Below are 86,847 nucleotides of genomic sequence, written 5' to 3'. Positions count from 1 at the left end.
TTGTAGGCGGTGGATTTCGGGTCGAGGGTGTGCAGGAACCACAGGCGTTGCTGCGCGAACGACAACACCCGACCCGGTGCCGGAGGCCCGCCGTCGCGCGGGACCGGATCCGGCCCCGCTGCGGTGAGGACGTCCTCCTCCGGGGCCGGCGCCGAGGCCAGCTCGGCCCGCAGGCGCTCGGCCATCGCGGCCACGGTCTGCGCCTCGAACACGATCGCCGCCGAGACCGGCAGGCCGAACCGCTCGCGTAGCCGGACGGCGACCATCGTGGCCCGCAGCGAGTGCCCGCCCAGGGCGAAGAAGTTGTCGTCCCGGTTCGGCGACTGGCCGAGCACGTCGGTCCACACCTGCGCCACCCGCCGCTCCAGCTCGTCGCGCGGCGCCTCGCCGACCCGCTCCGCCGGTGCGGGCAGCGCGGCCCGGTCCAGCTTGCCGTGCGGCGTGAGCGGCAGGGCGGCGAGCCGGACCCACGCGGCGGGAACCATCGTGGCCGGCAGGTACCGGGCCGCGTGCTCGGCCAGCGCCGCGTCGTCCGGGCCGGCCTCGGGCACGACGTACCCGACGAGCCGGGGGCCCGCCGTGCCCTGGTGCAGGCCGACGGCGGCGGCCCGCACGTCCGGATGGCGCAGCAGCACGCTCTCGATCTCGCCCAGCTCGATGCGGTGACCGTGCAGCTTCACCTGGTCGTCGACCCGGCCGGCGAAGTGGTAGGTGCCGTCCGGGAGCTGACGCGCCAGGTCACCGGTGCGGTAGAGGCGACTGCCGGGCGGCCCGTACGGGTCGGGCGGGAAGCGTTCGGCGGTCAGGGCGGGACGGTCGTGGTACCCGCGCGCCACGCCCGGCCCGCCGATGAACACCTCACCGAGGCTGCCGGCCGGCACCGGGCGCAGGTCGTCGGCGAGCAGCCGGATGACGGCGCCCGCGGCCGGCAGCCCGAGCGACGGCGGGCCGTCGCCCTCGACCGCCACCTCCCCGGCCATCGCCAGCACGGTGGCCTCGGTCGGCCCGTACAGGTTGACCGTGGTGAACGTGTGCTCGGGCCGGGGACGCGCCAGCAGCTGCTGGCCCCCCGCGCCGAGGATGCGCAGCGCCCATTCGGGCGGCGCCGGCCGGGTCAGCACCTCCTCGGCGAGCGGGGTGGGCAGGGTCGCCGAGGTGATCGCGTGCGCGGTGAGCCAGTCCACCAGCCGGTCGGGATCGACCCGGGTCTCCTCGTCGGGCAGCCAGAGGCTGGCGCCGGCCACCAGTGGCGCCCAGATGTCCCACACCGAGGCGTCGAAGCCGGGCGAGAAGAGGTGCAGGCAGCGGTCGTCGGGACCGAGCCGCTCCGCGTCGGCCCGCCAGCCGGCCAGCCCGCGCAGCGAGCCGTGCTCCACCATGACCCCCTTCGGCAGGCCGGTGGAGCCGGAGGTGTAGATCACGTAGGCGAGGTCGCCCGGGCCGACCGGAACGGCGGGCGGGCCGTCGGGGTACGCGGCGAGCGTGGCCCGGTCGTCGTCGAGCAGGACGACCGGGGTTCCGGGGACCACCAGGTCGGCCCGGACCAGCGACCGTACGGTGACGAGCACCCGCGCCCGGGAGTCGGTGAGCATGTGCCGGACCCGCTGCGGGGGATAGCCGGCGTCGATGGGCAGGTACGCGGCGCCGGCGGTGAGCGCCGCCAGTACGCTGACGATCCCGTCGACCCCGCGCGGCAGCAGGACGGCGACCAGGTCGCCGCGGCGTACCCCCGTGGCCCGCAGGTGGTGGGCCAGCCGGTTGCTGCGGGCGCGCAGCTCCCCGTAGGTGACCAGGGCGTCGTCCGTGCCCAGCGCCGGCGCGTCGTCGGGATGCCGGGCGATCACCTCATGGACGAGGTCCGCGTGGCGTGGCGTGACCTCGGCGGGCGACCGGGCGGGGACGGGGTTCGCTGACCAACCGCTTTCCTTGATCATGATGCGCGGGATGCTGCCAGCGCGGCACGCGCGTCGTCAATGGAATCGGGCCGGGCTAGGGGCTCTCCGGGCCATTGTTGGGGCCGGTCAGGCCTCTCGCGGGAGCTGGTTCGGGCGGGACCCGGCCGGACCCGCCCCGCGGCGGGCCTGGCCGCCGGCAGCCGCCTCGACGGCGGGGCGGCTCACCTAGACAGGCGGTCGACGACCTCGGCGGCGGTGACCACCTCGCCGAGCTGACCCAGCGTCTCCAGGCTCGCCCGGTGCGTCTCGTCGGTCGCGGCGGTGCAGGCGTCGGCGACGACCACCGGCCGGTAGCCGTGGTTGACGGCCTCGAACACGGTGCCGGTGACGGAGAGGTTGGTGGCGACGCCGGTGAACAGGAGGGTGTCCACGCCCCGGCGGCGCAGCACCGTGTCGAGTTCGGTGCCGAAGAAGCCGGTGAGGCGGACGTGGGTGATGACGACGTCGCCGGCCTCCGGCATGAGTTCGTCGACGATCCGGGCCTTCGGCGCGCCTTCGAGGAACGCCTGCCGCTCCCGGACCATCGCGAAGCTGGGCGTGTTGGGGATCAGGTCCGGGTAGCCGGGCCGGTGGGCGACCCGCGTGTAGGTGACGAGCCCGCCGCTGGCCCGTACGGCCGTGGCGACCTGTGCCGCGTACGAGGCGACGCGGTGCCGGGTGACCTGCTCGGCGAAGAACGGGCCGAACACGCCGTCGGGGCTGACGACCTCGTGCTGCCAGTGGACGCCGACGACGGCCGTCCGCATCGGGTCGAGTTCTCGCATCGTCCCTCCCGTCACGGGGCGGAGAGCTGCTGCGGCGTCGGCTGGTAGCCCCGTCCGCCCGCGCCGGCCGGCCCTCTGCCGTACGCGTCGAGGCGCCCCCACCGCCCGGGAATGTCGAGCAGCGCCACGAAGTCGAGACTAGCGGGCAGAGCGGGCCTGATCACAAGGTCTTCGCCGACCGGGTTGAGTCCGAGCATCGTGCGCAGCAGCAGCAGGGTGGCACCGGCGGACCACGCCTGCGGGCTGCACGCGGTCGGGTAGTTGACCGGGTACTTGGTCTCGTCGCGGCGGTAGCCGGCGAAGGCCTCGGGCAGGCGGCCGTCGTAGAAGACCGCCGCGTCGAGGATCCCGGCGGCGATCCGGGCCGCCTCGTCGGCGTACCCGTAGCGGCGCAGCCCCCAGGCGATGAACGAGTTGTCGAACGGCCAGATCGTCCCGACGTGGTAGCCGATCGGGTTGTAGCGGCCCGAGCCCTCGGCCAGCGTACGCACCCCCCAGCCGCTGAACAGCGCGGGCGACATCAGGTGGCGCACCAGGGCGGCGGCCTTCGGCTCGTCGACGATGCCGCTCCACAGCAGGTGGCCGATGTTGGACGACAGGGCGTCGACCTGGCGGCCGTCGCCGTCGAGCGCGAGGGCCATGTACTCGCCGTCGGCGACCCAGAAGTCGTGGTTGAACCGCCGCTTGAGGTCGGCGGCCTCCCGCTCCAGCCGGTCCGCGTACGCCGGGTCGTGCCAGACGGCCCGGGCGAGCCGGGCGGTGCGCATCTTCGCGTCGTACGCGTACCCCTGCAACTCGCAGGTCGCCCTGGGGAAGCCGGGCAGTCGCCCGTCGCGGTACGAGATGCCGTCCCAGGAGTCCTTCCAGCACTGGTTCTCCAGGCCGTTGCGGGTGTTGCGCCGCTGGTAGGAGATGTAGCCGCTGCCCGTCAGGTCGGCGTAGTGGTCGATCCAGTCGACCGCCGCCCGCGCCTGCTGTTCGACTGAGCGGACGAGCTCGACGTCGCCGCTCCAGCGCTCGTACTCGTCGAGCAGCACCAGGAACAGGGGAGTGGCGTCGGCGCTGCCGAAGTACGGGGTGTGCGGCGTCTCCTCGAACACGCTCATCTCCCCGTACCGCATCTCGTGCAGGATCCGGCCGGGCTCCTCCTCCCGGAAGTCGTCGACCCGGCTGCCCTGCCGGAACGCGAGCACCTGAAGCGTGGTGGCGGCGAGGTCGGGCGCGAACGGCAGCGTCTGGAGGCTGGTGAGGATGCTGTCCCGGCCGAACAGGCTCATGAACCAGGGCAGGCCGGCCGCCGGCACGCTGCGGTCCTCGGCGAGGAAGGGGCTGAACCGCAGCGCGGCCAGGTCGATGAGGCTGCGCCGGTACGCGCCGCGCAGCGGCTCCCAGCCGGATTCCAGCCGGGGCGCCTCGGCCAGCCAGTCCTTGAGCCGGCGCTCCTTGTCCTGGCTGCGCGTCGCCCGCGCGGGGATCGTGAGTCGTTCCAGTCCTCGCGGCATCGGCAGGTCCGGCTTGGCGGTCAGCCGCGTCCGCCACTGGCTGTGCGGTTCGAGGTGGACCCTGAGCGTCAGCCCGTCGTCGTCCAGTTCCGCCGGCGTCGCCGCGGAGACGATCGTCTCCCGCCGGAAGCGGTCGCGCTGGTAGCCGAGCACGAGGCAGCCGTCGTCGACGCGCCGGTAGTGCCGGCCCTTCTTCCGCGCCGTCGCGTCCTTGACCTCGAAGACGTCGGCGAAGTCGGCGTCCACCTCGACCCGGAGGGTCACGTCGACCGGCCGGTCCTCGTGGTTGATGACGCACAGCTCCTCGTGCAGGCCGGAGTCGAGCGTGTGTATCCGACGCACCGACAGTGTGCTGTTGACGTAGACGTCCTGGCGGCCCGGGACCAGGTAGAACCGGTTCTCGAAGTAGTGGATGTCGTCGATCGCCAGGGTGCTCAACCGCTCCCCGTCGATGGTCAGCACCCACTTCGACAGCAGGCGCGTGTCGTGGGCGAACAGCCCGAGGGGGGTGTCCGGTGACGGGACGATGTCGCCGGCGCGGTCGCAGACCATGAAGGTCGTGCCGTCCAGGATGCCGACCTGCTCGTCATCCATGGCCACCTCCCCGGCGTCGTGGGTCGGCCGAGGCGGGCGGCGGCGGGAACAGCTTCCGGACGGTCGCGAAGAGCCGAGGGCTGCCCGCCACGGCCGCCTCGCCGCGCAGCACGGTGGTCAGGAAGTAGGCCTCCCCGCTGGCGATCCGGTCGAAGACCTCGCGGTCCGCCTCGACGACCGCGTCCCCGCCGGTGGCCGTGGCCTCCTCGGAGACCCTGATGTCGCCCTTCTCGATGGAGACCAGCCAGTGGTCGGTCCGGCCGTCGCGGCTGATGTCGAAGCGCACGCTGCCCTCGTCGATCGCCCTCAGCCGGCGGTCGTGCCCACGGCGCGCAAGGCCGTGGAAGAAATCCCGGGTGACATCCGCCATCGCGACCCCTCCTCACCGGCCACGATTCCCCGGAAACGCCGCTACCGCCTCACCCACAGAGGGTGAACTTCGCCGAAGCGGACCCACCGGGCCGCGCTCGCTGCCGGCCGGCCCCGCACCGCCCGCCGTGGCGCGTGGGTCGGCCCGGCCGACACCCGCCCCGCCGCCCGGCATCGCCACTAGCCTGGGACCCGATGGATCCCATCCAGGCGACGCTGCTCGTCGCCGCCGGTGTCGCCACGGGTGCCTTCAACGCGGTCGCGGGCGGCGGTTCCCTGATCGCCTTCTCGGCGCTGATCGCCGCCGGCATACCGCCGCTCACCGCCAAGCTGACCAGCACCGTCGCCGTCTTTCCCGGCAACGTGGCGAGCGTCGCCGGAGGGTACCGGGACCTGCCGCCCCGCGGAGACGTCCGGCGCGTCCTGCCCGCGGCGGTCCTCGGCGGCGTCGCGGGCTCGGTGCTGCTGCTGGTGACACCCAACCGCGTCTTCGACGCGATCGTGCCGTTCCTGGTGCTCGCCGCGTCGGCCGTCCTCGGGCTCCAGGACCGGCTGGACGGGCTGGTCCGGCGCTCCGTCCTGCGGCATGGGCGGGAACACCCGGCGGCCCTGCAGGTGTCCGTCGCCCTGGGCGGCGTCTACGGCGGCTACATCGGCGCCGGCTTCGGCATCGTCCTGGTCGCCGGGCTGGCGCTCCTCCAGCACGAACCGCTCACCAGGACGATCGCCCTGAAGAACCTGCTGTCGGCCGTCATCTCGTTCACGGCGGTGGTGCTCTACGTTCTGTTCGGCAACGTCAACTGGGCGGGGGTGGCGATCCTCGCCCCGGCCACGGTCGTCGGCGGCTACGTCGGTGCCCGACTGCTCCGCAGACTCCCCGGCGGCCCGCTCAGGGCGGTGGTCGTCGCGTTCGGGGTGCTCTTCGGGCTGTTCCTGCTGGGGCGCAACGTCCTGTAGACCGCGCTGCCGCGCTCGACCGACGCTGGCGAGATCCGGCCCCGACGACGGGACGGGCCCCTGCCACCCGCTCGGATGACAGGGGCCCGTGCCGCGCCGGTCAGCTCAGCGGGACCTGGCGGGCGAGCGCGGCACCGCCGGCCTCGAAGGCGGCCAGGACGGAGGTGGGCGTGCCACCGGTCGTCGGCACCACGACGGTCACCGGGCGGCCGGAGCGCACCTGCACCGAGCGCTCACCGAGCGACCGGTCGCCGTCCCAGGTGTGCAGGTACACCGTGCCGGCGCGGTCGGCCCGGACGGTCACCTGCACGCCACCGGCCACCTGCCGCTGGTCGGTCAGCCGCAGCGCCCGCTCGGGCAGCCGGGTGACGGCGGCCGGAGCGACGCCGTCCACCGCCGACTGCGCGATGGTCTGCGGGCTGTGCACGCTGCGGGCGGCGGTGTCCGGGAAGACCGGGGCGCTGGGCTGCCGCTGGGCCGGGGTGAGGCCGGGCAGGGTGACCAGGCCGTAGCGGTACGGGTCGGCCCGTACGCCGGTGAAGGTGGACCAGCCCAGCCGGGACTGGGAGCTGAGGTCCTGGGTGTCCGAGTCGTACACCAGCACGTTGAAGCCCATCCGCGCCGGATCGATCGCGTCGGGCAGCACCGCGAACGGGATGCGCGCCTCGATCGTGTAGCCGGTGTACGGCGCGGTGACCTTGCTGACCACGGTCATCCCCGGGGCGGTCGTGGCGCCCGGTCCCTGCCGGTTGTCGGCGTCGCGCTGCCAGCACGGCGGGTCGCCGTTGGCGGGGTCGTCGGTGACCGGGAAGATGCCCGCCTTGAACACGGTGGAGGTGTCCGTCGAGTTCCCCTTCGGGTCGACGATGATCTCCACGCTGTCGGTGCGCCGCTGCCGCTTGCAGTCCTGCGGCACCACCTTCTTGCCGAGCACGTCGTCGGTGACCTGTACGAACACGACGAGCGCGTCCTCGGTATAGGCGATGCGGCCGGTGGCCGAGGCGTCCTGTGGCGTGGTGGCCTGCCCCTCCCAGATGCGGGACAGGTCCAGTTCCTCACCGGGGTACTCGCCGGGGGAGGCCACCCCGTCGACGGCGTGGTCGTGCCCGGCGTGCGGCACCTCGCTGGTCGGCACGATCTCCAGGGCGCCGGTCTCCACGGTGCTGCCCGCGCCGCTGGTGGTGGTGATGGTGATCCCGTAGTCGCCGCCGTCGCCGCCCTCGTTGGCGGTCGGCAGGCTGGCGTCGCTGTTGGTGACGGTGAAGGTGACCGCCCCGGTCGCGCCCGGCGCGAGGGCGGCGTAGCTCTTCGTCGCCGCGTCGGCGGTGAAGCCGGCCGGCAGGCCGAGGGCGACCGTGCCGCTCTGGGCGGTCTCGCCGTGGTTGCGCAGGTCGACCCGGACGGTCCGGCTCTTGCCGGAGCCGATGGTCAGCACCGGCTTGATCAGGGTGTCCAGCTGCGGGTAGCCGCTGTCACCGGCCCAGCTGCGGAACAGCCCCACCTCGGGCAGCGGCTCCAGGGTGCCGCGTACGTCGGCGACCACCCGGACCGCGCGGTCCGTGCGGCCGGTGCCCTGCCCGGTGGTCAGGGACGCGCCGACGAGGTGCTGGGCGTTGGTGTCGGCGCCCGCGGGGACGGTCACGGTGAAGGTGACGGTCCGCTCCTTGCCGGCCGGTACGGCGCCGCGCACCGCGCCGGAGCCGGTGGCCGTCCAGCCCTGCGGCAGCCGCAGGGAGACCCGGGGCGAGGTGAGCGCCCGGTTGCCCGGCGCCCGCACGTGGGCCGTGACCTCGACGCTCTGCCCGGGGGCGAGGTCGAACCGGTCGGCGGTCAGGTAGAGCTCGGTGCCCCGGGGCAGCCCGCCAGCGGCCGGGGGCAGCACCGAGCCGCGCAGGATCGCCTCGGGGGAGGTGTCCGCCGGGTCGTACGGGACGCGGCTGTCGACCAGGGTGTAGAAGTCGCAGCGGATCTTCGCGGGGTCGGTGGGGGCGGAGGCGGTGTTGGCCCAGCCCTGGGTGACGTAGTCCCGGCGGGCGTCGACCTCGACCTCGGCCCAGGTCTTGCCGCCGGCGCTGCGCGCACCCTCCCAGACGCCGAAGACCTGGTCGGTCGGGACGGCCGGCACGAAGCCGGCGGCGCACTGCGGCCCGGTCGACGAGCTGCCGGTGCCGCCGGTACGCAGGAACTTCGCCGCCCGGAAGGGCGTGAGCCCCTCCCTGGTGATCTGCTCGGGGAAGGCCTTCGGGTCGGCGGCGGCGTGGAACGCCTCGGCGGCGAACCGGGCGGCCTGCTGGTGGTTGCCGTGGTTGCCGGGCGTCGGCGACGGGTTCATCGTCATGACGATCTCGGGCCGGGTCTGCCGGATCACCCGGACGATCTGGCCCAGCGTGTCGTCGTGCCCCCAGATCTGCTCGGACAGGGGCGCGGAGGCGGTGTACCAGAAGTCGACGCGGTCGAGGTTGTAGAGGTTCTCCACCCCGGCGCGGCCGATCGCGGTGCGCTCCTCGCGCTCGCGGATGATGCCCAGCGGCGGGCCCTCCTCGAGGCCGACGGCGTTGCCGCCGCCCTCGCCCCGGGTGATGGTGACGACGCCGGCCTTGGCGCCGTGCTTCTCCTTCCACTGGCCGAGGGTGGCGAGGCTGCCGGCCTCGTCGTCGGGGTGCGCGCTGACGAAGAGGACGTCCAGGTCGACGGCGTCGGTCGGCCGGGCGTCGGAGGGGGCGGCGAGGGCCACGGCCGGTGTCCCGGACAGGGCCAGGGCGAGCGCCGTGGGTAGCAGGAACGCCTTGAGACGCATGCAGATCCTTTCGCGTGGAGCGAGGTCCGCGCAGCGGCCGGCGACATCGGACGCACGGGCGTCGACGTGGGGGTCGCGGTCGGACGGTGAGAGGGCGGGCAGGGGCGCCGGGCCCGAGGAGCGCCGGCGTCACCTCAGGTACGCAGCGGCACGGGGGTCCGTACACACTGGAAGGCCTTCGCCCGGTGACGCTAGGGACCGGCGCGGCGGCCCGTCAATGCTTTGCAAGGTCTTTCTTAATTTGCGAAAGAAACTAACTCCCCGCCAGGCGAGAGAATGCCGGCGGTGAGGTCGCCCGACCGTCGACCCCGAGAGGGCGCGAAGTAAGGGCGTTTCTGCTGCTCACGGAGGAGGCCGCAAGGTAACGAGACGGTTTCGTTACTTGACTCGATAGTTCGTTCGCCGTAGGAAGGAAGTGTGACAGACGTGGTGACGCCACCAACGAGCCCGGTGAGCCGGGAGCGGTCGAAGGAGATCAAGCGGTTGTCCGTGATCTCCACCGCCCGCCAGGTGCGGCTGCTCTCGCGCGCCGAGCTGACGGAGCTCACCGGGCTGAGCCCCGCCACGCTCACCCCGCTCGTGCGGGAGCTGATCGCCGAGGGCTACCTCATCGAGCGCGGCCCCGGGACGTCCCGCACGGGGCGGCCCCGGGCGATGCTGGAGTTCAACCCCCGGGCCGAACTGGTCGCCGCCGTCTCCCTGGAACCGTCCCGGATCAGCTGCGAGATCGCCGACAGCGACGGCACGGTGATCGCCCACCGCGCCGTCCGGCTCGCCGGCGACATCGTCGACACCATCTGCCGCTCGGTGCCCGAACTCGCCGGCGACGGCCTGCCGGCGCTGCGCGGGGTGGCCATCGCCGCGCCCGGCGTCTCCACCGGCGGTGCGGTGCGCCTGGCCCCCTCGGTCGGCCTCGTCGAAGGGCGGCCGGTGGGGGAGTCGGTGCAGCGGCACCTCGGGGTGCCGGTGGTGGTGGACAACGACGTGAACCTGATGGCGGCCGGCGAGCACGCCGTCGGCGCCGGCAGCGACGTCGCCGACCTGCTGCTGCTGCACGTGGCCGACGGCATCGGCGCCGGTCTGGTGCTCGACGGGCAGGTCCGCCGGGGCGCCGGCGGGGCCGCCGGCGAGGTCGGCTTCCTGCCGCTGGACCCGACCGACCGCGGCCACGACGGGATCGGCCCGTTCGAGGCCCGCTGGTCGGAGAACGCCATCGCCGAGCGGATGGTGGCGCTGGCCCCCGGGCGGCGGCCGGACTCGCCCGTGGCCGACCTGGTGGCGCTGGCCGCCACCGACGAGCGGGCCGCCGCCTACCTCGACGACGTGCTCGCGGCCTGGTCGCGGCTGATCGTCTCCTGCGTCTGCGTCGTCGATCCCGGGCGGGTGCTGCTCAGCGGCGCCGCCGCCCACCTCGACGACGCCGCCGTGGACCGGCTCCAGGCGCTGGTCACGGCCGCCGCGCCCAGCGCCACCGAGGTACGCCGGGCGGTGCTCGGCGACCGGGCGGTGCTGCACGGGGCGGTCAGCTACGCCCTCTCCGCGGCCGCCGCCGGGATGCCGACCCTGCTGCCGGCCCCTTGACCACACACCACGCACACCGCAGTTCCCCCCACACCCCTCGGAGGTACACCCCATGAGACGTCGACTTCTCCTCGCCGGTGCGCTCGCCACCGTGCTCGCCGCCGGCACCGCCTGCGGTGGCGGCGGTGGTGACGACGCGGCCGGCGGCGCGAGCGCCGAGAAGCTGACCATCTACACGGCCCGCGACAAGAAGGTCTCCACCTACGTCGTCGACCAGTTCACCGCCAAGTACCCGGAGTACAAGGGCAAGGTCGAGATCCTCAACCTGGGCGCGCAGGAGATCCTGGAGCGGGTCCGCGCCGAGAAGGCCAACCCGCAGGCCGACGTCTGGTGGGGCGGCACCCAGCAGGGGCTCTCCGCCGGCGCCGGCGAGGACCTGCTGACGTCCTGGCAGCCGGCGTTCGCCGAGAAGATGGACCCGAAGTACAAGGACGCCGAGGGCCGCTGGTTCGGGGAGATCCTGCTGCCCGAGGTCATCATGTACAACAACAAGGCGCTCACCCCGGAGCAGGCCCCGAAGGACTGGGACGACCTGCTGAAGCCGGAGTGGAAGGACAAGATCATCATCCGCGACGTGGCCGCGTCCGGCACGATGCGGTCGATCTACGCGTCGATGATCATGCGACAGTCCCCGGACGGCAGCAACCCGCAGCCCGGCTACGACTGGCTCAAGAAGCTCGACGCCAACACCGGCGCGTACGCGGCCAACCCGACCGACCTCTACCTGAAGCTCTCCCGCCAGCAGGGCGTGCTCAGCGCCTGGAACCTCCAGGACGTCCTGCTCCAGGCCAACCAGTCGAACATGCCGTTCGGCTACGTGATGCCCGCCTCCGGCGCCCCGGTGCTGGTCGACGGCATCGCCGCGGTCAAGGGCGGCAACACCACCGGCGCCCAGAAGTTCATGGAGTTCCTCTTCGACGACAAGCTGCGCGGCGACCTGGCCAAGGACTACTACCAGATCCCGGCCGTGGACATCGCCGAGAAGCCGGAGTGGCTGGCCCAGCTCGACCTCAAGCCGCTGGACGTCAACTGGGACGTGATCGGCAAGAACGAGACCGAGTGGATCAACCACTGGAACAGCCAGATCAAGAACAAGGGCTGACCGCCCGGGCGTTTCGGGGGCGGGCCCGTCCCGCCCCCGCGCCCCCACCTGACGACCGACCAGGTCCGGTACCGCACGAAGGAGAGGACCTCATGATCGATGTCACGCTGGAGTCGGTGAGCAAGCGCTTCGCGCGCGGCGGCGACACCGCGGCCGTGGACGACGTCGACATCACCATCGCCGCCGGGGAGTTCTTCACGCTGCTCGGTCCGAGCGGCTGCGGCAAGACCACCACCCTGCGGATGGTGGCGGGGTTCTACTTCCCCACCTCCGGGCGGATCCGGTTCGGCACCGAGGACGTCACGCGCCGGCCGCCGAACAAGCGCGACACCGGCATGGTGTTCCAGAACTACGCGCTCTTTCCGCACATGAGCGTCGCGCAGAACGTCGCGTACGGCCTGAAGATCCGCAAGGTCGGGCGGGTCGAGGCGCGGCGGCGGGTCGAGGAGGCGCTCGGCCAGGTGCACCTCGCCGGCTACGGCGACCGGCGCATCGACGAGCTCTCCGGCGGCCAGCAGCAGCGCGTCGCCCTGGCCCGGGCCCTGGTGATCCGGCCGCGCACCCTGCTGCTCGACGAGCCGCTGTCGAACCTCGACGCCAAGCTGCGCGAGGAGACCCGGGTCGAGATCCGTCGCATCCAGCGCGAGGCCGGCACCACCTCCATCTACGTCACCCACGACCAGGCCGAGGCGATGGCCATGTCGGACCGGATCGCGGTCATGCAGTCCGGCCGGGTGCAGCAGATCGGCGCCCCGCAGGAGATCTACCACCGCCCGGCGACCAGCTTCGTGGCCCGCTTCATCGGCCGCAGCAACGTGCTCACCCTGCCGGTGGTCGCCGCCGACGCGCAGAGCGTCACCGTGGGGCTGCCCGCCGGCGGCGAGATCGTCGCGCCCGCTCCCACCGACCACGGCCTGCGCCAGGGCGAGACCGCGCTGGTGTCCGTCCGGCCCGAGCACATCGGGCTGACCTCGGCCACCGAGGCGGGCGCGCTGCCCGGCCGGGTCACCGAGGTGGAGTTCACCGGTATGGCGACCAACCTCGTGGTCGACGTGGCCGGCGAGCCCGTGCAGGTCGCCGCGATCGACGTGCCCGCCGGGATCGCCGCCGGCGACCAGGTCGGGCTGCGGCTCAACCGGGAGCGGATGTGGGTGGTGCGCCCGTGAGCACCATTCCCGCCACGCCCAGCCCGGCCACCGTCGCCCCGATCACCGGCGAGCCGACGCCGCCGCGCGGCCCACGCCGCCGGCTCGCCGACCGCTTCGCCGGCGGCACCGGCTCGCGCTGGTTCCCGTACGTCCTGGTCTTCCCGCTCGCCCTTATCCTCTTCGGGTACGTGGTGCAGCCGATGTTCGCCACCTTCGCCGAGAGCGTCGGCGTGGACGGGGTGGAGAACTACGGCAGCTTCGTCACCGGCGGCGGGGTCGCCCGGTCCTCCCTGGTCACCTCGCTGATCATCTCCGCGGCCAGCGTGCTGCTCTGCGGCATCGTCGGCGTGGCGATGGCCTTCCTGCTCAAGCGCTTCTCGTTCCCCGGCCGCAAGCTGATCGAGGCGATCATCCTGGTGCCGGCGGCGCTGCCGCCGCTGATCGGGGCGATCTCGTTCCAGCTGCTCTACAGCGAGACCGGCATCCTGCCGCGCGGCCTCCAGCAGCTCTTCGGCGCCGAGAACCCGGTGCTGCCGTTCAGCGGCATCGCCGGGGTGCTGGTCGTGCACACGTTCACGATGTACCCGTACTTCTACCTCTCCGCCTCGGCCGCCCTGTCGGGCATGGACCCGTCGGTGGAGGAGGCGGCGTACAACCTCGGCGCCGGTCGGGTGCGGGTGTGGCGCACGGTGCTGCTGCCGATGCTCACCCCGGCGCTGGTCTCCGCCTCGCTGCTGGTGTTCATGACCTCGCTGGCGTCGTACACCGCCCCGCTGCTGTTCGGCGTGGACCAGACGATGACCATGCAGATCTACATCAACCGCACCAACGGCGACCTGCCGATGGCCTCCACGTACGCCTCGGTGCTCGGCGTGGTCTCGGTGCTGTTCCTGCTCGGCATGCGCTGGTACGAGGGGCGGCGCAGCTACCGCTCCCAGTCCAAGGGCGTCGCCGCGCACCGCCGTGAGATCACCAACCCGCTGGGCAAGTGGCTCGCCCTGGCCGCCTCGATCCTGGCCACCGCGGTCCTGCTCGCTCCGGTGGCGACCATCGCCCTGGTCGCGTTCTCCGAGGACGGCTCCTGGACCACCGAGGTCATCCCGGCGGCGTACACCACTCAGAACTTCGTCACGATCTTCTCCGATCCGGCGGCGTTCCAGCCGATCCTCAACTCGTTGCAGATGAGCCTCATCGCCACCGTCGCCTGCGTCGTCGTCGGCGTGCTCATCGCGTACGCGGTGCGCCGGCTGGACTTCCGCGGCCGGGGCCTGCTGGACGTGGCGGTCATGCTGGCCTGGGCGCTGCCCGGCACGGTGGTGGCGATCAACCTGATCTCGGCGTTCAGCACGGGCAACGCGTTCAGCTTCGGGCAGGTGCTGATCGGCACCTTCTGGATCATGCCGCTGGCGTACTTCGTGCGGTTCCTGCCGCTGGTCTTCCGCTCCAGCTCGGCCACCCTGGCGCAGATCGACCCGTCGCTGGAGGAGGCCGCCCGCAACCTGGGCGCGTCCTGGTGGCGGGCGTTCGGCACCGTCACGCTGCGGCTGATGCTGCCCGGCGTGGTGGCCGGCGCGCTGCTCGCCTTCGTGCACGGCGTCGGCGAGTTCGTCGCCTCCGTGCTCATCTACACCTCCGAGACGGCGCCGATCTCCGTGGAGATCAACAACCGGATGTACTCGTTCGAGGTCGGCACCGCCGCCGCGTACGGCATGCTCCAGGTTGTCCTGATCTTCGTGGTGATGGTGGTCTCCGGCCGGCTGGAAGGCGGCCGGCGCTCCAGTCGGGAGGCGGCCCGGTGGACGGCGTGAACGCGGCCTGGCCGACGGGCGGCGGGCTGGTCCCCGCCGCCCGGATCCCCGGCGGGGAACTGGCGGCGGTCGCCGAGGCGGCGGACTTCGCGGTGCTGCCCGTCGGCGCGGTGGAGTGGCACGGCCCGCACCTGCCGCTCGGCACCGACCTGATCCTCGCCGAGGGCTTCGCCGCCGAGAGCGCGATCCCCGGCGACGGCGCGGTGCCGTCCGGCGGCGGCACCCCGGACGGCACCGCGACCACCCCGGCCGGCGGGCGCGCGACGGCGGCGGGCCCGCGCGGGGTCCTCTTTCCCGCCGTGCCGTACGCCGCCTGCCCCGGCCAGACCCGGCCGTGGCCCGGCACCGTGGCGATCCGACCCGAGATCGCGGTCGGCTACCTCGCCGACGTCATCGAGGGGATCGTGGCCGCCGGGTTCCCCCGGCTGCTGATCGTCAACGGACACGACGCGAACATGTCGACGGTCCGGGCCGCCATGGAGTGGGTCTCCGGGCGGCGCACGGCGAGCCTGCTGCTGGTCAACTGGTTCCAGCTGGTCACGCCGGCCGAGACAACCGAGCTGTACGGGCCGCTGCCCGCGCGCGGGCACGGCGGGGCGTACGAGACCTCCGGGGTGCTCGGCTTCGACCCCGACGCGGTGCGCCTCGACGCGGTCGCCGACCTGCCGCCGAAGCCGAAGCTGCCGGTGACCCACCCGTACGTGCTGGTGGAGTCCCGGCCCGATCCGTGGCAGGGCTGGTCCGGGCACATCTCGCTGGCCGGCGAGGAGGTCGGCCGCCGCGTCCGGCACCTGGCCGCCGTCCGCCTGCGCGAGGTCGTCGCCGCCTGGGTGGCCGCCCCGCCGCCCGCCCCGCCCACCGACGCCCCGCTGCCCACCGACGTGACCGCCGGTGGACCCGAGCCCGAGGAGGCGCCGTGACCGTCGAGCGCGGACTGCACGTCGTCGACTTCCACCTGCACTTCCGCATCGGCGCCGACGAGACGATCCGGGCCTGCGAGCACGCCGCCGACATGCACCCCGGCGGCGAGCACGAGCGGGCCGTACGCGCCGCAGGCTCCGCCCCGTACGCGCGACAGTGGCGGCAGGCGTGGGGCTTCCCCGACCCGGAGCCGCCCGCCGAGCGCTGGCAGGACGAGGCGGACCGCTGGGCCGAGGAGCTGCGCGCGGTGAACGTGCGCCGGGCGGTCTTCGTCACCGGCGGCGGCAACGACACCGTCGCCGACGTGGTCGAGCGCCACCCCGACCTGCTGCTCGGCTTCGCCCACCACGATCCGTACGGCGCGGACGCCGCCGCCGAGCTGGAGCGCGCGGTCGTCGAGCGCGGCCTGCGCGGGCTGAAGCTGTTCGCCCCGCTGCTGCGTGGCCCGCTCGACGACGAGGCCCTCGACCCGCTCTGGGGCACCGCCCAGCGCCTCGGCGTGCCGGTGTTGATCCACATCGGTCACTACGGCAGCGCCGGCGGCCTGTCCCACGGCCGCTACGGCGGCCCGGACGAGCTGGCCCGGATGGCCCGCCGCTTCCCGGAGCTGGCTGTGGTGGTGCCGCACTTCGGCGTCCAGCACGTGCAGGACCTGCTCTTCGCCGCCTGGGGCTGCCCGAACATCCACGTCGACACCTCGGGGTCGAACCAGTGGGTGCGCTGGATGCCGTACAAGCTGACGCTGGAGGAGCTGTTCCGGCGCTGCTACGAGACCATCGGCCCGCACCGGATCGTGTTCGGCAGCGACTCGTCGTGGTTCCCGCGCGGTTACGTCACCCGCTACCTCGACGACCAGCTGCGGATCTGCCGCGAGCTGGGGCTGCCCGACGACCACCTACGCGCGATCTTCGCCGGGAACGCCGAGCGCCTGCTCGGCCTGGACGACTGACCGGCTGACGCCCGGACGCGGCGCGTGCCGCCGCGCCCGGCACGGAAGGAAGTAGAGACCGTCATGAGCACACCCGCGCTGACCACCTACCAGCGGCACCACCTGCGGCCGACCTACGACCACCACGTCGGGTACCTCTTCCCGGCGATGGTGCGGGCCAGCCAGGCCCACGTGGTGATGCTGGTCGAGCAGGGGCTGGTGCCCGCCGAGCGGGGCGCCCGGCTGCTGCGCGGGCTGGCCGAACTGCGCGCCGACACCGCCGGTGCGCCCGAGTTCGACGGCACCTTCGAGGACACCTACTACCTGATGGAGAAGCGGCTGGCGCAGGCGTGCGGCATCCCCACCTCGGAGCTCGACGTGCAGATGGCCCGCAGCCGCAACGACCTCGACGCCGGGGTGTTCCGGATGCTGCTGCGCGACCAGCTCCTCGGGGTCCTCGACCGGGTGCTCGCCGCCGGCGCGACGGCCCTGGACTCCGCGCACCGCTACGCCGACGTGGTCATCACCGGCTACACCCACCGCCGGCCGGCGCAGCCCACGACCATCGGGCACGCCCTCGCCGGCTACGCCGAGGCCCTCGCCGGTGAGGCCGTCGCCTACGCCGAGCTGATCGACCAGCTCAACACCTCGCCGCTGGGTTCCTGCGCCTTCGCGGGCACGGACCTGGACATCGCCCCCGCCCGGGTGGCGGAGCTGCTCGGCTTCGACGGCCTGGTCACCAACTCGTACGAGGCGGTGGCCGGCGCCGACCACCTCGTGCGGGTCGGCACCCTGAACGCTCAGGCCCTCGCGACCGGCGCCCGGCTGGCCCGCACCCTGATGGACTGGCTGAGCTGGCGCTGGGTGAGCACGCCCGGCGACTTCACCCAGGGCAGCAGCATCATGCCGCAGAAGCGCAACCCGGTGGTGCTGGAGCACCTCGTCTCGATGGCCGGCGCGACCGCCGCCGACGCCGCCAGCGTGCTCAACAACGTGGGCGCTGCCTGGTGGGAGGACTCCAACAACGCCACCACCGACGTGCAGGTGCGGCTGTGGGAGAGCAACGACCGCACCGACCGGTTCTTCGCCCTGCTCGGCGGCTTCCTCGCCGAGATCGAGCCGCTGGAGCCGCCGTCGGCCGAGGAGATCGTCGCCTCCGGCGCCACCACCACGGCCGCGGCCGACGCGCTGACCCGGCACGGGGTGCCGTTCCGGGCCGCCCACTCGGTGGTCGGCCGGCTGGTCCGGGACGGGGCACCGGGCACCTGGACCGCGCAGGGCGTCCGGGCGGCGGCCGACGGGATCGCCGACGGGCTGACCGACGCGGCGGTCGCCGACCTGATCGCCGCCGCCGTACGTCCCGAGCTGGTGCTCGACCGCGCCCAGGTCGACGGCCCCGGCGCGGACGCGGTGCGCGCCCAGGTGGCGGTGCTGCGCGGCACCTTCGACACCGTCGCCGCCCGGCTTGCCGGCGTGCGCGCCCGGCTGGCCGCCGCCGACGAGGCGCTGGACGCCGTCGCCGCGCAGGGGGCGGCCCGATGAGGGCCCGCGACGCGGCGGCCGGAACGGCGGGGGCGGCCCGGTGAGCGTGCGACTGGCCGGCCGGGCCGCCCAGCCCGCGCCGCCGGCCGGCGACGCGGGCGTGCTGCTCGGCATCGACTTCGGCGGCACCAAGATGGCGGTCGGGGTGGCCGACGCGCAGGGCCGGCTGCTGGTTCGCGAGCGGGTCCCGACGTACGCCGAGCGGGGTGCCCCGCAGGCCCTGGACCGCGCCCTGGAGCTGGCCGCGAAGCTGGTGGGGGAGGTCGGCGCCCCGGTCACGGCGGCCGGGATCGCCTCGCCCGGTGTGGTCCGTTCCGACGGCATCGACCTGGCCCCGAACGTGCCCGGGTGGGACGGGCTGCGCCTCGCCGACGCGGTGCACGACCGGCTGGCGGTGCCGGTGGTGGCGGTCGACAACGACCTCAACGCCGCCGCGCTGGCCGAGCTGCGGCTCGGCGCGCTCCGCGACGCCGATCCCGGCCTGGTGGTGGGCCTGGGCACCGGGGTGGCGGCGGCGGTCACGGTGCGCGGGTCGGTGCTGGCCGGTCACCACGGGGCGGCCGGCGAGATCGGGTACGCGGTGGCCGGCGGCCCGTGGCCGGGCACGATGCTGGAACTGGGCTTCTCCGGGCGGGCGCTGGACCGGCTCGCCGAGTCGCTCGGCGTGGCCGGCGGCGCGCGGGGCCTGGCCGCCGCCGCCGAGCGCCCCGGCGCGGCCCGGGACGCGCTGACGGCCCGGGCGGAGGAGCTGGCCCGGCACCTGGTCACCTGCTGCCTGCTGCTGGACCCGCAGCGGGTGGTGCTGGTCGGCGGGGTGGCCGGCAACACGCTGATCCGAAGCCTGCTGGGGGAGCGGATGGCGGCGGTCCTGCCGTACCCGCCGGAGGTGGTGCTGTCGCGCTTCGCCGACGACGCCGCGTTGCTCGGCGCGGTCATCCTCGCCCGCGAGGCGGTGCCGACGCCCCGCTGAGGGTGCCGGCCGGGGACCCTCCCGGCGCTGCAAGCACTTGCAAGCCGTGAAGTCGGCGATCCACCATGGATCGCCGGCTTCACGGCTTTTGACTTCTATGACCAACGCCGCTGGCGGGTGTCAGCAATGTTGCCATGAAATTTCGAGAAGTTTGCTGCAAGGTATTGCAGGTCTTGCCGGCGATCGAGCATTGTCTTTGCTACGCGGACGGCCGTCCCCTCTTGTCAGTGCCTCTTCATCCCCGGAAGAAGGTCTCTCTGTCATGGCACGATCGAAACCGCCCCTGCGCGTGCGCATCCCCCGCCTGCTCCTCGCCGCCGCCGTCGTCGCGTCCGGCGTCACCCCGCTCGTGGCGAGCACCGCCGCGCCCGCGAGCGCCGCCGTCGCCCTCAACGACAGCGAGGTGACGGCGAACCTGTGGGAATGGAACTGGAACTCCGTCGCGGCGGCCTGCACCGACCACCTCGGCCCCGCGGGCTACGGCGCGGTCCAGGTCGCGCCGCCCCAGGAGTCGGTGAGCCTGCCCAACACCGCCGACGGGGTCCACCCCTGGTACGAGGTGTACCAGCCGGTGTCCTACAAGCTGGAGAGCCGGTTCGGCAACCGGCAGCAGTTCGCCGCCATGGTCACCGCGTGCCACGCCGCTGGCGTACGCGTCTACGTCGACGCGGTCGTCAACCACATGGCCGGCGTCAACAACCCCGCCGGCACCGTCGGCTACGCCGGCACGACCTTCACCGGCTACGACTACCCGACGGTCCCGTACGGCTACGGCGACTTCCACCATCCCGGCGACAACTGCCCGACCTCCGGCGGCATCACCGACTGGAACAACGAGTCCCAGGTGACCAGCTGCGAACTGCTCTCCCTGTCGGACCTCTACACCGAGAAGGAACAGGTCCGCAACAAGATCGCCGCCTACCTCAACGACCTGATCGGGCTGGGCGTGGACGGGTTCCGCGTCGACGCCGTCAAGCACGTCAAGAAGGCCGACTTCGCGGCCATCCTCGGCAAGCTCAACAACACGGTCGCGGAGAACAAGCGCCCGTACGTCGCCCAGGAGATCTTCGACGGCGCCTCGAACGACGCGCTCAGGGCCCGGGCGTTCATCGGCAACGGCGACGTGCTCGACTTCGCGTACGCCAAGGGTCTGCGCTCCAGCTTCCAGGGCTCGATCGCGAACCTCGCGAACATTCCGAACTGGAACCTCGACGCGCCCAGCGCGAACGTCTTCGCCATGGTCACCAACCACGACCTGGAACGCGACGGGGTGGTGCTGTCCTACAAGAACGGCAGCGACTACACCCTGGCCAACTACTTCGCGCTGGCCTACCCGCACGGCAAGCCCTCGGTCTACGACAGCTTCACCTGGTCGAACCGCAACCAGTCGCCGCCGGCCACCGGCAGCGGCCACGTGACCGACACCGTCTGCGGCGGCACCTGGACCTGCCTGACCCGGTCCACCGGGATCAAGGGCATGGTCGGCTGGGCCAACACCGCCCGCAACGTCAAGACCATCTCGGACTTCACCGTCGTCAACAGCAACGTCGTCGGCTTCCACCGGGGCGACCGCGGGTGGATCGGCATCAACGACTCCGCCGCCGCCAGCACCGCCCAGTTCGTCACCGGCCTCGCCGACGGCGCGTACTGCGACGTCATCTCCGGCGCCGCCACCGCCGCCGGCTGCACCGGCGCCACGGTCACCGTGACCGGCGGCCGGGCCACCGTCACCATCCCCGCCAACGGCGCGGTCGCCATCCACGCCAACGCCCGCGGTGGCCCCGCCGCCAAGGTCGCCACCACCTTCACCGCCACCGCCTCGCTGCCCGCCGACCGCACGCTGCATCTGGTGGGTGACGCCCCCGCGCTCGGCAACGGCGACGCGGGCACCTCCGTGCCGCTCACCCGCACCGCCACCGGCACCTGGACGGCGACGGTCGACCTGCCGGCGACCACCGCCGTCTCCTACCGGTACCTGGTCAAGAGCGGAACCACGGTGGTCGAGCAGGAGGCCACCAGCCGCACCTTCACCACCCCCGCCGGCGGGACGACGACCCGGACCGACACCTACGTGCCGGGACCCGTGGGGGACGCCGTCGCCACGACGTTCACCGTCACGGCCTCGGTGGCCGCCGGCCAGGAGGTCTACGTCGTCGGCAGCGTCCCGGCGCTGGGCACCTGGGCGCCGGCGAACGCCGTGCGGCTGCCCGCCGCCGGTGGGGTCTTCCGGGGCGTGGTCGACCTGCCCCGGTCCACCACGGTGGAGTACAAGTTCATCAAGAAGACCGCGGCCGGGGTCGTCACCTGGGAGTCCGGCGCGAACCGGAGCCTGACCACCCCGTCGGGCGGCGGCCTCACCGTCACCGAGACCTTCCGCGGCGACACCGCCGGACCGGTCGCCACGGCCTTCCACGCGACCGCCACCACCACCTTCGGCCAGAACGTGTACGTCGTCGGCAACCTGCCCGCCCTCGGCGGCTGGAACCCCGCGAACGCCGTCGCGCTCTCCCCGGCCGACTACCCCGTCTGGCGGGCCACCGTCAGCCTGCCGCCGAACACCGCCGTCGAGTACAAGTACCTGAAGAAGAACCCCGACGGCTCCGTCACCTGGGAGTCCGGCGGCAACCGGAGCTTCACCACCCCGGCGGGCGGCACCAGCACCCGCACCGACACCTGGCGCTGAGCCACCGGGTGGCCGGCCCGCCCGGGGCCGGCCACCCTGCCGTCCGGCCGACGTGGCGGTGCGCGCAGGACATCGGGAACCTTCCATGCGTTGGTACGCTCGTCCGGCGCGGAGGGGTGCAGACGGATGAGCGAACCGGGCCGGGAGGCGCAGGAGGCGTTGGCCTGGTTCGTCGGTGAACTCCGGCGCCTGCGGCAGCTCTGCGGCGCCCCCTCGCTGAACACGCTGGTCGCCATCTCGGCATCGCTGCGGCAGCCACTGGCGCGCTCGACGTTGAGCGACAAGCTCAACGCCAAGTCACTGCCCGAGTGGTCGTTCGTCGTCGCCTTCGTCACCGCCTGCCGGGCGCACGCCGACCGGGTCGGTGTCCGGCTGCCGGCCGAGCTGGCGGAGCTGGGCCACTGGGACGCGGCGCACTGGCGGCTGCTCAGGATCGCCGACGCCGCCCGTACGGAGGATCGGCTGCGCTCCGCCGCCCACGCCCAGCTCAGCCGCCGCGGCGGCGGGGGCGCCGCACCGGCCGGCCAACCCGAGCCGCCCGCACCGGCAGGCCGGCCGGCCGAGGTCCTCGGACAGGTGACACCTCGGCAACTGCCGGCGGCCGTACCCCATTTCGTGGGTCGCACGGCGGCGCTCGCCGCACTGGCTGCCCTGCTGCCGCACCAGGGCGGCGTACCGGGCGTGACGACGATCTGCCTGATCAGCGGCACGGCCGGCGTCGGCAAGACGACCCTGGCGGTCGGCTGGGGGCACCAGGTCGCCGACCGTTTTCCCGACGGGCAGTTCTACGTCAACCTCCGCGGCTTCGACGCGACCGGGCCGGCGGACCCGGCGGAGGTGCTGCGCGAGTTCGTCGAAGCCCTCGGCGTGCCGGCGCAGCGCGTCCCGGCGGGACCGGCCGCCCGCGCCGGGCTGTTCCGTAGCCTGCTCACGGGCCGGCGCGTGCTCGTGCTGCTCGACAACGCCGGCGACGCCGACCAGGTCCGCCCGCTGCTGCCCGGTTCGCCGGGGTGCCTGGTGGTGGTGACCAGCCGGGGGCACCTGCCGGGGCTGCTCACCATCGAGGGGGCCCGTCCGCTCCTGCTCGACCCGCTGTCGCGCAGCGAGGCGTACGAGCTGCTGTCGCGGCGGCTCGGCGCGGACCGGGTGGGAGACGAGCCGGACGCGGTGGACCGGATCGTCCGGACGGCTGCGGGACTGCCGCTCGCGCTCGCCATCGTGGCGGGACGGGCCGCCGCCCAGCCGAACCTCGGCCTCGGCCGGCTCGCCGACGAGCTGATCGGCCCGGGCGGTCTCGACCGGTTCAGCCACGGTGACGCGGCCGCCGACATCCGCACGGTCTTCTCATGGTCGTACCGCAACCTGGACGCCACCTCGGCCCGGGCGTTCCGGCTGCTCGGGCTGCACCCCGGGCCGGAGGTCTGCGTGCCGGCGCTGGCGAGTCTCGCCGGCGTGGCGGTGGCGCGGGCGGGGCGGAGCATGGCGGCGCTCGTCCGCGCGAACCTGGTCTCCGAGCCGCTCCCGGGACGGTACGTCCTGCACGACCTCCTGCGCGCCTACGCGGCTGAGCTGGTCGCCGGGCACGAGCCCGAGGAGGCCCGCCGGGAGGCGGTCGGGCGGCTGCTCGACTACTACCTGCACACCGCGTACGCCGCGGACGTGCTCCTCTACGACCAGCGGGACCCGATCAGCCCCGCCCCGGCGCGCACGGGCACGGCGGTCACCGCGCTCACCGACCGGACGGCGGCGTGGCGCTGGCTGACCAGCGAGCACCGGGTGCTCCTGGCCGTCGTCGGCCTCGCCATGGACGCCCGGTTCGACACGCACGCCTGGCAGCTCGCCTGGACCGTCAACACGTACCTCGATCGTCTCGGGGCCTGGCAGGAACAGCTGGCGGTCCAGGAGCGGGCGCTGCTCGCCGCCTCACGGGCGGCCGACCGGGACGGCGAGGCCCGGGCCCACCGCAACCGGGCCGTGGCCTGCCTGCGGCTGGAGGACCACGACCAGGCCCAGGCCCACCTGCACCGGTCCCTCGGGCTCTACACCGACCTCGGCGACGCGATCGGCAGCGCCCGGGCCCACCTCAACCTCGGCATCGTGGCCGAACGTCAGGGCCGCTACGAGCGGGCGCTGCACCACGCGCAGCAGGCCCTCGGCCTGTTCACGGCGGCGGGAAACACCAACGGGAAGGCCAACGCGCTGAACAACATCGGCTGGTACCACAGCCAGCTCGGCGACTACGAGCAGGCGCTCGGCCACTGCACGCAGGCGCTGGTCCTGCAACAGCAGGTCGGCAACCGGTACTGGCAGGCGCACACCTGGGACAGCCTCGGCTACGTGTACTACCGGCTGGAGCGGCAGGCGGAGGCGATCCGCTGCTACGGCAACGCGCTCGCGCTGTGGCGGGAGGCGGCGGAGCGCTACTACGAGGCGACGACGCTCACCCATCTCGGCGACAGCCACCGCGCCGCCGGAGCACCGGAGCCCGCCTGCCGCGCCTGGCGCGGTGCGCTGGAGATCCTGGAGCAACTCGGCCACACCGACGCCGAGCGGATCCGGGACAGGCTGCGCTCCGCGCCCGCGCGGTCCTCCTGACGGCGGCGTCGACACCAGAGCCGCCACGGCGCGCTCCCGGGGCGATGGCCTGCCGCCACGCGCCCCGGGAGTCTGCTGCCGGACGGGTCAACGCCACTGCAGGTAGTTGTTGACGACCGGGGCCGTGATCCGGGTGACGATGTTGTTGGTGGCTCCGGGCCCGGCGCCGTACGGGCCACTCGCGAGGATCCCCAGCACCGTCGAGACCGGACACACGCAGGGCGGTGGCGGCGGGCACGGGCACGGGATCACCAGCGGCGGCCGCGTCGGGCACCAGTCGTCCGGGTTGGGCGTGTAGAAGACGGGGCTGCCGTTCTGCCCGCCGACGAAGGGATGCCGGACGTAGAAGAAGCTCGTGCTCTCGGCACGGATGACGTCCTTGCTGGCCCACTGGCCGGGCCGGTCGAGCGGGTATCCCTGGGTCGTCGTGCAGGACCCGGTCACCGGCTGGCTCGGGTAACCGAGGCCGAGCCAGCCGGTCCTGGCGCCGATCGTGCAGTTGAGCTGCACCGCCCCGTAGTTGTAGGCCGGGTCGGCGGGGGTGGGGGCGTAGATCGAGCCGGTCCAGCCCGAGGGGGCGAAGAGCCGGACCGCCGCGCACGAGCCGAAGGGTGCCGTCGTGCCGTCGTGCCCCGGGTACGCGACGACGTTGGTGCGCCAACTGCCGTTGGAGCCGCCGGAGTGCACGCAGTGGCCGGCGGTCGCGACCGTACGCTCGCTGATCATGAAGCCGGTGCACTGGCCGCCGGTGAACGTCAGCCGGACGGTGGCGCTGGCGGGATACGCGGTGGTCGGCGTGACCGGCACCCGCGTGTCGGGACCGAAGATCGCGTTGATGCCGGCGGTGGGAGCCGCGCCGGCTGCGGCGCCGGCGCCGGTCGCCGGGACCGTGGTGCTCGTGACCCGGTGCCCGGACGACGTGGCGTCGCTGACGGCGGGCCGGTCCCCGGCCGTCGCGGCAGCCGCCGGGGCGGCCGGAGGTGCGGCGGTGCCGACGGCTACGGCGGCGAGGGCTACGATCGCCCATCTCTTTCTCAGCATGGCTCTCCTCTGGCCGGGCGGGGCTCTCCCCGCGCTCACGCCTACGCAGACCAGGCTGCGGACACGCCGCGCCGTCCGGCCGGTTCCCGGACACCGGATCCTCCCGGCCGGACACCGACCGGCGTCCTCGCCGGCTCGCTACGCCGCAGGGCGCGCGGTCACCCGTCCGGACACGGTCCGTGATCTATCGTGAGTGTCGAGTGCCGGATCGACACCAACTCACCGGGGGTAGGGCATGGGCCTGATCCACATCGAGCTGTTCGCAACCCTCGACCTCGTCGGGCAGGCGCCCGGCGGTCCCGAGGAGGACCCGGCGGGGTTCCCGTTCGGCGGCTGGCAGGCGCCCCTGCTGGACGCGGTCTCCGGGGCGCAGGTCGCTGCCGCCTACGAGGGCACCGACGCCCTCCTGCTCGGCCGGCGGACGTACGACATCTTCGCCGCCCACTGGCCGCACCAGGAGGGCGGCGAGGACAACGAGATCGCCACGCTCTTCAACCGCGTCCCGAAGTACGTGGCCTCCCGGGGCAGGCCCGACCTCTCGTGGGCCAACTCCACCCAGCTCGGCCCGGATCTGGTCGGCGCGGTGCGCGAGGTCCGTGACCGGCACGAGCACGTGAAGGTCGTCGGGAGCCTGAACCTGGTGCAGACCCTCCTGCGCGAGAAGCTCTTCGACCGACTCGACCTCTGGGTGCACCCGATCGTGCTCGGCGTCGGGAAGAAGGTCTTCGACGGTGGCGCGGTGCCCACGAACGTGACCCTTCTCGAACCGCCGGTGGCCAACCCGCGCGGCACCGTCTACCTGCGCTACGGGCTCGCCGACGGCACGCCCGCAACGGGGGACATGAGCGCACCCGATCGCGGTGCCGGACGCGACGACTGAAAGTCTCAGGCAGGCGCGGGCCAGGCAGGTCCGCGCCTGCCGCCTTCCGCACCCCGAGCCCGACCACGCACCCAGGCGGAGAGATGGCCAAGCTGATCAACACCGACATCGTGTCCCTCGACGGGTTCATCAACGACGAGAACGGCAAGTTCGGCTGGAGCGAGCCGGTCGAAGAGGTGCACCGCTTCCTCAACGACCTGGACCGGGGCATCGGCACCCACCTCTACGGCCGCCGGCTCTACGATGTGATGTCCTACTGGGAGACCGCCCACGAGGAGCCCGGGCACCCCGACTACATCCTCGACTACAGCGAGATCTGGCGCTCCGCCGACAAGATCGTGTATTCGTCCACGCTGGAGGCGCCGCGCAGCGCCCGCACCCGTATCGAGCGCACGTTCGACCCGGCGGCGGTCCGCGCGCTCAAGGAGTCGGCCACGCGCGACCTGGCGATCGGCGGCGCCAACCTGGCCGCCCAGGCCCACCGGGCCGGCCTGGTCGACGAGATCTGCCTCGTCATCTGCCCGGTGCTCGTCGGTGGCGGCACGCGCGCCCTGCCCGACGGCGTCCGGCGTAACCTGACCCTGCTCGACCAGCACACCTTCTCGCAGGGCACGATCTTCGCGCGTTACCGCGTGGACCGCTGACCCGGCGTCACCGCCAGGAGCGCCCTGGTCGGCCGCCGTACCTCAGGGTGGCGAGGACCGGCGAGTAGCCGGACCCGACCGACCTGGGCCGAGCGACGCCGGTGACCAGGGGCTCGCGGCCCCGGCACGACCACTTCTACGACACGGCCTATGCCGCCGACGCGGCCCGCGGGTCGTTCGGCCGGGTGCGCTGCGCCAATCCGGGCGCCGAACGGTCGGAGCGGCCCTGGCCGCCGGTCGGCCGTGCCGCGTGCGGCGACGGCTGCCCGGAGTCGGTCCGGGCCATGCGCAGTGCGCGCTGGGCGTTGTTCCAGGCCGGGCAGGGCCAGGCCTGGCCCGCGCAGAGCAGGTTGCGGCAACCGCCGTCCCCGTCCGGCTCGTGGGCGTCGGCCACGTCCAGGGCGAGCTTCCACAGCAGCGGGTCGGTCACCTCGGCGGGACGGTCTGCCTGACGGTCGGACCGGGCGGTGGTGTCGGACACGAGTTGATCCCCCTTGAGCGCAGGTGCGATCTGCAACCTTCTCCAGTTTCCACCCCGGCGAAACCTCGGCACCCCTTCCAGGCTGCGCAACAGGGCGCCGGGCGGCTCGCAGGCGGGGGCGGGGTGGCCGAGATCACCGGACAGCCGGCCCGCACGAGGCCGCCACGGCGACACCTGCGGCGGAACGGGCCCGTCGCTCTCAGTGGTGCGGGGCGTGCGGCGGCCGGTTGCGGCGCATCCGCAGCGCCGCGACCGCGGCGACGATCAGCAGGACCGCCAGGGTGGGCCCACCCGCGATGACCATGAGCCCCGCTCCGATGTTGGCGCCGATCCCACCAGCGGTCAGCACCCGCCAGGCGAGGCCGAGGAGGACGCCGGCCGCGACGAGCGGCGCCAGCACCCACCACCACCGGCGGTCGAGACTGCGGCGTGCGGTGGCCCGGAGCAGCCAGGCGAGCGCGAGGACGACGCCGACGCACGCCAACACGCCGACGACGCGTTCTCCCGTCGCGCCGAGGCTCACCGGCCGGATCGCGTAGTCCAACTCGACGCCCTCGGCGGCGAGTCGCCGGGCCTCGTCGCCGGTCAGGTCGCCGATGAGCCACCAGGCCGCCACCGGGGTGCAGAGAAGCAGGACGAGTGCGGTGATCGGAAACGTCGGTCGGTGCTGCTTCGTCATGCCCGTTGCCTTCTCCCGGCGATCTTGTCCACGTTGCTCGGGTAAGTATGTGGGTGCTCCCCGGGCGGGGCGTGAGCACTCCTACTCAACGCCGGTCGTACGTCGGCCGTCGGCGCGCACGACACATCGACGGGCATTGACATGAGAGTTCGCGTGCACTGAGGATGGCCTCAGCTCGTGGTGCGCGACCGACGGGCGGAGCCGCACCCGGGCGGCCCCCACGGCCATCCCGTTCCGGCCGCCCTGCCGACACCAGAAGGGCGGACCCATGCGTGATCCCCTAGCCCCCCGGTGGCGCCGCCGCCTACCCGTCCCGGCCGCGCTGGCCGCCGCCACGGCGGTGGTGCTGCTGGTCGGCCCGGCGTCGGCCGTCGTGCCCGACGCCGCAGCTCCCGTCGAACTGGTCCGGGGTGCCGACGAGGAGGCGAACGTCGTCGAGGTGCTGCTCGCCGGCACGGCCCAACTGGACGCCCTCGTCGCCACCGGTGTCGACCTCGACCACCACGTCACCCGTACCGAGGACGGCGTCGTCGCGCACGCGGTCGTCACCGCCACCGAGGCGGCGGCGCTGACCAGGGCCGGGTTCACGCTCGGTGAGGTGCTGCACCGCCCCGCCGACGCCCGGGCCCGGGTGGCGCAACGCGAGGCGACCATCGCCGGGCACGTCGCGCAGAACCGTCGATTCGCCGCCGCGACGCTCGGTCTGGCCGCGTCCGCCGTGTCCGATGTCAAGATCATCCGGGCGGACTACTACACCTCCGGCACCGAGCAGGTCCTCTCCGTCGAGGCGAAGTGGGCGCAGGGCCAGAGCGCCGCCGACGCCCTCACCGTCGAGCGGGACAGCGGGCCGGGCACCGAGATCGGCTCCGGCGGGACGCAGACGATCTCCCGCTTCGTCGACGCCGGGGTCTACCTCTACCACCGGGGCGCCGCCCCGGTGACCAGCCGCCCCGACCGGATCCGGATCACCAGCCCCACCGGCGACGTGGCCGTCGCGCAGGTGCGGGAGTGGCTGCCCACCCCCGGCGACGGCCCCGAGGGACCCGGCTACCAGAAGGACTTCGTCACCAGCTACCTGACACCGACCGAGCTGTACGCGCGGATCCACCAACTGGCCGCCGAGTTCCCCCGCATGGCCGAGATCGTCGAACTGCCGCACCGGACCAACGGCTACCGGCGGCACGCCCAGGCGGTGCTGGGCGCCGCCACCGACAGCCGCGTCGCGGTGGACTCCCGCGCCTGGGGGCACGAGGGCGGCAACGACGTCTCCGTGGAACTCGTCGACCCGGGTGCCGCGAACGTGCCGCTGTCGGTGACCGTCGCCGGCCCGGCCGTCCGGGTCACGCTGGGCACCGACGGCGACGGCGCCGTGAGCAGCACCGCCGCCCAGGTCGTCGCGGCGCTCAACGCCGAGGCCGGGACGCTCGTGCGGGCGTACACCTATCGGGGCAGCACGGGCGCCGGAGTGGTCGCGCCGGCCGCGCGGACCTCGCTCAGCGACGGCCTGAGCGCGCCGGCGACCGTCTCGCGCGACCCGCATCCGGTGTACGCCATCCGCATCGGCAAGCACCGGGACGGCTCGAAGCTCGGCGTGCTCGCGTACGCCCAGGAACACGCCCGCGAGTGGGTGCCGCCGCTGGTGACCGTCGAGACCGCCGAGCGGCTGCTGCGCAACTACGCCCACGACGGGCGGACCCGGCAGCTGCTGGACAACCTCGACATCTGGATCGCTCCCTCGATCAACCCCGACGGCGGCCACTACTCCTTCTACGACTTCAACTCCCAGCGCAAGAACATGACCAACCACTGCCCGACGACCGGGGCGGCCGACTTCCTGGCCCGCAACTCCTGGGGCGTGGACAACAACCGCAACTACACCGAGTACAGCCTCTTCGACGGCTACTCGGGGGCGTCGGCGAGCTGCACCAGCGGCACGTACGCCGGCCCGAGCGAACTCTCCGAGCCGGAGAACCGCAACCTCGACTGGCTGGCCTCCCGCCCCAACATCCGGTTCTCGATGAACCTGCACTCCTCAGGCAACTACTTCATGTGGTCGCCGGGGGCGTACGCGCTGCCCGGTCGCGTCTCCGCGCCCCGCCCGACGCTCGCCCAGGAGTCGGCCTTCTGGGGTGCCTCGGCGCGGATCCTGGCCGCCATCAAGCGGCACCGCAACATGGCGGTCACCCCGGCGCGCACCGGCCCGATCTCCGACGTGCTCTACTCGGCGGCCGGCAACTCCGGGGACATGCTCTGGTACAAGTACGGCATCTACGCCTGGAACTTCGAGGTCGGCACCTCGTTCCAGCCCGAGTGGGACGAGGCGCACGCCGAGACGCTGGAGTTCGCCAACGGCCTGGTCGAGCTGATGCGGGTGGCCCGGGACCACGCCAAGGACCGGACCCGGCCGCGCAGCACGCTCGCGGTCGCGCCGAGCGCGACGCCGGGCATGGTGGACGTGACCTTCTCCACCAGCGAGCCGGCCGCCGTCTTCTACACCCTCGACCGGGCCGCCCCCACGTACGCGTCGACGCTCTACGGCTCGGCGGGCGTCCGCGAGGGCGGGGAGACGCTCACCGTCCCGGCGGGCACCCGCATCCACTGGTTCTCGGTGGACTCGGCGGGCAACGTCGAGAACGGCTACCGCCCCGACGGCAACGGCCGCAACTACCGCAAGGGCACCGCCGTCCTGCGGGCGCGCTGACCGGGCGCGCGCGGTGGGGTGTGCGGGATGTCGACCTGCACACCCCCTGCTCGCCGGGCTGGTGCCGGGGAAACGACGCGATCAGCGACCGGGCAGCGTGCCCAGCAGGACCGCCCGGGAGCTTCGGTGTGCCAGATCCTCCGCCACGTTGCCCAGCAGCTTCTCGTCGAGCCCGTGCCCTCGTCTCCCGATCACCAACAGGTCCACGTCCCGCGCGTCGGCGACCGCCAGGAGAGCGTCGGCCGGGTGACCGACGACGACCTCCGTACTGGGGGCGGGCAGTTCGTCGGGCAGGACGCGCGCGGCCTCGTCCAGCATCCGCCGGGCCCGCCGGTGCTCCTCGTCCGCCTCGATATCGACCACGTCCGGGTCGGTCACGGTGACCAGCACCAGCTCGCTGGTGGTTCCGCCCAGCGCGTGGGCGACGGCGCGCAGCGCCCGGTCGGAGTCGGGCGAACCGTCCAGACCGACCAGCACGCGCAGGCCGGGCCCGGTCGACGCCGGTGCCCGGGACCGGACGTCGATGCGGTGTGGCTCGGCCCGACCGCGCTCCGCGGCGATCGGAATGAACAGCGGACCGAGCAGCCCTCCGACGAGATACCAGAGCAGGTTGCGGTGCCCGCCGCGGGTGACGAAGACGGCCGCGGTGACCAGTCCGGCCACCAGCCAGGCCACGATCGCCAACAGGGCCAGTCCCAGTTCAGCCACGGCGTCCTCCCGGCGTGGTCGGTACGGGCGGGCAGCATGACTACCCCCGGTGGCCGCGGGTAGGCCACCGCGTCCGAACAGGGACGGGTCGCCGACCTCGCCGTCCGCACCCGTCGGTCGGATCGCCGGTCCGGTGCTCGCGTACGGTGATGAGGCGCGCGGGACGGGTTCGGCGAGCCACAGCCGGGTACCAGTGCACCCGGCGTCGTCGTCGGACGGGACGGCGGAGACCGCTGGTTCCGGTGCGCACGGGGGTGCGGTCGGCGATGGACGAACCGTCCCCTGCCGACGAGGAGACCCCGTGACCGACGCCGGCCGGCGCCGCGGCAGCCTGTTCGCCCGACGTTCGTGGGCGGAGACCGGCCGAATCTCCGCCCTCCTGCGCCGGGAGACGGTGGGTGGGGTGCTTCTGCTCGTCGGGGCGCTGTTGGCACTGTCGTGGTCGAACTCGCCCTGGACCGAGCACTACCAGACACTGCGGGACGTCCGTGTCGGTCCGGCCCTCCTGCACCTCAACCTCAGCCTGGCCACGTGGGCGGCCGACGGCCTGCTGGCCGTCTTCTTCTTCGTCGCCGGGCTCGAACTCAAACGTGAGTTCGTCGCGGGCGACCTGCGGGATCCGCGGCGCGCTTCGGTGCCGGTGGCGGCGGCCTGCGGCGGAGTGCTGGTGCCGGCCCTGCTCTACCACCTGATCGCCGGTGGCGACGCGCCGAAGGGCTGGGCGATCCCGACGGCGACCGACATCGCCTTCGCCCTGGCGGTGCTCGCCGTGGTCGGTCGGTCCCTGCCTCCGGCGCTGCGGACCTTCCTGCTCACCCTCGCGGTCGTCGACGACCTGATCGCGATCGTGATCATCGCCGTCTTCTACACCACCGGCCTGTCGGTCGTGCCGCTGCTGGGTGCCCTGGCCCCCCTGGCGATCTTCGGCCTGCTGGTGCAGCGCCGGATCCGGTCCTGGTGGCTGCTGCTCCCACTCGCGACCCTGACCTGGGTGCTGGTGCACGAGTCCGGAGTGCACGCGACCGTGGCGGGGGTTCTGCTGGCCTTCACCGTTCCGGCCGTCGGCAGCTACGCGGCCGGGGGACCGGGCGCCGGGCCGGGCCTGGCCGAGCACTTCGAGCGTCGGTTCCGGCCGATCTCCGCCGGCGTCGCGGTGCCGATCTTCGCGTTCTTCTCCGCGGGGGTCGCGGTGGGTGGCCTGACCGGCCTGGCCGGCGCGCTCACCGATCGGGTGGCGATCGGCATCGTCGTCGGCCTGGTCCTCGGCAAACCCGTCGGCATCATGGGCGCCACCTGGCTGGTGTCCCGGTTCACCCGCGCCACCCCCGACGAGGGCCTCAACTGGCTCGACGTGCTTGGTCTGGCGCTGCTCGGCGGCATCGGCTTCACCGTCTCCCTGCTCGTCGGCGAGTTGGCCTTCGGTCTGGGCAGCGAGCGCGACGACCACGTCAAGGTCGCCGTGCTCACCGGCTCCCTGCTCTCGGCCCTGTTGGCCGCCGTGATCCTGCGCGCCCGTAGCCGGCTGTACCGGCAGGTGCGCGAGGCGGAGGCCGTCGACCGCGACCGGGACGGCGTGCCGGACGTGTACGACGCGCACCCCGACCGGCCTGACATGCACTGAACACCCGCGCCGGACCGAGCACCGTGGCGGACGCCGCGACGAAGCCGACGCCGGTGGACGCCCCGCCCGCTCAGTCCGGCAGCAGCGGCATCTCCAGGCCGGGGTTACGGCCGAGCAGCACCGCCCGGGTGAGCGCCCCCGACCCGAACCGGTCGCGCACCGCGTCCACGGCCGCGTCCAGGTCCGCACCCGGGTCGCGCTCGAACGGCAGCGGCGGCTGGACGGGGGAGTCGTCCAGGTTCGCGACAGACACGCCGAGCAGGGTCACGCCCCGCCGCTCGATCTCGGGCAGCGCGGCCCGCAGCAGCGTGCGCGCCGCGCCGAGCAGCGGGACCGTGTCGGCGGTCGCCTTGGCCACCGTGCGGGAGCGCGTCGCGCGGGTGTAGTCGCCGAAGCGCAGGCGCAACGTCACCGTCCGGCCGGCCCGCGACGCCGCCCGCATCCGCCGGGTCACCCGGTCGACCAGGCCGGCGAGGATCGCCTCCAGCTCGGCGGGGGAGTGCGGGACCGCGCCGAGGGCGTGCTGCGCGCCCATCGAGGAGCGCCGGCGGCCGACCTGCACCGGCCGTGGGTCGCGGTTGTGCGCGAGGGCGTGCAGATGCCGGCCGACGCCCGCGCCGAGCAGCGAGACCAGCGTCGCCTCGCCGAGGCGGGCGACCTGTCCGACCGTACGGATGCGTCGCTCGCGCAGCTTCGTGGCGGTCACCGGCCCGACGCCCCACAGCCGCTCCACCGGCAGCGGGTGCAGGAACGCCACCTCCCCGTCGGGCGGGACGACCAGCAGGCCGTCGGGCTTGGCGACCCCGCTGGCGACCTTGGCGAGGAACTTCGTGCGGGCCACCCCCACGGTGATCGGCAGGCCGACCCCCTCACGTACGTCCCGGCGCAGGCGGGCCGCGATGTCGGCGGGCGGGCCGACCAGCCGGCGCAGGCCGCCCACGTCGAGGAACGCCTCGTCGATGGAGAGCCCCTCGACGATCGGGGTGGTGTGCCGGAAGATCTCGAACACCGCGCGGCTCGCCGCCGTGTAGGCGGCCATCCTCGGCGGCACGACGATCGCCTCGGGGCAGAGCCGCCGGGCCTGCCGGCCGCCCATGGCGCTGCGGACGCCGCGGGCCTTCGCCTCGTAGCTGCACGCGAGGACGACGCCGCCGCCGACGATGACCGGCCGCCCGCGCAGGCGCGGATCGTCCCGCTGCTCGACCGACGCGTAGAACGCGTCCAGGTCGGCGTGCAGGATGCTGGCCTCGCGCGACACGAACACATGTTCGCATGGAACCCGACGGCAGCGGTACTGACCTGCCCGAACGCGTCGCCGCCTACAGCTCGTCGAAGGGGCGGGCGTAGGCGAACCCGCCCTGGATCGACGGCCGCCAGGCGCTCAGCGGGCGGGCCATGAAGTAGCGCGGCCCCCACTGCTGCGGCGGGGTGACGCCGAGGTCGACCGCCGGGCGGAACCCGAAGCGCGGGTAGTAGTCGGGATGCCCGAGCAGCACCACCAGGGCCTCCCCGAGCGCGTCGGCCGCGCCGAGCACCGCGTGCATCAGCGCGGAGCCGACGCCGCGCCGCTGCCAGGCCGGCAGCACGCCGAGCGGGCCCAATCCCAGCGCGACCGGCTCGCCGGCGACCATGCCCCGGGTGCACACGACGTGCCCGACCACCTGCCCGGCGTCGTCGGCCGCGACGAGGGAGAGGGCCGGCAGCCACCCGTCGTCGGCCCGCAGGGCGTCCACCAACCCCGCCTCGACGGGTACGGCGTCCGGCTTCCCAGCATCGGCGAAGGCGGCCAGGTGCACCGCCCGGATCGCGTCGACGTCGGCGGGGGTCTCACGTCTGATCAACACCGCGTCACCATAGGCGGGGCGCGGCCTGCGGTGCACGCCAATATGGTGCGCACCGGAGCATGTGGGAGGCCGCCGGGCCGCCCCACGGCCCGGCGCCGGACGGCAGGTCAGGACATCGCGGTCGCCGAGGGCGGGGCGGTGCCACCCTGCGGGGCCTCCGCCGTCATCAACCGCACGATCTCCGCCCGGTCGGCGGCGGACGGCAGGCCCCACTCGGGGCGGTAGCCGTACACCTCGTGCAGGGGGTGCGAGGCGGTCCGGCCGTCGAGGACCTCGATGGCGTCGGTGTCGATGAGGCCCGGGTGCTCGACGCCGCACGCCTCGGCGACCTTGACCAGGTCCCGGCGCAGCGTGCGGATGTAGTTGGCGGCGCGCACCGACTTGGAGCCCGGGTCCACACCTCGGACGAGCCACGGGTTCTGGGTGGCGACGCCGGTGGGGCAGGTGTCGGTGTGGCACTTCTGGGCCTGGATGCAGCCGATCGCCAGCATCGCCTCCCGGCCGACGTTGACCATGTCGCAGCCGAGCGCGAACGCGACCACCGCGTTGTCGGGCAGACCGAGCTTGCCGGCGCCGACGAAGACCACCTGCTCGTGCAGGTCGCGCTCGGCGAAGACCTTGTAGACCCGGGCGAAGCCCTGCTGGAACGGCAGTGACACGGAGTCCGTGAAGATCAGCGGCGCGGCGCCGGTGCCGCCCTCGCCGCCGTCGACGGTGACGAAGTCGACGCCACGGCCGGTGTCACGCATCAGGGTGGTCAGCTCCTCCCAGAAGCCGAGGTCACCCACCGCGGACTTGATGCCGACCGGCAGGCCGGTCTCGGCGGCGAGCAGCTCCACCCAGTCGAGCAGGCTGTCGCAGTCGGAGAACTCGGCGTGCCGGGACGGGCTGACGCAGTCGCGCCCCTGCGGGATGCCCCGGGTCGCGGCGATCTCGGCGGAGACCTTGGCCGCCGGCAGCAGCCCGCCGAGGCTGGGCTTCGCGCCCTGGCTGAGCTTGATCTCCAGCGCCCGTACCGGCGCGCCGGCGACCAGGTCCCTGAGCCGGTCGAGGCTGAACCGGCCGCGTTCGTCGCGGCAGCCGAAGTACGCGGTGCCGATCTGGAAGACCAGGTCACCACCCTTGCGGTGGTACGGCGACAGCCCGCCCTCACCGGTGTTCTGGAGACAGCCGGCCAGGGCCGCGCCCCGGTTGAGCGCCTCCACGGCGTTGCCGGACAACGACCCGAAGCTCATTCCGGAGATGTTCACCACCGACTCGGGCCGGAACGCGTGGGCGCGGCCCCGGGCGGCGCCCAGCACCTTGGCGCACGGCAGCCGCACGTCGTGCCCGGCGCCGGGCGTCGACGGCGGGACGGCCCGACCGAAGGTGCGGTGCTTGATGATCGGGTATCCGGGGGTGAACTCGATGTCGTTGTCGGTGCCGAAGCCGAAGTAGTTGTTCTGCTGCTTCGCCGACGCGTACACCCAGCGGCGCTGGTCGCGGGTGAACGGCCGCTCCTCGTTGTTGCCCGCGACGATGTACTGGCGTAGCTCCGGCCCGATGGACTCCAGCAGGTACCGGGCCCGGCCGAGGACCGGGAAGGTACGCAGCAACGCGTGGTCGCGCTGGATCAGGTCACGCGCGGCGAGGGCCGCGACGGCGGCGACGGCGGCGGGTACGGCTCGGCTTGCCCACTTCATGCCCGCCACTCTTTCCGCGATCGCCCCCCGCCAAACGGACCGGCGGAGGCGCGGTCGACGTCGACGACCCGGACGGCGCGCGGATCAGGGCGACGTCATCAGGCGGTGGACGACCAGCATGGCGATGTCGTCGGTCGGCTGCTCGGCGGCCAGCGCGCCCATCACCGTGGCGCAGACCTGCTCGGCCGGCGCCGGCCGGACCACCTCGGCGAGCCGCCCGAGGCCGACGTCGATGACCTCGTGGCGGCGTTCGACGAGGCCGTCGGTGAAGCAGACGAACACCGCTCCCGGCGGGAACCGCACCTCCGTGCGCTGCCGGGCCGGCGGCCGGCGACCCGTGCCGAGCGGGGGGTCGGCGTGGACCGCGACGGGCTCGCCCGACCGCCCCGGCGCGGCGAGGACGGGACGCAGGTGCCCGGCGGCGGAAAGCCGGATGCGGGTGCGGTCGGGGGAGATCATGGCGTACAGCGCCGTGGTCAGGTTGCCCGCCTCGAAGTGGCCGACCTTGCGGTCGAGGAGCGTCAACGCCTCCGCCGGGTCGTCGCAGACCAGCGCGTAGGCGCGCAGCGCGCTGCGGATGCGCCCCATCACCACGGCCGACTGAAGGCCGTGGCCCGACACGTCGCCGATGACCAGGCCCAGCCAGCCCGACGGCAGGACGAACACGTCGTACCAGTCGCCGCCGATCCCGGCGACGTGCCCGGGCACGTAGCGGGCGGCCAGGTCGAGGCCCGGCACGCCGGGCAGCTGGGTGGGCAGCAGGCTGCGTTGCAGGGCGAGGGCGGCGCTGTGGTCGAGGTTGTGCGACCGGGCGAGGCTGGCCAGGCTGGCCCGGTCGGCGACCAGCTCCAGCAGGCGTACGTCGTCGTCGGTGAAGTGGCGTCGGTGCAGCGTGCCGACGTGCAGGACCCCGATCAGCTCGCCCCGGGCGAACATCGGCACGCCGAGCAGCGACCGCAGCCCCATCGCCACCAGGACCGGGTTGACCACGCTGCCGGGGACGACGTCCTCGACGATCACCGGCCGTCGGGTCAGGGCGATGCGGCCGGCGAACCCGCGGCCCACGGAGACGCGGAAGCCCTGCCGGACCTCCTCCTCCAGCCCCTTGGCCGCGGTGGCCACGAGCTGCTGGGCGTGCGTGTCCAGCAGGAGGATGGCCGCCGTGTCGACGTCGAGCAGGTCCCGGACCCGGTCGAGCAGCTCGTCGAAGAGGTCGGCAGCGTCGAGGCGGGACAGCGTCGCGTCGGTCACGGCCTCGATGCGGCGCAACCGTTCGTCGTCCCCGATGAGCCTCTGATCGGCCACCACAGGATCCTAGCCCTGTCGGTCGGGCCGACCGTCCCGCGAGCGTGCGGTGCCGGTGCGGCTCGTCCGTCACCGGCGGGACCGCCCGGTCAGGCCCGGCGGCGGGTCGTCCACGCCTGGAGGGTGGGCCGGCGGACCACCGCGATGCGGTCGCCACGGGCGCGCAGCGACGTACGCCCGCCGCGTCCGCGTCGTACGGTCAGGTCCACGGTGCGACCGCCGACCCGCACGCCCTCCAGCACGAGGTCCGGCAGCCACTCCGGCAGGTGCGGATCAACGAAGATCGTGCGCAGCGGCGCGGCCGGGCGCAGCGCCAGCAGGGCCTGGATCAGCGCCACCACCGCGCTGGCAGACCAGGCCTGCGGGGAGCAGGAGTCCGGATAGACGCCGGGGTGCGGGTGGGCGTCGTCGCGGGGCAGGCCGCTGAGCACCTCCGGCAGGCGGCGGCCCGGCGTACCAGCCCGGCGCCGTACGTGGGGTGCCCGGTCGCGGCGAAGGCCACCCCGGCGTGCCGCAGCGCGGCGTACCAGTACGCCTGCAACTCGCTGGTGGCGAGCGGGTTCGGCACCACCTCGCCGTGCTCGTCGACGATGGCGGTGTCCGAGTCCTTGAAGTTGCTGCTGCCCAGCCGCGCGAGCTCGCGGGCCAGGGTGCCCGGGCGCGCGCGGCGGCGTCGCCCGGCTCGGCGGCGGCGCGGCGAGGCGCTGCCCGTCGAAGACCGGCTCGACGAGCAGGTCCACCCGCCGGGACTCCCGGGGCGCCACCGCGACGTCGACGGTGAGGGCGCCCTCGGCGTACCGGACGGGCAGGTCGGTCCGTACGCCGATCGACCACCGCCCGCGTTCCGCCGGCCCGTGCGGGTTCGCCCCCACGGGCCGGCGGCGGTGGTCAGTGGCGGAACGACCGGCGTACGACGCCGCCGACGAGCGCGCACCAGGTGTCGAGGTCCAGCTTGCCGTGGGCCGGCAGGCCGTGGACGCGCTGGAGGTCCTTGACGGCCATCTTGGTCGGGTGGTCGTACTCGCCGGTGGTGGTGACCTCGGTGTGGCCCCGGAAGTTCAGCAGGAACTGCACGGCGGTGACCGGCAGGCCGGTGGCGTCCCTGCCCAGCTCCGGCACCAGGGTCTCCCAGGTGGGCGCGGTGAGGGTGGCGTCGACGTCGACTCCGATGCCGTTGCGGTACTGCCAGTCCTGCACGGCGGCGACGGTGGCGGCGTCGAAGACGCTGTTGACCGGTACGGCGTAGCCCCGGTGGGCGAGCAGGTACTGCACCACCCGTACGGAGGGGGAGCCGACGAAGCGCCACAGGTCCGGCCAGCGGCGGGCCGGCACGTCGCCGAGGTCGGTGCCGAGTTCCTCGAAGACCCGGCGGCGCAGGGTGGGGAACTGCCGGTAGAACGCGGCCCCGGGGCAGAGCGTGGTACGGAAGTCCCAGTGGCCGAAGATGTCGTGGGCGTGCAGCCCGTACCGCCGGCAGATGGTCGCGCAGAGCGCGACCAGCGAGTCCAGCAGCGCCTCCGGCGGCGTCTCGGTGACGTACGTGCCCTCGTTCTCGATGCCGATGGCGCGGCCGTTCTCGCCCGGGCAGTGCGCCGAGATCATCTGCCGGTCGCCGGCCCGCAGCCGCTCCAGGCTGCCCCGGCGCCCCTCCATGACGTAGCCGCCGCGGCTGATGGTGAAGTGCTGGCCGGTGTCGGACCAGCCGTTGCCGTCCATGTGCAGGTTCTGGCAGTCGCGGGCCAGCTTGACCGCCTGCGCCTCGGAGTAGTCGGTGACGTTGGGGAACGCCATGTGGTGCACGATGATCTTGTTGGTGGGGATGGCGCTGACCGACAGCGGGTCCGCCGGCGGGCGCGCGCCCCACTCGTCGCAGCTGTAGATCCAGTCCAGGTCGGAGCCGGGGTCCGCGTGGGCGGTGCCCGGGAGGGCGAGCTGGCTGCCGACGACCGCGACCGTGGCGGCGCCGAGGCCGGCGCGCAGCAGGGTCCGGCGGTCCAGTGCGGAATCCTCGACGTGCATGGCGTCTCTCCTCTGCGGCCGGAGGTGGGGGCGGGGGCGGCCCCTGAAAAGGAACTCCAGGCTTCGCGTGTGCAGTGGAGGATATTGCCAAGGCGTGGCAGTGCGCCAGAGGCCGACCGAGGTCGGACCAGCTTCCCCGGACGGGGCGCCAGTTCGCGCCGACTCTCGATCTCCACGTGCAGTTACTCCGCCCGGCCCGCCGCGGGCGGCTGGTGGGTCGCGGGCGGGTCACGCAGCGCGGCAGGGTAGCCGACCGTCAGAGCACCTGGGAGAGGAAGCGGCGCAGCCGGGGGTGCTCGGCCCGCTCGAAGATCGCGGCCGGCTCGCCGGCCTCCAGCACCACGCCGCGATCCATGAACGCCACCGTGTCGGCGACCTCGCGGGCGAAGCCCATCTCGTGGGTCACCACCACCATCGTCATGCCACCGGCGGACAACTCGGCCATCAGCCCCAGCACGCCCTTGACCAGCTCCGGGTCCAGGGCGGAGGTCGCCTCGTCGAAGAGCATCACCTGCGGGCGCAACGCCAGCGCGCGGGCGATCGCGACCCGCTGCTGCTGCCCGCCGGACAGGTGCGCCGGGCGGGCGTCGGCCTTGGCCGCCAGCCCCACCAGCTCCAGGTGGTCGCGGGCGAGCGCCGCCGCCTCGTCCGCGTCGAGCTTGCGGATGCGGCGCAGCGCGAGGGTGACGTTGCGCAGCACGCTCATGTGCGGGAAGAGGTTGAACTGCTGGAAGACCATGCCCACCCGCTGCCGCAGGGCGTCGGGGTCGTCGCCGCGCACGCTGCGCCCGTCGAGCAGCACGTCGCCGCGGTCGGGCTCGATGAGCCGGTTGATCGTACGCAGCAGGGTGGACTTGCCCGACCCGGACGGGCCGATCACGCAGGCCGTCGCTCCGCGCGCCACGTCCAGGTCCACCCCGCGCAGCACCCGGTTCGCCCCGAAGGCAAGGTGCACGTCGCGGACGCTCAGGCTCACCGAGGTCGTCGTGTCGATGCTCATCGCTGGTTCCCTCCCGCCGCGCCCGGCAGCGCCAGGTCGAGGTCGTCGTCGGCGTCACCGGGAGTGGCCTGCCGGCCGTGCCGCAGCCGCCGGTCGATCCAGTTGACGGCGTGCGTCAGCGGGACCGTCAGCGTCAGGTAGAACAGCCCGGCCAGCAGCAGCGCCGACTGGTTGCCGGTGTTGGCCGCGTAGTCCTGCCCGATGCGGAACAGCTCACGCTGGCTGGCCAGCAGGCCGAGGAAGTAGACCAGGCTGGAGTCCTTGATCAGCGCGATGAGCTGGTTCACCCAGGCCGGCAGCACCCGCCGGATCCCCTGCGGGACGATCACCAGGCGCATCGCCTCGCCCCAGGACAGGCCCAGCGCCCTGGCGCCCTCCAACTGCGCGGCCTCCACCGACTGGATGCCGGAGCGGAAGATCTCGCCGATGTAGGCCGCCGCGATCAGCGACAGGGCCAGGATGCCCAGGGGATACGGGTTGGGCCCCCACACCTGCATCCCCAGCGGCGCCAGGCCGACCCCGATGAGCAGGATCGTCGCCGCCGCCGGCAGGCCGCGGAACACGTCGGTGTAGACCCGCGCCGGCCACCGCAACCATCGCGTACGCGAGATGCCCGCGACGGCCAGCGCCATGCCGAGCACCGAGCCGAGCAGGGCGGCGGAGATCGCCAGGATCAGCGTGTTGGGCAGCCCCACCGTCAGCATCTCGGGCAGCGCCTCGCGCATGGAGTCTGCGTCGAAGAAGGTCTCCCACAGGGTGCTCAACGGATCCATCGTCTCTCCCACCGCCCCGCTTGCTCGTCGTCGCTACGTCTCAGGAGGTGGCCGACGCCGACGGCACCGGAACCGTGCCGCTGCCCGGCGTGAAGTCGGCCGGGATGGGGCGGCCCGGGTAGTACTGGGCCTGCAGGCGGCTCCACGTGCCGTCGGCGATCACCTCGTCGAGCCCCTTGTTCAGCGCCTCGCGCAGCTTGTCGTTGCCCTTGGCGACCGCGTACGCCGTCGGGGCCGGGCTGAGCAGCTTGGCCGCAACCGTGATCTTGCCGGCGCTGTCGGCGGCCGACTTGTCGCCGATCTCGGCCGGGGCGATCCAGGCGTCGGCCGTTCCGGCCTTGAGCTGGTTGATCGCGCCGTTGTAGTCGGGCACCCGGACCGGGTCGAGTCCCTCGCCGGTGGCGTAGTCGTCCTGGACGGTGCCCTGCACGACCACGACCCGCTTGCCGGCGAGTTGGTCGAAGCCGGTGATCGACGAGCCGGCCGGCACGTCGAGTCCGAAGTGGCCGAAGTCGTAGCCGTTGCCGAAGTCGACGGTCTTCTTGCGCGCCTCGGTGATCGTGATCGAGGAGCTGCCGACGTCGAACTTGCGGTTGTTGACCTGCGACAGCAGGGCGGAGAAGTCGGTGCCGACGAACTCCACCTTCAGGCCGACCTTTTCCGCGACCGCGACGAGCAGGTCGTTGTCGAAGCCGGTGAACTTTCCGTCCTTGAGGTAGACGTTCGGCGGGGCGTCGGTGAGCGTGCCGGCGCGCAGCACGCCCGGCTGGAGCAGGCCGTACGGGTTGTCGGCCGCGTCGGCCGCTTCGTCGCCGCAGCCGGTCAGGGCGGTGGCGACGAGGACGGCGGCCACGCCGAGGGCGGCGGCCCGGGTGAGGGACGAGAGGATGCGCACAGGTGTCTCCGATGAGGTGTCTCCGGCGACGGGCACGGGCGTGCGTCGCCGACGGTGCGCCCGATGGGCGTACCGCTGGGATGGTTCAGGGAAGAGGGGGTGGCGCGCCTAGCGCGCGTCGCCGGGGCGACAGGAGGTGGCGCAGACCCGCATCATGTCGATGTGGCGGCGCCGCGTCAGCGCCGGCGACGCCGGTGCCACGGCGGGAACCGCCGGTGGGGGGAAGGTGCGCAGGGACATGGCTCTCCTCGGTCGGTGTCGACCTGGGAACCAGGCCGCGCTTGCACCGGAGCCGCTCCGATGCCTGGTCTTCACCCGGGGCACCCCTGCGCGGACGAGGGTTGCCGGCCAGCGAGCCGGGGCTTGACGCTGGCGCTCATGACCTGCCGACGAGGCTAGCAGCCCGCCACGCTGGGCCGTCCAGCCGCTATGACCACCCTCACGCGCCCGCCGACGGCGCGTCCGTCCCGTCCGCCCCGGTCACTCCTCGATCGCCCCGCCGACGCGGCGCAGGTGCTGCCGGAAGGTGAGCCCGGGCTCGGCGGCGCGGCAAACCAGGTAGTCGGCGAAGGCGGTCTGCTCCCGCAGCGTCTCCCCGGCGCGGATGCGCCGCGCCTGGAGCCGTTCGACGGTGCCGATGCGCTCCGCCGCCGCGAACAGCTCCGCAGCCCGCGCGGCGGGCAGGAACAGCACCCCGTCGTCGTCGGCGACCACGAGGTCGTCGGCGGTCACCAGGTGCGGCCCGACCCGGGCACTGGTGAGCGTCTCCGGCTCCCTCGGATCGAGCCGGGCCGGCCCCGCCGGCAGGCTGCCGTAGCTGAAGACCGGCAGGCCGATCTCCACCAGCTCCGGGGTGTCGCGGTGCAGGCCCCAGACGACGAGCCCGGCGACGCCGGCCGCGGCGCCCTCCAGCACCGCCAGGTCCCCGACGCACGCCTCGTCGGTCCGCCCGCCGTTGTCGATGACGAGCACGTCACCGGCGGCGGCGCCGCCGTACGCCTCTAGGAACACGTCCACGCTGCCGTGGTGGCGCACCGGCAGCACCCGGCCCACGAGACGGTGACCGGGCACGACCGCCCGGATCCCGGCCGGCGCCGCGCGCGGGGGCACGCCGAGGCGTACGCAGGCGTCGGCGATCAGCGGCGTGGACAGCTCGGCGAAGCGCTCCCGCATGACGTCCTCCTGGCACGTGGTGGTGCGTGGGTCGTCATCGTAGGGAGCACGGGTGCCGCCGCGGCGAGGTCCAATCCGGTGCCGCTGGCTCGGACCTAGACTGTCCACGTGATTCCGATCGAGGCCGTCGCCGTCGCCTACGGCCGCTGGATCACCCCCGACCTGCCGCTGTACGGCAACGACCACGACCGCTCCGACTTCGCTCCCTGACCGGCCCGGTGCCACGCCGCCCGCCGTTCACCTCCGCCACACCTCCGGGAGCGTTCCGCCATGCCCACACCCGACCACACCGGCGTCGTACCGCCCGCCGACCGGCCACCCGCCGCCGACCCCACCGACACCTCCGCCGTCGCGGTGCTCCGGGCGCCACGGGCCGCCCGGGTCCTGGCGGCCAGCCTGCTCGGCCGGATCCCGCTCGGCGCGGCCCCGCTGGCCCTGCTGGTGTTCGCCCGCGAGACGATGACGCTGACCGTCGCGGGCCTGCTCGTCGGCGCGTTCACCGCCGGCACCGCCGTGGGCCAGCCGATGCTCGCCCGGATGGCGCAGCGCTGGCGGCAGCCGCCGGTGCTCTGGCTGTCCGTGACGGCGTCGACGATCGGCTTCGCCCTCACCGCCGCGCACGTGAACCTGCCGGTGACGGTGTGCGCCGCCGCCCTGGCCGGGGCGGGCGCGCCGCCGTTCGAGTCGTGCCTGCGGGTGCTCTGGCGCGACCTGCTCCCCGCGCACCGCGTGCAGACCGCGTACACCCTGGACATCGCCGTCCAGGAGCTGATCTTCATCCTCGGCCCGGTGGTCACGCTCGCCGCCGTGGGCCTGGCCGGCCCGCCCGGCGGTCTGGCCGCCGCCGCGCTCCTGCAGGCCGTCGGTACCGCGTGGTTCGCCACGACCGACGCGGTGCGTCGCTGGCGGGGCGAGCCGGCCGTACGCCACTGGGCCGGGCCGCTGCGTGCCGGCCGGCTCCGCCTGGTCCTCGGCGCGCTGCTGCTGGTCGGCGCGGCGGTGGGCAGCGTGACCGTCGCCGCGACCGGATACGCCGAGGCGGCCGGAGCCCGGTCCTGGGCGGGCTGGTTGCTCGCCGCGCAGGCCACCGGGGCGCTGGTCGGCGGCCTGCTCTACGTACGCTTCGGCGGGCTGCGCCGGCATGCCACGCTGCCCCGCGCGGTCGGCGTCTTCGCCGTCGGCTACCTGCCGTTGCTGCTCACCCCGGCCCCGGCCGCGATGCTGGGCCTGATGGCGGTCAGCGGGCTCGCGCTGCCGGCGCTGCTGACCATCGCCTTCGTCGCGATCGACGACGTGGCTCCCACCGGCACGGTGGCCGAGGCGTTCGCGTGGGCGGCGACGGCGTTCTCGGTGGGCAGCGCGGGCGGCGCGGCGGTGGCCGGCGCGGTACTGGACGCGGCGGGGGAGGTGACCGTCGGCTTCCTGATCGCCCCGCTGAGCGCCGTCGCGGCGTGCGGGATCGCGCTGGCCGCCACCCGCGCCGCCGGCGGCGGTCGGTCGGCGAGCTGATCGCGGGGCCGGTGCCCGGCGCGCCGGGGCGGGCTCAGACCCCGGCCGCCGACTCCTCGGCCGGCTGGCCCGGCTGCCCGGGTACGACCGCCGCCGGCACCCGCGGCAGCGTGAACACGAAGCGGGTCCCGTCGCGGTACGCCTCGTCCAGGCTCAACGTCCCGCCGTGGTACTCGACGACCTTCTTGCAGACCGCCAGCCCGATGCCGGTGCCCGGGTACGCGCCCCGGGGGTGCAGCCGCTGGAAGATGACGAAGATCTTCTCCGCGTACCGGGGGTCGATGCCGATGCCGTTGTCCTCGACGGCGAAGGACCAGCCCTGCGCGGTGTCCGTCACGGTCACCCGGATGCGCGGCGCCCGGTCCGGGCTGCGGAACTTGACCGCGTTGCCCAGCAGGTTCTGCCACAGCATGGTCAGCAGGGTCGGCTCGCCCCGTACGGTGGGCAGCGGATCGCGGTCGATCGTCGCGCCCGACTCCTCCACGGCCCGCGACAGGTTCGCCTCGGCCTGCGCGAACACCTCGGCCAGGTCCACCTCCCGCTCGTCGCCGTAGACCCGGCCGATCCGGGAGAAGGTGAGCAGATCGTTGATCAGCTCCTGCATGCGGCTCGCCCCGTCGACGGCGAAGCCGATGTACTGCCGGGCCCGGTCGTCGAGCTGGTCGGCGTAGCGGCGCTCCAGCATCTGGCAGAACGACGCCACCTTGCGCAGCGGCTCCTGAAGGTCGTGCGAGGCGACGTACGCGAACTGCTCCAGGTCCTCGTTGGAGCGGCGCAGCTCGTCCGCCTGCTGTTCCAGGGCGTTGCGGTCGTGCTGGCTGCGTTCCCACGCCTCCACGACCGCGCGGCGCATCGTCTCCACGTCGCTGGTCAGCCGGGCGATGTCGGCCGGACCGTCGGGCCGCAGCCGGTGCCGGAAGTCGCCGCCGGCCACCTGACGCACCGAGGCGCCCAGCCGGTCCAGGGGCCGCAGCACCCGCGTACGCACCAGCACGGAGCCGACGATCCCGCACACCAGCAGGGCCGCGAGGATCGCCACGAAGGTCAGGTCCCGCAGCGCCCGGGCGGCGTCGAGGTCGCCCCGGCCGGCGTCGCGGATCCCGTCCAGGCGACCGACCAGCCCGGTCAGCTCGGCGCGCACCGCCGCGAAGGTCTGCGCGTCCCCGGTCACCAGCGGCGCCAGCTCCTGCGGCGTCGCGCCGGCCTGCCGGGAGGCGATCAGGCGTTCGGCGAACTCCGTGCGCCAGCGGTCGGCCAGCCGCCGCGCCCGCTCCAGGTCACCCAGCGCCTCCGGCTCGTCGGCGAGCAGGACGCGCAGCCGCGACATGGTGGCGCGTTCGTCCTCGACGCCCTGCCGGTACGAGTCGACGAAACGCGGGTCGGCGGTGACGACGTGGCCGCGTACGGCCGCCGCCTGGACGAGCAGGCCGCTGTCGAGCTGGCCGACGGCCGTACGGGCCGGGGCGACCCGGTCGGCGAGATGGTTGGAGACCCCGGCGGTGTGCCGCAGCGCGGCGGCGCCGGCCCCGCCGCCGAGCAGGACGATGGCGGTCATCGTCAGCAACAGGACAGTGAGCCACCGGCGGGTCGTCATCGGACGACGGGTCGTTGCCTCGGGAGTCGCCTCGCTGCCCACGACCTGCACCTTAGTGCAGTCGACGGGGCGCGGGCGCGGGGTGCTTGCCGTCGGGTGCTACCAGTGGCGTGTGTCCGTAACCGACCATGTCGCCGCCCGCCGGGACGCCCCGGACGTCCGGGGGCCGGAAGCAGCCGTTGCGCCGATGGCCGCGCCGGCTCCCGCGACCACAATGGCGACCGGGGGCGGCCCCACCGCCCCCGGCGCGGGGGAGGTGTACGCGTGAGCGGCTGGCAGGTCTCCGGCTACCGTCCGGTGCGGCAGCTCGGCGCCGGCGCGTCCGGCCGGGTGGACCTCGCCGTGCACGACGCGACCGGCACACCGGTCGCGATCAAGTACCTCACCGGCGGGATCGGCGACGATCCGACGTTCCGTGCCGGGTTCCGCGAGGAAGCGCGGCTGCTGGCCGAGATCGACGACCCGCACGTCTCCCGCCTCTACGAGTACGTCGAGTCGCCCAGCGGTGCGGCGATCGTCATGGAGCTGGTCAACGGGGTGTCGCTGCGGCAGATGCTGCGCACGCACGGACCGACGACGCCGGAGTCGGCGCTCTGCGTCCTCAAGGGCTCGCTGGCCGGGCTCGGGGCGGCGCACGCCAGGGGCGTCGTGCACCGCGACTACAAGCCGGAGAACGTGCTGGTCACCGCCGAGGGCACCAGCAAGCTGGCCGACTTCGGCATCGCCATGCCGGTGGGCGGGAGTTCGGGGATCAGCGTCACCGGCACTCCCCGCTACATGGCGCCCGAGCAGTGGACGGGCGCGCCGGCCAGCCCGGCCTGCGACATCTACGCGGCCACCGCCACCTTCTATGAGTGCCTCACCGGCCGGCCCCCCTTCGACGGGCGGGACGTGCCGACCCTGCGCCAGCAGCACGCCCGCGCGCCGATCCCCACCGACCCGGCTCCCGTTCCGGTGCACGACCTGCTGCGGCACGGCATGGCGAAGCAACCGGCCGAGCGACCGCAACCCGCCCAGGTCTTCCTGGCCGTGTTGGAGCAGGTGGCGGCCGAGGCGTACGGGCGGCGGTGGGAGGAGCGCGGCCTGCGCGAACTGGCCCGGAGGGCGGCCCTGCTCGCCGCCCTCCTGCCGTTCCCGGACGGCACGGGCGGGGCCACCAGCCTGGCCAGCACCGCGTTCGGCGAGGAGTCGGGCCGGTGGACGTGGCTACGATCCGGCCGGGCCCGCGCGGCGCTGGTCGGCGGCGGGCTGGCGGCGGCGCTCCTGCTGGGTGGCGCCGGGCTCAGCTACGCCGGCCGCGAGGAGCCGTTGCCCGCCGCCGCGACCCCACCACCCGACGTGCCGGCGGCCCCCACCGGCGCGCCGTCCGTCCCGGCCACCGCGCCGGCCACCCCGACGGTCGGGGCGACGCCGACGCCGGACCCGACGGCCACTGCCCCTCCCCCGACCGCGACGACGGCGGCGCCGGACGACACCGGCGCCCCGGCGACCTCCGCCCCCGGCCCCGCCGCACCGACCACGTCGACCAGCGCCAGCGCCGCGCCGGTGGACACCGTCGCGCCCTCCGTCGGGCGGGTGGCGGCCAGCCCGAGCGAACTCGACCCCCGGGGCTGCCCGTACGGACCCACGTCCAGCACGGTGTCCGCTGTCGTCTCCGACGACCGTACGGCCGCGGGGGAGCTGAGGGTCAGCCTCCGGTACACGTTGGATGGTCGTACGACCGAGGTGCCCATGGCGTCGGGTGCGCGCGGGGTGTTCCGGGGCGTCCTGGGCGACCTGCCCCGGCCGGCGGAGACCACCCGGATCCCGGTCCGGGTCGTCGCCGTGGACGAGGCCGGCAACACCTCGGCCGAGGGTTCGCCGGTCCACGTGACGCTGCATCCGTACTGCACGCCGGGCTGAGCCCGGACACCTCGATGCCGACCACGACGACGGAGGACGGGCCGCCGTGACCCAGCCGAACGACCCCACCGAGGCGCTGCCCACCCATCGACGGCCGGCGGACGCCGCGGAAACCACCCGCCTCGTGGTCCACCGGCCGCAGCCACCGACCGAGCCGACCGTGCGCCTGCCATCGGGTGACGCGACCGTGCACCTGTCGGCCGGGGAGGCCACGGCGCGCCTGCCATCCGGTGACGCGACCGTGCACCTGTCGGCCGGCGAGCCGACCGGGTCGTCGGCCCACGGTGAGGTGACGGTGCCGCAGCGCGCCGTCGGCGGGGGGACCGGGACGTGGCCGGCGGCGCGACCCGCGTCGGGGGAGTGGACCGCCCGGGCGACGACCGTGGGAGGCGGGCCCGTGACCGGCACCGGGCCCGGTCAGGGGACTCTCTTCGGCGGGCCCACCGGCGCCGCCGCCCCGCCCGGCGGGGAGGTGCGGTTCGGGCCGGGCGTGCCGACGACCCCGCCGCCGGCGCCCGCGTGGCCGTCGCCGCCGCCGCGGCGGCGGTCGGCGTGGCGGACGGTGACCTCGGTGCTGTCCACCCTGCTGACCGTCGCGCTGCTCGTCGCCGTCGGCCTCTACCTCTGGCAGCGGATCAGCCCCCTGGAGGTGACCGGGGTGACGCTGGCGGTCGCCCAGCCGGCGGGCGACCGGTGTGACGTCACGATCGACGTGGTCGCCACCGTGTCGACCAACGGCCGGGCCGGGGAGATCCGCTACCAGTGGCTGCGCACCGGCAGCGCGCCCGGCAGCCTGCTGACCGAGCGGGTCGGGCGCGGCCAGCGCACCGTCGAGCTGACGCTGCGCTGGGCCTTCAGCGGCGTGGGCACCACGACCGAGACGGCCACGGTCAACATCACCTCACCTGCTCCCGTGCAGGCCCAGACCCCGGTGTCCTACGACTGCCGGCACCGCTGAGCGGGGGTTTCCCGGGTCGTCGCCGCGGGTAGGTCGGGCCGGACGAACCCGGATGCCGTGTGGAGGACTACCGATGAGAGACAACTTCGGCGACGCGGTGGGGGACGCCCTCCGGTCGGTGATGCTGTTCCTGCCCAAGGCCGTCGCCTTCCTGGCGATCCTGGTGGCCGGCTGGCTGATCGCCAAGGCCGTACTGAAGATCGTGGACAAGGTGCTGGAGCGGGTGGGCTTCGACCGTGCCGTGGAACGCGGCGGGATCCGGCGCGCCCTGGCCCGCTCCCGGTACGACGCCAGCGACATCGTCGCCAAGCTCGCCTACTACGGGGTGCTGCTGGTGACCCTCCAGCTGGCCTTCGGCATCTGGGGTCCTAACCCCATCTCCGACCTGATCGCGGGCGTGATCGCCTGGCTGCCCCGCGCCTTCGTGGCGATCGTCATCGTCGTGGTGGCCGCCGCCATCGCCAACGCGGTGAAGGACATCATCAGCGGTGCCCTGGGCGGGCTGTCGTACGGCCGGCTCCTCGCCACCATCGGCTCCGTGTTCATCCTCGGGCTGGGCGTCATCGCCGCGCTCAACCAGATCGGCGTCGCCACCGCCGTCACCACTCCCGTGCTGATCGCGGTGCTGGCCACCGTCGGCGGCATCCTCGTCGTCGGGGTGGGCGGCGGGCTGGTCCGTCCCATGCAGAGCCGCTGGGAGTCGTGGCTGAGCCGGGCCGAGCAGGAGTCGCGGCAGATCGCCACGCACGCCCGCGCCTACCAGGCCGGGCGCCGCGACAGCGAGGCGCACCTCGCCGCCACGGCCACGAGCGGCGACCCGGATGCCACGCAGGTGGTGTCCGGCCCCCGTGTCGCCGCGGACCCGGAGGCCACCCAGGTGGTCTCCGGCCCCCGCGTCGACGCCGACCCGACCGTGCCGGTGCCACGGCAGGGCGAGGCGGACACCACCCAGGTCACCTCGCCCGCCGCAGCCCGTCCGGCCGCCGAGGACAGCGAGGCCACCATGGTCATCCCGCCGCTGGACGGCGAGCAACGCCGCCGCTGAGCACGACGCCGGGGCGGGATCCGACCGGGTCCCGCCCCGGCGTGTGTCCGGCGAAGGGTATGCCCGTGCGGGCCGGCGCGACTACGATCGCCGGCATGACGTGGCGATGTTGATGCACTGCTAGGGGCCACTGCCGTGGGCCGCCGCGGTCGCCGTACGTCCGGCGTCCGCTTCGTCCCCACAGGAAGGTCCCATGACTGTCCACCCTCCGCGCGTGTCCGACGCGCGCGTCCGCCGGCTGGCGGCCACCCTCTACGGGTACGCGTTCCTCAGCGAACTCGTCCTGCTCTATCCGCTGTACGCGCTGCTGTTCAGTGACACCGGCCTGTCTGTCTGGCAGATCTCGTCGCTGTTCGTGATCTGGTCGGCCGCCAGCATCCTGCTGGAGGTGCCCTCCGGCGCGTTCGCCGACGCGGTGTCGCGGCGGCTGCTGCTCGCCCTCGCGCCGGTGGTCACCGCCGCCGGCTTCGCCCTCTGGGTGCTCGTGCCCTCGTACCCGGCCTTCGCCGTCGGGTTCGTGCTCTGGGGCGCCGGCGGGGCCCTCGCCTCGGGCGCGCTGGAGGCGCTGGTCTTCACGGAACTGGACCGCCTCGGTGCCGCCGGCCGCTACGCCCGCGTCATCGGCCGGGCGAAGACCGCCGAGACGCTCGGCGTGCTCGCCTCGATCCTGCTGGCGGGCCCCGCGTTCGCCCTCGGCGGCTACCCGGCCGTCGGCGCGGCCAGCGTGCTGGCCTGCCTGCTCGCCGCCGCCGTCGCCACCCGCCTGCCGGAGCACCGCCGGCCCGCGACGACCGTGCCCGCCGACGTTGGCCCGTCCACCGGTGCCAACGCCGTGCCCACCGAAGCCGTGCCCGTCAACATCGGCCCGTCCACCGGTGCCGGCGCTGTCGCTGCCGACGCGGTGCCCGCCGACGTCGTGGCCGGCTCGGGAGCCGACCCGACCGGGTCCGACGGCGGGGCGGACGACGACGAGGACCTCGGCTGGTGGGCGAGCCTGCGCGCCGGGCTGGCCGAGGTGCACGCCGACCGGGCCGTGCGCGCGGCGGTGCTGCTGGTCGCGGTCGTCGCGGCGGTCTGGGGCGCCCTGGACGAGTACACCCCGCTGCTGGCCCGCGACACCGGCGTCGGCGAGGCGACCGTGCCGCTGCTGCTCCTGCTCACCTGGGTGGGGGTGGCCGTCGGCGGCCTGCTCGCCCCGGCGGGGGAGCGGCTGACCGGCCGGGGGTACGCCGGCCTGCTGGCGCTGTCGGCCGTGGCCCTGGCCGCCGGGGCGCTGCTCGCCCGGCCGCTCGGCTTCGTGCTGGTGGCCGCCGCGTTCTGCGGCTTCCAACTCGCCACCGTGCTCGCCGACGCCCGGTTGCAGGCCCGGATCACCGGGGCCAGCCGGGCCACCGTCACCTCGTTGGCCGGAATGGCCACCGACGTCACGATCATCGCGGTCTACGGCGGCTACGGACTGCTCGCCACCGGGGCCGGCAACGGGGTCGCGTTCGCGGTGGCCGCGGTGCCGTACCTCATCGTGGCGCTGCTCCTGGTGATCCGCTCCGGCCGGCAGCAGCGCCGCCGGCCGGAGCGGGCGAGCGCCGGGCGCGCCGGCTGACCGGGGCCCGGCGGCGGTCCGGAGCGACCGCCGCCGGGCTCGTCGCCGTCAGCCGGGAAGGTGCAGAAACGACCATTGATGACCGTCGAGGTCGCGGAACCGTCCGGGGACGGCTCGTCGGCGGCGAAGCCCAGCGCACGGAAGAACTCCGTAGCCACGGCGAGGCTGCGCACCGGCAGGTTCACGAACGTCGTGCTCATCGCTCCTCCTCCAGGAACACCTTGAGCGCGGCGAGCCGTTCCCGCCAGTACGCCTTCAGCTCCGCCGCCTGCTGCGCCCCGGTCAGCTTCTCGTGCTGCACGGACACCCGGGACTTCGTCGCGCCGACGACCGCGAAGCCCACCACGAGCCGGGTCGGCCCGTCGCCCCAGTCGGCCCGGAACGTCCGCGCCGGCGTGGCCGTGCGGACGCGGACCGTCGTGTCGGGCAGCCACCGTCGGCGCAGCGCGTCGTCGGCGAAGGCGTCGAAGAGCCGCTGCACCGGTACGCCGACCGTCCGGCTGCCGGCGGCGGAGAAGTCGCCCCCGCGCCGCTGCCCGGGCGCGCGCAGGCCGCGCGTCTGCTCGTACCCGACGGTGACGCTCTGCGCCCACCAGCCCGCCACCTCGTGTGTGGTGACCAGCCAGCGGGCGATCTCGGTGTGCGTACGCCCGGTGGCGCCCCAGGCGTCGAGCAGGGCGAACCACTCGTCCCAGCCGCGGCCGGTGCGCTCGCGCAGCAGCGCGTCGGAGATCCGCCCGGTCTGCCCCGTCGCGCCCGCGGGCGGCGACAGAGGCTGCGGCGTCGCGGCCCCCGGCTCGGGCCCGGCTCCGGAGGCCCGGGCGGTCAACTGTCGGCGAGCGGCGGTGTAGCTCTCGCCGGTCTTGTCCATCCGGGCGCGGACCCGGTTCTTGAACGACTTGTGACGCGTCATCACATGCTCCCTGTCGACGGCACGGGTCGCAGGGACCCACGCTCCTGTCGACCGCGCCGGAGAAGGGCATGTGGCACGGCGTCCCGGGAGCACGGGGCTCCCTTTGCCTCCGCGAGGCCGGTGGCGTGGGCACCGGGAAGGAGGTGGGGCGCGGGACGGCGCCGCCACCAGCTTACGCCGCTACGGCGGCAGCGTGGGGTCGGCCGGGAGTCGGCGGGTGGCGGGTCAGGCGCCGGCGGTCTCGCCGGTCTGCTCCCAGATCGAGCTCATCTCGTCGAAGGCCTGCTCCATGAGCTGCACCATGGCCCGTCGGGCGCGGTCGCCGTCGCGCCGCTGGATCGCCTGGGCCACCTCGGCGTGCAACTGGAGGGCCTGCTCGTGCGGGTGGTGCGGCATGAGGTGGTGCTGGTGCCGGCCGGTGAGCACCTCGGCGATCAGGTCCTGCAACCGGACGAACATCTCGTTGCCCGAGGCCACCAGGATCCGGCGGTGGAATTCTATGTCGAGCTGGAGGAAGCGCTCCTCGTCGCCGGCCTTGCCGGCCGCCCACATCTTCGCCGCCAGCCCGACCAGGTCGCTCGCCTCGTCGTGGCCGACCCGGCTGGCGGCCAGCCAGGCGGCGTGCGGCTCGACGGCGGTACGCAACTCGGTGATCGAGCGCAGCTGCACGATGCGCCCGGCCGAGGCGAGCCGCCAACGGATCACCTGCGGATCGAAGACGTTCCAGTCTTCCGATGGGCGGATCATGACCCCCACGCGGCGGCGGGTCTCGATGAAACCGATCGAGGCGAGCACGCGCAGCACCTCGCGGACGACCGAGCGGGACACCGCGTAGCGGTCCACCAGGTCGTCGATGTTGAGGACCGACCCGGGTGCCAGTTCCCCGTCGCAGATGGCCGTGCCGAGGCGGTCGAGGACGCGTGCGTGCAGGCCAGCCTCGACAGGGGCGAGCTGGGCGGCCACAGCCCCCGGAGAGGACGATTCCACGCGACGGAGCATATCAGTTAGGTCTACCTCTTGTATAAGTCTGCTTTTTCGGCCTAGCATCCCGAAGTTAAGCGGATGTAAACCGCGAGGTGGCGGCCCACCCGTCGGGGCGGCGGCCACGGCCACGGCATAAGGAGAGATGGACGTGAGACGTCGATCAGTTATCGGGACTTCCCTGGCGATGGTCGTCGCCCTCGGCCTGTCCGCCTGCGGTGGCGGCGGGGACGACGCCGGCGGCTCGAACACCGTCCGGGTGACGCTGGTGAACCACGTCTGGACGGAGAACATCAAGAAGGCGCTGCCGGAGTTCGAGAAGCAGTCGGGCCTGAAGGTGGAGGTCACCCAGCTCGGTGAGGACCAGCTCTCCGACCAGTACAACGTCAAGCTCAACGCCGGGTCCACCGACCTGGACGTGATGATGTACCGGCCGCTTCAGGAGGGGAAGCTGTTCGCCAAGAACAAGTACCTCGCCGACCTGACCGAGAAGAGCAAGTCGGACAGCGCGTTCGAGGTCGGTGACTTCCAGTCCGGGCCGGTGCAGGCGACCACGTACGAGGACAAGGTGGTCGGCGTGCCGATCATCACCGAGCAGGAGGTCCTCTACTACCGCAAGGACCTGCTGGAGAAGTCCGGCTTCACCGCCCCGCCGAAGACCCTCGACGAGCTCAAGGCGCAGGCGGCGAAGGTCGAGGCGGACAACCCGGGCGTGGCGGGCTTCGTGTCGCGTACCGGCAAGGCCGCCGCCGTCACCCAGTTCTCCAGCTTCCTCTACAGCTTTGGCGGCGACTTCGTCGACGCCAACGGCAAGGCCTCGATCAACACCGAGCAGGCCAAGCAGGCGTACGCCTACTACGGCGGGCTGCTGCGTGAGCACGGCCCGGAGAACATCAGCACCGACATGAGCTGGTCCGAGGCGATGGCGATCTTCACCCAGGGCAAGGCGGCCTTCTACACCGAGGCCAACTCGCTCTACAAGAACGCCACCGACCCGGCCAAGTCGAAGGTCTCCGACACCGTCGGGTTCGCGGCCTTCCCGGCCGGCCCGGCCGGCTCGAAGCCGTACAACATCCCCTCCTGGGCGCTCGGCGTCAACGAGGCCTCGAAGAACCAGGACAACGCCTGGAAGTTCATCCAGTGGGCGGCCGGCAAGGAGCAGGCGCTGGCGCAGCAGAAGGCCGGCGTGCCCAGCGCCCGGACCTCCGTCTGGGAGAACCCGGAGGGCTCGGCGACCTACCCGAAGGACCTGGCCGAGGCCACCACGGTCAGCACCGCCAACGGCGTGGGCCACGACCGTCCGCTGGTCGAGAAGGTCGCCCAGGCGCGGGAGATCGTCGGTCAGCCGATCGTCGACGCGATCACCGGCAAGGACGCGGCCGCCTCGGCGGACGCGGCCAACGAGGCGTTCCAGAAGTTCCTCGACGACGAGGCGAAGTAGCCCGAACCGCAGGTGGCGGAGCCGACCGGCTCCGCCACCGCGCGTCGGGACGCTGGCCCTGACCCCCCACCCGGAGACCTCATGTCAGCCGTCACCACACCCGTCACACGATCGCCCGAGGCGCGCCCGCCGTCCCCCGAGACCCCGGCCTGGTCGCGCTGGGCCAACGAGCACCGCAAGTGGCTGTTCGCGGCACCCGCCATGATTTTCGTCGCGGTGCTGATCATCTTTCCGGTGGCGTGGACCGGATACCTCAGCCTGACCGACGCCGAGGGCTCGGTCCGCGCCGAGAGCGAGTTCATCGGCTTCCAGAACTACCTCGACGTGCTCGGCGACACCGACCGGTTCTGGCCGGCAGTGTGGCGCACCGCGCTCTTCACCGGCGTCGTGCTCTTCTTCGAGGTCGTCCTCGGCATGGCGATCGCCCTGCTGCTGTGGCGGCCCTTCCGCGGTGAGAAGTGGGTCCGCGTCGCGATCCTCCTGCCGCTGGTGGCCACCCCGGTCGCGGTCGGCATGATGTGGCGGCTGATCTTCGACCCCAACATCGGGATGGCGAACCAGGTGCTCGGCTGGGTCGGCATCGGCCCGCAGCCCTGGCTCTCCGGGCAGAACTCGGCGCTGCCGACGACGATGTTCATCGACATCTGGCAGTGGACGCCGATGGTCGTGCTGATCCTGCTCGCCGGCCTGACGTCGCTGTCCGACGAGCCGCAGGAGGCGGCACTGATCGACGGCGCCAGCACGTGGCAGCGGTTCCGGCACGTCACCCTGCCCCTGCTGATGCCCACCGTGATCGTGGCGATCCTGCTGCGCGGCATCGACGCGCTGAAGACCTTCGACATCCTCTACGCCACCAAGGGGCGCGGCGGCGGGTCGTTCCACGAGGTGGAGACCCTCAACGTCTACGCCTACGGCCTCAGCTTCGACTACAACGACTACGGCGTCTCATCGACCGTCCTCATCATCTTCTTCCTGATCATCATCGGGGTGATGTGGGCCCTGACCTACCGCAAGAAGGGGCTGAACCGATGAAGCTGCGCAGGCCGTACAAGGTCTTCCGGACGGTTGCCCTCGTCCTCGTGGTGTTGTCGCTGATCGCGCCGCTGGTCTGGATGGTCGCCGCGTCGTTGAAGACGAACGTCGACATCTACGACACCGAGAAGGCGTTCGTCTTCTCCCCGACGCTGGACAACTACTCCAACGTCCTCCAGCAGGCCAACTACATCCAGTTCATCGGCAACAGCCTCTGGGTGGCGCTCGCCGCCACCGTGCTGTCGCTGCTGCTCGGGATGCCCGCCGCGTACTCGATGAGCCGCTTCAACATGAAGAAGTCGGCGCTGGTCGTGCTCATGGCGCGGGTCATCCCCGGCGTCTCACTGCTGGTGCCCTGGTACTACGTCTTCTCGAACCTGCAGATGGTCGGCGGGTTCACCGTGCTGATCCTCAGCCACATGTTCGTGTCGTTGCCGCTGATCGTCTACATCATGATGGGCTACTTCGACGGCCTGCCGACCGAGCTCGAGGAGGCGGCGCTCGTCGACGGGCTGACCCACATCGGCGCGTTCCGGCGGATCACCCTGCCGCTGTCGGTGCCGGGCATCGCCACCGCCGGCATCCTGTCGTTCATCTTCTCCTGGAACAACTTCATGTTCGCCCTCGTGCTGTCCGGGGCCGACACCAAGACGCTCCCGGTGGCGATCTTCGACTTCGTCGGCTACGCCAGCATCGACTGGGGCGGCCTGATGGCGGCGGCGACCGTGGTCACCCTGCCGATCATGCTGATCGCCCTGTTCGTGCAGAAGTACGTCGTCTCCGGCCTCACCGCCGGCGCCACGAAGGGTTGAGGACACCATGACCACGATCGCACGGGTGGAGACCTTCCTCGTCGCCCCGCGCTGGCTGTTCGTCCGGGTCGAGACCTCCAGCGGGATCGTCGGCTGGGGCGAGGCGACCTGCGAGGGCCGCTCCGAGACCGTCCGCACCGCCGTCGAGCAGCTCAGCGAGCTGCTGATCGGCAAGGACGCGCTGCGCATCGAGGACCACTGGCAGGTCATGACCAAGGGTTCGTTCTACCGGGGCGGGCCGATTCTGGCCAGCGCGGTGGCCGGGCTCGACCAGGCGCTGTGGGACATCGCCGGCAAGCACTTCGGCGCGCCGGTGCACCAGCTGCTCGGCGGCCCGGTCCGGGACCGGATCCGGGTCTACGGCTGGGTCGGCGGCGACGAGCCGAGCGAGGTACGCGACCAGATCGCCGCCGCCGTCGCCACCGGCCTGACCGCGGTGAAGATGAACGCCTCCGGCCGGATGAGCACCGTGGCGTCCGTCGCCGAGATCGACGGCGTGGTGCAGCGGGTGGCCGCCGCCCGCGAGGTGCTCGGCGACGAGCGGGACGTGGCGGTCGACTTCCACGGCCGGTTCACCCTCGCCACGGCCCGCCGGGTCGCCCCGCTGCTCGAGCCGTACCGGCCGTTCTTCCTGGAGGAGCCGGTGGTGCCGGAGAACTCGCACCTCATCGGCGAGTTCGTCCGTTCCACCACCACGCCGGTGTCGACGGGGGAGCGGCTCTACAACCGGCAGGAGTTCCTGCCGGTGCTCCAGGCCGGCATCGCGGTCGCCCAGCCGGACCTGTCGCACGCCGGCGGCATCACCGAGGTGCGCAAGATCGCCGCGCTGGCCGAGGTGTACGACGTGCAGCTCGCCCCGCACTGCCCGCTCGGGCCGATCGCGCTCGCCGCCTGCCTCCAGGTCGGCTTCGCCACGCCGAACTACCTGATCCAGGAACAGAGCATCGGCATCCACTACAACCTCGGCGCCGAGGTGCTCGACTACTGCCTCGACAAGACCCCGCTGACGTTCGTCGACGGGTACGTCGAGCGGCTCACGGCACCCGGCCTCGGCATCGAGATCGACGAGCACGCCGTACGGGCGGCGGACAAGCGCGGACACGCGTGGCGCAGCCCCACGTGGCGGCACCGCGACGGCTCCTACGCGGAATGGTGATCTCATGACCGTCAACCTCACCGCCGACCTCACCGACGCCCGCATCCTCGCGATCATCCGCGGCACCGACACCACCGCCGCGATCGCCGCCGGCACCGCCCTGCTCCAGGAGGGCGTACGCCTCGTCGAGGTGGCCCTGACCACCCCGGACGCCCTGCGCGCGATCGAGGCGCTGCGCGCCGCTGCCCCCGCCGGAGCGCTGGTCGGCGCCGGTACCGTGCTGACCACCGCCGACGTCGCGGACGTGGCCGCCGCGGGCGCGCAGTTCGTGGTCACGCCCGCCGTGGTCGAGTCGATCGCCGAGGCGGCCCGGCGCGGCCTGCCGGTCGCCGCCGGGGCGCTCACCCCGACGGAGGCGTACACGGCGGTGCGGATGGGTGCGTCGGCGGTCAAGCTCTTCCCGGCGTCGGTCGGCGGCCCCGCGTACCTCAGGGCGGTGCGCGACCCCTTCCCGGACATCCCGTTCGTCGCCGTCGGCGGCGTCGGCCTGGACGACGTGCCCGGCTACCTGCGGGCCGGCGCGATCGCGGTCGGCCTCGGCGGTCCCCTGGTCGGCGACGCCGCCTCCGGCGGCGACCTGGACGCCCTGCGGGCGCGGGCGCGCACCTACCTCGCCGCCGTGCGGCAGTCGACCGCGTCATGACCGCACCGGACCTGCTCACCGTCGGCGAGGCCCTGGTGTCGCTGCGCTCGGCCGGCCCGCTCGCCGCCGGGGGGTCGCTCACCATGCACCTGGCCGGCGCCGAGTCCAACGTGGCCGTGGCGGTGGCCCGGCTGGGCCACCGCGCCGCCTGGGTCGGCCGCCTCGGCGCCGACGAGTTCGGCGAGTACGTGCTGCGGCAGCTGCGCGCCGAGGGCGTCGCCGTCGACGGCGTGACCCGCGACCCGGACCGGCCGACCGGCCTGATGTTCCTGGAGCGGCGCACCGCCGACCTGACCCGGGTGCAGTACCACCGGGCCGGATCGGCCGGGTCCGCCCTCGACGTCGACGACCTGCGGGCGCCGCTGGCCGTCGGCGCGCGGATGCTGCACCTGAGCGGGATCACCCCGGCACTGTCCGGCACCGCCCGCTCGGCCACCCGGTGGGCAGCCGAGGCCGCCGTCGCCGCGGGCGTACCGGTCTGCCTCGACGTCAACCACCGCGAGCGCCTCTGGTCCCGCGACACCGCCCGCGAGGTGCTCACCCCGCTGGCCGGGTACGCCTCGATCGTCGTGGCCTCCGCCGACGAGCTGGACCTCGTCGGCGACCCCGGGGCCGACGAGTCCACCGTCGTGGCGGACCTGCTGCACCGCGGCGTGGACACGGTCCTGGTCAAGCTGGGTGGCGACGGCGCCCGTGCGCACACCCGCGAGGGCGTCGAGCGCGTCGGGGCGCTGAGCGTCACCGCCGTCGACGCCGTCGGCGCCGGGGACGCGTTCACCGCCGGCTACCTCTCCGGCTGGTTCGACGGGCTCGACCTGGCCGGCCGGCTGCGCCGCGCCGCCACCCTCGGCGCCTTCGCGGTCTCCAGCCCCGGCGACTGGGAAGGGCTGCCGCGCCGTGCCGAACTGTCCCTCCTCGACGGTCACGAGGCCGGAGACGTCCTCCGTTAGCCGCCGAGCACCCCGAAGAAGAAAGGCACCCCGTGAAGATCGTCGCCGCTGACGTCATCGTCTCCAGCCCCGACCGCAACTTCGTCACTTTGAAGATCACCACGGAGGACGGCGTCACCGGCCTGGGCGACGGCACCCTCAACGGACGGGAACTCTCGGTCGCCTCGTACCTGCGCGACCACGTCGTGCCGCTGCTGATCGGCCGCGACGCGCACCGCATCGAGGACGCCTGGCAGTTCCTCTACCGCTCGGCGTACTGGCGTCGCGGTCCGGTCACCATGGCCGCCATCGCGGCCGTCGACGTGGCCCTGTGGGACATCAAGGCCAAGGTCGCCGGCATGCCGCTTTACCAGTTGCTGGGCGGTGCGTCGCGCACCGGCATCATGGCGTACGGCCACGCCTCCGGCCGGGACCTGCCGGAGCTGTTCGACTCGATCCGCCGGCACCTCGAGCAGGGCTACCGCTCCATCCGGGTGCAGACCTCGGTGCCGGGCATCAACGCGGTGTACGGCGTCGCCGCCCAGCCCAGCGCCGACGGCAAGCGCTACGACTACGAGCCCGCGCAGCGCACCCCGCTGCCGGCCGAGGAGGACTGGGACACCCGCTCCTACCTGCGCCACCTGCCCGGGGTGTTCGAGGCCGTCCGCAACGAGTTCGGCCCGGAGCTGCCGCTGCTGCACGACGGCCACCACCGGATGACCCCCATCCAGGCCGCGAAGCTCGGCAAGGCGCTGGAGCCGTACGACCTGTTCTGGCTGGAGGACTGCACCCCGGCGGAGAACCAGGAGGCGCTGCGGCTGGTCCGCCAGCACACCACCACGCCGCTGGCGATCGGCGAGGTCTTCAACACCGTCTGGGACTACCAGACGCTCATCCGTGAGCAGCTCATCGACTACGTCCGCTCCGCCGTCACCCACACCGGCGGCATCACGGCCATGCGCAAGCTGCTCGACTTCGCCGCCCAGTACCAGATCAAGTCCGGCATCCACGGCCCGACCGACATCTCGCCGGTCGGCATGGCCGCCGCCCTGCACCTGGACCTGGCCATCCACAACTTCGGCATCCAGGAGTACATGCAGCACGGGGCGCTCACCAACGAGGTGTTCCGGCAGGCGTTCACCTTCGCCGACGGCTACCTGCACCCGGGGGAGCAGCCCGGGCTCGGCGTCGAGCTGGACGAGGAGGCCGCCGCGAAGTTCCCGTACGTGCCGGCGTACCTGCCGTTCAACCGGCTCCAGGACGGCACGGTCCATGACTGGTGAGGGCGCGCCCCCGACGCGGCACGTGGTCGTCATGGGGGTGTCCGGGGCCGGGAAGACGACCGTGGCCCGGGGTATCGCCGCCCGTACCGGACTGATCTTCGCCGAGGCCGACGAGTTCCACCCGCCGGCCAACGTGGCGAGCATGCGGGCCGGCGTGCCGCTGGACGACGTCGCGCGCCTGCCCTGGCTGCGCGATCTCGCCGGCTGGATGGCCGCGCGCGCCGCCGAGGGCGTGTCGACGGTGCTGGCCTGCTCGGCGCTGCGGCGGTCCTACCGCGACGTGCTGCGCCAGGGGCCGCCGAGCGTCGAGTTCGTCCACCTGGACGGCGCGGCCGAGGTGATCCGGGAGCGGATGGCCCGCCGCGCCGGGCACTACATGCCGCCGAGCCTGCTGGCGTCGCAGCTGGCCACCCTGGAACAGCCCCACCCGGACGAGTCGGTGCTGGTGCTGGACGTGGCGCTCACGCCGGACGAGCTCGTCTCGGCGGCGGTCGACCGGCTCGGCCTGGCGAGCGGCGTCGCCGCCACCGGCTGAGCGTGTCCCGGTCGCGGTGCCCCCGGCGCCGCGACCGGGCAGCCGGTCTCGGCGCGGGTGCGCCGACCGCTGGCAGTCGCGAGCGGGCGGCAGACCGGTCCCGGGCGGGTGGGCCGGTCGCCGTCAGTCGGGCGACCCGTCGAGGTAGACCCAGCGGCCCTCCTCGCGGACGAACCGGCTGCGCTCGGTCTGCGTGCCCGGCCGGCCGCCGGCGCGGTGGTGGGCCCGGAACTCGACGGTGCCGGTGGCGTCGAACAGCCCGCCCCGGTCGGTGCCGACGATCTCCAGGCCCGTCCAGCGCTGGCCGGGATCGAGGTCGAGCCGGCGCGGTCGGGTCGAGGAGTGCCAGCTGCGCAGCAGGTACGCGGTGTCGCCGACGGTGAAGGCGCTGTAGCGCGACCGCATCAGCGCCTCGGCCGTCGCCGCTTCCGCCTCGCCCCGGTGCAGCCGCCCGCAACATCCCGCGTACGGCTGGCCGGAGCCGCAGGGGCAGGGCCGGTCCGGGTCGTCGGCCGTCCGCCGGCGGGGTCGCTTCGCCACCGGCCCATTCTGGCCGACGGCCCGCGCGGCCGGCGTCCGGACCCCGGCCGCGCGCGGGCCGGTGCGGTGCGGCGGGCGGCCGACCGGGACGGCACGGGGCGTGGCCCCGGCCGACCGTCGCCCGGGCGTCGTGGTCCCGGCTCAGCCGGCGCTCGTCCGGGGCGCCCGTCGGGTGCCGAACGACTCCATGGTCGTCGCCTTGCGGGCGGGGGCCTTCGAGGCCGCGCCGGCGCGGGTCGCCGCGGCCTTCGCCGCCTTCTTCGCGGGTGCCTTCTTCGCCGGCGCGGCCGTGGCGGGCGCCTTGCGGGCGCGGGCCGGGGCCGCCGTGGCCGAGGTGTCCTTCTTCCGGGCCACGCGGGCGGTCGTCGGGGTCGGCTTCTCCCCCGGGGACCTGGCCGCGGTCGCCCCGGTGGCCCGCTTCGTGGCCGTCGCCACCTTCTTCGCCGCCGCCGCCCGCTTCATCGGGGCCTTGCGCGCCCCGGTGGCCTTCCTGGCCCGTCCTGCGTCCGCCATCGTCGCTCCTCGGGAATCGGCCCTGGGCGCACGGTCTTCCCCCGGCCCCGGTGGTCAAACGCCGGGGCCGACGTGGCGCGGGAGCCGGCCCGGCCCCCGCGCCGCGCGTCACGTCCCGGTCGCCGGCTTGTACGCGCAGACCAGTTCCCAGCCGCCGGGCAGCACCGTCACCCGCTCGAAGCCGACCTCCTTGAGCAGGCCCGTGTAGAACTCGACCTCCCGCAGCCGGCTCACGCAGGTGTCGACCCCGATGAGGAAGTAGCTCCAGAAGAACTGCATCGCCAGCCGGTCCGGGGTGCGGAACTCCTCGCAGATCAGCAGCATCCCGCCCGGCTCCAGGGCCGCGTACGCCTTCTCCACCAGCCGGCGGGCGACCTCGTTCGGCCAGTCGTGCAGCACCCGGACGAACGCCATGGCGTCGTAGCCCGGCGGCAGCGGCTCGGCGAGGAAGTCACCGCCGACGAACCCCAGCCGGTCCACGTGCCCCGTGCGGACCCGGGTGGCCGCCACCAGCGGCGCCACGGCCGGCAAATTGTACACGTCGACCCGCAGCCCCGGGGCGTCGTCGAGGACGTGCGCGGCGAGCGTGCCGTCGCCCCCGCCGACGTCCAGCAGGCGACGCCGGTCCGACCACAGCTGGTCGGCGTTGCGGTGCACCGCCTCGATCACCGGGCCGAGACCGACGGCCATGCTGCGCTCGAAGTCGGCGGTCTGCTCGTCGGTCTTCGGCGGCCAGGCGAAATCGTCGTCGCCCATGCTGACCTCGCCGCGCAGGCTCTCGCCCAGCCGGCCGTGCAGCCGCCGCCAGGGGTAGCGGTCCCGGTCCCGTTCGATGGCGTCCGGGCCGACCACCGCCGCCACGGCGTCGCGCAGCCCGGGCGCCGCCCGGTACGTGGCCGAGGCGATGTCGTCGCCTGGTTCGCTGCGCGCGACGAAGCCGAGGCTCTCCAGGCAGTCGAGGAACTTGTAGAGCCGCAGGGGCCGCACGTCGAAGCGCTCGGCGAGGTCGCCGAGGCGGGCCGGCCCCGGCTCCAGGGCGTCGAGCAGGCCCATGCCGAGTGCGGTCTCCAGGACGTCCATGGCCTTGGGCCCGTTGGCGAGCAGGCTCATCAGCGCCCGCGGTGACAGGGTGACGTTCACCGGTCCAGCTCCTCTTCCAGCGCGTCCATGAACGCGTCGATCTCCTCGAGGGTGTTGTAGACGTGCGGGCCGATGCGCAGGTAGCCCCGCCAACTGCAGACCATGTCCCGCGCGAGCAGTCGCCGCTTGACCGCCTCGCCGTCGGCGACGTCGAGGCAGACCACGCCGCCGCGCCGGTGCGGCTCGACCGGGCTGACCACGCGGATGCCGGCCGCCGCCGCCCGCTGGAGGACCCGGGACGTGCAGGCGAGCGAGTGCCGCCGGATCGCGGGGACGCCCACCCCCGCCAGCAGGTCCAGTCCGACCTGGGAGACCAGCGAGGTGAGGGGGTACGGCGTCCCGCCGGCGAAGCGCCGGGCGCCGGGCGCCCAGCCCGCCGACGGCTGGAAGGTCAGCGCCCGGTCGCCGGCCTGCCAGCCGGTCGCCGCCGGTTCCAGCCGGGCCGTCAGGTCCGGGCGGACGTACAGGAAGGCGGTGCCGACCCCGCACAGCCACTTGTGCGCGCCGCCGAGCACGACGTCGACGCCGAGCGCCGTCACGTCCAGCGGCACGACGCCCACGGTCTGGAAGGCGTCGACGACCACCAGGGCGCCGACGTCGTGTGCGCGGCGCACCAGTCGGGGCAGGTCGATGGTGGCGCCGGAGGAGAAGCTGGCGTGCGGGACGCACACGAGCAGCGTCCGCTCGTCGATCCGCGCCTCGAGGGCGTCCTCGTCGAAGCTCGGGCCGCCCGACCCCACGACGTCGAGGCGCGCGCCGTAGCGGCGGAACGCGGTGAAGATGAACGGCACGGTCGGGTACTCCAGGTCGGTGGTGACGACCCGGTCGCGTGGGGCGCGGTAGTCGAAGCAGGACGCGACCCGGGCGAGCAGGGTGCTCAGGTTCGCGTCGGTGACCACGCTGCCCGGTGGCGCGCCGATGAGGGCGGCGATCGAGTCGGCGTACCGGTCGAGGCCGACGTGCCAGTCCTGCCACACCTCGTCGCGCCAGCCGCGCAGCGTCTCCCAGTAGCCGGTGAGCACGTGCTCAGCGCCCCTCGGCGCCGCCCCGGTGGAGTTGTTGTTCAGGTAGACGCAGGTCGACAGCAGCGGGAACTCGGCGCGCAGGGCGGCCTGGGCGCCGGCGTCGAGGCACCCGGACGTGTCGGGTGCCGGTTCGGGCGACATCATTCGGGGCTGCCTCCGCTCGGTGCGGTCCCTGAGGAGGGATCCGGGTCGGGGGTGACGGAGCTGAAGACCGGGATGGACCGCACGGCGGCCAGGTAGGGCGTGCCCTCGGTGTAGCCGGTGCCGGGGCGCGGCCCGAGCATCCGGGTGGCCAGCCGGTGGTGGGTGCGCCGCCACTGGAGCACGGCCGCCGCGAACGCGCCCATGGCCCGGGCCACCAGGTCGACGTCCGCCCCGGTGAGCAGGCCCGCGCGCACCGCGGCCCGGAACGCCTCGTCGACCGACGGCTGCCCGGCGTGCACCCGCTCGCGTACCTCCGGCACCTGCTGGTAGGCGGGCGAGTCCAGCCGCGCCGCCTCCGGGGTGCGGCACAGCGACTCCATCAGCTTGTAGGAGCGGGACTGGATGGCGCTGGCCCCCTCGGTGTACTGACGGAACGTCCGGAACGCCGCCGGCTGCATGGTGGCCAGCAGCGAGAACAGCGGCCCGGCGGCGGTGAGCTGCTGGCAGGCGTACGCCAGCCGGTCGGCTGCCGCCCGCGCCCGACGGGCGGCCAGGGCGGCGATCGTGGCCCGCAGTTCGTCGACCAGCCCCGCGAAGAGGCACTCGTACGCCTGGAGCACCCGGATGAACAGGTACTCGTCGTGCGAGACGTAGACCGGCAGCATGCTCAGCCACAGTGCCGGCTCCCCGGCGGGGGCGCGGTCGGCGGCGAGGGCGCGCAGCACGGCCGCCGGCTCCGGGTGGTGGGCCGCCCCGGCCAGGCCCAGGCGGGCGAGGGCGGGGGCCGCGGCCCGTACGCCGAGCCGGTGACGCTTGGCCACCACCTCCCGGCCCGGCCGGTCCTCGGGCAGCAGGTCGGTCGCGTCCGACGCGGCGGCCGCCTCGAACGCCAGCGCGTCGGCGACCAGGCGGACGAGCAGCCGGTCGCGGTCGCGGCGGGTGCGGTCGGGGTGTGCGGCCGGCCCGCCGGCGTGCACCGCCTGCGTGCTGCCCGGCCGGTCGTCCGCGCCGTAGGGATCGTCGTCCGCGCCGCCCGGCCGGTCGTCCGGTCCGTCGTCCGCCCCGCAGGGCAGCCGGAGCAGGCGCAGCCCCAGGTAGCTGCGGTAGTCGTAGCGGCCGTCCCACTTGTCGAGCGCGACGTCGAGGAAGTCGCGCAACTGCCGGACCGCGGGCGTCGGCGGGCCGGGGACCGGGGCGCTCACCTGGGCCCGGACGTGGTCCAGCAGCGCCAGGAGTTCCTTTTCTACGAAGTGTTTGCCGACCCGGTGGAACTCGGCCAGCACGGGAGAATAGGGAAAATCGTCCGCCTCGGCGGCGCCCGACAACCAACTCGTCAGTTCACGCACGAACCGCACCTCGACATTCGGCTCGTGTCAACCGTGGACGGGGAGACAATTGACAAATTGAGGGGTGGGTGGGGATTGCGGCGACCGCTCGGCACGGGAACGGTCGCTTTCACCCGTGCAGGGTCTTCACGCGGGCCTGCCACAGTTCCGGGAAGAACCGGTGCCCGATGAGCTTGGCGAGCACGGTCGCCTCGGCGCCGTCGGGGGCGTGCCCGCCGACGCGCAGGGCGGCCTGGTAGTGCCGCACCCGCCACAGCGACACCCGCTCGTCCCACTCCATCATCGCCTCGGCGAGCAGGTGGACGGGGTCGGTCGGGTCCGCCCGGCGCAGCTCGGCCAGGGCGGTGCCATGCGCGGCGAGGTGGTCGGTGAACGCCAGGCCGAGCTGCCGGCTGGCCGCCTGGACCCGCCGCCAGCCCGGCGACTCGGCGCCGGAACCCTTGCCCAGCGCGGGCTGCATGGCCTCGAAGGCGGCCGGGGAGAGGTGTCGGAACATCTCCAGCTGGTCGGTGATCAGCCGTACCCCGAGGGTCGCCCGGGTCAGCAGCGGCTCGGCCGCCGCGGGCTCGCCGGCGCGGATCCGGGCGACCGCCTCGGTCAGCTCCGCCGCCGCGAGCTTGAGCCACAGCTCGGTGGACTGGTGCACCACCTGGAAGAGCAGCTCGTCGCGGTGGATCATCTCCGCCGGGCTCCGTTGCAGGTCGAGCAGCGCGTCCGTGCGCATGTAGCGCGCGTAGTCCGTGGCGCCGTCGCCAGGAAGAACAGGTGAGTGGTCCCGCTTCACGGAATTGTCCCCTTCGGTCAGCGTCGCTGCGTCGGGAACCGTTGGCCCGACAGCGCGTGCGGCGGCCATTATGCAACGACGAAAGGCAATGTGTCACGCCTTCGTCGCGGGCCGTGTCCGACTCCGGAAAGGGGAGGTTTCCGCCATTTTCTGCGATGTATAAAGGCGGCGGAATAGCACATAGATCAACACGGGTCAATAGCGGTGAGCGGCTGACATGTCACACGGCCGTCGGCGGCGCGCGCCCCGTCGGCGCGCCGCCGACGGCCGTGTCTCACCAGCGCGACGGTGGTGGCGGCGACACGACCGGCGGACGGTCTTCGCAGGTGATGGTGTTCGGCAGCTGCCACGGGGCCAGCCAGCCGCCGTCGTTGCCGCCGAGATCGGTGAGGGCGAACTCCGAGCCGGTCGCCGGGAAGTTAAACGACCCGCAGTTGTTGACGCCGACGGCGCCGACGTTGCGGGCGTCGACGTTGCGCAACGAGGCCGAGCCCGCCGCGCGGGCGCTCAGCACGGAGGTGCCCGTGCCGTCGACCCGGACGTCCTGGAACCGGACACCGGTGATCGAGTGCAGGTCCTTCACCGGCCAGTCGCTGACCAGCATGATGGCGTTGTACGTGTTGTCGAGGTAGCTGTCCCCGATCACGTCGACGGTCGCGTCGATGTCCCGGTCGAGCGCGTAGAACCAGATGGCCCCCAGCCCGATCTTCCAGTTCAGCTCGTACGTGCCGGCGCGGGCGGTGGTGTTGCCGGTGATCAGCAGCCGCCCGGTGAAGGGCTGCGCGCCGAAGCGGGACCCGACCTGGATCGCGCTGCCCTCGCGTACCGGATCGGCGACCAGGTTGTGCGACACGGTGAGGTCGGTGCCGCCGTAGAGGGCGATGCCGTTGGCCAGCACCGGCGACTGCACGGTGTTGTGGTCGAACCGGTTGCGGGCGTTGCCGACCTTCTCCGACCACATGGCGAGCCCGTCGTCGCCGGTGTTGCGGACGAAGGTGTGCGCGACCAGCGAGTCGGTGACGCCGGTGTGGAAGTTGAGCCCGTCCGCGATCTGGTCGACGATGATCGTGTCGGTGACCCGTACGTTGGTCATCGGTCCGTCGAACCAGATGCCCACCTTCGTGTGGCGCAGGTGCAGGCCGTCGATGGTGGAGTCGCTCATCGCGCCGCCGATCGCGTTGACCTGGTCGGTGTCGATGCGCTCGCGCACGTCGCCCTCGATGGCGAAGCCTGAGAGGTGCACGTTGCGGCTGCCGCCCTCGGCGGCGCTCCTGCCGTAGAAGCCGACGCCGGTGTGCACCGAGCCGTCCGGCGCGGGCGTGGGCAGCGCGACCTCGCGCCCCTTGACGATCGTGTACCAGTTGCCGGCGCCCTCGATGGTCACGTCGTCGACGACGATGTGCCGGTTGACCTGGTACGTGCCAGGGGGCAGGTAGACCGGCACGTCTACCCGCCGGGCGAAGGCGATGGCCCGGTCCAGGGCGGCGGCGGAGTCGCGGCGGCCGGTCGGATCGGCGCCGAAGGCCAGGACGTTCGCGGCGCGCAGCCGCACGCGCGGGGGACCGACGAGTTCGGAGTCGAGCAGGTCGATCACCGTCCACGCGGCGTTGCTGCCCGCCGGGGCGGTGAGCCGGATCCGATCGCCCGCCCGGTACGTCCGGCCGAGCAGCAGCCGCTGCTCGTCGTAGAAGTGGCTGGGGCGGAACGGGGTGGGGATGCTCGGGTACGGCGTGGTGGCCGCCGGCACGCACGAGCACTCGGTGATCCACCAGTCCGGGTGCAGCAGCCCGGCGGTCGGGTCGTTGGAGAACGGATACTGGTTGTAGAGCCAGGCGTACTGCGAGGTGAGGGTCATCGTCCGGACCCGCCGGTCGTTGACCGCCACGTCCAGCGGGGCGGTGATGCCGCCGCCCCGAGGGGCGTCGGGGATGCTGTAGCGCACGGTGATCGCGTTGGCCGCGCGGGGCAGGACGAACTCGACGTACCGGCCGGGGGTCAGCCGGACCGCGCTGCGCCCGGAGGCCTCGGCCGGCAGCGTGTAGGCGGTGCGGTCGGGGCCGATGACCTCGCCGTCCGTGGTCGCGTTCTCCGCCTCCTGCTCGACGAAGTCGACGTCGGCGCCGCGCCCCGCGACCAGGTGCGGGTCGAGGCCGGCCCTGGTGACGACCGGCCCGGTGCCGGCGGGTGGGGTGGCGGTGGCCGGGCCGGGCGCGCCGGCCAGGACGCCGAGGGCGGTGGCGAGCGCGACGGTGGCGGCGACCGCCGCCCGGGGCCGTCGCCGCGACGACGGTCCGGGCGGCGAATATCTGCTCAGGGGCATGACCTGACTCTTCTCGTGGTGGGACGGGTCCGGCCGCGCGGCCGGCAGTGACCGCCGCTATGCGGCGTACACCTCAAGCTGGGACAGCTGCGCCGCCGGCCAGCCGGTGTTGCCGGTGACGCGGATCCGCACGTACCGGCCGCGCGTCGCCGGGACGGCGAGCGTCACCCGGTTGCCGGTGGCCGGATCGAAGACCCGGCCGGCCGGCGCGACGGGCGTGCTCCAGGCGGTGCCGTCCGGGCTCACCTCGACCGCGACCGTCTGGGTGCGTCGCCGCCAGGCGGCGGCGGGCGGGAGCCGGAGCACGACCTGTCCGACTTCGACGACCGTGCCGAGGTCGACCCGCACCCACTGCGGGAAGGCGTTGCCGGCGCTCTCCCAGTAGGTGTCGGCGTCACCGTCGACGGTGTTGGCGCAGCCGTAGGTCTGGACGTGGCTGCTCTCCGTCACCGGCCGGCCCCGGGCGAGGTCGGCCCCGGGCGCCGGGTCGGTGGTCACCGACACCGCGGTGGACGGCGCCGACAGGGTGCCGCCCCCGTCCACGGCGACGACCGTGAAGGTGTACGCGGTGCGGGGCGTCAGCCCGCCCACGGTGGCGGAGGTGCCCGGGACGGACGCCACGGTCTGCCCGTCGCGGCGCACCTGGTAGCCGGTCACGCCGTCGGCGTCGGTCGACGCCGTCCAGGCCAGCGACACGCTGGTCGAGGTGCGGCCGGTCACCGTGAGGCCGCCCGGCGGCGTGGGCGGGGTGGGCGTCCCGGTCGCCGCGTACACCCCGACGCGGGCGAGTTGGGCCGCCGGCCAGGCGGTGTTGGCGGTGACGGTCACCCGCACGTGCCGGGCGGTGGCCGCCGGCACGGTGAGGGCCGCGGTGTTGCCGGTGGCGGGGTCGAACCGGACCCCGGCCGGTCCGGCGAGCGTGCGGAAGGTCGCGCCGTCGGTGCTGCCCTGCACCGTCAGCGTCTGGGTGCGCGCCTCCCAGCCGGCCGGCACGGCCAGCACGATCCGGGTCACCGTGTGGGCCGCGCCGAGGTCGACCTGCCACCACTGGGGGAAGGCGCCGTTGGTGGACTCCCAGTAGCTGTTCGGATCGGCGTCGACGGCGTTGCCGGCGGCGAACGGGCCGTTCTGGGTGCCCGCCGACGCCGGCCGGCCGGCGGCGAGGTCGCCCCCGGGCGCCGGGCCGCCGCCGACGACGGGCGGCGTCGGCCGTACGGGGGTCAGGGCGAGCTGGCCCTTGAACATCCGGCCGCCGTCGGCGGTGATCCGCAGGTAGTAGTCGGCGGAGCAGGCGACGCCGTCCTCGTCCAGCGCGCGGATGCCCGCCCCCGCCGGGGTGCCCGCCTGCGTCTCGCTGGTCTTGGCGATCTGGTTGCCCTCGTTGAACTCGTCGAACATCGACACGTAGAGGCCCTGTGCGCCGAGCCGGGTCATGTTGTAGAGGTGCCGCCAGTAGAAGTCGCCGTGGCGGCGGTGCCCGGCCGACAGGTCGCCCGGCATCACGCAGGGCTGGTAGTCGATGCCGTGCGCGGCGCAGTCGGCCAGGTCGGGGACGTTGACGTTGGTGTGGAACCAGTCGAGCCCGTCGAGGGTGCCGGTGCGGCCGACCATCCACGGCGAGAGCATGTGGAACGCGTGGTAGACCTCGGAGAAGCCCGGCCGGGAGTCGTTGACGCCCTGCCGCCAGTACGTCGGCACGCCGCCGATGACGTAGCAGCCCTGGGCCTTGAACCAGTTGACGACGTCGAGGCAGGCGGCGGGGGCGAAGGGACGGCCGTCGTCGTTGAAGCCGAAGCCCCAGACGCAGACCACGGGCCGGCCGTTCTGCCGCGCGTACGCCGGGGAGGCGGTGTGCGCGGACATCCGGTTCAGCCAGTCCTCCTTGATCTGGGACTGCATCGCCGTCCAGCCGGTGACGTCGTACATGAGGTAGAACTTGCGGCCGTGGCGTTCGGCCGCGCCCCGGACCTTGCCCGCCATGGCGTCGCGCGTCGGCCCCTCGTCGCCGAACGGGTTGAACCGTTGCAGGGCGGCGGTGTCACAGCCGTGTTCGCGCATCCAGCGGAAGTGGGTGTCGACGGTCTGCTGGTCGTAGGAGGAGAAGAGCTGCGCCGGCTGGCCGCTGCCGAGCGGCGGGTAGGCGGTGGTGTAGGCGCGGGCGTACTCCCGCATGTCGGGCCAGGAGACGATGGTGGTGTTGGCGGGGGAGGGCGACTGGAACCGGTCGCGGCTCCAGTGCCACCAGCCGCCGATGGGCGCGCCGTCACCGGGGCAGCTGAACCAGCCCTGGTAGCCGACCGAGATCTTGCCGACGACGTCGCCCGGCGGGCTGGCCGCGTACGCCGTGCCACGCAGGGCCGCCACCAGGTCGGTCGGGGCGACGGCGGCGAGGGCCGAGCCCGCGGCGAGGGATCCGATCAGTCTCCGGCGCGACACCGCCATGGCCCTGCTCCCTCCGATACGGAAAGGTATCGATGGGCATGGTGTCAGCAGTGGACTTGTGAACGCAAGAGTCGAATCCAAAGCCGAAAGAAATCGACTGCAGATGCAAACGGCGTGGGGCGGCGGGGCCCGTGCCGGGGGCGGGCCGGTGCACGCCCGCCCCCGTCACGGCGTCATCCCCGCAGCAGCGGCAGTACCCGGCGGCCGAGCAGGTCGACCCCGCCGGTCGGGGTCAACCCGTGCGGGGTGCCGAACTCCACCCGGGTCGCCCCGGCGTCGAACACCGCCGCGGCCTGCGCCGCGACGTGCTCGGGAGTGCCGGAGAAGGCGAACAGGTCCAGCAGGTCCCCGCCGATCAGCGCGCCGGCCACGTCGTGCTCCTGGCGGGCGACGTGCCGCTGGATGCGCGCCAGCAGCTCCGGGTCGATGTCGACGTTCGGGTCGAGGGCGGCGACGACCGCCAGGTACATGGCGACCTCCGTACGGGCCACCCGGCGGGCCAGGGCGCCATCCTCGTCCACCACGGTCACCGCCCCGATGACCACACCCACCTGATCCCGGCCGGCGGGCGTGGCGTCGTCCAGCCAGGCCCGCATCGTCTTGGCCATCGCGGGGTTGGCCGACCCGCCGACCTTGATCTCCGAGGCGAACGCGGCGGCCGTCCGGGCGGTCTGCTGCCCCCACGTACCCACCAGGACGGGCACGTCGGCGCGGACCGGGGCGTAGCGCAGGGCCGTGCCGGGGGCCACCGTGAACTCCCGGCCCGCGAAGCCCCGGTCGTCGCGCGACAGCAGCAGCCGCACCACCTCGACGGTCTCGGCGATCCGCCGCAGCGGCCGGGCCTGTGCCACCCCGACCTGGTCCAGCCAGGTGCCCCGGGCCAGCCCGAGGTAGGCCCGCCCGTTCGACGCCAGGTCCAGGGCGGCGACCTGCCCGGCGATCTCCACCGGGTGCATGGTGAACGGGTTGAGGCAGGCCGACCCGAGCCGGATCCGCCGGGTGTGCCGCGCGGCCACCAGCAGGGGGAAGAACGGCGGCTGGTACATCAGGTCGCCGAAGACCGACAGCACGTCGAAGCCGTGCCGTTCGGCGAGTTCGGCCAGCGCCGCGTACTCGTCGGCGCTCTTGTCGGACTGGAGTCCGATGCCGACCAGTCGGCGACCCTCGTCGGTGCTCACGTCAGTTCCTCCGTCGGGATCCGTCGCCGGGCGGTCCGCTCGATGCGCATGATGACCCGCTCGTCCGGGTCGGGGCAGGCCACGTGGCAGTCGCGGGCCAGCCAGTCCTCCGGCGGCAGCGGTCGCTGCTTGGCCGGCAGCAGCGGCACGCACGCCGCCAGGGCGTACAGGCAGAAGTGCTTGCCCGTGGGGATGCGGAGCCGGTTCGACTCGGTCAGGTCGATGTAGTCCCCCGGCTGGAGGCCGCAGACGGAGCGGCCCTCGATGCGTTCCACCACGACCCGCAGGTCGTACAGGTCGGTGACCGGTTCCTCGGCGCTCATCGCAGCGCCTCCGCGTGGTGGTGCACGATCCGCCAGCCCCGCTCGTCGCGGCGCAGCACGTCCGTCACCCGGAAGCACTCGTCCGGCTGCCCGGCCGCGTACCGGGCCCGCAGCACGTAGCGGACCAGGCCGGTGTCGCCCCACGCCTCGGTGCGCAACTGCTCGGGGGCGACCGAGGTCGGAGGCGCGGCCGCTGCCCGGGCGGACGCCCGACGGTCCCGCAGGTCGTCGAGGGCGGCCAGACCGTCGAGCAGGTCGGGCGCGTCGGACTCCCAGATCGTCAGGTCGGGGTGCAGCCGGGCGTCGAACGCCGCGCGGTCGCCCAACGACCGGTACATGTCGGTGATGGCGGCGGTGAGATCGTCAACGGTCATCGGGACTCGCTTCCGGTCGGGGCGGACGGGGGTGGATCAGGAGAGTTCGGCGAGGCGGGCGCGCAACGGATCGAGCCCCATCGGGCCGAGCCGCAGGGCGCGGTGGTGGAACCGCTTGCGGTCGAACCCCGAGCCCTCCCGTCGTTCGGTTTCCCGGCGGGCCTGCTGCCACAGCCGCGCCCCGACCTTGAAGGCCAGCGCCTGCGCCGGCCAGCCGAGGTAGCGGTCGACCTCGAAGCGTGCGGTCGCCGGGTCCAGCCCGGCGACGCGGGCCAGGAAGTCCACGGCCAGCGCGGGGGTCCACCGCCGCGCGTCGGTGAAGCCGGTCCCGGTCGGGATCGGCACGTCCAGGTGCAGGCCGAGGTCGATGACCACCCGGGCGGCGCGCCACATCTGCCCGTCGAGCATCCCGAGCCGCTCGGCCGGGCCGGCGTAGAGGCCCACCTCGTCGGCGAGGCGTTCGGCGTAGTGCGCCCAGCCCTCGGCGTACCCGTGCACCTGGCACAGCGAACGCTGCCACGGGTGCAGGCCGGCGGTCGTGAGGGTGATCGCGTGCTGGAGGTGGTGCCCGGGCAGCCCCTCGTGGCAGAGCGTCCCGACGTGCCGCCACACCGGCACCGTCGACTCGCCGGGGGGCGTCGACCACCAGATCCCGCCCGGGCGGGTCAGCCCGGCGTCGGGCGGGGTGTAGTACATGACGCCGGAGGCGGCGGGGCTGATCCGGCACACCACCTGGCGGGTGGCGGCCGGGATGTCGAAGTGCGCACCGTCGAGAGCGTCGGTGAGCCGCTCGGTGCGCTCGCGCAGCCAGCGCTCCAGGTCGGGCCCGACCGGCACCCGGCCGGCGGGGTCGGCGTCCAGCGCGGCCCGCGCCGACGCCACGTCCGGGTGGCCCAGCTCGGCGGCGACCGCGCGCTGCTCGGCGGCGGTGCGGGCCAGCTCCTCCCAGCCGTACGCGTACAGCTCGTCCAGGTCGACGCTCGCGCCGAGGAAGCTGCGCGCGGTGACGGCGTACAGGTCGCGGCCGACGCCGTCGACCTCGGTGGCCCGGGGCGCCAGCTCGGTACGCAGGAACGCGGCGAAGTCCGCCGTCGCGGTGGCGGCCGACCGCGCCCCGACGGCCAGCTCCCCGGCCATCGGCCCGTCCGGACACCCGGCCACCAGCCGGCCGTAGAAGTCGTCGGAGGTGACCCAGGCGGTGCACTGGTCGGCGACCGCCAGCACCTGCCGGCGCGCGACGAGCTGCCCCCGCCCGGCCGAGCGGCGCAGCGTCTCGGCGTACTGCCCGAGCGCCGTCGGCACCCGGCGCAGGTGCGCGGCCACGACCGCCCAGTCCCGCTCGCTGTCGCGCGGCAGGTTGTCGAAGACCTGCCGGACCAGGTGCACCGGCGTCGCCAGCGGGGCCAGCAGCCGGGTGGTGAAGCCCGCGTCGTACAGGTCGACCTCGCTGGCCAGCCGGTCGGTCAGCGCGCCCGCGAGGGCCCGCTGCGCGGTGCCGTCGGCGCTGGCGCCGGCCGCCGCCGTGGCGGTGCGGCGGGCCAGCTCCGCGCGGGCGGCGAAGCCGTCGGGGGAGAGGTCCGCGAAGTGCGAGTCGGGGGTACGCCCCGCCGCCTCGGCGGCCTCCGGATCCAGTTCGGCGAGCGCGTCGAGGTACCCGTCGGCGACCTCGACGATCGTGGTCATCGCGCGTCCCGCAGGCGGCCGTGGTCGTCGCGGTACGACACCCCGCCCTTGAGCACGGCGTGCAGGCTGCGCAGCGCGGACACCGAACGGGTGGGGTCGTCGCGCAGGACCAGCAGGTCGGCGTGCTTGCCGACCTCGACGCTGCCGAGCGTGTCGGCCTGACCCAGCCACTGCGCGGGGCGGATGGTGGCGGACTTCAGCGCGTCGGCGACGGGCATCCCGGCGTCCACCATGAACTCCAGCTCCCGCACGGTGGCGGTCGTCTCGTCGTAGCCGGCGTGCGGCGGCATGTCGCTGCCCAGCGCGATCGGCACGCCGTTGCGGATGGCGTGCTGGAGGCTCTCCCAGTGCCGGGGCCCGGCCGACAGGGCGCGGTCCATCAGCCAGCCGGGCACGCCGGCGTCCCGGAAGAACTGCTCGCAGCGGCTGACCACGATGGTCGGGACGTACCAGACGCCGCGCTCGGCCATCAGCCGGGTCACCTCGTCGGTCAGCTCGTAGCCGTGCTCGACGCAGTCCAGGCCGAGTTCGACGGCGCGGCGCACCGACTCGGCCGGGCCGGCGTGCGCGGTCACCTTGCGGCCCCAGTCGTGGGCCACCCGGATCACGGCCGCCAGCTCGTCGTCGAGCAGCTGGGGGGTGTCGATCGACTCGAACTCGCCGGCGATGCCGCCGGAGATGCACACCTTGATCAGGTCGGCACCGGCCCGGATCTGCTGCCGGGTGAGCCGGCGGAACCCGTCCGCCCCGTCGGCCTCCAGGGCGTCGGCCTCCCAGCCGTGCCCGCCGGTGCAGCAGAGGGCGTGCCCGGCGGTGAAGATCCGCGGGCCGTCCACCGCGCCGCGCTCGATGCCCTTGCGCAGGGCGAAGTCGGCGTAGCGGCTCTCGCCGACGAGCCGGGCGGTGGTGACCCCGGAGTGCAGGGTCCGGCGCGCCGAGTCGGCCATCAGCAGCACCAGCTCGGCCAGGTTCGACCGGTGCACCTCGTCGCCGAAGTGGCCGGGCAGCCCGAGCGAGAGGTGCACGTGCATGTTGGTCAGGCCGGGCATGACGTGGTCGCCGTGCAGGTCGACCACCCGGGCGTCGCCGGCCTCGGCGAGGACGTCGTCGACCGGCCCGACCGCGCGGATCGTGCCGTCGGCGCCGATCCAGACGCCGCTGTCGCGCTGCACGTCGTCGCGTACGCCGTCGTAGAGCGCGAGGTTGACCAGGACCTGTTCGGTGGGGATGTGCATGCGGTGTCCTCTACGCGGCGGGCACGGTGGTCGGCGCCACCGTGGGGTCGTTGAGCCAGCAGGCGGCGCTGCGGCCGCCGAGGTCGAGCGTGGGTGGGTGCTCGCCGCACGGAGCGAAGGCGTGCGGGCAGCGCGGCCGGAATCGGCACCCGGTCGGCGCCTGCGCCGGGTCGGGCACCTCGCCGGCGAGGGTCCTGGGCAGCTGCGGGTGCGGACCGATCTGCGGCACCGCGTCGATCAGCGCCCGGCTGTACGGGTGCCGGGGTGCGCGCCACAGCTCGCGGGTGGGCGCGGTCTCGACGATCCGGCCCAGGTACATCACCGCCGTGACGTCGGCGATCTCGTGCACCAGGGAGAGGTCGTGCGAGATGAACAACATGCCCATGTCGAGGTCGCGGACCAGCCCGACGAGCAGGTTGACCACCTGCGCCTGGGAGGAGGCGTCCAGCGCGGTGACCGGCTCGTCCGCGATGATCATCCGGGGCTCCGGTGCGAGCGCCCGCGCGATGGCGAGCCGCTGCCGCTGGCCGCCGGAGAACTGGTGCGGATACCGCTCCGCCGCCGAGGCGGGCATGCCGACGCGGTCCAGCAGCTCGGCCACCCGCGCCCGGCGGGCGGCGCCGGTCACCGTGTCCGGCACCCCGTCGAGCAGCTGCGCGCCGATGGTGCGCCGGGGGTTCAGCGACGCGTACGGATTCTGGAACACCATCTGGAGCCCCACCTGCGGCACCGGCCGGCGACGCCAGCCCAGTGGGGTGACGGGGCGCCCGGCGAACCGGATCGCCCCGGCGCTCGGGGCGGCCAGCCCGACCGCCACCCGGGCCAGCGACGACTTGCCGCAGCCGGACTCGCCGACCAGGCCGACGATCTGCCCGGGCGCCACGTCGAGGCTCACCCCGGCCACGGCCCGGACCGGTCCCCGGCCACGTGCCCTGTACTCGACCTCGACGTCGCTGATCTCGAGCAGGTTGCCCGAGTCGACCGGCTCGTTCATGCCGCCACCTCCAGGTGCGGACGGACCACGCAGGCCACGGACCGGTCGTCGCCGGCGGGGGAGAGCGGGGGCGGCGCGGTCCCGCAGGACGGCTCGGCGAACCCGCACCGGGGCTGGAACGGACACCCGGGCGGCGCCTGCCCCGGCGCCGGCGGACCGCCCGGGATGGGGCGCAGCGTGCCGACGGACTGGGTGCCGTGCGGGCGGGCGCCGAGCAGCGCCGCCGTGTACGGGTGCCGCGGCGCGGTGAGCAGCGCCCCGGTGGGCCCGGTCTCCACCACCCGCCCGGCGTAGAAGACGTAGCCGCGGGTGGTCAGCGCGCTGAGCACCCCGAGGTCGTGGGTGATGAAGGCGACGGCCAGCCCGGTCTCGGCGCGCAACTGCTCGAGCAGCGCCAGGATGCCGGCCTGCACCGTCACGTCGAGCGCGGTGGTCGGCTCGTCGGCGATCAGCAGCCGGGGGCGGGCGGCGAGGGCGATCGCGATGGCGGCCCGCTGCCGCATGCCGCCGGAGAACTGGTGCGGGTACGCCCGCACCGCCCGCTGCGGGTCGGGGATGCGGACCTGCTCGAGCAGCTCCACCGCCCGCCGGTCGGCCGCCCGCCGGTCCAGGCCCAGGTGGACCTGCATGTGCTCGGTGAGCTGCCGGCCGATCGTGAGCATCGGGTGCAGCGCCGCGGTGGGGTCCTGGAAGACCATCGCGATGCCGGCGCCGCGTACCTTCTGCCAGCGCTTCGTGTCCAGGCCGAGCAGTTCGGTGCCGGCGAAGCGGGCCGACCCGGTGACCTTGGCGCCGGCGGGCAGCAGCCCGAGCAGGGTCTGCGCGGTGAGGCTCTTGCCGCAGCCACTCTCCCCGGCGATGCCGACCATCTCGCCCTCGTCGACGGTGAACGACACGTCGTGCAGGATCGGCAGCGGCCCCGTGGGGCCGGGCAGGGTGACGGCCAGGGAGTCGACCTCGAGCAGGGGTGCCATCTCTCAACGTCCCTTCGCGTAGCGGGGGTCGATCCGGTCGCGCAGGGCGTCGCCGAGCACGTTGAAGGCCATCACCACGGTGAGGATGGCCAGACCGGGGAACACGCTGACCCACCACATGGAGAGGTCCTGCGAGCCGAGCGCCACCATCGAGCCCCACTCGGCGGCCGGCGGGCGGGGGCCGAGGCCGAGGAAGGACAGCGCCGACAGCAGCAGCACGGCGTTGCCGAGTTCCAGGGTGGCCAGCACGATGGCCGGGCCCACGCTGTTGGGCAGGACGTCGCGGCGCAGCGCGCGCAGCGGCCCGATGCCGAGCAGCCGGGCGGCGCTGAGGTAGTCCTCCCCGCGCATGGTCAGCACGGCGCTGCGGATGACCCGGGCGTACACCGGCCAGGAGACGATGACCAGCGCGAGGACGGCGTTGCGGGTGCTGGGCCCGAACGCGGCGGTCACCGCCATCGCCAGGATGATCTGCGGGAACGCGAAGACCAGGTCCGTCAGGCGCATGAGCGCCTCGTCGACGAACCGGCCCACGTAGCCGGCGACCAGGCCGAGCAGGCCGCCGATCAGCAGGGCGAGCGAGACGATGGCGAGCGCGAGGGGGATCGACAGGCGGGAGCCGTGGAGCACCCGGCTGAACACGTCCCGGCCGAGGGAGTCGGTGCCGAACCAGTGCGTGCCCGACGGCGGCGCGTAGGCGTCGGGGCTCTGCGCCAACGGGTCGTACGGCGCCACGAGCGGGGCGAACAGCGCCACCAGCAGCCACCCGCCGAGGATGACCAGCGCCGCCAGGGCGATCGGCTGGCGCCAGATGGGCCGCCCGGTCCGGCGCCCGCGCAGCCGGCCCAGGAGACGACGCCGGGCCAGCGCGTCGGTCGCCTTCGGGTCGGGCGCCACGGGGTCGGGTGCGAGTGTGGTCATGACAGGCGGATCCTCGGGTCGATGAGTCCGTACAGCAGGTCGACGGTGAGGTTGACCAGCGTGTAGACCAGCGCGACGAAGAGGCTGACGCCGAGGATCGCGGGCAGGTCCAGCGCCGTCGCGCTGCGGTACGCGTACTGGCCGAGGCCCGGCCAGCCGAAGATGTTCTCCACCAGCACCGTGCCGGAGAGCAGCGAGGCGAAGGCCAGCCCGGACACGGTGATCACCGGGACCAGGCCGGCGCGCAGCAGGTGCCGGCGGAACACCACCCGGGCGGGCAGGCCCTTGGCGTACGCGGCCCGGATGTAGTCCTGCTGGAGCACCTCCAGCATGGAGGAGCGGACGAAGCGGACCAGCATCGCCACCGTCAGGCTGGTCAGCACGAGCACCGGCAGGATCAGGTGCTGGGCGGCGTCCCAGGCGACGTCCCACTGGCCGGCGAGGGCGGCGTCGACCGTGTACATGCCGGTCACCGTCGGCGGCGGGCTGAAGTCGGTCGAGAGCCGGCCGCCGCTGGGCGCCAGGCCGAGTTGGTAGAAGAAGACGTAGAGCACGACGAGCGACAGCCAGAACGGCGGGGTGGACAGGCCGAGCAGCGCGCCGACGCGGATCAGCTGGTCGGTGACCCGGCCGTTGCGCACGGCGGCGAGCATGCCGATCCCGGTGCCGATGAGCAGCGCCAGCACCATGGTGGGGATGGCCAGTTCCATGGTCGCCGGCACGTACTGCAACAGGTCGTCGGCCACGGTCCGGCCGGTCTGCTGCGAGATGCCGAGGTCACCCTGGAACAGGTTGCCCAGGTACTGCAGGTACTGCACGTACAGCGGCTGGTCCAGGCCCCACTTCTCGCGGAACGCGGCCACCGTCGCGGGATCGTTGAGCGCCTGGTCGGAGAGGTTGGCCGTGACCGGGTCGCCGGGAACCACGGTGACCAGGCCGAACGTCACGATCGTGACGCCCAGCAGCAGGCCGGCGGTGATGGCCACCCGCTTGAGCAGGAAGACCAGCAGGGCCCGGTGCGGCCGGGGCCGGGACACGGTCGTGGTGACCGCGCCCGGCTCGGCGTCGTCGACTGTCGTCGTCATGGAGTGACTACCCCCGGCCCACCGCGGCCAGGTCGACCTGCCAGCCGGCGGCGGTGTAGTCCGTGCCGGTCAGGTCGCCGCTCGCCACCACGGTGGAGGAGTTGCTGGCCAGGACCACGTACGGGCTGGCGGCGTTCATCGCCCGCTGCCACTCCTGCATGGCGGCGGCCCGGGCGGCCAGGTCGAGGGTCTCGGTGACCTTCTTGCCGGCGGCCACGACGGCCGGGTCGGCCCGCTCGACGGTCCAGCCCGAGCGCAGCGCGGTGGCCTGGCCGGGGGACATGTTGTTGATCAGCGAGTCGGCGACCGGGTAGTTCAGGCTCTGCGGGGTGAACCCGAGGGCCATCTTGCCCGTACGCATCTCGTCGAGGAAGGTGGTCAGCGGCTGCGGGGTCAGCTCCAGCTTGATGCCGGCCTCGGCGGCGTCGCCCTGCACCTTCGTCGCGACCGTGCCCAGGTCGACCCCCTTGTAGGTGATGGCCGGGTAGTTGAACTTGACCGTCGGGTTGCTCAGCCCCGCCTCGGTGAGCAACGCCTTGGCCTTCGCCACGTCACGCTTGGACTGCTCGGCGGCCGGCAGCGCGCCCGGGAAGGCGGGGGCCACCAGCCCGGCGCCGGGGGCGGCACCCTGGCCGTACAGCGCGGCGAGACCCTCGTAGTCCAGGGAGGCGCGCAGCGCCTGGTTGAACTTCGCGTTCGAGGTCACCGGAGACACGGCCGGGTCGGCGTTGAGGAAGAGGAAGTAGACGGTGTCCTGCACGCCGGAGGTCTTCAGGCTGCCCGGCAGCCCCTCCAGCAGCTTGCCGGAGATGTCCAGCGCGATCTCGGAACCGCCGGAGCGCTGCATGGTCAGCTTCTGCGTCTGCACGTCCATGTTGCGCAGCACGACGCGGCTGAACTCGGGCTTGGTGCCCCAGTAGTTGGGGTTGGCCTCCAGCACCACCTGCGCCGACGGGTCGTACGACTTGAGCACGTACGGGCCGCTGCCGACCGAGTTCGTGTCGAGGTACTGCTGCGCGGTGTCGCTCTTCGCGGCGTCGGCGGCGTCCGTCGCGCCGTGCTCCTTGGCGACCTTGGAGTTGACCACGCCCGTCGACGGCATCGCGAGCACCACGGGGATGTTCGGGTCGGCGGTGGCCGAGGTGACCACCACGGTCCGCTCGTCGGTCTTGGCGAACGTGAGGCCGCTGACCATGACCGCCGGGCTGGCCTTGACGTTCTTCAGCCGGTTGAGGGAGAAGACCACGTCGTCGGCGGTGAGCGCGGTGCCGTCGGAGAACTTCACGCCCTCGCGCAGCTTGAAGGTGAAGGTCTTGGCGTCGGGCGACGCCTCGTACGACTCGGCCAGTGCCGGGACCGGCTTGCTGACGTCCGAGCCCTCGAAGGTCAGCAGGGTGTCGTAGAGGGAGTGCACGGCGGTCAGGCCGGTCGCCTCGTAGATCCGGCCGGGGTCGAGGGTCTTGAGGACGAACGAGGTGTTGACGGTGAGGGTCTTGGCCGAACCGCCGTTACCGCTTCCTCCGCTGCCGCCCGCGCTGCACGCGGTGCTGGAGGCTATGGCCAGCGCCGCCAGAGCGATCGCTCCGACGCGGAGCCGGCGAGGGGACACCGACATGCTGTTCCTACCTTCGTATGGGCCGGCCCGGGCGGGACGGGCTCTGGGGGCTGTTCGGGCCCGGCGGCGCCGGGACGCCGCGGCCGGGCCGCTGGTGCCAACCGCAGCGGCTGTCGCGGGTCTTCGCGGTTGTGCCGCCATGGGGTTGGATGTACCCGGACGGGACTCGTGTCCGGTTCGTGCCTCGACGCCGCTTGTCTAGTAGCGCCGAACACGTTCACCTTGTGTTTGACCACCCTAGACAGCGGCGTATAGTCACGTCAAACATTTCTAGCCACACCGTTTTGGAACGAGGAAAGACGCATGCTCGGTGACCAGCTCCGCGACCTGCGCCAGCAGCACTCCCTCACGCTGCGCCAGCTCGCGGCCGCGGCCGACGTGTCGCCCGCCCTGCTCAGCCAGATCGAGAACGGCGCCACGGACCCCAGCCTGGCCACCCTGCGTAAGCTCGCCAAGGTCTTCGACACCTCCATAGCGGCGCTGTTCTCCGAGCCGGACGCCCCGCTGGTGCACATCAGCCGGCCCGGCTCGCGGTCCCGGCTCGCCGCGCCTCCCGGGCAGATCGCCTACGACCGGCTCACGCCGGGGCGGGGCGACCTGGAGGTGCTCGAAGCCGAGCTGGCGCCCGGCGACGCCAGCTCCACCGAGCCGTGGGCGCACCCCTCGACCGAGTGCGCCATCGCCGTCACCGGCGAGGTGGTGGCCGAGATCGGCGGCGAGAAGTACGTGCTGAAGACCGGCGAGGCGATCACCTTCGACTCCCGGTTGCCCCACCTCTACCGCAACGCCAGCGACCAGCGGGCCCGGCTCATCATCGCGGTCACCCCGCCGACCCCCTGACCCACCCGGCACGTCACCCGGCCCGCGTCGCGCACGTGGGCGGTACGACGCCGCCCGTCGAAAGGACCCGCAGTGGACCGTGACAGCGTCGACTGGTTCGGCTACCTCCCGGCCGTCACCACCCCGTTCACCGCCACGGGCGAGCTGGACCTCGCCGCCTGGGACGGGCAACTGGACTGGCTCGCCGCCGAGCGGCTGCACGGGCTGATCGTCGGCGGGACCACGGGCGAGTGGTTCAGTCTCAGCGAACAGGAGCGGGCCACGCTGTTCCGGACGGCCGCCGAGCGGGTCGGCGACCGGCTCACCGTGCTCGGCGGCTGTAACGCGTACACCCCGGCGGAGGCCATCCGGCACGCCGAGGCCGCCCGCGACGCCGGCCTGCACGGCATCCTGCTCACCCCGCCGCCGTACGTGGTGCCCACCCGGGCGGAGGTGGTGGCCTTCTACCGGGCCGTCTCCGAGGCGGTCGACATCCCGCTCTGCGTCTACAACTGGCCCCGCGGCACCGGCGTCGACCTGGACGCCGACCTGCTGCTGGAGCTGAGCGCGCTGGACACCGTGGTGGCGGTCAAGAACTCCACCCCGGACTTCGGCGGGTTCGTCCGTGGCCTGGTCGCCCTGCGGCACCGCGTGCGCTACTTCGGCATCCCCACCAACGAGGTGGGCATCGAGCTGATGACCACCATCGGCGGCGACGGACTGATGGGGGCCGGCGCCGTGCTCGGCGCCGACCACCCCGACTTCTTCCGCGCCCTGCGCGCCGGCGACCTCGACCGGGCCCGGGTCCTCGGCGCGCGCGACCGGGTGATCATGGAGGACTGGTTCGGGCCGGACTACGGCGCCCGGTTCGGCAACGCACAGGCGATCATGAAGTACGCGCTCACCCTGCGCGGCGTGCCGGCCGGGCACGTCCGCGCGCCGCTGCTCCCGCTGACCCCCGCCGAGCAGGACCGCGTCCGGGCCACCATGACCCAGCTCGACCTGCTCCCATGACCGCGTACGACACCGCCGTCATCGGTGGCGGCCTGCTCGGCTGCGCGACCGCCTGGCACCTGGCCCGTGCCGGCAACCGGGTCCTGCTCGTGGAGAAGGACCAGGTCAACCGGCACGCCTCCGGGCAGAACGCGGGCAGCCTGCACTTCCAGCTGGAGTTCCGGATGGTCGAGCACGGCGACGACGCGGCCCGCGCGGCGGCCCGCGCGCTCCCGCTGCACCTCGACGCCATGCGGGCCTGGGCCGGCATCGAGGACGAACTCGGCGAGCGGTGCGGGGTCTCGCGCACCGGCGGACTGATGCTCGCCGAGACCCCGGCGGAGATCGCCGTGCTCGACCGCAAGGCGGCCCTGGAGCGCGAGTACGGCCTCGACGTCGCGGTCCTCTCCGGTGCCGAGCTGCGCCGGTTCGCGCCGTACCTGGCGGACACCGTGCTCGCCGCCGGCCACGTGCCCGGCGAGGGCAAGGCCAACCCCCGGCTGGTCACCCCGGCGCTGGCCCGGGCCGCCGGCCGGTACGGCGCCGTGCTGCGCACCGGCTGCCGGGTCACCGGGCTGCACCGGCGCGGCCGGCACTGGGAGCTGCGTACCGGCAGCGGGCCGGGGGACACCGCCGGGGAGACCCACCTCGCCGACACGGTGGTGCTTGCGGGCGGGGTCTGGACCGCGGAGCTGGCCGCGATGGCCGACGTGCGGCTGCCGGTCTTCCCGGTCGGGCTGACGATGAGCGCCACCGCCCGCAGCCGGCCGTTCCTGCCGCACCTGATCCAACACGTGGGCCGGCGGCTGTCGATGAAGCAGACCGAGGACGGCAACGTGCTCATCGGCGGCGGATGGCCGGCCAAGCTGGTCAGCCGGGCCGGACGGGTCGACCTGGAGACCAACCCGGAGCTGCGTTACGAGTCACTGGTCGGCAACGCCGACGCCGCCCGGGTGGTCCCGGCGGTGTGCGACCTGCCGCTGATCCGGACGTGGACGGGCATGACCACGCTCACCCCCGACCACCTGCCGCTGCTCGGCGCGGTCCCGCGCCGGCCCGGGCTCTACGTCGCCACCGGCGGCTCGGCCTTCACCCTCGGCCTCACGTACGCCCGCCTGCTCGCCGCCATGGTCGTCTCCGGCGAGGCCGACCGGTCGATCGGGGACTACTCACCCGCCCGCTTCGGAGCGCTGAACTTTGTCTGAACACCGCCCGCCGCAGCCGGCGCCAGCGCCGAGGCGCACCGCGATGGACCGGCCCGCCCCGGTCACCATCGAGGTCGACGGGCGGCCCGTGTGCGCCCACCCGGGCGAGTCGCTGGCCACCGCGCTGCTCGCCGCCGGGGAACGGGCCGTCGGCACCACGCGCGGCGGCGCCCGCCGGGGGCCGTACTGCAACATGGGGATCTGCTTCGAGTGCGTGGTCACCGTGGACGACGTGCCCTGCCAGCGTTCCTGCCTGGTCCGGGTGCGGGACGGCATGCGGGTCCGCACGGCGGTGCCCCGGTGAGCGCCCCCGACGTGGTGGTGGTCGGCGCGGGCCCGGCGGGGCTCGCCGCGGCCGCCGTCCTCGGCCGGCACGGCGCCGCCGTCACCGTCGTCGACGAGCAGGAGCAGCCGGGCGGGCAGATCTACCGCCAGCCGCCGGCGGGGTTCACCCCGCCGAAGGCACCGGCCGCCGCCGGTCGGGCGCTGCTGGCCGGGGCCGCCGCCGCCCCCGGCGTCCGGTGGCTCGCCGACACCACCGTGTGGGGCGTCCTCGGCACCCGGGCGGGTCTCGACGGGTACGCGGGCCAGCAGCCCGCGCCGGGCCGCCACCGGGTCGCCACGCACGGCCCGGCCGGGGTACGCCTGCTCGAGCCCCGGGCGGTGCTGCTGACCGCCGGCGCGTACGACCTGCCGGTGCCCTTCCCCGGCTGGACCCTGCCGGGGGTGCTCACCGCGGGCGGGGTGCAGACGTTCGTCAAGGCGCAGGGCCTGCTGCCGGGCGGGCGGTTCGTGCTGGCCGGCGGCCACCCGCTGTTGCTGGTGGTCGCCGCCCAACTGGTGCGCGCCGGCGCCCGGGTGGTCGAGGTCGCGCTGGTCCAGCGCCGCCGCGACCTGTTGCCCGGGCCGGCCGGGCTGGCCGCGCTGGCGGGTGCCGGCGGCAAGATCGCCGAGGGCGTCGACGCGCTGCGCGTGCTGCGGCGGGCGGGGGTGCCGGTCCGGTTCGGCACGGTCGTGCGCCGTGCCCACGGCGACCCGGACCTGAGCGGGGTGACCCTCGCCGAGGTCGACCCGAGCGGGCAGCCGGCACCCGGCACGGACCGGGACGTGCCCTGCGACGTGCTGGCCCTGGGCTACGGCTTCGTGCCCTCCGTCGAGCTGGCCCGGCAGGCCGGGTGCGCGGTGGCCTGGGACCCGCC

The 86,847-nt window shown here is 73.7% G+C and carries 73 protein-coding genes and 1 riboswitch (1 of these 74 cut by a window edge); of the genes, 33 read left to right on the top strand and 40 right to left on the bottom strand.

Annotation, left to right across the window (positions count from 1 at the left end):
- The 4 genes from ACTMS2_RS22915 to ACTMS2_RS22900 form a co-directional block, all read right to left on the bottom strand.
- Window positions 1-1,934 (bottom strand): amino acid adenylation domain-containing protein (locus tag ACTMS2_RS22915; RefSeq protein WP_441177236.1); only part of this gene is annotated, 1,934 nt, incomplete at its 3' end.
- 182 nt (window positions 1,935-2,116) lie between these two features.
- Entirely contained in the window at window positions 2,117-2,719 is a 603-nt protein-coding gene (locus tag ACTMS2_RS22910; RefSeq protein ID WP_441177235.1) for a cysteine hydrolase family protein, read from the bottom strand.
- Between the two features lie 11 nt (window positions 2,720-2,730).
- On the bottom strand, window positions 2,731-4,815 hold the full coding sequence (locus ACTMS2_RS22905) for an amylo-alpha-1,6-glucosidase (protein WP_441177234.1): 2,085 nt from the start codon (window positions 4,813-4,815) through the stop codon (window positions 2,731-2,733).
- Window positions 4,808-5,185, bottom strand: a complete 378-nt coding sequence (locus ACTMS2_RS22900; RefSeq protein WP_441177233.1) for an SCP2 sterol-binding domain-containing protein — start codon at window positions 5,183-5,185, stop codon at window positions 4,808-4,810. The genes ACTMS2_RS22905 and ACTMS2_RS22900 overlap by 8 nt, the downstream gene beginning before the upstream one ends.
- A 194-nt stretch (window positions 5,186-5,379) precedes the next feature.
- Between ACTMS2_RS22900 and ACTMS2_RS22895 the strand changes: the two genes are divergently transcribed.
- The gene (locus ACTMS2_RS22895; protein ID WP_441177232.1) at window positions 5,380-6,141 is read left to right on the top strand and encodes a sulfite exporter TauE/SafE family protein; all 762 of its coding nucleotides are present in this window, start codon (window positions 5,380-5,382) and stop codon (window positions 6,139-6,141) included.
- Between the two features lie 100 nt (window positions 6,142-6,241).
- On the opposite strand, the gene ACTMS2_RS22890 is transcribed toward ACTMS2_RS22895, so the two are convergent.
- On the bottom strand, window positions 6,242-8,938 hold the full coding sequence (locus ACTMS2_RS22890) for a sugar-binding protein (protein WP_441177231.1): 2,697 nt from the start codon (window positions 8,936-8,938) through the stop codon (window positions 6,242-6,244).
- A gap of 417 nt (window positions 8,939-9,355) precedes the next feature.
- Between ACTMS2_RS22890 and ACTMS2_RS22885 the strand changes: the two genes are divergently transcribed.
- The 10 genes from ACTMS2_RS22885 to ACTMS2_RS22840 all read left to right on the top strand — a co-directional run bounded on the left by ACTMS2_RS22885 (window position 9,356) and on the right by ACTMS2_RS22840 (window position 24,216).
- Complete coding sequence (locus ACTMS2_RS22885) at window positions 9,356-10,519, top strand: ROK family protein (RefSeq protein WP_441177230.1); 1,164 nt, start codon at window positions 9,356-9,358, stop codon at window positions 10,517-10,519.
- A gap of 52 nt (window positions 10,520-10,571) precedes the next feature.
- Window positions 10,572-11,621 (top strand): extracellular solute-binding protein, encoded by a 1,050-nt coding sequence (locus ACTMS2_RS22880; protein WP_441177229.1) that lies wholly within the window; start codon window positions 10,572-10,574, stop codon window positions 11,619-11,621.
- A 92-nt stretch (window positions 11,622-11,713) separates the two neighbouring features.
- Complete coding sequence (locus ACTMS2_RS22875; protein ID WP_441177228.1) at window positions 11,714-12,787, top strand: ABC transporter ATP-binding protein; 1,074 nt, start codon at window positions 11,714-11,716, stop codon at window positions 12,785-12,787.
- Window positions 12,784-14,577 carry an ABC transporter permease gene (locus tag ACTMS2_RS22870; protein ID WP_441177227.1) on the top strand — a complete coding sequence of 598 codons (1,794 nt, stop codon included), beginning with the start codon at window positions 12,784-12,786 and terminating at the stop codon, window positions 14,575-14,577. The genes ACTMS2_RS22875 and ACTMS2_RS22870 overlap by 4 nt, the downstream gene beginning before the upstream one ends.
- Window positions 14,565-15,497 carry a creatininase family protein gene (locus ACTMS2_RS22865; RefSeq protein ID WP_441177226.1) on the top strand — a complete coding sequence of 311 codons (933 nt, stop codon included), beginning with the start codon at window positions 14,565-14,567 and terminating at the stop codon, window positions 15,495-15,497. Before ACTMS2_RS22870 ends, ACTMS2_RS22865 begins: the two co-directional genes overlap by 13 nt.
- Window positions 15,494-16,447, top strand: coding sequence for an amidohydrolase family protein (locus tag ACTMS2_RS22860; protein ID WP_441177225.1), 954 nt, complete (start codon window positions 15,494-15,496; stop codon window positions 16,445-16,447). The genes ACTMS2_RS22865 and ACTMS2_RS22860 overlap by 4 nt, the downstream gene beginning before the upstream one ends.
- Window positions 16,448-16,510: 63 nt before the next feature.
- Window positions 16,511-17,968: an argininosuccinate lyase gene (locus ACTMS2_RS22855; RefSeq protein ID WP_441177224.1), complete on the top strand. Its 1,458-nt coding sequence runs from the start codon at window positions 16,511-16,513 to the stop codon at window positions 17,966-17,968.
- 40 nt (window positions 17,969-18,008) lie between these two features.
- A complete protein-coding gene (locus tag ACTMS2_RS22850; protein WP_441177223.1) occupies window positions 18,009-18,938 on the top strand; it encodes an ROK family protein in 930 nt (309 codons plus the stop codon).
- 262 nt (window positions 18,939-19,200) lie between these two features.
- Window positions 19,201-21,621 (top strand): carbohydrate-binding module family 20 domain-containing protein, encoded by a 2,421-nt coding sequence (locus ACTMS2_RS22845; protein ID WP_441177222.1) that lies wholly within the window; start codon window positions 19,201-19,203, stop codon window positions 21,619-21,621.
- 126 nt (window positions 21,622-21,747) lie between these two features.
- Window positions 21,748-24,216 carry an ATP-binding protein gene (locus ACTMS2_RS22840; protein ID WP_441177221.1) on the top strand — a complete coding sequence of 823 codons (2,469 nt, stop codon included), beginning with the start codon at window positions 21,748-21,750 and terminating at the stop codon, window positions 24,214-24,216.
- A gap of 87 nt (window positions 24,217-24,303) precedes the next feature.
- Here ACTMS2_RS22840 and ACTMS2_RS22835 read toward each other — a convergent pair whose 3' ends face one another.
- The gene (locus ACTMS2_RS22835; RefSeq protein WP_441177220.1) at window positions 24,304-25,257 is read right to left on the bottom strand and encodes a trypsin-like serine peptidase; all 954 of its coding nucleotides are present in this window, start codon (window positions 25,255-25,257) and stop codon (window positions 24,304-24,306) included.
- A gap of 235 nt (window positions 25,258-25,492) precedes the next feature.
- On the opposite strand from ACTMS2_RS22835, the gene ACTMS2_RS22830 reads away from it, so the two are divergent.
- Both ACTMS2_RS22830 and ACTMS2_RS22825 read left to right on the top strand, forming a co-directional pair.
- Window positions 25,493-26,137 carry a dihydrofolate reductase family protein gene (locus ACTMS2_RS22830; RefSeq protein WP_441177219.1) on the top strand — a complete coding sequence of 215 codons (645 nt, stop codon included), beginning with the start codon at window positions 25,493-25,495 and terminating at the stop codon, window positions 26,135-26,137.
- An 83-nt stretch (window positions 26,138-26,220) separates the two neighbouring features.
- Entirely contained in the window at window positions 26,221-26,781 is a 561-nt protein-coding gene (locus tag ACTMS2_RS22825; RefSeq protein ID WP_441177218.1) for a dihydrofolate reductase family protein, read from the top strand.
- Window positions 26,782-26,929: 148 nt separating this feature from the next.
- Here ACTMS2_RS22825 and ACTMS2_RS22820 read toward each other — a convergent pair whose 3' ends face one another.
- Both ACTMS2_RS22820 and ACTMS2_RS22815 read right to left on the bottom strand, forming a co-directional pair.
- Window positions 26,930-27,262, bottom strand: a complete 333-nt coding sequence (locus tag ACTMS2_RS22820) for a hypothetical protein (protein WP_441177217.1) — start codon at window positions 27,260-27,262, stop codon at window positions 26,930-26,932.
- A gap of 199 nt (window positions 27,263-27,461) precedes the next feature.
- Window positions 27,462-27,941, bottom strand: a complete 480-nt coding sequence (locus tag ACTMS2_RS22815; protein WP_441177216.1) for a hypothetical protein — start codon at window positions 27,939-27,941, stop codon at window positions 27,462-27,464.
- 268 nt (window positions 27,942-28,209) lie between these two features.
- Between ACTMS2_RS22815 and ACTMS2_RS22810 the strand changes: the two genes are divergently transcribed.
- Window positions 28,210-30,642 (top strand): M14 family zinc carboxypeptidase, encoded by a 2,433-nt coding sequence (locus tag ACTMS2_RS22810; protein WP_441177215.1) that lies wholly within the window; start codon window positions 28,210-28,212, stop codon window positions 30,640-30,642.
- Window positions 30,643-30,723: 81 nt separating this feature from the next.
- Here the strand turns inward: ACTMS2_RS22810 and ACTMS2_RS22805 are convergent, their stop codons facing one another.
- Window positions 30,724-31,350 carry a universal stress protein gene (locus ACTMS2_RS22805; protein ID WP_441177214.1) on the bottom strand — a complete coding sequence of 209 codons (627 nt, stop codon included), beginning with the start codon at window positions 31,348-31,350 and terminating at the stop codon, window positions 30,724-30,726.
- Window positions 31,351-31,651: 301 nt separating this feature from the next.
- Between ACTMS2_RS22805 and nhaA the strand changes: the two genes are divergently transcribed.
- Window positions 31,652-32,971, top strand: a complete 1,320-nt coding sequence (gene nhaA, locus ACTMS2_RS22800; protein WP_441177213.1) for a Na+/H+ antiporter NhaA — start codon at window positions 31,652-31,654, stop codon at window positions 32,969-32,971.
- Between the two features lie 70 nt (window positions 32,972-33,041).
- Here nhaA and dinB read toward each other — a convergent pair whose 3' ends face one another.
- The 10 genes from dinB to ACTMS2_RS22750 form a co-directional block, all read right to left on the bottom strand.
- Complete coding sequence (dinB, locus tag ACTMS2_RS22795) at window positions 33,042-34,229, bottom strand: DNA polymerase IV (protein ID WP_441177212.1); 1,188 nt, start codon at window positions 34,227-34,229, stop codon at window positions 33,042-33,044.
- A 61-nt stretch (window positions 34,230-34,290) separates the two neighbouring features.
- Complete coding sequence (locus ACTMS2_RS22790; protein WP_441177211.1) at window positions 34,291-34,815, bottom strand: GNAT family N-acetyltransferase; 525 nt, start codon at window positions 34,813-34,815, stop codon at window positions 34,291-34,293.
- 107 nt (window positions 34,816-34,922) lie between these two features.
- Window positions 34,923-36,497 (bottom strand): FMN-binding glutamate synthase family protein, encoded by a 1,575-nt coding sequence (locus tag ACTMS2_RS22785; protein WP_441177210.1) that lies wholly within the window; start codon window positions 36,495-36,497, stop codon window positions 34,923-34,925.
- A gap of 84 nt (window positions 36,498-36,581) precedes the next feature.
- Entirely contained in the window at window positions 36,582-37,802 is a 1,221-nt protein-coding gene (locus ACTMS2_RS22780) for a PP2C family protein-serine/threonine phosphatase (RefSeq protein WP_441177209.1), read from the bottom strand.
- A gap of 89 nt (window positions 37,803-37,891) precedes the next feature.
- Window positions 37,892-38,233: a hypothetical protein gene (locus tag ACTMS2_RS22775; protein ID WP_441177208.1), complete on the bottom strand. Its 342-nt coding sequence runs from the start codon at window positions 38,231-38,233 to the stop codon at window positions 37,892-37,894.
- Between the two features lie 457 nt (window positions 38,234-38,690).
- On the bottom strand, window positions 38,691-39,821 hold the full coding sequence (locus tag ACTMS2_RS22770) for a peptidoglycan recognition protein family protein (protein WP_441177207.1): 1,131 nt from the start codon (window positions 39,819-39,821) through the stop codon (window positions 38,691-38,693).
- Window positions 39,822-40,077: 256 nt separating this feature from the next.
- A complete protein-coding gene (locus ACTMS2_RS22765; protein ID WP_357723034.1) occupies window positions 40,078-40,815 on the bottom strand; it encodes an amino acid ABC transporter ATP-binding protein in 738 nt (245 codons plus the stop codon).
- A 2-nt stretch (window positions 40,816-40,817) separates the two neighbouring features.
- Complete coding sequence (locus tag ACTMS2_RS22760; protein ID WP_101410064.1) at window positions 40,818-41,594, bottom strand: amino acid ABC transporter permease; 777 nt, start codon at window positions 41,592-41,594, stop codon at window positions 40,818-40,820.
- A 40-nt stretch (window positions 41,595-41,634) separates the two neighbouring features.
- A complete protein-coding gene (locus ACTMS2_RS22755) occupies window positions 41,635-42,489 on the bottom strand; it encodes an ABC transporter substrate-binding protein (protein ID WP_441177206.1) in 855 nt (284 codons plus the stop codon).
- A 272-nt stretch (window positions 42,490-42,761) separates the two neighbouring features.
- Window positions 42,762-42,873, bottom strand: a riboswitch (SAM riboswitch).
- A 96-nt stretch (window positions 42,874-42,969) separates the two neighbouring features.
- Entirely contained in the window at window positions 42,970-43,662 is a 693-nt protein-coding gene (locus tag ACTMS2_RS22750) for an RraA family protein (protein WP_441177205.1), read from the bottom strand.
- 270 nt (window positions 43,663-43,932) lie between these two features.
- Between ACTMS2_RS22750 and ACTMS2_RS22745 the strand changes: the two genes are divergently transcribed.
- Window positions 43,933-45,171 (top strand): MFS transporter, encoded by a 1,239-nt coding sequence (locus ACTMS2_RS22745; RefSeq protein WP_441177204.1) that lies wholly within the window; start codon window positions 43,933-43,935, stop codon window positions 45,169-45,171.
- A 34-nt stretch (window positions 45,172-45,205) separates the two neighbouring features.
- On the opposite strand, the gene ACTMS2_RS22740 is transcribed toward ACTMS2_RS22745, so the two are convergent.
- Window positions 45,206-46,726 carry a sensor histidine kinase gene (locus ACTMS2_RS22740; protein WP_441177203.1) on the bottom strand — a complete coding sequence of 507 codons (1,521 nt, stop codon included), beginning with the start codon at window positions 46,724-46,726 and terminating at the stop codon, window positions 45,206-45,208.
- Window positions 46,727-47,029: 303 nt separating this feature from the next.
- Between ACTMS2_RS22740 and ACTMS2_RS22735 the strand changes: the two genes are divergently transcribed.
- The 4 genes from ACTMS2_RS22735 (at window position 47,030) to ACTMS2_RS22720 (ending at window position 52,270) form a co-directional block, all read left to right on the top strand.
- Window positions 47,030-48,667, top strand: a complete 1,638-nt coding sequence (locus ACTMS2_RS22735) for a serine/threonine-protein kinase (protein WP_441177202.1) — start codon at window positions 47,030-47,032, stop codon at window positions 48,665-48,667.
- Window positions 48,668-48,713: 46 nt separating this feature from the next.
- Complete coding sequence (locus tag ACTMS2_RS22730; RefSeq protein WP_441177201.1) at window positions 48,714-49,625, top strand: hypothetical protein; 912 nt, start codon at window positions 48,714-48,716, stop codon at window positions 49,623-49,625.
- 73 nt (window positions 49,626-49,698) lie between these two features.
- Window positions 49,699-50,670, top strand: coding sequence for a mechanosensitive ion channel family protein (locus ACTMS2_RS22725; RefSeq protein ID WP_441177200.1), 972 nt, complete (start codon window positions 49,699-49,701; stop codon window positions 50,668-50,670).
- A 193-nt stretch (window positions 50,671-50,863) separates the two neighbouring features.
- Entirely contained in the window at window positions 50,864-52,270 is a 1,407-nt protein-coding gene (locus ACTMS2_RS22720) for an MFS transporter (RefSeq protein WP_441177199.1), read from the top strand.
- 196 nt (window positions 52,271-52,466) lie between these two features.
- Here the strand turns inward: ACTMS2_RS22720 and ACTMS2_RS22715 are convergent, their stop codons facing one another.
- Both ACTMS2_RS22715 and ACTMS2_RS22710 read right to left on the bottom strand, forming a co-directional pair.
- Window positions 52,467-53,183: a hypothetical protein gene (locus ACTMS2_RS22715; protein WP_441177198.1), complete on the bottom strand. Its 717-nt coding sequence runs from the start codon at window positions 53,181-53,183 to the stop codon at window positions 52,467-52,469.
- 225 nt (window positions 53,184-53,408) lie between these two features.
- Window positions 53,409-54,170: a FadR/GntR family transcriptional regulator gene (locus tag ACTMS2_RS22710; RefSeq protein WP_441177197.1), complete on the bottom strand. Its 762-nt coding sequence runs from the start codon at window positions 54,168-54,170 to the stop codon at window positions 53,409-53,411.
- A 145-nt stretch (window positions 54,171-54,315) separates the two neighbouring features.
- On the opposite strand from ACTMS2_RS22710, the gene ACTMS2_RS22705 reads away from it, so the two are divergent.
- The 8 genes from ACTMS2_RS22705 to ACTMS2_RS22670 all read left to right on the top strand — a co-directional run bounded on the left by ACTMS2_RS22705 (window position 54,316) and on the right by ACTMS2_RS22670 (window position 61,995).
- Entirely contained in the window at window positions 54,316-55,605 is a 1,290-nt protein-coding gene (locus ACTMS2_RS22705) for an ABC transporter substrate-binding protein (RefSeq protein WP_441177196.1), read from the top strand.
- Between the two features lie 81 nt (window positions 55,606-55,686).
- The gene (locus ACTMS2_RS22700; protein WP_441177195.1) at window positions 55,687-56,637 is read left to right on the top strand and encodes a carbohydrate ABC transporter permease; all 951 of its coding nucleotides are present in this window, start codon (window positions 55,687-55,689) and stop codon (window positions 56,635-56,637) included.
- Entirely contained in the window at window positions 56,634-57,449 is an 816-nt protein-coding gene (locus ACTMS2_RS22695) for a carbohydrate ABC transporter permease (protein WP_441177194.1), read from the top strand. The genes ACTMS2_RS22700 and ACTMS2_RS22695 overlap by 4 nt, the downstream gene beginning before the upstream one ends.
- Before the next feature lie 7 nt (window positions 57,450-57,456).
- Complete coding sequence (gene dgoD, locus ACTMS2_RS22690; RefSeq protein WP_441177193.1) at window positions 57,457-58,605, top strand: galactonate dehydratase; 1,149 nt, start codon at window positions 57,457-57,459, stop codon at window positions 58,603-58,605.
- A gap of 4 nt (window positions 58,606-58,609) precedes the next feature.
- Window positions 58,610-59,248 carry a bifunctional 4-hydroxy-2-oxoglutarate aldolase/2-dehydro-3-deoxy-phosphogluconate aldolase gene (locus tag ACTMS2_RS22685; protein WP_441177192.1) on the top strand — a complete coding sequence of 213 codons (639 nt, stop codon included), beginning with the start codon at window positions 58,610-58,612 and terminating at the stop codon, window positions 59,246-59,248.
- The gene (locus tag ACTMS2_RS22680) at window positions 59,245-60,198 is read left to right on the top strand and encodes a sugar kinase (protein ID WP_441177191.1); all 954 of its coding nucleotides are present in this window, start codon (window positions 59,245-59,247) and stop codon (window positions 60,196-60,198) included. Before ACTMS2_RS22685 ends, ACTMS2_RS22680 begins: the two co-directional genes overlap by 4 nt.
- Window positions 60,126-61,460 (top strand): D-mannonate dehydratase ManD, encoded by a 1,335-nt coding sequence (gene manD / locus ACTMS2_RS22675; protein WP_441177239.1) that lies wholly within the window; start codon window positions 60,126-60,128, stop codon window positions 61,458-61,460. The genes ACTMS2_RS22680 and manD overlap by 73 nt, the downstream gene beginning before the upstream one ends.
- Complete coding sequence (locus ACTMS2_RS22670) at window positions 61,450-61,995, top strand: gluconokinase (protein ID WP_441177190.1); 546 nt, start codon at window positions 61,450-61,452, stop codon at window positions 61,993-61,995. The genes manD and ACTMS2_RS22670 overlap by 11 nt, the downstream gene beginning before the upstream one ends.
- 123 nt (window positions 61,996-62,118) lie before the next feature.
- On the opposite strand, the gene ACTMS2_RS22665 is transcribed toward ACTMS2_RS22670, so the two are convergent.
- The 18 genes from ACTMS2_RS22665 to ACTMS2_RS22580 form a co-directional block, all read right to left on the bottom strand.
- Entirely contained in the window at window positions 62,119-62,535 is a 417-nt protein-coding gene (locus ACTMS2_RS22665; RefSeq protein WP_441177189.1) for a YchJ family protein, read from the bottom strand.
- A 141-nt stretch (window positions 62,536-62,676) separates the two neighbouring features.
- Entirely contained in the window at window positions 62,677-63,048 is a 372-nt protein-coding gene (locus tag ACTMS2_RS22660; protein WP_441177188.1) for a hypothetical protein, read from the bottom strand.
- A gap of 108 nt (window positions 63,049-63,156) precedes the next feature.
- Window positions 63,157-64,188 (bottom strand): methyltransferase, encoded by a 1,032-nt coding sequence (locus ACTMS2_RS22655; protein ID WP_441177187.1) that lies wholly within the window; start codon window positions 64,186-64,188, stop codon window positions 63,157-63,159.
- Window positions 64,185-65,357 (bottom strand): aminotransferase class V-fold PLP-dependent enzyme, encoded by a 1,173-nt coding sequence (locus ACTMS2_RS22650; RefSeq protein WP_441177186.1) that lies wholly within the window; start codon window positions 65,355-65,357, stop codon window positions 64,185-64,187. The genes ACTMS2_RS22655 and ACTMS2_RS22650 overlap by 4 nt, the downstream gene beginning before the upstream one ends.
- Window positions 65,354-66,703: a tryptophan 2,3-dioxygenase family protein gene (locus ACTMS2_RS22645; RefSeq protein WP_441177185.1), complete on the bottom strand. Its 1,350-nt coding sequence runs from the start codon at window positions 66,701-66,703 to the stop codon at window positions 65,354-65,356. The genes ACTMS2_RS22650 and ACTMS2_RS22645 overlap by 4 nt, the downstream gene beginning before the upstream one ends.
- Before the next feature lie 109 nt (window positions 66,704-66,812).
- Window positions 66,813-67,487 (bottom strand): tryptophan 2,3-dioxygenase family protein, encoded by a 675-nt coding sequence (locus ACTMS2_RS22640; protein ID WP_357723029.1) that lies wholly within the window; start codon window positions 67,485-67,487, stop codon window positions 66,813-66,815.
- 274 nt (window positions 67,488-67,761) lie between these two features.
- Window positions 67,762-69,807, bottom strand: a complete 2,046-nt coding sequence (locus tag ACTMS2_RS22635; RefSeq protein ID WP_441177184.1) for a glycosyl hydrolase family 28-related protein — start codon at window positions 69,805-69,807, stop codon at window positions 67,762-67,764.
- Between the two features lie 57 nt (window positions 69,808-69,864).
- Window positions 69,865-72,249, bottom strand: coding sequence for a discoidin domain-containing protein (locus tag ACTMS2_RS22630; protein WP_441177183.1), 2,385 nt, complete (start codon window positions 72,247-72,249; stop codon window positions 69,865-69,867).
- 173 nt (window positions 72,250-72,422) lie between these two features.
- Window positions 72,423-73,427 (bottom strand): LLM class flavin-dependent oxidoreductase, encoded by a 1,005-nt coding sequence (locus tag ACTMS2_RS22625; RefSeq protein WP_441177182.1) that lies wholly within the window; start codon window positions 73,425-73,427, stop codon window positions 72,423-72,425.
- The gene (locus tag ACTMS2_RS22620) at window positions 73,424-73,750 is read right to left on the bottom strand and encodes a TIGR04076 family protein (RefSeq protein ID WP_441177181.1); all 327 of its coding nucleotides are present in this window, start codon (window positions 73,748-73,750) and stop codon (window positions 73,424-73,426) included. Before ACTMS2_RS22620 ends, ACTMS2_RS22625 begins: the two co-directional genes overlap by 4 nt.
- A complete protein-coding gene (locus ACTMS2_RS22615) occupies window positions 73,747-74,124 on the bottom strand; it encodes a nuclear transport factor 2 family protein (protein ID WP_441177180.1) in 378 nt (125 codons plus the stop codon). Before ACTMS2_RS22615 ends, ACTMS2_RS22620 begins: the two co-directional genes overlap by 4 nt.
- A 36-nt stretch (window positions 74,125-74,160) precedes the next feature.
- The gene (locus tag ACTMS2_RS22610; protein ID WP_441177179.1) at window positions 74,161-75,807 is read right to left on the bottom strand and encodes a DUF885 domain-containing protein; all 1,647 of its coding nucleotides are present in this window, start codon (window positions 75,805-75,807) and stop codon (window positions 74,161-74,163) included.
- Window positions 75,804-77,042: an amidohydrolase family protein gene (locus ACTMS2_RS22605; protein WP_441177178.1), complete on the bottom strand. Its 1,239-nt coding sequence runs from the start codon at window positions 77,040-77,042 to the stop codon at window positions 75,804-75,806. Before ACTMS2_RS22605 ends, ACTMS2_RS22610 begins: the two co-directional genes overlap by 4 nt.
- 10 nt (window positions 77,043-77,052) lie before the next feature.
- The gene (locus ACTMS2_RS22600) at window positions 77,053-78,036 is read right to left on the bottom strand and encodes an ABC transporter ATP-binding protein (protein WP_441177177.1); all 984 of its coding nucleotides are present in this window, start codon (window positions 78,034-78,036) and stop codon (window positions 77,053-77,055) included.
- Complete coding sequence (locus tag ACTMS2_RS22595; RefSeq protein WP_441177176.1) at window positions 78,033-79,010, bottom strand: ABC transporter ATP-binding protein; 978 nt, start codon at window positions 79,008-79,010, stop codon at window positions 78,033-78,035. The genes ACTMS2_RS22600 and ACTMS2_RS22595 overlap by 4 nt, the downstream gene beginning before the upstream one ends.
- 3 nt (window positions 79,011-79,013) lie before the next feature.
- Window positions 79,014-79,931 (bottom strand): ABC transporter permease, encoded by a 918-nt coding sequence (locus ACTMS2_RS22590; RefSeq protein ID WP_441177175.1) that lies wholly within the window; start codon window positions 79,929-79,931, stop codon window positions 79,014-79,016.
- Window positions 79,928-81,016 (bottom strand): ABC transporter permease, encoded by a 1,089-nt coding sequence (locus ACTMS2_RS22585; protein ID WP_197697838.1) that lies wholly within the window; start codon window positions 81,014-81,016, stop codon window positions 79,928-79,930. The genes ACTMS2_RS22590 and ACTMS2_RS22585 overlap by 4 nt, the downstream gene beginning before the upstream one ends.
- Before the next feature lie 7 nt (window positions 81,017-81,023).
- Window positions 81,024-82,631, bottom strand: coding sequence for an ABC transporter substrate-binding protein (locus tag ACTMS2_RS22580; RefSeq protein WP_441177174.1), 1,608 nt, complete (start codon window positions 82,629-82,631; stop codon window positions 81,024-81,026).
- Window positions 82,632-82,934: 303 nt separating this feature from the next.
- Here ACTMS2_RS22580 and ACTMS2_RS22575 point away from each other — a divergent pair, with 303 nt between their 5' ends.
- The 5 genes from ACTMS2_RS22575 to ACTMS2_RS22555 form a co-directional block, all read left to right on the top strand.
- The gene (locus tag ACTMS2_RS22575; protein WP_089000224.1) at window positions 82,935-83,471 is read left to right on the top strand and encodes a helix-turn-helix domain-containing protein; all 537 of its coding nucleotides are present in this window, start codon (window positions 82,935-82,937) and stop codon (window positions 83,469-83,471) included.
- 72 nt (window positions 83,472-83,543) lie between these two features.
- Entirely contained in the window at window positions 83,544-84,464 is a 921-nt protein-coding gene (locus ACTMS2_RS22570; RefSeq protein ID WP_441177173.1) for a dihydrodipicolinate synthase family protein, read from the top strand.
- Complete coding sequence (locus tag ACTMS2_RS22565) at window positions 84,461-85,648, top strand: NAD(P)/FAD-dependent oxidoreductase (RefSeq protein WP_441177172.1); 1,188 nt, start codon at window positions 84,461-84,463, stop codon at window positions 85,646-85,648. The genes ACTMS2_RS22570 and ACTMS2_RS22565 overlap by 4 nt, the downstream gene beginning before the upstream one ends.
- A 43-nt stretch (window positions 85,649-85,691) precedes the next feature.
- Window positions 85,692-85,952 (top strand): (2Fe-2S)-binding protein, encoded by a 261-nt coding sequence (locus ACTMS2_RS22560; protein ID WP_363626895.1) that lies wholly within the window; start codon window positions 85,692-85,694, stop codon window positions 85,950-85,952.
- Window positions 85,949-86,847 carry the 5' portion of an NAD(P)/FAD-dependent oxidoreductase gene (locus ACTMS2_RS22555; protein ID WP_441177171.1) on the top strand. It continues 568 nt past the right edge of the window, so 899 of the gene's 1,467 nt are visible here — the first part of the coding sequence; it begins with the start codon at window positions 85,949-85,951; the stop codon falls past the right edge of the window. Before ACTMS2_RS22560 ends, ACTMS2_RS22555 begins: the two co-directional genes overlap by 4 nt.

It is taken from the genome of Micromonospora sp. SD12 (assembly GCF_052068495.1).
Classification (GTDB): Bacteria; Actinomycetota; Actinomycetes; order Mycobacteriales; family Micromonosporaceae; genus Micromonospora; species Micromonospora echinofusca.
This window is presented reverse-complemented; position numbering and strand designations above follow the sequence as displayed.

Excerpts from the sequence above, each read along its gene's own strand:
- ACTMS2_RS22910 (WP_441177235.1), bottom strand. The coding sequence starts at position 2,719 with ATGCGAGAACTCGACCCGATGCGGACGGCCGTCGTCGGCGTCCACTGG.
- ACTMS2_RS22905 (WP_441177234.1), bottom strand. The coding sequence starts at position 4,815 with ATGGATGACGAGCAGGTCGGCATCCTGGACGGCACGACCTTCATGGTC.
- ACTMS2_RS22900 (WP_441177233.1), bottom strand. The coding sequence starts at position 5,185 with ATGGCGGATGTCACCCGGGATTTCTTCCACGGCCTTGCGCGCCGTGGG.
- ACTMS2_RS22895 (WP_441177232.1), top strand. The coding sequence starts at position 5,380 with ATGGATCCCATCCAGGCGACGCTGCTCGTCGCCGCCGGTGTCGCCACG.
- ACTMS2_RS22890 (WP_441177231.1), bottom strand. The coding sequence starts at position 8,938 with ATGCGTCTCAAGGCGTTCCTGCTACCCACGGCGCTCGCCCTGGCCCTG.
- ACTMS2_RS22880 (WP_441177229.1), top strand. The coding sequence starts at position 10,572 with ATGAGACGTCGACTTCTCCTCGCCGGTGCGCTCGCCACCGTGCTCGCC.
- ACTMS2_RS22875 (WP_441177228.1), top strand. The coding sequence starts at position 11,714 with ATGATCGATGTCACGCTGGAGTCGGTGAGCAAGCGCTTCGCGCGCGGC.
- ACTMS2_RS22855 (WP_441177224.1), top strand. The coding sequence starts at position 16,511 with ATGAGCACACCCGCGCTGACCACCTACCAGCGGCACCACCTGCGGCCG.
- ACTMS2_RS22845 (WP_441177222.1), top strand. The coding sequence starts at position 19,201 with ATGGCACGATCGAAACCGCCCCTGCGCGTGCGCATCCCCCGCCTGCTC.
- ACTMS2_RS22840 (WP_441177221.1), top strand. The coding sequence starts at position 21,748 with ATGAGCGAACCGGGCCGGGAGGCGCAGGAGGCGTTGGCCTGGTTCGTC.
- ACTMS2_RS22835 (WP_441177220.1), bottom strand. The coding sequence starts at position 25,257 with ATGCTGAGAAAGAGATGGGCGATCGTAGCCCTCGCCGCCGTAGCCGTC.
- ACTMS2_RS22830 (WP_441177219.1), top strand. The coding sequence starts at position 25,493 with ATGGGCCTGATCCACATCGAGCTGTTCGCAACCCTCGACCTCGTCGGG.
- ACTMS2_RS22825 (WP_441177218.1), top strand. The coding sequence starts at position 26,221 with ATGGCCAAGCTGATCAACACCGACATCGTGTCCCTCGACGGGTTCATC.
- ACTMS2_RS22815 (WP_441177216.1), bottom strand. The coding sequence starts at position 27,941 with ATGACGAAGCAGCACCGACCGACGTTTCCGATCACCGCACTCGTCCTG.
- ACTMS2_RS22810 (WP_441177215.1), top strand. The coding sequence starts at position 28,210 with ATGCGTGATCCCCTAGCCCCCCGGTGGCGCCGCCGCCTACCCGTCCCG.
- ACTMS2_RS22785 (WP_441177210.1), bottom strand. The coding sequence starts at position 36,497 with ATGAAGTGGGCAAGCCGAGCCGTACCCGCCGCCGTCGCCGCCGTCGCG.
- ACTMS2_RS22770 (WP_441177207.1), bottom strand. The coding sequence starts at position 39,821 with ATGCACGTCGAGGATTCCGCACTGGACCGCCGGACCCTGCTGCGCGCC.
- ACTMS2_RS22760 (WP_101410064.1), bottom strand. The coding sequence starts at position 41,594 with ATGGATCCGTTGAGCACCCTGTGGGAGACCTTCTTCGACGCAGACTCC.
- ACTMS2_RS22750 (WP_441177205.1), bottom strand. The coding sequence starts at position 43,662 with ATGCGGGAGCGCTTCGCCGAGCTGTCCACGCCGCTGATCGCCGACGCC.
- ACTMS2_RS22745 (WP_441177204.1), top strand. The coding sequence starts at position 43,933 with ATGCCCACACCCGACCACACCGGCGTCGTACCGCCCGCCGACCGGCCA.
- ACTMS2_RS22740 (WP_441177203.1), bottom strand. The coding sequence starts at position 46,726 with ATGACCGCCATCGTCCTGCTCGGCGGCGGGGCCGGCGCCGCCGCGCTG.
- ACTMS2_RS22725 (WP_441177200.1), top strand. The coding sequence starts at position 49,699 with ATGAGAGACAACTTCGGCGACGCGGTGGGGGACGCCCTCCGGTCGGTG.
- ACTMS2_RS22720 (WP_441177199.1), top strand. The coding sequence starts at position 50,864 with ATGACTGTCCACCCTCCGCGCGTGTCCGACGCGCGCGTCCGCCGGCTG.
- ACTMS2_RS22715 (WP_441177198.1), bottom strand. The coding sequence starts at position 53,183 with ATGACGCGTCACAAGTCGTTCAAGAACCGGGTCCGCGCCCGGATGGAC.
- ACTMS2_RS22700 (WP_441177195.1), top strand. The coding sequence starts at position 55,687 with ATGTCAGCCGTCACCACACCCGTCACACGATCGCCCGAGGCGCGCCCG.
- ACTMS2_RS22695 (WP_441177194.1), top strand. The coding sequence starts at position 56,634 with ATGAAGCTGCGCAGGCCGTACAAGGTCTTCCGGACGGTTGCCCTCGTC.
- dgoD (WP_441177193.1), top strand. The coding sequence starts at position 57,457 with ATGACCACGATCGCACGGGTGGAGACCTTCCTCGTCGCCCCGCGCTGG.
- ACTMS2_RS22685 (WP_441177192.1), top strand. The coding sequence starts at position 58,610 with ATGACCGTCAACCTCACCGCCGACCTCACCGACGCCCGCATCCTCGCG.
- ACTMS2_RS22680 (WP_441177191.1), top strand. The coding sequence starts at position 59,245 with ATGACCGCACCGGACCTGCTCACCGTCGGCGAGGCCCTGGTGTCGCTG.
- ACTMS2_RS22670 (WP_441177190.1), top strand. The coding sequence starts at position 61,450 with ATGACTGGTGAGGGCGCGCCCCCGACGCGGCACGTGGTCGTCATGGGG.
- ACTMS2_RS22660 (WP_441177188.1), bottom strand. The coding sequence starts at position 63,048 with ATGGCGGACGCAGGACGGGCCAGGAAGGCCACCGGGGCGCGCAAGGCC.
- ACTMS2_RS22650 (WP_441177186.1), bottom strand. The coding sequence starts at position 65,357 with ATGATGTCGCCCGAACCGGCACCCGACACGTCCGGGTGCCTCGACGCC.
- ACTMS2_RS22635 (WP_441177184.1), bottom strand. The coding sequence starts at position 69,807 with ATGCCCCTGAGCAGATATTCGCCGCCCGGACCGTCGTCGCGGCGACGG.
- ACTMS2_RS22630 (WP_441177183.1), bottom strand. The coding sequence starts at position 72,249 with ATGGCGGTGTCGCGCCGGAGACTGATCGGATCCCTCGCCGCGGGCTCG.
- ACTMS2_RS22620 (WP_441177181.1), bottom strand. The coding sequence starts at position 73,750 with ATGAGCGCCGAGGAACCGGTCACCGACCTGTACGACCTGCGGGTCGTG.
- ACTMS2_RS22615 (WP_441177180.1), bottom strand. The coding sequence starts at position 74,124 with ATGACCGTTGACGATCTCACCGCCGCCATCACCGACATGTACCGGTCG.
- ACTMS2_RS22610 (WP_441177179.1), bottom strand. The coding sequence starts at position 75,807 with ATGACCACGATCGTCGAGGTCGCCGACGGGTACCTCGACGCGCTCGCC.
- ACTMS2_RS22605 (WP_441177178.1), bottom strand. The coding sequence starts at position 77,042 with ATGCACATCCCCACCGAACAGGTCCTGGTCAACCTCGCGCTCTACGAC.
- ACTMS2_RS22600 (WP_441177177.1), bottom strand. The coding sequence starts at position 78,036 with ATGAACGAGCCGGTCGACTCGGGCAACCTGCTCGAGATCAGCGACGTC.
- ACTMS2_RS22595 (WP_441177176.1), bottom strand. The coding sequence starts at position 79,010 with ATGGCACCCCTGCTCGAGGTCGACTCCCTGGCCGTCACCCTGCCCGGC.
- ACTMS2_RS22590 (WP_441177175.1), bottom strand. The coding sequence starts at position 79,931 with ATGACCACACTCGCACCCGACCCCGTGGCGCCCGACCCGAAGGCGACC.
- ACTMS2_RS22585 (WP_197697838.1), bottom strand. The coding sequence starts at position 81,016 with ATGACGACGACAGTCGACGACGCCGAGCCGGGCGCGGTCACCACGACC.
- ACTMS2_RS22580 (WP_441177174.1), bottom strand. The coding sequence starts at position 82,631 with ATGTCGGTGTCCCCTCGCCGGCTCCGCGTCGGAGCGATCGCTCTGGCG.
- ACTMS2_RS22575 (WP_089000224.1), top strand. The coding sequence starts at position 82,935 with ATGCTCGGTGACCAGCTCCGCGACCTGCGCCAGCAGCACTCCCTCACG.
- ACTMS2_RS22565 (WP_441177172.1), top strand. The coding sequence starts at position 84,461 with ATGACCGCGTACGACACCGCCGTCATCGGTGGCGGCCTGCTCGGCTGC.
- ACTMS2_RS22560 (WP_363626895.1), top strand. The coding sequence starts at position 85,692 with ATGGACCGGCCCGCCCCGGTCACCATCGAGGTCGACGGGCGGCCCGTG.